The organism is Coleofasciculus sp. FACHB-1120 (genome assembly GCF_014698845.1).
GTDB lineage: Bacteria > Cyanobacteriota > Cyanobacteriia > Cyanobacteriales > FACHB-T130 > FACHB-T130.
The window spans coordinates 1-92,275 of the sequence record NZ_JACJTV010000022.1 but is presented as its reverse complement, the minus strand read 5'-3'; the positions used below and the strand labels follow the sequence as shown (position 1 = coordinate 92,275).

Sequence of the window (92,275 nt, the reverse complement as noted above, 5' to 3'; positions counted from 1 at the left end):
ATACTTTAAATAATCTTCGCTTAATTGTCCAACCTCTCTTGCTATTTTGGTTGATTCATCCCTGGCTAGATGTTTTTCCGAATTCTCATTTATTGTTGGGATTTAATCACCTAATTTCTACTATGAACCAATTTAAACCTTTTTTGGCTTCGGGATAATTTCAGTTATTTACTACTTGCTTATTCCGGAAAGTGACAGAAGAGGGCTAACCCAGCAAATTAAGCTTGCCGCGCTACTAGTTTGGAATTAATTTGGGTTGACCAGGGCTATAGTGGTCAACGCTTCGCTTATGCTGTAGCCAGCCTTTGCTTTGCCAAGGTAGAGGTGGTCAAGCGTACGGAATCTGAGTTTAAGGTTTTGCCAAGACGCTGGGTAGTAGAACGTACTTTTGGTTGGTTAGGACGTTATCGCCGTCTCAGTAAGGATTATGAACTACTGCCAGAGGTCAGTGAAGCCATGATTTATGGTGCTATGGTACGACTGATGCTCAGCTGTCTCGCCTCTTAGTCTCAACTTTATAAATCAGCTCTTACACGGCTCCTCCTTTCCTTATCCCGAACTCAGGTATCCTTACGTATTTAGGACTACCCTAATTTGTAAAGAGCGATCGCTTGCTTTCAAAGAAAGCCACTTCAGATTAAAGTCAATGCGTTAGCACTGGTGGGTTAAGCAAAGGAAATCCAAATGGCAAATCTAGAGCATCTTGCACTACTTCAGAACGGTGCAGTGAAATGGATTGAGTGGAGAAGAAGAAACCAACAAATAGAACCAGACTTAAGCGAAGCTAACCTCAGAGGGGTGAACCTCAGAGGGGCAATCCTCACAGGCGCTAACCTAAGAAGGGCGGATCTGTGCAATAGTTTACTCATCGCCGCTAACCTCAGCCATGCTACCCTCAGCGATGCAAATCTCCACTCTGCTTCCCTGATGGAAGCGAACCTGAGTGAAGCGAACCTCAGCATTGCAAACCTCAGTAAAGCCAACCTCAGCGATGCCGATCTGGGCGATGCGAACCTGATCGGGGCTGACCTTAGAGGCGCTAACCTAAGAAGAGCAAATCTAAGTCATGCGAACCTGATCGGCACCGATCTCAGAAGCGCTAACCTTCACAAAGCCGATCTCGGTGCAGCAAAGCTGGCTAGAACGAACCTCAGCGAAGCTAACTTGATGGCAGCTAACCTCATTGCTGTCGATCTCAGCAATGCGAATCTTTACAATGCTGAACTACTGGGAGCTTACCTTTACAAAGCTGACCTGCACAAAGCAAACTTAATCGAGGCTCACTTCAATGATGCTTATCTATTCAGAGCTAACCTGAGCGAAGCTAACATGACTCAGGCTGACTTCCGATGGGCGAACCTCAGCAAGGCGAACCTTACTGGCGCTAATTTGAACAAAGTGAACCTTCGGGGCGCTAATCTCTCCGGCGCGAACCTCAGTGAGGCTAATCTTACTGGCGCGAACCTCACCGGCACTAACCTGACGCGGACGATACTCCAAAGGGCAATGATGCCTGATGGCACCATTCACCCTTAGCGAACAATTAAATTTGGGGTCGTAGAAATGTGATTAATCGCGTCTAGCCGTCTGACCATTCCAAAATCCCAAATCTAAAATCCAAAATTGCTCTGACTTATGAAAAAACTGATTGTAATTACAGGGGTAAGCCGGGGTCTGGGTCTTGCCATGACCGAAAATTTTATTGAGCTGGGGCATACAGTTTGTGGGTGCGCTCGTTCCACAGAAGCAGCACAGAACCTTAATCAGAAGTTTGGAACGCCCCATCATTTTGCCAGCGTGGATGTTGCGGACGAACCTCAAGTGAAAGCCTGGGCTGAGCAATTGTTAGCTAACTACTCACCGCCGGATTTATTGATTAATAATGCTGCATTAATTAATCAACCCGCCCCACTTTGGAAAGTCGAGAATGAGGAATTTTCTCGGCTCATTGATGTAAATATTAAAGGAGTCGCTAATGTAATTCGCTATTTTGTTCCAGCGATGATTAAAAAGAAAAGTGGCATTATTGTTAACTTGAGTTCAACTTGGGGTCGCTCCACCTCGCCTGAATTTGCACCTTACTGTGCTTCCAAGTGGGCAATTGAAGGATTAACTCAGTCGTTGGCTCAAGAATTACCTTCGGGAATGGCGGCGATTCCCCTCAACCCAGGCATTATTCATACTGATATGTTAGAGGTTTGTTTTGGAGAAGAGGCGGCTGCTTACACAGCGGTGAAAGACTGGGTTAAAAAAGCGGTTCCGTTTTTACTGCAAATAGCACCAAAGGACAATGGTGTGCCGCTGACAGTTCCCTCATAACATTACTGTGCGGTTAATCTATGAACGAGAATTAAAGACAGAAATAAACTTGACTTCTGTTTGTCCTATAGGGGTTCTCCCTTGAGTGTAATATACACTCGGAACCTCACCCCCAACCCCTCTCCGTAAACAGAGAGGGGCTTTGAATATGCCCCTCAATTCCTGCATAGGGAAGAGGAGGAGTAAAACAAGTCACTTGTGTGTACACGCTCTTTGGAGGAGGAGTTGTGGAAGAGGTTCTCTGTGAGGAAATAAATTAACTCAAGCCGTTTGTAATTCAAGGCTTGGATAGTCGATATAGCCCTTCTCATCGCCACCATAAAAGGTAGAGCGATCTGGCTTATTTAGGGAAGCATTGAGTGCAAAACGTTCTGGTAAATCTGGATTGGCGATATACAGCCTGCCATAAGCAACCAAATCTGCATTGCCAGAAGCCAAAACAGCATTCCCTAAGTCACGGTCATATCCTCCTGCTGCGATTAAAGTACCTTTAAAGATAGGACGGAAGTATTCGGTAAATAAGCCTCCTGTAGAGTTATCGAGGCTAGTATTGCCATCGGTTCTTGGCTCAACGATGTGGAGATAAGCGAGGTTAAAACGGTTGAGCGAATCAGCTACATAACTGAACAAAGCAGATGGATTTGAGTCGGACATACTATTATATGTACCGCTTGGGGAGAGGCGAATTCCTACCCGTTGTCCGCCCCAAACATTGACAACCGCTTCAGTGACTTCCATCAAAAGTCGGGCGCGGTTCTCAATTGAACCGCCATATTGGTCGGTGCGTTTGTTTGTTCCATCCTCCAGAAACTGGTCAAGTAGATAACCGTTAGCACTATGAATTTCAACCCCGTCAAATCCAGCAGCTAAGGCATTTTCTGCCCCTTTGCGGTATTGTTCGACGATTCCGGGAATTTCTTCTGTTTCTAAGGCGCGAGGTGTGACGAAAGGTTTTGGCCCTTCATTAGTTAGTGCGTCACCTTCGGGTGCGATCGCGCTGGGCGCTACTGGCAGTTCTCCTCCTGGTTGCAGTGATGGATGAGAAATCCGCCCAACGTGCCACAGTTGTAAGAAAATCCGCCCGCCATGAGCATGAACTGCATCTGTTACCAGCCGCCATCCTGCCACTTGTTCTGCTGAGTGAATGCCTGGGGTATTCGCATATCCTTGTCCTTGAGGCGATACTTGAGTGGCTTCTGCGATAATTAACCCCGCCGATGCCCGTTGTGCATAATAAGTCACATTCATGGCTCTAGGAACATTTCCCGCTCCCGCACGCATCCGGGTTAAGGGAGCCATCACGATTCGATTGGGAAGTTCTAAGGAACCTAGCTGAACAGGTGAGAAAAGATTGATACTCTCGCTCATTGACTTAATCTCCATTGGAACGACATTACACTTTTTGATTGCACAACGCAGACATCAGGAACGCTAGCTAGTATATGAGCGGTGCGGATAAGAGTTACCCGTACCAGAAACAAACTGTCCAGTTTGTTTATCCCACTGACTTTGTGGTTACATTGTTCTGTGGAAGTAAAGCCTGAAGTTTGTCAGCAAGCACTTCCACAGAAGTTACGCCAGTAGCTCGATCCACCACCACTCCATCTTTAAAGAACAGAAGCGTTGGCACGGCTTGGATGTTGTATTGCGTAGCGATGTGTCCATAGTTGTCAATATTCAGCTTGCCAACCTTGGCACTTCCTTCAAAATTGGCAGCTAATTCTGCAACCAATGGGTTGAGCATCCGACAAGGGCCACACCAAGCTGCCCAGAAATCTACCACAACTGGAACTGAACTGGCGAGGACTTCGGTTTCAAAGTTGTCTTCGGTCAAGGTGACATATTTCGCGTTGTCTGACATGGTTTCCAGCCTCCTTCAGGCTGTAGATCAAGGTGAGGAGAGTGCTAGCAGCTGTTGCAGAAAGCGCATTGCATCATTTCATGCGATTGCATCCACTCAACTGGCTGCTAAAAGTTACCAATCTGGTTTCAATTCCCTCAGGGGTTTAGTAGTTAAACAACCATTTGACTAAATACTAGAACAATCTTTCTCAAATAGTCAAGTAGTTGTTTAACTATTTCAATACTGAGCGCCAAGACGTAAAATAGAAATAAGACGGTGAGTTTTCGCCAACGGCATACATCCAGAGCGTTAGACACGCCTATACCGTCGTTCAACCTTCTATTTAGCGTTGACATTAGGAGTAATGCAGAGTCCTGTTGGGGCTTTCTCGTGGCTTCTTTTAGTAACCCCTACTTCCCATGATTGATAACAACCATAGCGTTCAACTGCCCTCTGCGTCTCAAGCTGCCGTTCAAGACATCGAACTTCGGGCTAAAATCTTTGCAGCTCTCTCCGATCCCACACGTTTGAGGATTGTGGAGATGTTAGCTTCTTGCGAGGAAATGAGCGGAAGCGAGATAGCCAATTATTTAGGGATTAGTTTAGCTCTCTTCTGTCACCACTCCAAGACACTGGCGGAAGCAGGATTAATCCAGATCCGAAAAGAAGGTCAAACCAAGTACAACTCGCTGAAACGAGAGTTATTACTTGATTGCTTCGCCAGTTTTACGCCCAAACAGCTAGAAACAATCCCCGGTGAAACCATCCCAAATGAAAATAATTCTAAAGAGGCTAACGCGATCCAACTCAAGCATTAATTCCTCTTCTATTTTCTCTAATTAATGTAGGCTGGGCAAAAGCCCGTCACAACGAATTGATGCAAAGTTTTCGAGGATTCACTTAAAATTGGTAACGACGCTCTTGTTCTTGAATCGGGTAGTCATTAGCACTCATATCGCGCCTTCTCATCAGCCCATCAGCGTCAAATTCCCAGTGTTCATTTCCATGAGTGCGGAACCATTGATTAGTCTCTGCATCACGCCATTCGTACTCAAAGCGTACAGAAATCCGATTATCCGTGTAAGCCCATAATTCTTTCATAAGGCGATAGTCTAGTTCTTTTGCCCATTTGCGCTTCAGAAACTCTTTGATGGCTTCTCGACCTGTAAAAAATTCGGTACGATTTCGCCATTGAGAATCAACTGTATAGGCATTAGCTACTCGTTCAGGATCGCAAGTATTCCAAGCGTCTTCGGCTGCTTTTACTTTGGCGAGTGCAGTTTCTTGCGTAAATGGGGGACGAATCGGGGATGACATTTTGAGATTCCTCCTGTTGATTAATTTTAAGTAAATAGGATTGGGATGACGTTTAAGCTTATACAAAACAGATAGGTTTGTATATAGCAGTCTTAAAGGATTCATGAACGAGAGATACCCGACTTCTCTTCCGAAGTCGGGTATCTGAACCGCAAAAAAGGAGGTTGGGGAATCTGTTGCAGATTATTCGTGAAACAGTATCAGCAAGATTAGTTCTGCTGGATGGAACTTGCAACAGGATATCCCGTTTATTTCAAATTATCCGGGACAGTTTCAGGCACAACCCAGGAGTAAATAGTATGCTGGCGACCGGGACTACTTTCTACCTGCACCACTTGTTCAGGTTTCCATTCACCCATGTCGTAGTTGTGTGAAACAATGCGAGTGCCTGGTTTGAGTTCCTTGAGTAGCTTGGGTCGTAGGCGCAAGTTAACATCTGGAAGCAGATACAGCGTCACTACCGTGGCATCGCTGAGGTCAGTGGTGAATAAATCTTGTTGTAAAAACCGCACGCGATCGCTTATACCAGCTTTTTGGGCATTTTCTCGACTTTCTTGGACAAGCTGCGGATTGATATCTACACCAGTACCGCGAGTGCCAAATTGTTTTGCGGCGGTAATCACGATTCGTCCATCGCCACTACCGAGGTCGTAGAGTATATCGTCCCCTTTCACTTGCCCCAGTTTTAGCATTTGGGCGACAACGACTTCGGGCGTTGGTACAAAGGGCACATCTGCTACACGTTCTTGGGTTTGAACGTCGTTTGCGGGTGCTTCGACTTGAACACTCGGTGTGGTTGGTGTGGTGGGCGCTTGGGCTTGAAGATCGGGTTGAGTTTGTGCCTCAAACTGGCGTTGTTGGGTGCAGCCTGCGAATAAGAAGCTACCTGCACTCAAACTTGCAACCAGCAACAGCTTCATTTGTTGTAATTGCATTGCATCTTCTCCTTTTGAGTTGTTTACGTTTTGCTCAAATTTGCCGACGGCGAGATAACAGCAATAGCGGTGCGCCAGCGATCGCTACAGCCACTCCGACAAATGCCCCAATTCCTGTATAGGCAACGCTGGAGTAGAGTAAATAAGCGCAGATTGCACAGAAAAGTAGGGGCGTCAGAGGATAGAGAGGGACGCGAAAGGGTCGCACTACTTGCGGTTCTCGAACCCGTAACACTAACAGCGAGACACCCGTTAGCAGGAAGAAAAACCAGAACACCGGCGCGGTGTAGTCCACCATCGTTTTAAAGCCTTCGCGGGTCAGGGTTCCCAGGAACACGAGGGCTAACGCGATCGCACTCTGCACGAGCAAGGCATTGGCTGGTGTACTGGCGCGATGGTGCCAGCGTCCGAGGAAGCTGAACCCGGAAAAATCTTGTCCGAGGGCATAGTTAGTACGTGCGCCGGTGAAAATAGTGGCGTTGATCGCCCCTAAGGTGGAAATGGCAATCAGGAAGCTGATAAACCAAGCACCGGGTTCGCCAACTGCACGACGCATCAAATCCGCTGCTACGGCTTTTGAGGCTGCCATATTCGCCAATCCTAAACCGTGGATGTAAGCGAAGTTTATCGCTAAGTAAATCGCCGTGATGATGCCGATACTCACTAGCAGCGATCGCACCATATTTCGGTTGACGTTGCGTAACTCGGCTGAGATATAAGCCGCTTCATTCCAGCCGCCATAGGACAACAGCACGAAAAGCATCGCCATCCCAAAGTTTGTTTGGGATGTCGCTGGTGCAGCAGGCACCGCCGGGAGACTGGGAACGGCAAAGGCTAAACCCCCAATCACCACCAACAGCAAGCCACCCACTTTAGCAACTGTTAGCCAATTCTGCGCCAACTTTCCTTGCTGAACGCCGATGATATTTAAACCTGTTAACAGAGCGATCGCGATCCCTGCGTAAATTGAGGATGAATAATTCCCCAGGCGCAGTAATTGCGAGGCATAGTCGCCGAATACGAACGCCAACAGGGCAATCGAACCTGTTTGAATCACCGTCATTCGCGCCCAAGCAAAAAAGAAGGCGGTGTTTTTGCCGAAGGCACGCATCAAGTAATAGTAATTGCCCCCGGCGTGGGGATATGCCGTTGCCAATTCTGCGTAGCACAATGCACCAACTAAGGACATTCCCCCACCCAGAATCCACAGGGAAAGTGCAACCGCTTCACTCCCGGCAGCAGCGGCGACTCGGGACGGTGTCTCGAAAATCCCGGCACCAATCACGATACCGACAATTAGAGCGATCGCGTCTATGAAAGCCAGTGCTGGCTTGGGTGCTGCTGTTTTGCTTACCGCGAAGACTTGATTTGGGAGACTGTCGTTTACCCGTCTGCTCATTCTGGCACCTTCACCGTTGCGATCGTATTTTCTTTGAGTTGAGATGTGAAAAGATTAAAGCAAAATCGGTTTAAAGTCCTGAGAAAGTGTAACCAACTCCGATTAACAATCCCACCTCTGTTTCATCAACAAAACCGACATTCACGGCAGCCGTTGCGGTAAATTGGGATGATAAAGGAACATCCACCCCACCCGTAATCAGTGCCCCAATCGTGCTATCGTCACCTGTTGAAATCGCTACTCCACCTCCAACATAAGGGGCTACACGGTATCTTATTTGTTCCACTCCTTGAGAGGGGAAATCGTAAGTGAGCGGAACCAGAAAAACTGTATTATCGCCAAATAAAGCTGCGGGTCGTACAGAGAAATTCCTGGTGAGTCCAATTTTGCTAATGACGGCAAACGCACCTTCACTTAATGTCGTATCGCCACCCAACCCAATGTTGCCTGCAACCCCGATATAACTTGGGCCAGAGCGAGTGGCTCTACCAGGGGTTACATTGACTTGAGCGATTTCAGGCGCTGCTGTTTCAGTCGTCGCTGTTTCTGGAAGTTGCGGCGTTGAAGGTTCAACTGTCAAAGCCGACGTAGATAAAGCTGAAGCAGAAGTTATCACCCTTTTGTCTACAATCTGGTCTGGGTTTACAGAATCAGCGATCGCTGTTTGCTCAGGGCTTTCCTGCTTTGTCTCCCTAGAAAGGTTAGATGGAGATTGATTTGCCTCGGCTGATGCAGTGGCAGTTGGTAAATTAATTGGGGACAAATCTTGCTCTTGAATTGTTGATTCTGTCAGTGTCTTGGCAACAGAATCAGGCAAACCTGAGTTCGCTACATTCACTTCTTTTTGTACGAAAAAAGTTGTCGTTTGGTCAGATTTGATTGGAGTCTTATTTGATTCAAAATTATGATTAGGTGTCTTGGCAAGCGCATCTGCCTTAAGAGTGAAGTCGTCAGTTTCAGCTTGAGCTGATAACCCACTACAAACAACAGCCAGAGCAGCAAGGCACAGAAGAGAAGAAGTACCTCTGAACAACATTGGATTTACAGTAACTCCCTAAAAAAAGTGTTGAAAACAAAAGAAGAAAAATGATTCAGGAGCGAGAATCTTTTGCTCCTGCCATCTTCAGTGTTGGCAACAAATGTGACTAGAAAGTGACAATGGCAAGACAATAATTAGAAAAGTTCCCAAATCGTAGCGATCGGGCAATGTTATTGGAGTGGCAGCTCAATTTGAAAAGTTGAGCCTTGACCGACTACACTGGTGACGGCGATCCCACCTCCATGAGCTTTGACGATTTGCTCAGCGATCGCTAATCCCAAACCAAAACCTCCTGTAGTGCGAGAGCGATCGCGATTCACCCGATAAAACCGTTCAAAAATATGGGGCAAATCAGTCGCCGCAATCCCCATCCCAGTGTCTGAAACTTGAATAATCGCCAGACGCGATCGCGTAAACAATCGCAGTTGAACTTCACCGCCCTCCGGGGTATATTTGCAAGCATTACTCAGCAGGTTCATCACCGCCTGACGTAGCAACTCTGGATCGGCTTGCACCTCCAAGCTGTCAGTCGGCAGATTACTAACAAAACTGAGATTTTTGGCGGCTGCTTGCGTTGCAGAATTCTCTGCTAACTCCTGTAGCAAACGAGTCAGATTAATCTCTCTCCAAGATTCAGGGGGTAATGACCCATCATTCCGAGCCAAAAACAGCAGATTACTCACTAGCGAATTCATTGACTTAGCAGCATTCACAATCTTTTCTAGCCGAAGCCGTTGCTGTGAATTATCGTCAGACAGCAATCCGACTTGTGCATTGCTAAGAATCGCCGTCAACGGTGTCCGCAATTCATGGGAAGCATCTGCGGTGAAGCGATGCAGTTGCTCGTAAGCATGACGAATCGGTTGCATCGCCAGCCCTCCCAAAAACCACCCAGCCAGGCTAATTACCCCCAAGGTGACTGGCACCAAAAGCGTCAAAACCAGCCGCAACTCAGACAAAGCCTCTTGAGTGGATGTCAGGGAAGTCGCAACCTGGAGATAACCAATTAATAAACTTTTCTCGTAGACAGGCAGCGTTACCTGACGCAGCCAACGGACAGGACTGTTAGCAGTTTTGATGGTTTGAAATCCACCTGTCACCGTCAGCTTCTCTGGAGGAGGCGTACCAAAAAATTGCACCAATTGCCCTTTGGCATTGTACCAACGCCCATACACCAGCCCACTATCCAACGGCTGTGGGTTATTTCCCAAAAGCGGCACATTTTCCAGCTCTACCTGCCATTGACCATTACGACGCTCATAATTTACGCTCGCTGCCATCACTTTGGTTTGTTGGTAGAGTAATCGATCCAATGCTAAGAGCGCGTCTGCAACTGCTACGTAGTAAATGACTCCTGCAAAAATCACTAAAATACTTCCCATCGATAGGGTGAACCAGCGAGCTAGATTCCGACGGCTACGACCAAACATGGAAAAAAGCAAAGTTAAAAAGCTCCCTGATACTTGGGAAAGCAAAGCTAAACCCGAATTTAGGGGAAGACAAGCACAAAGCAGAAGAAAGACTTATAACAATTCTCGTTTGGATGCAGCACATTTTAACCCCGCCCCTGCCTCTCTCTCTGTCAGGAGGCAGGTGTAGGATTCAACTGTAAACCGGGTTATTTGGTCTGTAGTGCTGTTTCTTCTGAAGTTCCCCGGAAGTGGGAAAATGAGACAAATGGCGCTTAGTGACAAAATTGCAAGGAAAGAGGGAAATGCTAAAACGGATTGCTGCACTAATACTCGTGGTATTAACCGTAAGTTTGCAAAGTTGCACTGTCGCCAGTGCCACCAGTGGCTTAAAAAGCTATGTAGATAGCACCGATGGTTATCAGTTCCTATATCCCAACGGCTGGCTTCCAGTCGAGGTGAAAGGTGAAGCCGATGTGGTGTTCCACGATATCATTGAGCCTTCTGAAAATGTGTCCGTCGTCATTAACCCAGTTGGGGCAGGGAAAAGCCTTACTGAGTTGGGGACACCGACGGAAGTAGGATACAAATTATCAAAAAGCGCGATCGCACCCCCAGGATCGGGACGCGAGGCAGAATTAGTGAACGCTGAAAAGCTGGAATCTAACTCTAAGATTTATTACATACTGGAATACACCGTCAAACTCCCCAATCAGCAACGCCACAATCTTGCGTCTATCGCCATCAGTCGCGGTAAGCTCGTCACCTTCAACGCTTCTACCACAGAAAAACGCTGGAACAAGTTGAAGCCGTTGTTGCAGCAAGTTGTCAGTTCATTTTCCGTCTATTGATAGCGATCATCTGATGGCTAATGGCTAATAAAAGTGATGAAGTGATGAGGATTGAGGCGAAAAGAGAATTTTTAATTCAAACTCAACACTCAAAACTTTTTGACGATTAGCAATTCGCCACTGATAACATAACGATGAACCTTCCTACTTTAGTCTTAGCATCCGCCTCTCCAGCCCGCCGCCGCCTGTTGCAAAGTGCCGGAATCGAGCCGGTGGTTTGCCCTAGTGATTTTGATGAGTCCCAAGTCTCAACTAGCGTTGCATCCGAATTGGTGCAAACTTTGGCGCTGCGGAAAGCTGAAACGGTTGCGAGTCAATTTCCAGAGGCTTTGATATTGGGATGCGATTCGGTATTGCTGGTTAACGGTGAGATTCATGGGAAACCAGCAGATGCAGCACAAGCGATCGCCCGTTGGCAAAAAATGCGCTCTCAAATCGGTGAACTCTATACGGGTCATGCTTTAATTGACCAGCAGCAAGACAAAACGGTGGTACGCTACGGTATCACAAAAGTTTATTTTGCCGATGCTAGCGATCGCCAGATTGAAGCCTATGTCGCCACTGGCGAACCCCTCAAATGTGCTGGCTGCTTTGCCTTGGAAGGGAAAGGGGGACTATTTGTAGACAAACTGGAAGGTTGCCATACGAATGTCATTGGTCTGAGCTTGCCACTACTTCGTCAGATGTTCGGTGAACTGGGATACGATGTCACCGATTTTTGGCAAGGATGAAAAAGGTCTGTTTTTCGGGCTACTTGTTTCCGGTGGGATAGTGTCAAGCGGGGCAGTTTCAGAGGATAGCGGAACCCCACCCCAACCCCTCCCCGTTAACGAGGAGGGGCTATAAACTTCCCTATTCTTTAGGTAGTAGGTATCGAGGAGGAGCTATTAGGGGTGAGTGGGTTGCAGAACAAGCGGGTAGTTATTTTCCGTTGCTAGTAACAACAAACGACTGACAATTGATTTGTGCCTTTTTCTTAATTTGCTCCGGAATTTGTTAAGGTTCCTAGATTTTTGATCAAGGCAAAGGATCTGCTTGTCTAATATTGGCTAAGGCAAAGCTTTTGGAGGGCTTTTCTTCATGGGAGTAAGTAACGAGTTTAAAGCACAACTCAAGGCTGGCAAAATTGTTGAGGCACTCACCTTGGCACTCAGCGAAGCCATTGAGTTAGAAATCACTACTTGGGTTTCATCGGCTAATTCAGACACCTCGCCTGGTGTGAGAACAGACCAACCTTTAGCCGGTCACTCTATGCGAACCCGCATTAACATTGTGGATGGTGATATTGAAAATGAAGTCGGCAGCGAATTTCTCAATAGTGGCCCCTACAACGAATTGCGGGAATTTCACCTCCAGCAAGTTCACGAAGGTCGGGAAATTATTCAGGAAAACCTGGCAAACTTACAACAGTTGTTTACAGTTCTAACGAACACGCTGTCTGAGATGCCTGGGTCGCGTTTACGTTCAAATCCGCAACAAGTATTACCTTCCGTCGATCCAGAAAACCCTTAAGAGTCACAATAAATGCAAGTCAAAGGTCAATGCTTCGTTTCAGGACTGAGTTCTGAGCGCTGAGTAAATCCCAAACTTAAAAAATTGGGCTTGAAATCAGTCCCTTTTGTATCTCCTGGCTACATCTAATTGAAACAAATTGTGCCTCTAATTTTAGGTTTGGAAAGGCTTGTACCCTAGTTACTTCAAACCTCAAATCTAAGCCCTCAAATCTAATTCCTCAAACCTCAGTCCTCTTTCTATTGACAACTCACAATTGGCTGGAAATCTGGTTATGACGGCAAGCGACAAATTCAAACAACAACTCAAAGCTGGCAAAATTGTTGAGGCACTTTCTACGGCACTCAGTGAGACGATTGAGTTAGAAATCACCACCTGGGTTAGCTCTGCCGACATAGATGACAACAGAAGCGAAGAACAGCCTCAACCAGGTTCGCGGATGCAGACTCGGATTAATATTGTCGAGGGCGACATCACCAACGAGATTGGCGATCGCTTTCTCAACAATGGCCCTTATAGCGAACTGCGGCAATTCCATCTAGAGCAAGTTCAGCAAAGCCGCGAGATTATCAACGACAACCTCAAAAGTTTGCAAAAGTTATTTGGGATGTTGGGAAGAGTGGGGTACCAGAATCCTAAGGCTGCCCCGATTCCTCCAGAATTGTCTGGAGTTAAGAGTCCTCGTCTACCGCCTGACGAAACCGCAGCTTCCCGCGTGACGATTGAGCCTGAAGTGTCACTGGTTGAGGGATCGCCAACAAATGCGATCGCATTTGACCCCCGCGTGGAGATTAACACGGTTACTGACACTGCACCCATTCCACCACCCGTCATACCCGATTTCCTTCCCCCAGCAACCCCAGAAACCCCTGTAGAGCCAGCCGTGAGTGCCCAAGAATGGGAAGGGGAAGAAGTCGTCATGCAGGAACCACCGTTTGAGCCAGGATGGACGCCCGAATTCGGCTCGGCGCTTCCCTCCGATTTCCTTCCCCCAACGGCACAAGAAACCCCTGTAGAGCTATCTGTGAGTTCCCAGGAGCGGGAAGAAGCCGTCATGCAGGAACCACCATTTGAGCCAGGGTGGACGCCCGAATTCGGCTCGGCAGTGAACTGGGGAACGGAGGAGGAGTGGGAAGAAGTCGAAGTCGAGGAGGAACCGACAAACCTTTTCTCGGAAGGGTTTGCGCCTGTTGAAGAAGATGAGGCCTGGGATGAGAATGACGATGGCTGGGAAGAAGATGAGGAGGCGTCAACGACGCCTGATATCAGCAGCAATCCTAGCGATCGCATTTCAGATCCCATAGCGGTTTTGTTTGGAGATAGCCCTGTGGAGCCAACCCAGCCTTCTCCACCGATGTCAGAGGATACGCGATCGCCTGTCAACATTGAAGAGGCTTTATTTTCACAAACAACACCTTCACAAACACCACCAAAGCCGTTTGATGAATTTGATGAATTTGATGAAGATGAATTTGAAAATCCATCGCCTCCGCCACCATCCAAATAATCATTAAACCCAAACTGGATTCATATAACGATGGTCAATACGCCAGATACTAACAGCAACGAAATTAATCCCAACCTGCGGAAAAATTTCAACAACTTTTTGCAGTCTCTAACCGATGTACTAATCGACATCACGGCTCTCGAAGTGAATACAATGGTCGTGGATCACATTAGCGGGACTAAGTTTATTCCCTGGGAAGCATATCGAGATATTTACCCAATTTCCACAACCTATCTAGAAAGGACAGGAATCCATCCATCTCTATGGTCTCGGTATCTGAGTCTACGTAAACAAATCGAGACAGAGTATTGCCTATATTGCCTTGAGGAGAAACTTTTAGAACAGGATGCTTCACAACTCAGAGAATATGTCCGAATCCTCAGCGATCCTACAGCAGAACTGGATATTCAAAGAACAAAATTGCCTAACCCGTTGAGTCCTGCTGCGAATCCGGCTGTTGAGATTAACAAGATTCAAAACTTACTCGACGACAGTAGATTTTTACGGAGCTTGCGGAAGGTTGATGAGCTGAAAGCAGCTTTGGATAGTCGGAATAAATCTTTGCAAAAAAGTGAAGAATCTCAAGCAACCGATCCGGTTGGAGAAGTAACAACCGATATGATTTATGCCCAGTCGATTATTCAGTTAGATGGAGATATTATCAACCGCTATCATCAAAGACTTTTTGAACACGAGCATAAAGATATCATCTTAGATATCCACAGACAGGGGGTTACTGCGGGTGAAAAACAGTGGCACGGGTTATTAGAGTTTATGGTAAATTTAGTGGAATCGCTGGTCAATCAAGGCAGTTCCTCAATGAAGAATTTATTCAAAAACCGTAATTAATTACCGATAAAACTAACCCAAAAAAACAGGTCAAAAAAATAGGAAAGATGAGCTGAGAAGGAGTGGGAAATAATCTATCAGGTTCCTCTAGGAAACCCCTTCATTTAGATTCATATATTCAAATCGAGGAAGTCAAAGACGCGAAAGGACAGTTAGTGTCTCATTTCATCAGATTCAACTTAGATGAAAACATCCTCGATCAAATTTTGCAAGCTAGAACCAATGGACAAAACTTATCTATCTCCCGGCGTTTACTAGCAGAGTTGCGTTCTTATGCGCTAGTAGATGCGGGAAGGTGCTTACAGCCTGGGCTGATTTTCTGTACTCACTATAATAAAGCGGAGAGTAGAGACTCAGTAGCGGAAAACTTTGTCATGCAGAGTGCGATCGCTCTCGATGGAGATATCATTCACCAAATCCGCCACGATTGTCTTAAAGATTCTATTTGGTGTTTAGCGATCGCAACTGCCCACCACTGGCTAATCGATCAACTGCTCAATCAGCTACAGCTCAAGATTGCCTTATGGTTAAATGGGCTATCTTGGATGCTCTCGTTGCTAACTACGGCAGCGACAGTTATCTCTAGCTTACAGCACCTGAATTTATGGATGCTGTTAGCATCGATGGCAATGGCATGGTTGTTGCAAGTAGGCTTTAAGCGTCTGCTACTGTTATTTTTGCCCTTGCTGAGGCGTTGGGTTTTTCGTCAATTGTTGTTGCGCTTGCTCTCTTCCAATCCGAGGGATAGAAAGATTGCTAAAGGCATTTTAGGGCGGTTCGTGCCATAAACAGAGGAGTTGGGGGTGATGCGATCGCTGTCGAGTTGCGTTGCATAAAGCGTAGCGATCGCTCTACTCGCATCTCTCTAACGAACTCGATAAAACTGACTCGTATGCAGCACCGCTTCACCATGATCCGGAATCCATGCTACCCATTCGTCCTCAGACTGCTGGCAAAGTAGCAATGCTTCATCATGGCTATAGGGGTTGGGAAGTTCTAGCAACTGTACCCAAGTCGAATCTTGATACTCCATCTGAGACTGGGTTCGATTGGGTTGAGGTGCCCAGCTTCTAGTCCGGGACAGCAAAGGAAGTACGCAATAATTCAATGTCATATCTATTTCCCCTCCGATAGCAATAACAGCACTCAGAGTTGGCTGACTGCTCTCCGTCGCAGTTAAGAGCCTCCACTGATAAGCTATTTTCAAAACATTTCTGTAACAAATGCTACGGAATTTTTGCCGATCAAATCAACTACCTGTCGTAAAACTTTATGTTTGATAAGACAAAACTTAAGAGGGATGCCAGCTCCAGCGAATATAGTAATTCTCTATTAGATGCTCTAAATAACCCCATCCCTGCCCTTCCCGGCAATTGCATGATCGAGAGAAGCCTTCGCATTGTAATCGGGTTGGTCATCTCCAAGTATTGCTGCGCGAATGCGAAAGCCCCTACAGGATTTCAAGAGATGTGGGGAAACCATAGCCGTAAAGGTGGAGACTTTGGGGGCAAGGTTCCGAGTGTATTGCGACATAAATGAGAACCGTTATATTTGGTTATTTTCTCTAGGGTAAATTTCTTCTCTTTTTACTTTTGGCTTCCCGAAGGATTGAGGCGATATCCCATGCCATAGACTGTTTCAATCCAATCTGCCGCACCAACTAACTGCAAACGCTGCCGCAGCCTCCGGACTAGCGTAGTTACAGCATTGCTTTCTGGTTCTGTACCCCACTCCCACAAGGCTTGTTCAATTTGATCGCGGGTTAAGACCTGATAGGGATGGCGCAGGAAGTATTCTAACAGTTGAAACTCGCGGGCAGATAATTGGACAGTTGTTTCTCCCCGTTCAACAGTCAAGCTATTCAAGTGCAGTTGTAAATCTTCTATGCGGAGGATATCTCCCTGCCATAGAGGCGATCGCCTTCCCAATGCCCGCACCCGCGCCAAGAGTTCGATAATATCAGTCGGTTTAACCAGATAATCATCGGCACCGGCATCCAAACTCGTAACTTTATCCACAGTCGTGTCTTTGGCAGTCAGCATCAGCACCGGCGAGGTTTTCCCTGCTTGTCGATACTGGCGACAAAGGCTCAAACCGCTGACTGTCGGCAACATCCAGTCCAAAATTAACAAGTCATAGTCTTTTTGAGAGATCAGCCATCGTGCAGTTTCCCCATCCTCAATGCCATCGACAATATGTCCAGCTTGCAACAAAGCTGCGTTTAGTGGCTCTAATTGTTCGGGGTCGTCTTCTACCAGTAAAATTCTCATAAGACATTTTAGTGAAACCTTTTTTATCGGAGAATCGACGATATCGCTGCTTATAGATATCGCTGCTCATAGTAGGGAAGCCTAAGGCGATCGCACGTCTTCCACCAGTCAGATTTTTTCTGGTGCCGAAGAAAATCAAGGGGCAACAGTGAATCTTCTCTTTTTTTATCTTTTAAATTTTGACTTTTGATGTAGAATTCGATTGTTTTTTCCCTTAAACTCAATTGGCTGTAAAGCTAAAACTCCTCACCTCTTCCTATGTCCTCTCCTCGTTGGTTACAAAGATTACATTTTTTAGGGCTAGAATTTTGGTTGCCTCTACCCCTGCTGGGAATTATTTTTTGGGTTGGGGGTGGACTGGTAACAGACCAAGCATTAAGTCGCTCCTACGATACGGTTGATAAGCTTCAAGCTGATACACAGTTGGAAGTGCAACTTTCAGTCACCTTGCTGATCATCAAAGCAGAAATTGACAAAGAGCAGGGATTTACCAAAGTACAGGTCAAAACGACAGATTCGACTCTCAAAAAGTTAGAATTTGAGTTTCCAGTAACAGAATTCAGCCAGGTGGAAGCTGCGATCGCACAAGAATTAGGACTGTCTGCTGAAGATGTTAGGACGCTAGTGCGTTACCAATTGAAAAACTAATCCTTCTAGACAGTTGCTCTCACTCAATCCGAACTGTCTGAACCCTCTACTTCTGGTTCTCTTTCCCCGCTCAGAACAAACCTGCACTTACAATCTGAGCGATGCTAGTAGATGGAAAAGTACAGAATTAACAATACTCAGCGCTAGGGAGCCAAGCAAAGCACTCCAAAAACCCCACCGTAACCGAAATCCTGTCACTAACCAAGCGGCTAAACCGAAAATAACTGCATTTAAGACAAACAGGAATAAACCAAATGACAAAAGAATGAATGGAAAGGTAAAGAACCCTAAGACGGGTTTTAAGAGAGCATTCAAAATTCCAAAAACTGCTGCGGAAATTGCGGCTTTTCCAAGCGTATCAATTTCCACGCCAATGGGCAGCCGGGAAATAATTAAAAAACTGATAGTGGTTACTAACCAGGTGATGAGGATTCCAACCATAACCAAAACTCCTTATCATCAATCGTTTTGCTGCAAGGTCGGGCAAGTTTCTATCTTCAGGGTCATCAATAAATGTGACCAAAAAGTGACAGTAACCCTGGAATTCAGGATTGGCTGAATAACCAGCCTTGGAAACAAGCAAATCGCGCCGGGGAAAACCGAATCAATTGGGTTCTCGATTCCGGGAGTCCCGAACCCAATCCAAACCGTCGCAAAGAAAAACTCATCCTTATCTTCCCCTGCTTGCGCTTGAAGTGAGAGAGTTTTAAGTAAATTTTTGTAATTGAGACGATTTTAATTTTCTGCCGGAGAAGATTCGTCTGGCAGTGGGAATTCAGGGGATCGGTGGGTGAGCAGTGAGGATGCGATCGCATCCTCAACTCTGGCAAACCTGGAAATCTCGCTTGTAGAGCCGCTTTTTTCTACAGAACATCCGGAGTTTGTCCGCCGTTTACATTGCTATTTCGCTCTCAATTTAAAGATTTCTGCGAGCGATCCGAGGCTCTACTGGAAACGGTTCGATAATGGGTAGGGACACCTCTCAAAAACGAGTAAAGTAGCTCCTGTCATGAAATCGTTACCCATGAGAAATAAAACCGTATCAGCAATCTCTTCTGGTTTCACTATTCGCTTTACAGGAAGCTTTGCAGTAATTGCGTTAACAACCTCTCCCGGCTGTTGACCCTCATGAGAGTAAAATTTCCTAGTAAATTAAGGAGATGAGTTGATTGCAGATTCGCAAAGATGACCTGACAGGTAAAAAGATTGCTGATTTTCTCCGAGAACATCTCGAAGATATGCATGAAATTACGCCGCCTGAAAGCGTTCATGCTCTTGATTTAGAGGCATTGCGATCGCCCGAAATTACTTTCTGGACGGCTTGGGAGGGTGATGAATTACTCGGATGTGGGGCACTCAAAGAAATAGATTCAAGAAGTGGTGAAGTCAAATCAATGCGTACCGCCAAGGCTCACCGTCGTAGGGGTGTCGCCTCAAGGATTCTTGAACACATCATTAAAGAAGCCGAACGGCGTACTTATAATTGTCTAAATTTAGAAACAGGAGCAATGTCTGAGTTCGCTCCAGCACGAGCATTGTACGCGCAGTATGGGTTTGAGTACCGAGGCCCCTTCGCTAACTACATTGATGACCCGAACAGCGTATTTATGACGAAAAAGGTCGCTTGATTCGCTTCTCGAAATTGGCGTATTTCTTAAAAATCTCGCAATGACATCTCTCTGGATTGTAAGCCGATCGCTAATCCAGTAAAAGCAAGATCGCCCATCGGAATTTGTCACTCGTTAATTGCTAACTTCAAGCGTGCGATCGCTCTCACTCATGTACCGAGCCATCCGGCATAATGGCTCCCTGCAAATCAACATCCGTCAGCACAGTACCCGTTAAATCGGCATCTCTCAAATTTGCCTTGTGTAGAATCGCACCCGTGAGATCGGCATAACTCAAGTCAGCTCCTCGCAAGTTAGCTTCACTTAAATCGGTTGGCTTGATTCCCTGTTGCGGCGTTCCATTTAAATGAGCGCGGCAGAGCTTTGCACCATTTAGATTTGCCCGATACAAAACAGCTCCACTTAAATTGGCGTAGCATAGGTCTGCATCGCTTAAAATCGCATGACTCAGATCCGTCGCTTGGTCAGACATAGGACGCAAATTAGCTTCAAACAAATTGGCACGAAATAATCTGGCGCGGACTAAATTCGCACCTCCTAAGGTTGCTTTACTCAAGTTCGCTCGCTCCAGATTGGCGTAACTCAGCTCGGCACCACTCAAATCTGCCCCTCGTAGAATGGCTCGATCCAAATCAGCTTCGCTCAAATCAGCTCCGCACAAGAGCGCTTCGCTGAGGTCTGCCTCCCGGAAGCTGGCTCGACTAAAGTCCGTTTTACCCAATCGCGCTTGCCGTAAATCTGCTTGATTGAAGTTCACACCATGAAGGTGAGCATTCTGCAAATCAACCTCTCGCAGGTTGACCCTTTGAAAGCTTCTTTTCCCTTCGGCATACCGATTCAGGATCTCTTCAATAGTCATCTCTGTTGCCTTTAAATGTTGCAACTGTAGGGGCCTTCTCTTGAAAAGGGGTTCGTTCAGCCATCACCGTTCAAGATAGGTATTATTCCTTAGTCTCATTATAGAAACACAATTTGAGGAACTTGTCAGGAAACGCGATCGCTAAAAGAGATCCCACTACAGGCAGGTACGCACCCGATTCGATTTCAACACGTTTCGGTTAACTCAGCCATCACCTCAGCGACAGACATAATTGGCTCTGCGCGTCCGGCGTCTGCTCCGAAAAAGATTAAGCCGTTCTCTACATCGCCACCCGCTGCATTGGCGAGTGCCTGAACGATGCAATAGGTTTTTCGGCTAACTCGACACAGGCAGCTTTCTAAACAGTTAGCAATGCATCATCCTTCTAAATCTGGGGATGCAGCGGATGCGATGCTTCTTCTAATTGATGGATGGCAGCCAATGCTGATGGTGTAAGAAATGTCATCTGATAGTCATCAAAACGTCACATTCCCTGAGTAGGCTGATAGTAAGAACTGCAAAGTTCTACTCCTCACACCATAAAATACAGCCCTCTTGTTCAACAGCAAGAGGGCTTTTTTTTTAATTACAGTAGCTCTAGATCATCGTCAAGCAAAGTGTTGTCACAATCACTTGAATAAATCTTTGGGTGAAAATTGCGATCGCAAGAATAACTGCGTAATGTAACAAGTGTTTCCTTGCCGCCAAACTCCGATACCCGTCTCCGCGTATTCGGCTTGCAAAATATTTGCACGATGTCCGGGACTATTCATCCATCCCTCAACAGCTAACGGTACGGGTTGGGGAGCATTAACACTTTTAAACAAATTCTCCCCGACCATCCAGTAAGAGATTCCCCCCGCACGAACCCGTTTAGTCAAAGTGCTGCCATCTGGACTATCGTGGCTGAAGAAGTTCTCACGAGCCATCTTTTGACTGTATTTGCGAGCAACCCGTGCTAATTTTTCGTTGTTTTGAAGTGGATTTAAGCCATTCTTTTGGCGGACTTCATTAATCCGCTGACGGACAGAAGCTTCCATCTGGGCACTGGTGGAGGATTGAGCCTCGCTGTTAGGCAATTGCGGTACTTCGGGTACATCCTGTCCTGGCAATTGCCGCAATAACTCTGCGGCAGATTCGCACCCCACCAATCCTAGAGCCATCGGTATCCAGAATATCCAAGCTATCCTTGGTCGTCGCTGACGCCTGATGGCTGCCTTTAAATTTTGAGCAGGTATGCTTCCGCTGGTTGCTGTTTTAGTTTGTTGAATCTGAATCAATCGAAAAATCCTTTTGTGATTCATCGCTGCTGGCATCAGCCATCATGCTTGAGCTAGGTATTCTCAGCTTAGCGAGAACCGAGATAGCTGTGCTGGATGACAATCGGCACATTCGACTTTGTTTGCGATCGCTGTCATTTTCTAGTCACATTTGTTACTGACACTGAAGAAAACAGAATCTATGCAAGAAACTAATCCCCTTTGGTTTTTTGTCTGCAACAGATAGACTTCTTGCCTCTAGAGGAGCCAACAAAATGACAGCAACAGCGAAAGAAAAATCAGTGGAAAATCAGTGGCATCATCTACCTGTGGGAGAAGTTGCTCAGAATTTAGACAGCAACCTAAAAACAGGTTTGATATCCGCTGAAGTAGCAAAGCGACAGGAACGGTTTGGAGCGAACGAACTCAAGGGTAAAGCCGGAAAAAGCCCCTTAGTGAGATTTCTTCAGCAATTTAATCAACCGCTCCTGTATATCTTGCTAATTGCTGGTGCAGTTAAGGCATTTCTAGGGGAATGGGTGAATGCTTGGGTAATTTGGGGCGTGACGCTGATTAACGCCATTATCGGATTTGTCCAAGAATCAAAAGCTGAAAGCGCGATCGCTACCCTAGCTTCTTCAGTCCGAACAGATGCAAATGTACTGCGCGAAGGTCAAAAATTACAAGTTCCTTCGACTGAGTTAGTACCGGGCGATCTCGTACTCCTGGCTTCTGGAGACAAAGTACCCGCCGATTTGCGACTGATGAAGGTGCGTAACTTGCAAGTGAATGAATCTGCACTCACCGGCGAGTCGGTTGCAGTGCAAAAAGAGGGGGGAACAGAAGCCCCGCTTTTGCAACTAAACGCACCCTTGGCGGAGCGAACCAACATGGCTTATGCTGGCAGCTTCGTGACATTTGGTACTGGCACCGGCGTTGTGGTGGCAATTGGGGAAGCGACTGAAACCGGACGAATCTCCCAGTTAATGGATCGGGGAAGCAGCCTGACAACCCCTTTAACTCGCAAATTTGATAAATTCAGTCGAAAATTGCTGTACGTGATTCTGGGAGTCGCGGCGCTGACGTTTGCCGTGGGGTGGGGGTACGGCAATTCCTGGGTAAAAATGTTTGAAGCTGCCGTAGCCTTGGCAGTGAGTGCGATTCCCGAAGGATTACCCGCCGTTGTGACGGTGACGTTGGCGATTGGCGTTTCCCGCATGGCTCGTCGTCACGCCATTGTCCGCAAGTTGCCAGCCGTTGAAACTCTGGGTGGTGCCACCGTTATTTGTTCTGACAAAACCGGCACCTTGACTGAAAACCAGATGACGGTACAAGCTATTTATGCCGGAGGTCAGCACTATACAGCCAGCGGTAGCGGCTACAATCCGGCAGGGGAAATCCTGTTACAAGAAAAGCCGATTAACCTGAACAATTTCCCCGTTCTTCTAGAGTGTTTAAAAGCTGGATTGTTATGCAATGACTCTCACCTGGAAGTCAAGGACGAGCAATGGGTTGTTATTGGCGATCCGACAGAGGGAGCGTTAATTGCAGTTGCCAATAAAGTGGGATTAAATCAGTCAAACTTAGAGCGAGAAATGCCTAGGTTGGATGTTATTCCGTTTGAGTCTGAATTTCAGTACATGGCAACGGTGCATGAAGGTAAAAGCGATGGGGACGGGCGGCGAACCCCCGGATCTACAAGGTCTACAACAATTTACGTCAAGGGTTCGGTAGAGGCAATTCTCCAACGCTGTCAGCAGATGCTAGATGCTGATGGGGGTTTGATCCCTGTGGATGGAGAAAGGGTGCATCAGGAAGTTGATGCAATGGCAGAACAGGGGCTACGAGTGCTGGCATTGGCGAAGAAGCCGATGTCTGGCAACCAAAAATCAGTAGATCATGCTGATATTGAAAAGAATCTAATTTTCATTGGATTGCAGGGGATGATCGATCCGCCCCGAAAAGAAGCGATCGCTGCCGTGCAAGCCTGTCAAGAAGCGGGGATTCAAGTCAAGATGATTACGGGCGATCATGCTGTCACCGCAGCAGCGATCGCTTCTCGCATGGAATTGAAAAGGCATGGGGAAGTTCTGGCGTTTACCGGGCAAGAACTTGCTCAAATGAATGAACAAGAACTGGCGACGGCGGTAGAAGATGGAGTCGTATTTGCCCGCGTCGCACCGGAACAAAAACTCCGTCTTGTTGAAGCTTTACAACTTAAAGGCGAAGTTGTCGCGATGACGGGGGATGGGGTTAACGATGCGCCTGCACTCAAGCAAGCAGATATTGGGATTGCAATGGGAGGTGCGGGGACTGAGGTGGCGAAAGAAGCCGCCGATATGATTTTGACCGATGATAACTTTGCCTCGATAGAAGCAGCTGTGGAGGAAGGTCGTACCGTTTACCGAAATCTCCTGAAAGCGATCGCCTTCATTCTCCCCGTTAATGGTGGCGAATCGATGACGATTTTGATTAGCGTGTTACTCGCTAGAGAATTGCCCATCTTATCTTTACAAGTTCTCTGGCTAAATATGGTTAATTCTATTGCCATGACTGTTCCCTTAGCCTTTGAGCCTAAATCTCAGCAGGTGATGCAACAGCCTCCACGCAACCCGAATGAACCCTTGCTGTCTGGCAGTCTGTTAAAGCGGATCTTAGTAATTTCTGCTTTTAACTGGATTGTAATTTTTGGCGTATTTGAATGGATGAAACAAACAACCGGGAATATTGATTTAGCCCGTACAATGGCAATCCAGGCTTTAGTGGTCGGGAGAATCTTTTATCTTTTAAGCATTAGCCACTTTGGAAATGCTGTAATTGCCAAAATTCGTGGCATCGGACGCCTTCGCCATTCCCCAGCCCTGGCGATCGGGATTACCTGCACTGTGATTTTGCAAGTAATTTTCAGTCAGTGGAACCTAATGAATCGCTTATTCTCTACAACACCGCTGAACTTAAATCAATGGCTCATTTGCCTGCTGGTGGGCTTGCCAATGATTGCCGTAGCCGCCTTTATCAATCGCGTCGATCCACAACACTAATCCCATTTTAGGTTTTGAGTTGTAGAAGACTTGCGGTTATCGCATCTGTTGTCAGTAGCTATCTGATTCTGGCTGCAAAGCTGAAGACATGGCTTTTTGTTTAAGCACGTAGACCCGTTCAAATTCTGTGCTTCTGGTTGCTGATTCCAAACAACCCAAACTTACTTACAGTTTCTATGCAGCTTAACGTGTTGTTGAAGATACATTTTGTCAGCACTCAGCGCTATATTATTTCACTGGAAAATAGGGTCGTAGGGGTGAGGTCTCCTCGCCCATGCGGGTACTGACTCTTTTGATGCGATCGCGTACCGTTATCCTGGGTTAAGTGGAGAGAAGAGGAGAGAACTGCCGATCCAAGTATGCGATCGCCTTTTGCCCCCACATCATCCTCAATATTGCGTTTTGTAATACTTTTATGGCTCTTTTACAGATCAATTCTTAAGATGTTATCATCTCAAATGAGAGTTGATTCGGTTGCAAGGTTTTGTTTTTATTGACTGGCTTTTTCGTCTTGGTCTTAACAGACTCCTCTCCGAAATCTCAATCTCCACGTTCCTATGATTTTGGAGTCGATCTATGTCTATTTATGTAGGTAATCTGTCCTACGACGTTACCGAAGCCGATCTGACCGGCGTTTTTGCAGAATATGGTTCTGTAAAGCGGGTTCAGCTACCCACTGACCGCGAAACAGGTCGTCCGCGCGGCTTTGGTTTTGTGGAAATGTCTACCGAGGCTGAAGAAACGGCTGCCATCGAAGCCCTGGATGGTGCTGAATGGATGGGTCGTGACATGAAAGTGAATAAAGCCAAGCCCCGCGAAGACAGAGGTTCGTCTGATGGTGGCGGTCGGAGAAACAACAGTTTCTCTCGTCGCTACTAAAGCATAAAGAAGCCCCCAGAAATGGGGGCTTTTTTATTGGTCACGGGAGTGCGATCGCGATTGCGCTCCCTTCACACTACAGATAGGCGGAGAGTTTAAGGTCTTGGGGGATTACCACACTGCGGACTAGGATTATTTAAACATAGCCAAATCCCTGGCATGAGATCGGTGTTGTTGTTGTTCATCGTACTTGTGGGTGAAGGACTAGCTGCGGGACTAGCTTCAGGGCTGGCTTCGGGACTCTCTTCAGGGCTAGCTTCGGGACTGGCTTCAGGACTAGCTTCGGGACTCTCTTCAGGACTAGCTGGCGCATCTTGAGCTAATAACTCTTGGCGACTCACAGTTAAATCAGCTTGCTCGGAGCCACTACCAGCATTAGAGGGATTATTAGAGTTACTAATTAGTGCAGTAGCTGGAAAACTTAGTAAAATTCCAGCACTCACAACCAACATCATGCCAACTCGTGTTTTAATTTGAGTTTTAAGTTCTTTATTCATCGGTGTCTACTTGGTTTCTCCTAAAATTGGGATGCACTAGATTAAAACTCATTCCTCTGTAATCGTCTTCCTACTTTCGGTAGAAGTAGAAGTAATGTATACTCAGTATTTACGTAGTGGTTACTATTTAATAAGATTTAGCTAGAGCTAAAACCACTAAGATTCGCAGGTATTGTTTTTTTTGCTACTAAACTCAAGTTGAAATATTATTTGTCACGAAGCAATATTGGGACAGTACCTACCCTAAAAAGTTATTCTTTGAGATTCTAGGCAAGTCGAGAATTGGAAAGCTAAATAGAAGGCAGAAAACCTTTAAAAGTAGATTAACTGGATTTCGATAGCGCTAGTAACAAATTGCCTAACGAGCTGTCAACTATCTAATCCGCTCTTCTGAAAGCAAGTGGATATTAATCCATTGCAGCTAACACCGCCTTGGGCGCTAATTTATCTTTAAACCAAACAATTCTTGCCGGTACATCGTTCAATTTAACCCCGGCTTTCTCTAAATTTAGCCGCTCCGAAATCGCTAAAATTAGGTTATCGCATTCAGCGCGACGCACCTGAGAAAACTTCTTTTGCAAGTATTCGGGACGCCAGTAGCCAACAATTTCTAGTAAGAACGTGCGACCATCGGGATGAACGAGGCGAAAATCGGGAATCATGACACTGCCTGGAATAGGGATAAGGTCAACTTCTCTTTCTAATATCCATTCACTTTTCAGCGCGTCCCAGCGGTCAGCAAAAGACGCCTCTAACATACTGTCATAAGGCTTGCCCGGTGGGTAGTGGGAAACCAAACCACACTCAGAATTCAGCGTAAAGCGTCCGGTTTTCCAGTTACCAGTGAAGGCGTCGCGGTTTTGCAGCGTGGCGCTGAGACTCCATTTAGTTACGTGGAGTAAAGCTGGGAGGAGTTTAGCGATCGCTAACCCATAGCGGGTACTCGGTTTAAATAAACTGGTAGGGCCATCCACTGTTATTGTGAAACCGTGATCCGCATCGCCCTCAATATATGCCATCAGTTGAAATAATTTGAGATAGCGGAATAACAGCTTATATTCACCCGGAACGTTGCGGTGAGCATTCAGAGTAATTTGACTCGCTCGATAGAAGACACCCTGCACCTGGGATAAATTGTATCGGTGCAACAAATTTTCGGGCGTGGGAGTGTCAAACTGGGTGAGGATGCGATTCTCAGCTAAATCTGCGTAAAGTCCCATGCGAATTTGACTCGCCAGCACTTCTCGATCGAGTTCCTGGCTGAGTTTGTCCGCTAATAAGCTTAGTGTCTGCGCCGACGCTTGGGGGCTGGGAACAGATTGAGCCGCTAGTGCAAAGACTCGTTCCCGCAATTCTGGCGGTTCCAAGGGACTGACGACTTCAAACGTACACAAACTGCTTTTGAGAATGTGGGCAAGTCCTCGCTTCAGACGATAATCTGGACTATCTCCTTCTAATTCCAGCAACTGGCGATCGAGTTCGCCCTGTGTACAACCAAGCGCTTCCTGAAAACAGGTAATCAAATCGGATGCAATCTCCAGATGCTTATCATCAATATTTAAGCGCTTTGGGACGATTGTTTCGCCATTTTGGCGGTGGATTAAAAGGTCAGTAGGTAACATAAAACGGTAGATTTTTTAAACGCAGAGGTACGCTAAGGTAAGCGCAGAGGTACGCAAAGATATAGGGTTACTCGGCGTGATTTTTCAGAATCCTTGGCACTACGAAAGCGTTGAAAAATGCCCACTTTAAATCATCAATCTTTGTCATCTTCTTGCCATTTTTCTGAAGACTCTGCTGCTTTTTTGGTGACATTAGACTTTTTTCCGTAAATAGTAGGTGGAGACGGTAAAATCTCCAATTGCTTACCTTTTGCCTCTTTTGTTCCTCTGCGTTTTGGACTTTGCCCCGCTTCGCTAGAGTGCCTTGGCGGTTCGTTTCTGCGATCGCCCCGCCGCCGTTGGGATGTACCTTCTTCGCTGGTATTTTCCGCCACCACCTCATAGAGAATAGCGCGTTTATTTTTATCCTGACTTTTCCGCAAAACCCGCCCCATGCGCTGAATAAACTCACGCTGCGAACCTGTGCCGGATAAGATAATTGCGATGCTAGCAGCAGGGACATCCACCCCTTCATTGAGGACGTGGGAAGCAATCAGAGTTTTGTATTCTCCCTCCCGAAAGCGGGTTAGTATCTCGTGGCGTTCCTTGACCGGCGTTTGATGGGTAATCGCTGGGATTAAGAAATCTTGAGAGATCCGATAAACGGTCGCGTTATCAGCGGTAAAAATTAGAATTCGTTCTGGGTGGTGTTCGGCGATCAAATTGGCGAGAATTCGCAGTTTGCCGTCTGTACCCAAGGCGATATCTTTCGCTTCCCGATGGGCTAGCATTGCCCGACGTCCTGCTGGCGAACCGGCACTTCTCATCACAAACTGCTGCCAGCCTTGTATGCTGCCTAGAGAAATATTGGATTCTCGCAAAAAGTTGTTGCGGAGTTGAATTAACTCGTTGTAGCGATCGCGTTCTAGTTGCGATAACTTGACTTTAATCTGTACGATCTCATGCTCAGCGAGTGCCGAACCAGAAAGTTCTTCTGCTGTTTTGCGGTAAACTTCGGAACCAATGAGAAGATTTAAATCGGCGTGTTTGCCATCAGAACGCTCTGGAGTTGCACTGAGTCCGAGTCGGTAGGGAGCGATCGCATATTCGGCAATCACCCGATTAAAGTCAGTCGGTAAGTGGTGGCACTCATCAAACACGAGCATTGCATAGCGATTGCCCAAGTTTTCAGCATGAATTGCCGCACTGTCGTAAGTGGCAACCAGAATTGCTGTTCTATCCCGCGAACCCCCTCCCAGCAATCCCACCTCCGCATCCGGAAATGCCGCTGTCAAGTGGGCATACCACTGGTGCATCAAATCCAACGTTGGCACCACAATCAACGTACTGCGCGGCGTTGCCTGCATCGCCAGTTGAGCCAGATAAGTCTTTCCAGCCGCCGTCGGCAGCACCACCACCCCCTGACGCCCCGCTTGCTTCCAAGCCATCAGCGCCTCGGTTTGATGCGGGTAGGGTTCCATTTCCATACTGGCGACGAGTTCCAACGCTTGAAAATCCTTCGCTTCGTCGATAAAATTTGTTTCTTCCGCTTGTAGTGCTTCCACCAGTTGACGATAGTGAATCGCCGGAATACGGAACTTTTCCACGCGATCGTCCCAAGTCGCATATTCCACCCAAGCTTTCCCCCTAGGAGGTGGATGCAATATTAAGGTGCCGCGATCAAAAGATAAAGTAGGGCTACGAGCCATTATTTTTTTAAAATCCTTAATCCCCCGATAATTTTAGGAGAGTTATTGCACAATTCGATTAAACCCTTGCAGGAATTGGAGCTTTCCCCAATGAAAAAATGAACGCATCGGGGGTAGCCAAGAAATACTCCCAACCTCACAACCCAACCGCGCAAAATTGTTACAGTATGGCGCAATCTTGTGCCACAGACCAATTGGAGCCGATTTCTGTGTCTGGTGGTAGCATCATCAGTATTTTGAAATTTTGAAATATAGAGGGGCTAAACTTTGACATCTGGCTATGATACGGATCGAGGGGCTACTAGGGTAGATGTGCGAACCAGCGAACTGACTCTTTTAGCGCTAGGTTAACGCGATCGCGCTGGTGTGGGAGATTCGTTTTTCATTTTTCACATTAAGAATCGGTGTTGGTATTTAGATCGTGGGAAGCGCTCGAAATGCTGAACTCACCAGGAGAACAGAATATGTTAAAAAAAATAGATCCTCGATTACGGCGCTACGGTGTTGCTGTACTCGCTGTTGCTAGCGCCGGGGTACTGACACTGTGGTTATTTCCACACATTCAGCCGCACATTTCCCCACTTTTTTTTGCTGCTGTAATGTTGAGTTCTTGGTACGGCGGCTTAAAACCGGGACTGCTAGCTACCGTTTTGTCTACTTTAACGATTTCTTATTTTTTTATCTCTCCGTTCCATTCAGTTTTATTTGGTGGGGGGGACATCCTGCGACTGGCGGTGTTTGGGTTGGTGGCATTATTTATTAGTTGGATCGGTGCGGAATTAAAGGCTGCCAAGCAACGAGCCGAGAGGAACAGATTAAAAGTACGAGCTAGCGAGGAGCGATATCGTAGCATTGTCGAGACGGCTAACGAGGGCATTTGGTTATTGGATGCCCAACTGCGGATAGAGTATGTCAATCAACGGTTAGCCGAGATGTTCGGTTACGGTGTCGAAGAGATGCTCGGGCGTTCAATTTTTGACTTCATGGATGAAGAGGCTCGCATTCAGATAGAGCAATCTTTGGAGCGCGGGAACCCCGGCATTAAAGAGCAGTTTGACTTCCGTTACCGCCGCAAAGACGGTTCGACGCTTTGGGCAATTGTCTCCACAAATCTTATTTTTAATGAAGGCGGTATCAGCGACGCCAAAGGCGAAGCGATGCCAAAAGCGATCGCGATGTTAACTGATGTCACTGAGCGCAAAGCAGCTGAGGAAGAATTAAAACGATATCAACTTCTTTCTCAACACAGTCGTGACATTGTTTTATATGTGCAGCTTGATGGTCAAATTATTGAAGCCAATCAGGCTGCTATTCAAGCATATGGGTATTCTAAATCAGAGTTGCTTTCCCTAAAAATAAACAATTTACGAGCGCCAGAAACTCTGGATTTAATAGATAGTCAACTTAAGCAAGCAGACAAGCAAGGTATTTTGTTTGAAACGATTCACTGCCGCAAAAATGGGACTTTCTTTCCGGTAGAAGTGAGTGCCCAGAGCTTATTAATTGGCGACAGAAAAATAGTTTTGAGTATTATTCGAGACATTACTGAGCGCAAGCAAGCTGAAGCCTTGTTGAGGAACAGCGAAGAGCGCTACCGCGCTTTTATTGAGCAGAGTTCCGAGGGGATTTGGCGGTTTGAACTTGAGCAGCCGATTCCCATAGAACTTTCAGAAGATGAACAAATTAAGCATTTCTACCAATATGGATACTTAGCTGAATGTAATCGGGTTATGGCTCAAATGTATGGTTTTAATAGCACAGAAGAAATTATTGGAGTAAGATTAGAAACTTTTCTGATTCCCTCAGAGCCACATAATCTTGAATATTTACGTGCGTTTATTCAGTCTGGCTACCGACTCAACGATGCCGAATCCTATGAGGTGGATAAAGAAGGAAATTCCAAATATTTCTTAAACAATCTCGTGGGAATTGTGGAAAATGGTTTTTTAGTACGAGCTTGGGGAAGTCAACGGGACATTAGCGAAAGCCTGCGGCAGGCTACGCTACGCAAACAAGCGGAAGAAAACTCTCGGCAACTTGCAAACGAGCTTCAAGAACAAGCCAGTACGCTGGATGCGATTCTTTCGGCATCTGTCGATCACATCTACATCTTCGATCGGGAAGGTCGCTACAAATATGTAAGCACAGGCGGTGCCCAAGTCGTGGGCTTCGAGCCAAGCGAGCTAGTAGGCAAAACTTGGAGAGATATCGGCTTGCCAGAAGAAATTATGAGCCGATTCGATGCTCATAGAGAAGAAGTAATCGCTACCGGAGAACCGATTAGGAAGGAAAATGAATTCTTAACGGCTAGCGGCTTGCAACACTACGAATATATCGTAGCCCCACTGCACAATCAGGATAAAAGCATCAAAGGGCTCGTGGTCATTTCCCGCGACATTACCCAGCGCAAACAAGCCGAAGCGGCTCTCAGAGAGAGCGAAACACGGGCGAGACGCTTGATTGAGTCAAATATCATCGGGGTCATCATTGCGGACTTTTCTGGCAATATCCTGGAGGCAAACGATGTCTTTTGTAACATTGTCGGTTATACGCAGGAGGAAGTGCTGTCTGGAAAAGCGAACTGGGCGGAAATGACGCCGCCAGAATATCGGCATCTAGATATGCAGGCGATGGAGGAGATGCAGCAGAAAGGATCGCACACTCCTTTCGAGAAGGAATATATCCGCAAAGACGGCACCAGGGTTCCCGTCTTAGTAGGGACAGGCTATCTGGGCGGCTCTAACCAATCGGGTGTGGGTTTTGCAATTGACTTAAGCGAAAGCCTGCGGCACGCTACGCTACGCAAACGCGCTGAGCAGGAGTTGCGAATATCAGAAACTCGCTTCCGGGCTTTGGTGGATCAGTCCCCCTTGAGTACGCAAATTATGGCTCCCGATGGTCGGATTATTCAAGTAAACCGAGCTTGGGAAAAACTTTGGGGAATCACGCTTGACCAAATTCCAGAATACAACCTGTTGCAGGATCACCAATTAGTCGCTAAAGGCATCATGCCATACATTCAAAGGGCATTTGCTGGCGAGGCGGTAGAGATGCCACCCATCGTATATGATGTTGCGGAGCTAGGAGATTACCAAGACCAAGAACGCTGGACGCAGGCTTTCATCTATCCTGTAAAAGATGAAGCTGGAAATATTTGCGAAGTGGTTCTGGTACACGAAGATATTACAGAACACATCCGGGTAGAGGAAGCGCTTCGGGAAAGCGAGGAACGATTCCGCACATTTTTTGAAGAAGCACCCATTGGCATCTCCGTTGTTGACTTAAACGGTCGGTTTGTCAAGATAAATAAAACCTACTGTGAGATGTTGGGATATCCCGAACAAGAACTCAGTCAATTGACTTTTGCAGATATTACCCACCCCGAAGATGTTGAAAAAGATTGGCGTTATATAGAGCAAATATTTAAAGGTGAGGTAGCCAGCTACCAAATAGAAAAACGTTACATCAAGAAAAATGGAGAAATTTTATGGATAAATCTCACAGCTACGGCAATTTTTGATCGAGAAGGAAAAGCCTGCTATGGATTGGGCATGGTTGAAGATATCAGCGAAAGCCGGCGGCACGCTACGCTACGCAAGCGAACTGAGGAAGCGCTGCAAGCAACGAACCAAACTCTGGACAGCCTGATTCAAGCTTGTCCCCTAGGGATTACAGTTCTTAGTCTTGAGGATGGAACCGTAAAACTGTGGAATCCAGCAGATGAGCGGATCTTCGGTTGGAGCGAACAAGAGGTAGTCGGCCGTTTTCTTCCTAGCATCCTAGAAGATAAGCGAGACGAGTTCCTAGCACAACTTGATGCTATCGAGCATGGCAGAACATTAACGGCTATCGAAACACGTCGGCGAAAGAAGGACGGTTCACTGGTTGATATCAGCGTCTGGGCTTGTCCGGTGCGTGACGCTCAAGGAAATCTTAGCTGTATGTCCATTGTTGCCGATATTAGCGATCGCAAGCAGTTAGAGCAAGAACGCAACCAACTTTTGCTCAACGAACAACAACGGGCAACCCAACTTCGAGGCTTGGCGGATGCGGCTTTAGCCATCAACTCCACACTCTCGATCGAGCAGCGGTTGCAAGCGATCGCCGAGCAAGCGCGTACAATCATCGGTGCCCACCAGTCACACGCCAACCTGAAGGTAAATCAAGACTGGGCGCAGTCTATCAATGCCATCTCCCTCTCGGACAAATATGCCCCCAGGCGCGAATTCCTTGAAAAACTCGATGGCACCGGCATCTACTCGCTTGTCTGTCAGAGGAACCGCCCGATGCGGCTGACGCAAGCTGAACTGGAGGCACATCCCGCTTGGAAAGAATTTGGCACTGCGGATAATTCACCGATGCGAGGCTGGCTAGCCGCACCGCTGATAGGACACAACGGGAACAATATCGGTTTGATTCACCTGTCGGATAAATACGAGGGTGACTTCAGCGAACAAGATGAAGCCATCTTCGTCCAGCTAGCACAGATGGCTTCCGTCGCGGTTGAGAATGCACGTCTTTACCGGGAAGCCCAAGAAGCAAACCGCACCAAAGATGAGTTTTTAGCGACCCTTTCCCACGAACTGCGAACGCCTCTCAACGCCATGCTGGGATGGACTCAACTCCTCCGTACCCGGAAGTTTGACGCAGCCACGGTTGCCCGCGCCCTAGAAACCATCGACCGGAATACAAGGGCACTGTCTCAACTGATTGAGGATGTTTTAGATGTCTCGCGGATTATTACTGGCAAGCTGCGCCTAAATGTGCGCCCCATCGAACTTGTACCCGTGATTGAGGCGGCTATTGATACGGTGCTACCCGCAGCAGAAGCAAAAAATATTCAAATTGACGCTAGATGCGATCGCTCAGCCGGAATCATTTTGGGCGATTCCGCTCGTTTGCAGCAAGTTTTCTGGAATCTGCTTTCTAACGCGGTCAAGTTTACCCCCAAGGGGGGGCGAATCGAGGTAAAACTTTCTGTGGAAATCGGGAATGGGAATGAACACCCGATTTCCAACTATGCCCAAATCAGAGTAACTGATACGGGACAGGGAATTAGTGCCGACTTTCTCCCTTATGTATTTGAACGCTTTCGTCAAGCCGATGGTACAACGACGCGATCGCATGGCGGACTCGGACTCGGACTCGCGATCGTGCGCCACCTCGTAGAATTGCAAGGGGGAACTGTCTGCGCTCAAAGCCCTGGACTGGGGTTAGGCACAACCTTTATTGTGAATCTACCGTTGCGGACGGATGAAGTCAGAAAGCGGAAGGATGAACTCGATTCTCACCTTCCTCTCTCCTCCGGCAACTTTGCTTCTCCCGTCAGTCTGGATGGCTTGCGAGTGCTAATCGTGGATGATGAAGCCGACGCCCGCGAAGTGCTAATTGCTATCTTGGAGCAATATCAGGCTCAAGTCACCGCTGTAACGGGTGCAGGCGAAGCACTGGAAGCGCTTCACCGCTTGCAGACAGATATCTTGGTAAGCGATATTGGGATGCCCGGAGAAGATGGCTACGCCTTAATTCGTAAAGTCAGGGCGCTGGATACACAAAGCGGAAAAATTCCGGCTGTGTGCTTAAGTGCCTACGCCAGCGCTGAAGACCGTACAAAGGCTCTCCAAGCAGGCTTCCAGGTACACATTCCTAAGCCTGTGAACCCAGCGGAGTTAGCGACGGCGATCGCTAACCTCACCGGACGCATCCAAGCTTGAATGGTGGTAAGGAAAAGCGATTGGTTCAAGAAAAAAAACAATCATCGCCAGTGGTAAGTGATATCTTTAGGGGCAAAAGCGATCGCTCTGTTGCGCCACAATAATGCCTATTTCTCTAAGGTCTAAGCGTTTTTCCCTAGCACTGGTGACAGTTCTTGTCTCTGTTTCCGTGTCTTGGTGCGACAAAGCACCCGCAGCATTTATACAGCCCCTCAGAAGTAAGCGGGGGATGGTTGTCTCCGCTCACCAACTGGCGAGTGACGCGGGGTTGAGTATGTTACGCAAGGGAGGCAATGCAGTCGATGCAGCCGTGGCAACTGCTTTTGCCATTTCCGTTGTCGAGCCTTTTTCGGCGGGGATCGGCGGCGGGGGTTTTGCCCTGGTACGCTTGGAGAAAACTGGCGAAATCAAAGCGCTGGACTTCCGCGAACGCGCTCCCCTGAAGGCAACACGGGATATGTACCTGGATGCAGCGGGGAAGGTGCGTCCCAATGCTAGTGTCACTGGTTATTTGTCAGTAGCGGTGCCCGGAACGGTGGCGGGACTGTATGAACTTCATCGCCAGTATGGCAAACTTCCCTGGAAAGAAACAATCGCACCCGCCATTCGTTTTGCTAACGAAGGCTCTACGATTAACCCTACCTCCCGTTTCGCCCAAGTTGCTGGAAACCGCAAGGATGCCATTCTCAATAATCCCGCAGCCCGACAAATTTTCGCGCCGAACGGCACTTTGTTTGCACCGGGAGAGAAGCTGGTACAAAAAGATTTAGCCAAAACCTTACAAGCGATCGCCCTCAATCCTCAGGACTTCTACACTGGCGACATTGCCCGCGCGATCGCTAGCGATATGGCAAAAAATGGGGGTTTGATTTCCCTTGAAGACCTCAAATCTTACAAAACTACCTGGCGCGCCCCCGTCTGTGGCAATTTCCGCGCTGCTCGGATTTGCTCGATGCCGCCCCCTTCTTCGGGAGGCGTTCACCTGCTGCAAATGTTAAATATTATCGGGGAAACCGATTTAAAATCCAAAGGATGGCACCACCCTGACACCCTACATCTCATGGTGGAAGCCATGCGGATCGCTTATGCAGATCGGGCGGTGCATTTGGGCGATCCGGCTTTTGTGAAAGTTCCGGTTAACGCTCTGATCGATCCGGCATACGCTGCCAAAAGACGCCAGGAAATTAGTCTGCAACGGGCACGAGCTTCCACTGAGGTAAAGGCAGGGAATCAGGAGACGTTACAGGGCTTTGGTAAGCCCAAGGAATCGCAAGATACGTCTCATTTAACGGTAGTCGATGAGGATCGCAATACCGTCAGCCTCACGTTTACGATTAACTACGGCTTTGGATCGGGTGTGGTGGTGCCGGGAACGGGGATTCTGCTAAATGACGAGATGGACGATTTTGCCGCTGCGCCGGGAGTTCCCAACGTTTTTGGATTAGTGGGTGGTGAAGCGAATGCGATCGCTCCGGGTAAAATTCCCCTCTCCAGTATGACCCCAACTATCGTCACCGAAAATGGCAAGCTGCGGATGGCTGTCGGTGCGCCTGGGGGTAGCACGATCATTACGACCGTGATGCAAGTTGTCCTCAACGTCCTAGAATACGGCAGGGATGCCGGTGCCGCCGTTTCTGCCCCCCGCATTCATCATCAATGGCTTCCTGATAAGCTGAACGTGGAACCTTACGGTTTAGACGCCGCTACGCTTGCAGAACTTCGCCGTCGAGGGCACAAAATCGAAGAGCGATCGCCTTGGGGAAATGCGAACGCGATCGTCGTCACCCCTGAAGGCTTATTAGAAGGGGCTGCCGATCCTCGCGGGGAAGGTGCCCCAAGCGGTTATTAAGGAATGGTTGACACTTCCCTTAAACAGAGGCAACTGTCAATTGTTCTTCCCCAAAAATTCCACTAAAGGTTGAAAAGTGGGGACGAGTTCGGGACGACTCACCACTAAAGTAGGGAAAGAAATACTGCCATAATTTACTCCTTTTTGCAAAGGAAACACAGGTTTTGAAGTTAGCGGTATCCAAACTCCACCCGCTGCCTGCAAAATTGCCCAGACTGCTGCAATATCCCAAATTTTGGGGGTAGATTCAACACCGCCCAAGCTGGTACCGGAAGCAACTGCCAGGAAATTGTAGGTGGTGACGCCCAGCATCCGGATTTTGCAGGGGAAAGGTTTCTGCAAGATCGAGGTACTTCTAGCACACACGCAGAAGAAGTGACTATTACTCGGAGCATCTGGGCTAGTGTGAATCGGGCGATGATTTAAAAAAGCACCATTGTTACCGCCCTCTCCGTGCCAAAAGCCGTGAAAAGATTGCCTGGTGGGGGGAAAATACACGTACCCAAATACCGGAGTGCCTTGATACAGCAACCCCATTGAAATTCCCCAGATGGGAATTCCCCGCGTAAAATTGGTGGTGCCATCAACCGGATCGATGATCCAGCACCATTCAGAACCGAAAAAGGTATGTTCTGCTTCTTCACTCAAAACATCGTGGCTGGGGAATGTGCGCGCGATCGCTTCTCGAATTTCTCGATCCGCCCACTTATCTGCCTGCGTTACCAAACTCCCATCTGCTTTATGTTCTGCCTGGATCTGCCCAAAATCTTGCAGCAGTTGCTTGCCGAGTCTAACCGTCGTCTCTTGTGCAAAGCTTAAAACCTTCTCCCAAAAATCTGTCATCTGTGTTCGTGGTTCGGGGTTGATGGCGAATGGCAATACAATTAGCCACTCTTGGATTATCTATTCGCAATTCGTTAGTCTAATTCACCTTCCAGGACAGTTGCGATCGCTTTCTTGGCATCTGTGCGAAATTCTGACACATTTACCCGACTGAGGAACCAAACCGCTAGCACCATCCCCACGGCTTGCAGCGCAAATACCAATCCATAAGAGAGTACCGGGTTTGCAAATAGCTGTTTCCCCAAATCCAAAACAGCACCCCCTGTCACGGTTGCCAGCGCCCGTGCCATTGCCTGCGACAATCCCCAAGCACCGATAAACGTACCTGCCGTTTCCGCTGCTGTCAGATCCAGCATTAAGCTAATCGCGCCGGTGGTTGTGACGCCAGAGGCAAGACCAAACAAGAATAACGCACCTTGCAATAACTTTTGATTTTGGCTGAATCCTGACAGGATAATTAACACAAAACAAGCCGCTACTAACAGACAGCCTAGCTTAGCGGTTTTTTGCTTACCTAGGCGCGGCACAATCAAAAAACCAGTGCTGCTAATTCCAATCAGGGTTCCCAGTCCCCAGTAAGCATTCAGCTTGGTTGTTTCCGAAACTGGCATTCGGAAAACCTCGCCCCCATAAGGTTCTAAGACTGCTTCCTGCATAAACAAACTAATCGTCATCACCAGCAAAAACGTAAAAAAGATTCCCGTTTGCCGGTTAGCGGTTAACACTCGCAATGCCTTACCCAAGGTAATGCTATCTTCTCGTTCTACTAAAGTGGAACGAGAGGTATAGCGGGAATATTTTTTCTCGACGCCCACTGTCGCCAGCAATGCCAGACCCACCACGGTCGCCGGTACAATCATAAACAAGCGGTCGATCGAGGCTTGCAATGCTGATAGGGGTGCGTCTGTGCCGACTTGCTTGAGCAAACTGCTGCCGAGAATTGCCCCGATAACAATTCCCACCATCAACATAGACCAGACAATCCCGACGAGTTTAGAACGATTATCTTCATCGGAAACATCCACCAACATCGCGGCAAAGGGAGTCGAACTCATACTCAGCGCCACGCCATAAAACACGAAGACAAGTGCCAGCAAACCAGTCCAGCCGTAGGTTTGGGTTGTCCACGACCAACCCCCGGCAGCTTGCACCACATTGCCCAGCCGCCACATTACTTGTACGGCGAGGAAGGATGCGATCGCAAATAATGTCGCACCTATCCACACATAACCCGTGCGGTGATACCCCAATATCGGCTTCGCATCCGACATTTGCCCAAACCACACCCGCACTGGGGCAACAAACTGGTGCATTGCCAAGGCACCCGCAGCAATGGTGGCAGGAATTGCTAACTCCCCAATCATGACTCTGTTGAGGATGCCCAATGCCAAAACGGACATCATCCCCAATCCCATCTGGAATAAGCCGAGTCGGAACATGGTGAATAAATTCACCTTGGGAGGAAATGACTCGCGGGGTTTTGATGCCTCTGGTTGCAAATTTGATATATCACCTGTTGCCATTTTTTTTAAAAGTCAATGAAAACATTTTTTGCTGTTCTCATTTCACCATACTCATCTGCGACTGTCTGCGACGTTAAACTGAAAAATATGAAGTTTTGTAAAGAGTAAAAATTTTGAGCTTACAAACGATTACTTTAGGGCGCGATGGCCCGATTGTCACCCAACTCGGTATCGGCACTTGGGCTTGGGGAGACAAGCTGTTTTGGAATTATGGCAGCGATTACGGCGAAGCCCAATTACGAGAAGCCTTTGAAGCGACTCTGAATGCCGGCGTTAACTTCTTTGACACCGCTGAGATTTACGGGTTCGGAGAGTCAGAGTCACTTTTGGGAAAGTTCATGCAAGAAACTGGCTGTCCTGCCCAAATTGCTACTAAATACGGTCCTGCCCCTTGGCGATTCACGGCTCAATCTGTCTCCGATGCTTTAACAGAAAGTTTAAAACGTCTGCGGGTCGAACAAGTCGCCCTTTATCAGGTGCATTGGCCTTTTGCCTTCTTGATGAGTCAAGAGACATTGATGAATGCCCTAGCCGATGAGGTGAAGCGCGGCAGAATTGCGACAGTCGGCGTCAGCAACTACTCCGCCGAACAAATGAAACAAGCGCACCAACAACTAGCAGATCGAGGAGTGCCTTTAGCGGTGAACCAAGTGCGCTATTCTCTGCTAACTCGACAAGTCGAAACAAATGGCATTCTCGACACAGCGCGTCAACTGGGGATTACGATCCTCGCTTACAGCCCTTTAGCACAAGGGTTACTCACTGGCAAGTACACCGTTGAGAAGTACCAGGAACCGACAGGTGCCCGCAGATTTGACTCTCGCTTCAGCCGCAGCGGCTTGGAGAAAATCTCCCTGGTGACATCCTTGCTGAGCCAGTTAGGGGAAAAGTATCAAAAAACACCCGCTCAGGTTGCCCTGAATTGGTTAATTGCTCAGAACGATGTGATTCCGATTCCAGGCGCGAAGACAGCCGAACAGGCGCGACAGAATGCTGGGGCGCTCGGTTGGGAATTGAGCGACGAGGAAGTTGCCCAATTGGAACAGGTGAGTCGTCCTTGGCGAAATTAAACCGATTTTAGATTTTGGTTCGCAATCGAGGCACAGCCTCGATTGTGTCCCGAGTGATTGAAGACCGCGAGCCGTATTCGACCCGTAGGCGCAGCCTGCGCTCGCCAGAGCGACAAAGGTGGCATTACCGCCCAACTTCTACGGCACACAGCATTTTTTTAGCCAATTGGAAAAGCGACACATAAAATTTAACTTAGTTACCACTTCAGGCTAAAATTACTGGATGGTGTGAGTACACAGAAATATTTATTTAGCTGATGTCCACTCGTTCATCTACACTGACCCGTCCGCAAGACTCTGTTGGCAATTCCGAGCCGCTGAGCAATCTTTCGACAGCCCTAACTGGTAACAAGCATCTGAAGCCTGTGACCAAAGCTGTCTATCAAGCCGACCAGCAAGTTAAATTCCTGCATTTGCAGGCGGAAGTTGAAATTCTCTTGCAACAGCTGCAAACAATCAAACAGCAGCGGTTAGCATCGGATCGCGAAATGGCGGTGACATCCAGCACCGCCAACGCGCAAGGTTCGTAAGAAGAGGCTTTTATCCTTAGAAATGCTGTTTGTAACCTCATCGGCAACTCTTCGGTGCTAGCTTCGTTTGCCCGAAGTGATAAATTATTAGCCGAGCAAAAATACTGCCTGCCACAAATCTGTATCGGGCAGTATTTTTGTGTGCGTATAAATGCACTGCACTCAACGAAAACCCCGAGAACTTTAATCTCTTCATGACCTTATCGACCATCCCAGCAACGATCCCGAACTCGGAATTTGCAACGACTGACAGCCTGTATTTAAGAGATATTGTGAGAAGTCTACCGCGCGAGGTTTTTACCAAGAATCGCCCCAAAGCTTGGCTCACAGCACTGCTCAACGTTTTAATGGTTGGCTTGGGCTACTGGGGTTTAGCGATCGCTCCCTGGTTTCTTTTACCTCCCCTCTGGATTTTTACCGGCACAGCGTTGACTGGTTTTTTTGTCATTGCCCATGACTGTGGACACCGCTCCTTTGCCAATCGGCGCTGGGTGAACGATTTGGTGGGGCAGTTATTCATGCTGCCGCTAATTTATCCTTTCCACAGTTGGCGGATTCTGCACAATTACCATCATGCCCACACCAATAAACTCAATGAAGACAACGCTTGGGAACCCTTTCAACCAGCGTTTTATGACAGTTTAGGAAGCTTGGGACAGTGGGGCTATCGGTTACTGCGGGGTCGATTTTGGTGGGTGGCTTCGATTCTCCACTGGGGCGCTATGCATTTTAATTGGTGGCAATTTAAAGGCAAAGACCGCCAGAAGGTGAAATTATCGGCGCTAGTCGTGTTGGTATTTGCTAGCGTAGCCTTCCCTTTATTAATTACCACACTCGGCATCTGGGGATTTGTCAAATTTTGGCTTCTACCCTGGCTGGTGTACCACTTCTGGATGAGTACCTTTACCCTGGTTCACCACACAGCGCCAGACATTCCCTTCACCCCCGCCGACGAGTGGAATCAAGCTCAAGCGCAACTCTTTGGAACCGTCCATTGCGATTATCCACGCTGGGTGGAATTTCTCTGCCACGACATCAACGTTCACATTCCCCACCATATTTCTACCGCAATTCCTTCCTATAACTTGCGACTCGCTCATCGCAGTATCCAACAGAAGTGGGGAGACTCAATTCGTGAATGTCGCTTCTCTTGGTCTTTAATGAAGCAGATTACAGACGAATGTCACCTGTACAATCCCGAAGACTCCTACTACCAGTCTTTTAAGGACTATCACGCTCAATGAGGAGCCAGGGCGGGTTTGAGATCCGCCCTTACAGAGATGAGACTTTATTCATTCATACAATACAGACTTGATTTATCGAGAACTACCAAAAGTAAAGATTAAAATTATTTGATGTTTAATTTTGGAGGATTCAGACTAGCACCCGTGTGACCAGTTACTATCCAAAAGAGCGCCCGTCCGAAGTCACGGAGGACGTGGAGCCAGGATTCGAGTGGTTGATTGGAGGGAATCGGCACAGGGGTGAAAGCAATGCCTCGGCTGCCCAGAACAAGGATAGCGATCGCGGTTGCCCGACGCATATGAAAGTCAGAGGTGATTAGATAGAGATGTTGAATATTTAAACTTTTAAAGTCAGCGACCAGAGAGGTAAAGTTAGTTACGGTATCAACCGCACGTCGGTCGAGATGTACTCGATCATCTGGAATCCCCGCAGCTTGAAAAATCTCACGAGCTTTGTCAGGGCGCGTGCCGGAAGAAACCCAGATTTCTAGGGAACGATGAGTTTGGGCAAATTGGGCGGTGAACTTTTCTCTGTCTGGACCACCGCCTAAGGCAAGGATGACTTGGGGCACGGGTGCTTGGAGATGAGCGATCGCTATTCGCACCGGAATAATCCCAATCGACAGCGCGATCAGGACTGAGATTGCTAAACACAAAAAACGGTACTTTTTACGCTTGTGATGAAATAGCGGCATACTTTCAGCTAGGAGCCGATCGCTTCTTTTTTTGTTTTTCATAAATTTTGGCATCGACTAAGAAGCGATACCAAAAGCCTTGTAAAAAATGGAAGATTAAACCTTCTATGCCATCCAGAAAACCTAAGCCGATAATGTAGCGCATGAAGAAGTAGAGAAAGGCACGGAGGAAAAGAGGCGATCGCGTGTAGAGATTTTTCTTAACCCAGCGCCGCCGAATTGCTTGAGAAGATTGACCGCTTTTCAAAAGAGCATCATCTTTTTCTGAGATGATGCTGAGCATATCTTTCACTTCTCGCTCTGCATAACGGTTGTGCTTGTCTATCCAAAAACTCAAGCCTTTTTTGTTTTCATCAATGATATCGTGCTGAAGCTTAGCGATTTTTCCCTGTTTAAGAACAATATGCTCATCCATCCAGCGCTGTTCGCAAACGCCAAAATCTGTGCGCCAAATTCGTAGCAGCCAAGTGGGATAATAACCGCCATGACGTATCCACCGCCCCATGAAAAACACGCGGCGTTTGACTTGATAGCCGGTAATCTCATCATCTGTCTGAGGTAATATCAGCTTCAACTCTTCCAATAATTTCGGGGTCAGGCGTTCATCCGCATCAAGGCGCATAATCCAAGGCGTCATAATGGGCAGATTCTCTATAGCCCAGTTGAATTGCTTTGCATAATTCTCGAAAGGATGCTCAAAAACTTGACAGCCCAATTCTTTAGCGATTTCAATTGTGCGATCGCTACTTCCAGAATCAACCACAAAAACTTCCGCATCCAGCTTTTGCAGACTAGCTAAACAATCTGGCAAATTTGCTTGTTCATCTTTCGTGAGAATAATTACAGAAAGCCGCATCAAGTTTCTTACCGCATCGGAGAACAAGAACACAGCATTGATTTCCAAACGTAGGGAAATCTACCAGCAAACTTGAAATGAATATCTGTATATCCTTCTGAGTTCAATAATTCAGTTAGGGTTTTCACGGAAAAAAATTTAATATGACCCCCATCCCAGAGAACATGAAAGTGCTTATCCAATTTTCCTGAAATAGCAAGCACAATATTTTTTAGATAGCCGTGATAAGGTGTAGTCAGAATTAAAGTTCCATTAGGTTTAAGACATTTTTTAGCTGCTTTTACTAACTCTTTAGGGTAAAAAAGATGCTCAATTACTTCTACTGATATAACAATATCAAAGTAGTTTTGTAATTCAGTATAAGGTAAATCATAAATACTAGCTTGAATAAAATGGCAATCCGAAAAGTTACTAGAAGCTATAGCAACACCCTGTTCAGATTCCTCAACTCCAACCACTTCATATCCTTGCTGTGCGATCGCATGGCTAAGACTTCCATTTCCACAACCTATATCTAGAACCCGAAGCTTTTTGTCACTATTTTTATTAACCTGCTGAAGCATTGAGAGCAGCGGTGACATTAAAAAGCCATGAGCATTTGTTAAATTACTATCTCGATAAGGATATTGATATTCTTTGTTAGAAGTTAGGATCATACCTTAAAAATTGGCTGTTGGTTAAGAATCGAGGTGTAAATTTCAATCATCTTGGTGGCTATAGGACTCCAAGTATACTGCTCTAAGATAAGTTTACGGGCGCATTCACCCATTTGTGCAGCTTCTTGTGGATGGATTAGGCAGTGTTCAATAGCAGACGATATCGCTTCCACATCCAGTTCTGCTACATAACCAAGTTGATACTGTTTTACTACAGAAGCGAGAGCAACGCCAGAGGTGGCGAGAACTGGCTTTCCCGCCGCCATTGCTTCTAAAACCGCAATGCCAAAGTTTTCTGAGTGGGAAGTCAGCGCAAATAAATCTGCACCTTGCAACAATAAGTCTTTCCTTTCACCAGACACGAAGCCAGCGCGATAAGTGCGATCGCGAATTCCCGCCGAAACTAAAAGGGCATCAATTGTATCCTCGTACTCAGGAGAGCCACTCCCCGCCACTACGAATGTAAAGCGACGATTTGCCACCTTCCCCAGCGCCGGAATCAGATAATCCAACCCTTTTTTCGGATGTAAGCGAGATAAAAATAAGATGACTGGTTCATCTTGCGGAACCTTCAGCAGTTGCCGCAGTTTATAACGAGCTTCCGGTATCGGAGGAGGTATAAATAAGCCATTTCGTAAAACAAAACTAGCTGAATTAAAATTTAGTTTAGAAGTTTCTTGTTGCTCCTGTTCAGATGTAAAGTGAACATATCGACTACAGTTTAAATTAGCACGTTGAATTAATCCTATATAAATTTGTTTTTTGAAAGTCCTTTGTCGCAAAGCCCATTCACCGAGTTGTCCCTGCGGTCGTATAATATAGGGAATATGTTTGATGCGAGCGATCGCCATCGCCAATGTTGAGACATAAGAATATATTCCATAGACGTGTAAAATATCGTACTCAGCTATATGTCTCCACAACCAAGTTGTTAGCTGACTGGAAAAACAAAAGGTTCGCACTGAAGCAATGGGTAGCGAAAAGCGAGGAAAAAACCAAACAGGAACTTGCTCGTATTCTATACGCTTCTGCAATGGGACATCTAGCAAATCGGAGCCATTGTCGTTAGTCGTAACAATCTCAGCCTTTACACCTTGCTCTTGTAAGGCTTTTGCCATTTCTAAGATTGCCCGACTTGCTCCACCATGCACGGGAGCAATTGAAGGTATGACGTGGAGAACTTTCACTGTCTTTTTTTCTGGTTTATGGAAAGTAAAAAGTAAAATATACTGCCTATAATTGTATACCGAATACCATTTGCTAAACTTGTAAATAATGGGAGGTCGAGAAATAGAAACTGCGTAGAAGTTGGTAAATAGATAACCAATCCAAAAAAGAACCAATTATTTTCTTTGCCTTCAACAGGAGAGCCATATATTGCCCCAAGGAGAAAACCGATAGATAGAGCAAAAACTGCACAGGCAATTAATCCCCCATAATATCCAAAGTTATAATACCATTCAGCAGCTTGACTAATAGCAATTCCTATGTTTGCCTCTTCACCCGTCCTATCAAAAAATACAGTAGTAAAATGAACTACATCCCTAGTAATTTTGTTTTTCTCAGGCCAAAGAAAGGAAGGAACTAAATTGTAAAAACCAGCCATTACTGTTGCTCCTCCCGCTGGTTCTAGGTGATTCATTGCAATATCTATTGAGCGGGCAGCTGTGCGAAAACCATCTATTCTTTTAGACAAAGATGTAATCGACAAAGCTAAATAATCTCCTATAGAAAAATAGTTATTTATAATAGTATCAACCATAGTTTTTCCAACAAATGATAAAGCATCAAAAAGATTTAACGAGCGTAGGTAACGCACATCCATATAGCGAATAATCAGTGTTAGAGGTGCAAATACCAAAGCAGTTCCCGTCGTCAGCAAAATGATTTGGAAGAAAGATATTGCTCTACTTATCCATAAAACTAATAATAGGTTGAGAGTGACTAAAAGCAGTGATTGCTTGGATGATGATACAAAGGCAACTAGGTACTGTTCGATAAACATTAATACTGCTATGCTAAGACGAGGCAAGGTACGGTAACGAGGTGAGTGAGCTAGGATTAAGCAGTACATTTCTGCGACAAAAGTGATAAGAATCGCTGGGTAATTAAGTAATGCCCACCAAGCTGGGATTTTATTAAATGCTCCTGCCTCAAAAATATAAGCTCCACTAAATACTTGGAAGGAACGGATAGGAATTACCAGTAATATGTATAAAAAAAGTAACCACTTCAAGTAAGAAGAAGAAACCTGTAAGGGCAACCCCATCTTCCTAAAGCTTTTCTGACTTATTTTTATTCCTAGATCAAACATCACTAAAGTTACTAGAGTAAATAAAAATAGGTAAGTTCCAGTATATTTAGCTATTTCTGCATTCCTAACAAATATTAGAGAGAATTTTTTTTCTGGGCCATAACTTCCCATAGATGCAAATAAAATCGTAGGCAAGCCATAATAAACAAAAATGATTGCTCTGTATAATAATTGGGGTTGGAAAATATCTATTGATTGGAGAGGAGAACGCAGAAAAGCCCAACTACAGAGAATACATATTCCCAACCCATCGGCAAAAACCAACCAGCGATCGCCGCTAGGAATGGAGCCGGGAAAAAAAACTATACACAGCAGAGTTATTGCTATCAATACAAACGGCAATATGAATAGATGAGATTTTTTGACCTTCCGAGAAAGTAGAGGTGAGCGAGAGGGTTGAAGTGACATATAAAGTCGCTTGAATTTAAACTGAATTTTAACTAGCTTTATAGCGAACCGAATACCAATAGGATTTGGCTATTTTGTTTAATGCAAAATGATAGGCTCCTGGTTAGCTTGAGCATCGCTTATTTACAAAGTCTACCCCACATCTGCTCCTTTTCATTTGAGCTAAAAATTGACCAGGTACCTAAACTGGCAATTGTTAAAGGGAGTACCAATGCAACTAACCAACTAGCCAATATTGGTAAGTTTAACTGTTCTAGCCCATAAACTAATCCAATACTACCTAGACTCCACAAGCAAAGGATACAAATTTGCTGCTTTAATAGTGCTTCGAGTTGTGACCACAGGGTCGTAAGCATCACAATTAGTTGCAGGACACTACCTAAAAGCAAACCAAAAATAAAAGCCATGCCTTTCCACTGCGGTAGCAACCAAAATGTGAGACTGATGAAGACAATTTTTTGGAGTAATGCTCCTACAGCGATCGCTTTCGTGTAACCGGCACTCAGGCTGTAAAGATTAAAACTTTCTACAACGACAGTCAAGGCTGCCCACCAACTTAAACCGATTACAAGCGGTAAAGCAGCTTGATAGGCACTACCAAACAGCAGGTTAACTACACTTGAACTCGTGACACTCAAGAACGTAACTAGCGACAAAGCAAGTATCCAGTTACTCCGCAAATGGATTGAACGCAACCGTTGAAAATCTTCTCCTTCACTGCTATGGGCTTCCGAAAGAATGGAGATGGTAACAGGGGCGATCGCTCCCGGCAAAAAGCCCACGATTTGACTCAGAGACTGTCCGATCCTGATCTGTCCTAGCGTTTCTAATCCCGCTACTCGCCCGACTTCCCCCATCATCGGTAGAAATACTAACCCAATTAAAGCGTTTCCAGCATAAAAGGGAATGCCAAATCGCATAATCTGATAACTTTCTTGCCAGAAGCCCTCTAACCTCAGCAAAATATGATGTTGCTGGGTACTACGGCGAAAGTAGACAAATCCGACTCCAGCTTGCAACAAAGAGGCTACGATTAGCCCCAAAAATGCACCCGATAAACCATAGCACCATGCCAACAACGGTGACAACAGCAATCGCCCCAAACTGCCAGTAGACGTTGCCAGCGAATGGGCTTTAAAGTTGTGGAGACTCAACAGCCCAGTCATCGCTACACAACTGATTCCTTCTATAAATAGATTTACGGCAGCATAACTAAACCATGCTGCTGCCTCTGGATTACCTAACCAATATGTTGCCAAAGGTTCGCGTCCTATCCAGATCGCTGCTGTTAAAGCTGCAAAACTTAGCCCAATCAAGGTGCTACCTACTCCAAGTAGACGTCCAGTTGCAACTGGATCGGTACTGTAGAGGTGCGCTCCATTGCGGTGCATAGCGGCATCAATTCCTAAGCGTCCTAATATATTGCCGCTTTGGACTAGGGAAAACACCAAGCTGTAGATTCCCAGATGCTTAGGTCCCAGCAACCGCGCTATCGGAACTAGCACCAATACACCCGATAGGCGCATTACTATGCTGGCAACACCGAGGAGTAAACCTCCTTTGATAAATTTAGTAACGCTTGACAAGAACCTTACCTATTTTGCAGCCAAGGCAGTAGAGTAAGCAGCAACTATTTTCTCACCGTAGTCATTCCAAGACAGAGAATTGCTAGCTTCTTTTAAGGCATTATGACCCATTTGCGATCTCCTCTGGGGATTCTCATAGAAAAACAAGATTTTCTCTTTGAGCGCTTCTACATCCCGAATCGGTATGCAAAAACCATCTACACCATCTCTAACAATATCCTCACCGCCTGTATTAGTCGTATGAATTACAGGTAAACCGCAAGCCATCGCTTGAGCAATCACCATTCCAAAGCCGTCTTCAATTGAGGCTAAACAAAACACAGAGCATTGAGAATAAAACCAGTGTAGTTGACTTTGAGGATGTTTGCCTTTGAGGATAATGTGATCACTCTCATACTTAGCTAAAATTGGCTTCATTTCTGGAGCCAGCGAACCAACCAGCCACAACTCTGCATCTGGCAACTTCAACTCATAAAAAGCTTTTACTAAATATTGCACTCCTTTCCGCAGTATGATTCCACCGCAGTGTATAACTCGAAATACCTTATCTAGCTTTGGTACTGGATAAAACTCTGTCAAAGAAGTACCGTAAGGAATATAAATTAGTTTTTTTTCGGAAATACCTTTTTCTAAAAACGTCTTTTTAGAAAATAAACTAGGAACGGCAATGCGATCGGCCTCTGCATACTCTTGTAATTCCCGCTCATACATTTCTGGAGAGGGGGAAGTAAACTTGATTCCCCAGCGTTCATATTCCTCTTGCAGAATTTGCGTTTGGTATTGCCTGTGACTACTACCGTGATCGACTACGGTTAAAGCTCCTAACTTTTTCGCTCTGCGTAAAGAGTAAAGACATAAACTTGACCATCCTACAAATACATCAGAACCAGATAATATATAATTTTTTGCGGCTCGATCAAAGCGATCGCGGAATAAAAATGGCAGATTATTAGAACCTCTTAGCCAGACAGGTACTTGCCGCCAAGCACGAACTAATACCTCCAAATGCCAGATGGAACGAATTAAGTCATGCTCGATCCCATACTTGGTAATTATAAAAGTTGGATAGGTAGAAATTAGAGCCTTTAGATATTGCTTTTGCTGCAATTGTTGCGCTAAGTTAAAGGCATGAAAACGCCCGAATACAGAGATAGTGACTTTCATTTCTTAAAGCCACAAAGTAATATTTGAGGAGAAAAAAGCAATGGCGATACTGCTGAACCATGACTTGCTCGTGTAGGTATAGCAAACACATTTGAACAGGCTGTTTCTACCTGTTTTAAATTATCAAAAACGCTATAAGAGTAGTAAACCCCATCTCCTTCTGAATAATTCCATCTTTTTCCTCCATTTGCTACCCACCGAAACAGCCACCAAAGTCCTATTTTATAGAGTATTAACTTGAGTAAGCGAGACAACAAACTACCTTGTCCAAAACGATTGCTATCACTGATAAAAATTCCCTTACGCGCTACCCGTAACATTTCCGCCACAACACAATCTGGCTCGGCGACGTGGTGTAATATAGCAAACTCTGTCACAATATCAAATGAGTTATCAGGAAATGGTAGTTTATAGCTGCTACAACAAACTAAATCTTCTGGCGGTATGCCATGTTTATTAGTAGCGACTTGCAATAAATCGGCAGAAACATCATTCCCCATCACTTCCGCTTGTGGGAAATAAGATTTCAGATAGGCAACATTTCTCCCTGTACCACAGCCGGTATCTAAAACGCTAGTTACTTCTAGTTCAGCGCAAAACAAGCTAATAAATTTGCAGGCAATAAGATGTTCGTCTTCCTCTTGAAAATGTATGTTCTCATAATCAGAAGCAATGTTTTGATAGTATTGCCTTTGTAATTCCTGAGCATCCATGAGAATAATCTTTGTATATTACGTCAAAAAGAAATGAGTTTTATTCTTTTTATCCACCTACTTTCTGACACAAAATTTGCAAATCACTGCACAATACCCCTGGCAATAGGCGCTTCAGTTTCCCTAATTTACCACTTCCTTGCACCTGTAAGACTTGATAGTTTCCAAATTTATTTAGTAACCAAGTTAGTCTCTCTAGGGTAAAGTAGTGAATATGTCCGCCATCCCATTCTCGCATTTCCCAACATTTGACTGTTGATGTAATTGGCAATTTACCTACTAACAGTCCTAGGCGATGTTTAATATAAGCAATATTGGGAACATTAATTACTAAATACCCTTTTACTTTCGTCACTCTAGAAATTTCCTCAATTACAGTAAAAGGATCGAATACGTGTTCTAGAACCATTAAGATGGTAACAGCATCAAACATTTCATTCGGAAAGGGAAGAGATTCCGAATTGAGATTGTGCTGATAGGTACTCAACTTATCTTCCAAAAGTTTCCAGGTTGGATAAGCTACTATATCTATTCCAAAACCTTTGTTAAATAGATTTTGCAAAGTTACTAAATTGCTCAAATTCCCACAACCAACATCAAAGAAACTATCAAAAGGTGCATAAGGTGCCAGCATTTCATAAGCTAATTGAATCCTGGTTTTGCTCCCCCATGTTCCTGAAAAAGCTATCGGCTCAGGTATCGAGGCATTTTTCGCATACTCAACTGCATATTTTTCGTAAAATTTGATTGGCTCCATACAGTTTTGTGTTATTTTTAAGGTTTTTCTAAAATAATCAGATGTCCTCTGATTAAAAAATCCTCTACTGTTAAATGGGGGAACTTGGAAATTAGTTGTTTAAATAAAGGAGTGGAACGCAAGGAATTAGCTTTGATATTAAAGTCAACTATAACTGATTTTGTACGAAAACCCAATTGATTATAAAGTTCAAAATACTCTCGGCTCGAAAGTTTACTAAATAAATCTAATTCTATATAGCGGCCTCCATTTTGCAATTCAAAATCAGCATCTCGCAAATGGGTATGGTAATAATTTTGGTAGGCAACGGGATCGAGTAGCAAATGGTTGTATCCCTCCTCAATGCGATCGCGTCCTGAAAAGTGGTCTCCATTCCAACAGTACCACAGTGGTCCATAACTGGCATACATAACGCCTTGGCGACGCAGAAGGTTATACAGAGTTTTTAGTACACTTTCTAAGTCTCGGCAATGTTCAAACACCGCATCGCTGGAAATAATGTCAAACTCCCCTATATTTTTGGGATTGAGTTCAGCAATATCTGCTTGATGAAAACTTACTTTAGTTGGCAACCCAGCTTTAGCAACATACTCTTGAACTTTTTGCCAGCAAGCCCCAAAATTATATAAATCGATACCGACAATTTCTTTGGGTTTGAAGCGGAGATAAGATCCAAAATCCCAAGCAGTTCCACAACCAATTACAAGTATTCGGGAATTTTGAATCCGAAGATATCGATCCACCCAATGTCGCTTTGCTAATGTGGACATCCCTTTTGCGGGAAGTACCAAATCAATAGGATAGGGTTGCTGAGCAATTTTTTTTTATACAGTATTTTATAAAAAGGGCGGCGAATTAGATGGTCAGCAGCATCTCGAATGCGATCGCGAACAGAAGTCCCCAGATTAGGATCGAATGCAAAATCCACTGGCGAGAGATCGGTGGTATCGAGCATAATTATTGAAATTTTTGACTTATTTTCAGCAGTTGAGAAGGCCGCTTGAGAAAAATATCAAGTAAGTTATAACCCTTGTCTCTGTATATGCTGAGAAAGTTTGCCATATCTAGCCATTCTTGATGTGATCGCAACCACTTGTCATACAGTTCATACTTAGCATAATTGCCTAAATCTTTCCATCCCTGATTAAAATGGAGCCATAACCGGATTATCTGATAACAAAATGGTAGAACTGTGGCTACAACGACTAGCCGCCGAATCTGCTTAAGAATGCAACGAGGTACTAATTCTCCCAACGATTTGTCATAAACAAAGTGTAAAGTACGCAGAGAGCCTCGTCCTCGCAATTGACTTTCGATAGTTTCTGCATCTTCCGGCATTACTGTAGTAACTTTATACTCAAAGTCAAAGCAAATATTGGCTCCTATTCGTTGTAGGTCAAAAACGAACTCTGTATCTTCGCCTGCTAAGATAGCTAGAGGATACCCAGTCGGAAAACCTTGAGTTTTGAAGAAAGTTGAACGACGGACAGAAAAGCCTTCCGTCCAAACTTTTCGGCGATAGACATGGGTTAAATAGATAGCATAGCGATAACGGGGATATGGATGCTGAGTGTTAGTAATTGTTAGACCAACTCCGAAGGCATCACAATCTTCGTCTTTATATTTTTTTCGTAAATATTCGCAAAAATTAGGTGGCAAGCTGACATCAGCATTCAGAATTACCACCACTTCAGATGAGGAAAGTTTTATGCCTAAATTACGAGCCGAAGATCGTCCTAAGAGACTGCTGCGGTGAATTAACTTTACCTTCTCGCCAAAAGTATCTGCAACTAATTGGTCGGTGCCATCAGAGGAATCATCTACAACGATAACTTCTGTAAATGGTGAACTCTGATTAAATATGCTTTTAAGCGTATCGATCAAATCTTGACCCTCATTATACGAGGGAATTACGATGCCAATGCTTATATCTTTGGACATACGGAATTACGCACAACAGTCAAAAAAAAACCGTGTCTAAGATGTGCTTAAAACTAATATCTATGACACGAGGCAGTATAAGCGATCGCTCGTCACCAGGTAGCCGGGAGTCAGGGAACAGAAAAACACTCCGCCACTGGTTTTAAGAATCCGAGCAACAAGGCGATCGCCTCATAAAGCCTTCCCTACTGACATCAAAACTTGCAGGTAGCGTTAACCTGCTCCAAAAGCCGCATTCAATAGTGCAGCCAGGACGGATTGAATTGCCAGCAGCTCATCGGGAGGCTCGCTCAAAAATACGCCACTACTGGAGTTGATGAGAGCATTGTAGGCTTCAACAGCCGCCGCCAGCCTAACCGCATCGACCCTACCATTTGTTGTTAGCCCTTGCAAATTGGCAACCACGTTACGAGCTAGGGTCGGATTAATGCCTTCAGTAGCATTCACCAGACCGCTTTCTAGCTGGCTAGCGCTAGCAGCAACATTTCCAGTCCCCGTCAAAACGTTCCCCAAGCTGTTGTTTGCGGTCTGGGAGTTGACTGAGGCTGCTGCCTGATTGACAGCAGAGGCGATCGCCTCCGTTCTGAAAGCGAGTCTTCCCCGTCCGCCTCTGTCGGGTATGAAGGCTCCGTTGACAACGTCGCTAGTCGTCATAATCGGGCCGGTGACATCTGAACTGAAGCCGGGAGTTTGAGCAAATGCTGTTTCCGAAAACAGTAGAGAAGAACCTAAAGCTAAACCTAAACTGAGATTTAAAGAAAGACGTTTGATGTTCATGGCTTTTGTTTTGCGAGCAAAGAACTTAGAAAGTAATGCCGTAACCGACGCCTAGGATGAAACGCGCCCCATCACCAGCATTTCCAGTTACATCAGCAAGCGCTGGAGTGATGATCAGCGGTATATTCTCGAACGGGGCGATCGAAGCACCCACATTCAAATCTTGACCGCTCCATTCGGCAATGACAGATATCGGCTGAGCGACGCGCACACCAATACTGCCAAACGGATTGACCGAGTCTCTACCAGCCACAATATCAGGTACTGACCGAAAGCGACCCCCGCCCAAACCCACAGAGGCAGTAACCGAGGGGGTGAAACCTGCCGTTGTCTGCGATCCTAGCGGAAAAACTTTACTGACGACACCATAAACGGTGCTGTATCCCGGATCGGGATTTCCAAAGGTATCGATATTTTCCACCCCAACCGCTACAGCTAGGTCATTGGCAAACTGACGGTGAATCTTGAAGCTAATCCCACCATCTTCAAAGCTATCATCGCCGAAGAGGTCATAAATTGAGATAACTCCTTCTACACCCACTGCTTTGCGAGCATCGCCCAGACCGATACCTGCGGCGATTACCCCGTCTGCCTTATTGCTGTTGCGAGTTCTTTCTTGGAAGCCCCCTCCGATAAAAGCCTGACCCCGGTCAGCCCCGAAAGCCGTGGGTGTTGTAATACTGGAATTTCCTCCAATTAAGCGCCGTAGCTGTTCTACTATCGGTGGTGCAGGAAGTCGATACTGTTGGCGCAAGGCTGCAACTTGTTCTGCTGTAGGGGGAGGCGGTGTTGTCGCAACTGGTTCGTAGCCAACAACGTAACGAGCGGCAACATCCGTTGCTGGAATCTGAGGCGCTTGCCCCGCATTCACTAAAGCTTGGTAAATAAACGCCGCCACGTCAGCACGAGTGGCTAACTGATTGGGATTTAACAGCGCCACATCTGGATAGTTGACAACCAGTTGATTTTGTGAGGCAGCCGCAATACTGGTACGAGCATAACTAGGAATGCTGCCAGCATCCTGAAATAAACCATTTAAAATCGAGGCGGTGTCTGCTGTTGGAGACAGGTTAAGTCCACTGACCAAAGATACCAAGACTTGGACACGGGGGATATTTTGATTCGGTTGGAAAACCTGGTTGGGGTATCCTTCTAAAAATCCTGTCTGATAAGCTTCCTGAATGGCTGTGTAACCCCAGTAATTGGCAGGCACATCCACAAAATCGATCGCTTGGCGAGTGGCAGGTCTTTGAAAAGCCTTCCGGATCATGGCGGCAAACTGAGCGCGTGTCACCGGCTCGTCAGGGCGGAAGGAGCCATCTGGAAAGCCTACGATCACATCTCGCTGTGCGAGTGCTTCAATAAAAGTCTGCGCCCAGCTACCCTGTACATCGGGGAAGGTGCTAGCTTGAGCCAATTGCGATGGCGTCCTGACAGCTCCAGGTTGTTGTACACTGCTTCCTGGGATAGCTGGATTGCGAATCGCTGGCAGCGAAGAGCTAGAACGTGTGGTGGTTGGAGGAGGATTGTTAGAACGCAGCGCCTCAGCCCCTAGCATCGTTTTTAAGAGTGCGTCACCCATTGAACCGCTACCCTTGGCTGGTGCTGAAGCGTTCCCGTTGGTAGAACTTGCCTTCGTGGTAGCCAGACTGGCAGCCGCATAGAGGAGCGTACTGCCCAAAAAGATGGAACTTAGTAGGATGTTTACCCGGTACCACAATTTCTTTTTGCTGGCACTGACACGATTCCTACCTGTTGCTGGCGTCATAACCTTATCCTCCTCATACCCAAAAATTCCTTGCCACCTCAAAGGTACACGAGTTTGGGAAAATTACGTTGGTGATTAAAATTTATAGTGCAACTTTTTACGGATTGTATCCGTCAATGGCGTGACTTTGTGTAACGAGGTTTAACAGAATTTGGAATGGAGAGTGCTAAGTTGAGCGCCAAAAGGCATCGTGAAACAAGCTGTAATTTTTGGACGAAGAGCGTTGGTTTTCCGACACTGGCTACCCGAACCGTTGCGGGGTTCACGCTCCTTAGCGTTACGACCCTGATGATTTTACCTCCATCTGCGATCGCGCAACTCCCCGGATTGCGACCTTCTGCTGCCCCAGCAGGAACATCTGTAAGGCGTGGAGCGGATGCCCCGTATACTCTAGGAGCAGGCGATCGCGTCCGGCTGGATATTTTTGAGGTTCCCGAATATAGCGGTGAGTACCAAGTGCTAATCGATGGCACGCTCAACCTGCCAATCATTGGCAGCGTATCCGTTCAGGATCTAAGCCTCGAAAGAGCAACCAGTGAAATCTCCAGTAGATATGCTCGTTACATCCGACGACCCCTACTAACCCTGACGCTGTTGGCACCCCGTCCGGTCAAAATCGCAGTCGCTGGGGAAGTCAATCGTCCGGGTTCCTACACCGTTAACCTCACCGAAGGCACGCAATTTCCCACCGTTACGCAAGCAGTGCAATTGGCTGGAGGCATTACCCAAGCCGCCAACATCCGCCAAGTAGAACTGCGCCGCCTTTCACCCGGTTCCTCGGATGTCATCGCCGTCAATCTCTGGGAATTACTCAACAACGGCGATTTGAGTCAAGACCTCACTTTGCGAGATGGAGACTCGCTGTTTATCCCCACCAGCCCCCAAATCAACGCCGATGAATCCCGTACCCTAGCGGATGCCAGCTTTGCACCCCAAAACACTGGGCCGATCAAAATTGTCGTGGTCGGAGAAGTCTCCCGTCCAGGGCCTTATATCGTGTCACCAACCACCGTTGCCACTGCAAATACTCCCCCTGAGGCGAATAGGGCTGCGTCTTCCAGCAGCACTCCTGCCACGGTGACACAAGCCATTCAAGTCGCTGGAGGAATTACCCCCTTAGCGGATATTCGCCAGGTTCAAATCCGTCGTTCCGCCCGTTCGGGTCCCGAAAAAGTCCTTGATATCAACCTCTGGCAACTTTTACAGTCTGGGGATGTCACTCAAGATGTCATCTTGCAGGAAGGAGATACCGTGGTGGTGCCCACTGCCAGCAATATCGACCCCTCTGAGGTACCGCAAATCGCGACAGCTAGTTTCTCTCCCAATATCATTCGGGTCAATGTAGTCGGGGAAGTTGCCAATGCAGGGACGATTGAAGTGCCACCCAATACGACCTTGAATCAAGCGGTTTTGGCAGCCGGAGGATTTAACAATCGTGCCCGGAGGAGTTCGGTAGAGTTGATTCGTCTCAACGCCAACGGCACTATTTCTAAGCGGAACGTCCAGGTCAATTTTGCTCAGGGCATCAACGATCAAAACAATCCGATTTTACGAAATAATGACGTGGTGGTGGTGAACCGCTCTAACCTCGCTAATTTCTCAGACACACTGGGGACGGTGTTGAGTCCGCTGGGAGGAGTTTTCAGCTTATTCAACTTCTTTAGAATCTTTGAGTAGAAACGTGGCTAGCTAGGTCTGGAGAGCCGCAATCAAGAGCTGAGGAAAAAATTTGGTCGTTGGGATCTAGCATCCTGCACGTTGATGGTACAAAATGAGGCAAGAACCAGGAATATCTCTGGCGATCGCGTCAACCAAGCCAACAAGGTGCAGGGGTCTAGATGGAAGCGGGGCAATTTTCTCAACCGTCATCGCCGAAAGGGAATGGCAAGCAATTCCAGCCATTGCCGCTAACCGACGAAACTCAGTTTCTGGAAAACAGCCAGGACGACTTGAATGCTCGTCAGCTCTTGAATGTGGTGCGTCGCCGTGCTTTGGTGATTGCGGGAGTGGCGATCGTTGTCACGACTGGAATCGGCTTATGGACATTCAGCCAGACACCCAAGTATGAAGGAAAGTTTCAACTCCTAGTGGAACCCGTCACGGCTGAAAATAAGCTGACTAAACTCACTCAATTGCAGGCAATCGAGCCAGCTCTAAACGACTCTAGTCTGGATTACGAAACTCAAATTAAAGTTTTACTCAGTTCCGAACGGATGGCGGCATTCATCGCTCAGATCCAAAATCGCTATCCCGATATCAACTATGAGTCACTAATTCTTGAAAACAACCTGACAATTACCCAGTTAGATAAAACAAAAATTTTAGAAGTACGTTACAGAGATACCAATCCCGATAAAATTAAGTACGTATTATTTGAGTTGGCTAAAGTTTACCTGAGATACAGTCTTCAGGAGCGGCAAACTAACCTCAACCAGGGAATTAAGTTTGTAGACGGTCAACTTCCTGGACTTCAGCAACGGGTGGACAAACTCCAGGGACAACTGCAAGCATTTCGGCAACGGTACAACATCCTCGATCCGGAAGAACAAGCCAAACAACTTGCCACCCTGGTGTCTAATGTTGAGGAACAAAAACTCGATAACCAACTAAAACATAATGAAGTCCGGTCGCTGTATGTAACGCTACAAAAACAGTTAGGGCTACCCCCCAATCAAGCGATCGCTGCCGCAGCTCTCTCGGAAGCACCGCGCTACCAACAGTTACTCAATAAACTTAAGGAAGTCGAAACAAAGCTTGCCACCGAGTCAGCCCGGTTTCTGGAAGAAAGCCCCACGATTCAGTCACTCAAAGAGCAGCAGCAAAATTTGCTGCCCCTGTTGCAACAAGAAGCGGCGGCAGTATTAGGAAATAATCTATCTGGTCTCAGCGAACGGCAATATTTGTCTTCCCCCAGCACGGTACGCCTGGAGCTGATTCAGCAATTTGTGGATGCGGCAAACCAAGTGCAGGTTCTGGAAGTTCGCGGCAATGCGATCGCGCAAGCCGAAAAGCGCTTAAATCAACAAGTTAGACTACTGCCCCTGATTGCCCGTCAGTACACAGATTTACAGCGGGAACTCAACGTCGCAACCGAGAGTTTAAACCGCTTTCTAGCCGTTCGGGAAACCTTGCAAATTGAAGCAGCACAGAAAGCTCTCCCCTGGCAGCTGATCGCCAAACCCCAAAAGCCAGAAGATCCCATCTTTCCCAAGCCAAAGCGAAATCTGATATTAGGCGCGATCGCTGGGGTACTGTTAGGGGTGGCATCTGCCTTATTAGCAGAGCGACTCGACAATGTCTTCCACTCCCCCGAAGAACTCAAAGACAGCACCCGACTGCCCATTCTCGGCTTGATTCCCCATCACAAAGAACTCAAGCTATTCAAACCCATCGCAGAACTCACCAACTTCGCCCAGCCAAATGGAAACGGAGCCTCAGCCAAAAACCAAAACGGAGATACCCCATCCAAAGAGCGTGCCACCACTCGCAAAGCTAGCTGGTACAATGCTTCTCCCTTCTTAGAATCCTTCCGTTCTCTCCATACCAATATTCGTTTTCTCGGTTCTGATACCCCCATCCACTCGCTAGTGGTTAGCTCAGCCTCCCCAGGCGATGGTAAATCCACTGTTTCCGTACACCTAGCGCAGGCGGCTGCGGCAATGGGGCAGCGAGTTTTGCTGGTAGATGCTGATTTACGGCGTCCTCAGGTTCATAACGTCCTCGGTTTAGAGAATCACCAGGGACTGAGCAACGTCATTGCCACAGGTCTAACTCCCAGAGAAGCTATCCAACGCTTGCCCTCCTGGGACAATCTCTACGTGCTAACTGCTGGACAAATCCCACCAGATCCCACTAGACTGCTTTCCTCTAAGCGAATGCAGTATTTGATGGAGCAGTTGAACGCTGTTTTTGACTTAGTAATTTATGACACCCCACCGATACTGGGTCTGGCAGATGGCAGACTCCTGGCTGTCCATACCAATGGCGTGATCATGGTAGCGAGACTGGGCAAAACTGATCGCTCTATCCTGCTACAAGCGATAGATGCATTAAAAATCTCTAGTGCCCCCGTCTTGGGTATGGTTGCCAACGGTGTGAGAAGAAACGCCGGTGGATCGTACTATTACTACGATCGCTACTACACTTCTAACCAAGAATCAGAAGTAGAAAATGCCAAAAAACTTTTGCAAAAGAAACTTGGATTGCGCTAGGCGTTAGTGATTAATTGTTAAGGATGAGCCATTAGTTTCTAGTCATTAAAAACTAATGACTAGAAACTAATGGCTCACAACTAAAGGCTACGTCCCATAAAAAGAGCGATACCACTCAACAAAACGGGGAATTCCAACCTCAATGGATGTACTAGGCTTGAAGCCAACATCTCTTTGTAAATCACTAATATCGGCATAAGTTTCAGGAACATCCCCCGGTTGCATTGGCAGCATATTTTTCACTGCCTTCATACCCAGACAATCTTCCAAAACCTCAATAAAGCGCCCTAATTCAACCGGCGTATTATTGCCAATATTGTAAATTTTATAAGGTGCGGCACTCACTCCTGGATCGGAGTCAGTTCCTGTTAAATCAGGATTTGGCTGTGGAATTTTATCAGCTACTCGTAAAACTCCTTCTGCAATGTCATCAATGTAGGTAAAATCGCGCCGCATCTTACCATGATTAAAAACATCAATCGGACGCCCTTCTAAAATGGCTTTGGTAAACAAAAACATCGCCATATCTGGACGACCCCACGGCCCATACACTGTAAAAAAGCGCAAGCCAGTCGTTGGTAAACCATACAAATGACTGTAGGTATGTGCCATCAGTTCATTTGCCTTTTTACTAGCTGCATACAAGCTGACCGGATGGTCTACATTGTCATGTACCGAAAAGGGCATTTTCTTATTTGCCCCATAAACCGAACTAGAAGAGGCAAATACCAAATGTTTAACTTGCGAATGCCGACAACCCTCCAAGATATTCATAAATCCCACCAAATTGCTATCGACATAAGCATGGGGATTTTGCAGAGAGTAACGTACACCGGCCTGGGCAGCCATGTGTAGCACTCGTTCAATCTGGGAATTCGCGAATAACTCAGCGATTCCTTGACGGTCAGCCAATTCAAGTTTGGAAAACTGAAAATTATTTTTTTTCTTCAGTTGCTCCAGACGAGCTTGTTTTAAATTGACATCATAATAATCATTGAGATTATCGATGCCAATGACCTCTTGTCCTCTATCCAGCAGCAATTTACATAAGTAAAAACCAACAAAACCAGCGGCACCAGTCACTAAAATTTTCCCCATATTTTTGTTTCTACTCGCTGTTAGCAGGTTAGTAATTGATGTACCGTCATTGACAAATAATCGCGATGAGCGCGACAAATCCAAAGGCGTTCAAGTCCAAAGTCTAGCCCAACTACTCAGGGAAATGCCATAGTTCCGTACAAGCTGCACTGGTAACGCCAAGGGTTCATGTGCCCTTACAACCCCACCAAACTCATGAAAGCTGCCTTGAGGTTATACAGGATACCTCAAGGCAGCTAGCCGGGAGAATTTTGTTGATGAGAGCGAAAAGCGCTCCTCGCGTAGCGTGCGGCGCGTGTACCCGCACTCCTCGCATAGCGTATGCTGCTAAATGCGGCTAATCCTTCACCTGCTATCTGCTGCCTAGGAGACGCTCCTGCTTTCCTGAAACAGGGAACTATCCCAGCCGTGCCTAGTCTGATGAAAAGCTTTAAGTTTAATTCTGCTTAATGTCGGATTACAGGGTTTGTCTATTCTGTTTCATTTTGCCCTTCTAACTGAGTCTGTCACCTTACGTATGGTAATCACTCACCTGCACAAATTTTTAACAACCCCAACTGCCAAAACTTCTAAATCTCAGATGATATTTTGGTTTACTTTAAGCTTAACTTTCGCCCTCATTTATAGTTTTTTAGGACTCAAGCAGGCTTTTAGTAGCTCTTATGTTGTGCAAGATGATGCACGGGTATATGTGTTTTGGATGCAGCGATTTGTAGACTCAGGCTTGTTTCCGAATGATTTCATTGCCGACTATTTTCAAGCCATAACCCCCTCTGGATATGCTACTTTTTATCGACTAATAGCATTTGTGGGGATTGAGCCACTTGGCTTGAGTAAATTACTACCAGTCTTTTTGACACTACTGACAACCGCCTACGGTTTTGCAGTCTGCATGGAAATATTTCCGGTACCCACAGTGGGATTTATTAGCACGCTGCTGCTCAATCAAAATCTCTCTATGAGGGATGATTTAGTTTCTAGCACTCCCCGGTCTTTTATTTATTTGTTTTTTCTAGCCTTTTTGTACTATTTGCTGCGGCGCTCTTTATTTTTATGTCTAGGCGCGATCGCTTTGGCTGGATTGTTTTATCCCCCGTTGTTGTTCATTTTAGCCGGAATCTTAATCTTGCGACTGTGGCGCTGGGACGGACAGCGACCCCTTCTATCTAAGAATCGGCTTGATTATCTGTTCGGCGCTACTGGGCTGGGACTTTGCCTGCTAGCGATCTTGCCCTATGCCTTGAAATCTGCTGAAGTTGGCCCAGCGATCGCAGGGATGGAGCTAAGATCGTTACCAGCATTTTCTCAAACAGGAAGAATTCCGTTTTTTGATAACAATAATCCCCTAGGGTTTTGGCTGTTTGGACAACATAGTGGTCTTCTGCCTAATGTGTTTGAACATCCCCTATCTCTGATGGGATTGTTATTGCCAATTCTGATGCGATATCCCGATAAGTTCCCTTTAATTAGGCAAGTTACCAGCAACGTGATAATTTTGCCTCAGATTGCGCTAGGCTCTTTCGGGATATTTGTGGCTGCTCATGCCATGCTCTACAAGCTTTTTGCTCCTGCCCGTTACACGCGATATAGCTTCAAATTGGTGATGATATTGAGCGCAGGAATCGTGTTATTAGCGCTCCTAGATTCAGCTTTTCAGTGGGCAAGTCAGCAGGATGAATTTTTTATCCGGCGGCAGTTTACCGCCTTAGGGTTAACAACTCTACTAGGAACAATCTTGGTTTTTTATCCATACCTGTTGGAGAAATTCCCAAACAGTAATTACGTGGTTGGAAAGGCACCAGCACTATATGAATTCTTTCAAAAACAACCTAAAGACACTCTCATTGCTTCCTTATCAGAAGAGGTAGATAACCTACCTACTTTTTCAAACAGAGCTATTTTAGTCGGCTGGGAATATGCAAATCCTTATCACGTGGAATACGAACGTGAAATTCGCAAACGAGCTACCGATTTAATCCACACTCAGTACACTCAAGATTTTGCAGAAATAAAAAATTTTATTCAAGCCTATGGTGTAGATTTTTTCTTGCTGGATCGAGCTGCATTTACCCCTAAATATATCGCCAGCAATCCTTGGTTTATACAGTGGCAACCGCTAGCGAAAGAGGTTTTAGGAATGCTGGAGCGGGGAAGTATTCCAGCTATGTCTGGTTTGATGCAACGCTGTTCGGTTTTGGAGACAGGGGAGCTGGTTGTACTGGAAGCCAAATGTATGATTAAAGCTACCCCCGATTAAATACTACTGAAATCATTTCAACTTAAGGTAGTTACAAGTAAAGGGTAGTCAGTGGCGATTGGCTGCGATCGCGAACTGACAAGTCAGCACTTCGCGATCGCAGCCAATCTTCTCTAACCCAAAATTGGGAATCAAAAATCTAAAATGGTATGAGTTTTAGGCAATTGACAGATTGGTGAAACATATCAGCGCCGCTCAAGTCTGTTTGATTATGCCTTGAGCGTAGGATTCTGGTGTCACCGACGCGATCGCAAGCAGACCCTTTCAAAGCAAGTCTCATTCTGAGTACGCGAGTGTGGGAAAATTCCCACAGATGATACAGGTGTGGTGTAAGGAACAGATGTAAGGACCAGAGTTGACACTTACAGAGGACAAGCCGATAGTATTCATCGGTAGAAGCCTGCAATCATGTCTCAAGAAACCCTCGTTACCGCCGTTGCTAGTTTTCTATGAAGAACTCCCCAAATTCGGGTAATGAAACAGCAGCTACCCGTTCCAATCGGCGTCTATGGGTACTCTTAAGCCGCACCGGCCTTGGGCTGGGAATTATCCTGCTGCTTAGTACAATTGGCGGGGTCTGGTGGGCGTGGGTTTTTGTCCACCAGCGGTTAGCACCGCTGGTTGAAGAAAATCTCAGTCAAACGCTGGAACGACCCGTGCAGCTAGGGAAAGTCGAAGGCTTTTCCATCAACAATCTAAGCTTCGGTGCCTCCTCGATCCCAGCCACGCCCACTGACCCCGACCGCGCCTCGGTAGAGGCTGTAAACGTGGTTTTCGATCCGATGGCGCTGCTCTTTAGACGGACTTTGCAGCTAGATATTACCCTGGTCAACCCTGATATTTACGTTGAACAGGACAAAGAAGGACGCTGGGTTTCTACTGAACTGAAGTCAGAAGAACCAACTGGGCCGATTACGACGGATATTCAAAGCATTCGGGTTCAAAACGCGGACGTTGTGCTGGTACCAACGCCCAAAATCGTAGAGAGGAAAAAAGGCAGCCAGGAAGCAAGAGGAAATGTAGATGCAACGCTGCCCTCTCAAAATACCCCGCGTAGTAATACTCAAGACACGCTCCCTAAAGGGGACGCCCTCCTTCCGAGAGCAGAGAGGAGGGGGGTGCCAGTCGCTTTTCATCAGGTAGGGGGTACGGTTCGCTTTTTCGATAAAAACCAGCGAATTCACTTTGATGTCAGCGCTCAATCTCAAGTTAAACCTGTCGGGGCACCGACACAAAGTGTCCCTCAAAAACAGCAGACCAATTCAACGGCTGCACCCATCCAAAGCCGCCTCAAAATTTCCGGTGAACACCGCGTGCCAACCGGACAAACAAACCTGCAAGTTCAAGCACAGAACCTGAGTGCAGTCGATGTCGATCGTTTAGCTAAGCTGCCAATAAACTTTCAGGCGGGACTGTTGGATGGCAACCTAGAAGTCCGATTTCAAAATGAAGAGCGAGCCACATTTCTGGGAACAGCTATCCTCAAAAATGTCCAAGCGCAGGTTGCAGAGGTGCCGCGACCGTTTAGTAATGCCAACGGACTCGTGCGATTCAACGGATATGCGATCGCGCTGGAAAATGTCAGCGCTCTTTACGGTCAGGTTCCCGCAGTTGCTAATGGGGTTATCGATACCCAGGAAGAAAAGGGTGGGTACAACATTGCCGCCCAAGTCAAATCGGTTGCGATCGCAACTGCCCTCGATACTCTCAAAGTAGAGTCGCCCTTCCCCGTAACTGGAAAAGTCCGCGTTGACTTGCAGCTCAAGGGAGCGCTGGAAAAGCCCATCATCTCAGGAACCGTCGCCACTCTCCAGCCCACCGAAAAAGTGCCCCTAATCGTAGATAAGGTAAACTTTCGCGGGATTAGCGGTCAATTTCAGATGATCGATTCCCTCCTCACCATTACCAACATCCGTGCCTTGCCTAGCGTGGGTGGCAGACTGGCGGGTAATGGTCGCATTCAGATGGGCGACCAAGGGGGGTTGGTATTCGATGTCGTCGGTCAAGATATTCCAGGGGATGCCGTTGCCCAGATTTACGGCGTCAAGCCGACCAATATCCAGATCGGCACCGTAGCTGCCAAAGCACAGCTCTTTGGCACCACCGGCAACCTCCAGACCGTCGTGCAAGTTCAAGCACCCCAAGCCACCTACCCAGGCAGTGGAGAAGTCATCGTTACTCAGGATAAAACCTACTTCCGCAACACAACTCTGAGGGTCGGGGCAGGCACCGTCAATGTCAAAGGTCAGGTGGCAGAGGGTCGCTGGGAGGCGGCAGGCGTTGCCGATGATGTTCAACTGGCGCGTTTGACAGAACTCCCGCCACAGTTGCAGTCAGCCCAGGCAGATGGGAGTTTTTATCTAGCGGGAAGTGTCGATTCCTTCAAACCGGAAACGGTTCGCGGCACCGCTCAGGCGAACGTCCGGGTTGCTGGCGGCACCGTCAAGGCCTCAAAAATTGCCCTAAATGCAGGGCGCTGGGAAGCGTCCGGTCAAGCTTCTAGTGTCCAGTTGGCGCAGCTAGCACCACAACTGCCGCCGCAATTCCGAAATCAAACTGCAAATGGTTCTTTTAACTTATCCGGAAGTCTAGCTGCTTTCACCCCCGAAACCATTAGCGGCACCGCATCGGTTCAACTGAATATTGGTGGGGGCAGCGTCAATGCCTCAAATGTCCGGCTTAACAACGGTCGTTGGCAAGCGTCTGGGCAAGCGTCTGGCGTTCAATTGGCAACGGTTTTGCCCGAATCACCCGTCCAAGGTCGGCTGAACAATGGTTCCTTCAACCTGTCAGGAAGTCTGGCGGCTTTCACCCCGGAAACGATTAGCGGGACTGCCCAAGGAAATCTTCAGGTTGGCGGTGGTCGTGTCAGTGCCACCAACGTACAGCTTGGCAACGGTCGCTGGCAAGCATCTGGGCAAGCGTCTGGCGTCCAGTTGGCAAAACTATTTCCCGAACTGCCACCGCAATTCCAAGGTCAGCTGAATAACGGTTCCTTTAAAGTCGCCGGAAGTCTGGAAAATGTCAGTCCTGAAACCATTACCGGAGAAGCTTCTGGGCGTCTCAATCTTGGCGGGGGCACCGTTACCGCCTCGAATATCCAATTTAACAACGGTCGCTGGCAAGCTCGCGGACAAGCATCTGGAGTGCAACTGGCACGGGTATTTCCCCAATCGTCCCAATTTCAAGGTCGCCTGAATAACAGTTCCTTTAATGTGTCGGGAAGTCTGGCGGCTTTTACCCCGGAAACGCTTAGCGGTACGATTTCTGGAAGTTTGAATGTGGGCGGGGGTAGCGTCAGCGACGCTAATGTAGACTTTGGCAACGGTCGCTGGCAAGCTCGCGGGCAAGCGTCAGAGATTCAGTTGGCAACTTTATTTCCCGAACTGCCACCGCAATTCCAAGGTCAGCTGAATAATGGTTCGTTTAATGTGTCGGGAAGTTTGGTGGCGTTTGGCCCGGAAACGCTTAGCGGCACGGCTTCTGGAAATCTGAACTTGGGCGGAGGCAGCGTCAGTGCCACTAATGTGCAGTTTGGCAATGGTCGCTGGCAAGCGTCTGGTGAGGCGTCCAATATCCAACTTGCTAGCGTGTTTCCCCAATCGCCCCAATTCCAAGGTCAGTTGAATAATGGTTCTTTTAACCTATCGGGAAGTTTGGCGGCGTTTGGCCCGGAAAGTATTGTCGGCACAGCGTCTGGAAATCTGAATTTGGGTGAGGGAAGCGTCAGTGATGCCAATGTACAGTTCGGCAACGGTCGCTGGCAAGCATCTGGCAAGGCGGATGGGGTAGAGCTGGCAAAAGTATTTCCCCAGTTGCCACCGCAATTCCAAGGTCAGCTCAATAATAGTTCCTTCAACCTGTCCGGCAGTTTAGCTGCCTTCACCCCGACAACCCTGAACGGCACGATTTCCGGAACTTTGAATGTGGGAGATGGCTCCATCACTGCCTCAAATGTCCAACTCCAAGACGGACGCTTTGCGGGTTCGATTTCTGCCAACAATGTTGACCTGGAGCAGCTTGTCGCAGCATTACCGGATTCCGTGCCGGTTCCAGCGCTGCGAGGACGGGTGAGTGGCAACGTTGATGCTTCTGGGTCGCTGACTGCTGTGAATCCGGCAGCTATCCGAGCAACCGGACAGTTGCGTGTCGAGGATTTTGCCGCCAATGACTTGGTGTTCGACCCCGTTCTCACCGGGCAAATCAATTTAGTCCCCGGACAGGCTAGTAGCGTTGAGCTAGCAGGCAATCAACAAGACAGGATTTCGCTGGTGTTGTCGCCTAACTATCAACCCGTCTCTTTTTTAGTGAAGCGTGATGAGGTGTTGGCGCAAGGCAACCGAGATGGGGATTTATTAGTGGTGGATGTACAAAACGTTCCGCTCAAACTGTTGAAAGATTTAGCTCCCCGAAATGCTTTAGCAAGTCTACCGCCAGCGATCGCATCCCAACCCATCGAAGGTAAACTTTCTGGAGACTTTATCCTGAATCTCGCCAATTTTAATGTTGCTGGGAATAATGTAGCGATCGCGCAACCCGTCCTTGGCAATATTAAAGGCGATTTGCTGACAATCGGCAGTTTCCGTTATGCCGATGGTACCGCTACCTTGGCTGGGGGAGAGTTCCGCCAAGGCGAAAGTCTATACGCCCTCGCCGGTAGCGCCACTCAAACCTCTAGCGGCCCCGAACTAAAAGGTTCGCTGAAAGTGGCTCAAGGAAAAATACAAAACGTCCTCCCCCTCCTGCAAATCTTTGATTTACAAGACCTGGCAAGAGGCGGACAACCCCCCACCTATGCCAGCGCCGCCGAGGTTCGACCCCAACCCGTCGGTCAACCCAATGCTACCCTACAAGCTCAACTGCGCCGTTTGTCGGAAATAGAAGCCATCCTTGCCGCCCAGCAAGAGGAACGCGAAGCTTCACCCATCCCCGAACTCAAAGACCTCACCGGCAATTTCTCCGGCGAAGTCAACGTGGCGGCTTCCCCTAGACAAGGCATTAACCTCGACTTTGATTTCGGCGGAAATAACTGGAAGTGGGGCACAGACGACCAGCCAAATCGTCTCTACACTGCCGATAATGTGATTCTCAAAGGCAGCTTCCAAAACGGCGTCCTCACCCTTCTGCCCTTACGAATTGAGTCTGAGGAAACGCTGCTTGCCTTCACCGGCACCCTTGGCGGCGCAGAACAAAGCGGTCAGTTGCGCCTGAGAAATGTCCCAGTCGCCCCACTCCAAGAGTTTGCCAATTTGCCAGTCGATATCACCGGGAATCTCAATGGAACCGCAACCCTTGCAGGCAGCATCAACAATCCTCAAGCCATCGGCGAACTAACTCTCACTGATGGCACGCTGAACCAAACCGCTGTCCAAGCAGCGCGGGGTAGTTTTCGATACACGAATGCCCGTCTGACCTTCAGCAGCACCATCGCCACTGCCGAAGCTGGGGAGCCGGGAAGCCCGGAAGCTGGGGAGAATCCGCCCAATACTCAGGCTCCAACAACGCCTAGTACCCCATCTCCAATCGCCATCCCCCCAACGACTCAAATCACCGGCAGCATTCCCTTTTACCAGTTGCCCTTTGCCTCCGTCGCACCCGATAACAACCAACTCAGCCTGGATTTGAACGTTCAAAATGAGGGACTCTCTCTACTCAACCTGCTCTCGCGTTCTGCCGTCACCTGGGTGGATGGTACCGGACAGGTGCAACTCAACGTTCGGGGTACGGTTAACCCCAGCACAGGCGGATTAAATCAGCTTGTCGCTAACGGGATTGCGACTGTTGATGATGCCACTATCGAAGCCCAAGCTTTGCCCGAACCGCTCACCGATGTCAACGGGAGGGTCTTATTTAACTTTGACCGCATCCAAGTAGAAAACTTCCGGGGTAACTTTAGCGGCGGTGAAGTGGTCGTCTCCGGTGCCATCCCCATTTCAGGCACAGGTCAAGGAACAGGGGAAAAACTCACAGTTAGCCTCGACGAGTTAGCTTTAAATCTGAAAGGGTTATACTCAGGCGGCGTCAACGGCAACGTGGAGATTAGTGGCTCGGCTTTCAATCCGCAAATTGGGGGTGAAGTGCGACTTGCTGATGGTCGGGTGCTGATAGGAGAGACGGCAGGGGAAGGCACAAGTGGAACAGGTTCACCCAGTGGCGGTACCGGAACCCCCTCCTCCCCAACGTCTAACGAGCAACCCTTCACTCCTGCATTTAATAACCTGCAACTGACTCTAGGCAAAAGCGTCGAAATCAGCCGCCCACCGCTACTGAGTTTCCAAGCGACTGGTGGCTTTACTCTCAATGGCACCCTGGATGAGCCTCAGCCAAAGGGCACGATTCGTCTAACGAGGGGTCAGGTGAATCTATTTACCACTCAGTTCCGCTTGGCACGCGGCTACGAACACACGGCTGAGTTTACCCCCAGTGATGGACTTGACCCGGTTCTGGATATTCGGCTGGTGGCATCTGTTTCCGAAGTGACTCGCAGCCGGATTGCGGACACAAGCGCCACAGGGATTGTGAGTAGCGAAATTAGCGATGTTCCCGCTACCAATTTGGGGGCGTTACAAACGGTTCGCATTCAAGCCAGAGCCACAGGTTCGGCAAGTCAATTGGCAGATAATTTGGAGCTAACCAGCAATCCGCCTCGCAGCGAGAGCGAAATTGTCGCCCTTTTGGGTGGCGGCTTTGTGGAAACGCTGGGTCGAGGAGATACCACATTAGGACTCGCAAACTTGGCAGGTTCGGCGCTGTTAACACCTTTCCAAAATGTGGTGGGAGATGCGTTGGGATTGAGCGAATTTCGTTTGTTCCCCACGGTGGTTAGAGATGAAAAATCTCGTACTTCAACGCTGGGTCTGGCGGCAGAGCTTGGGGTTGCTGTCACTCCCAAGCTTTCTGCCTCTGTATCGAAGATTCTGACGGCTGATGAGCCTCCTGAGTTTGGTGTCACTTATCGAGTGAATAATGAAATTCTGCTGAGAGGTGGCACCGATTTGTCTGGGGAAACCAGGGGTGTTATCGAGTATGAAAAGCGCTTCTAAGAAGTGAGGGCTGAAGGCTAAGGAGTGAGTGATGACTATCGAGAGAATTGCCAACGACCTAGCTGTACTGCGTTGAGTCTTGCAATATATTTCTCCAAGTTAAAAGAAGACTCCATTTCTCTGTGGGGGAGAGTTTCTTCAATGACAAGCGGCAAACCCAACATTGCCGCAGACGTATTCACTAGACAGTTGCCCAAATTCGTGGCATCGTAGCCACCTTCTAACAACAGCAGGTAATGCCCACCCAAGGAGGCGATCGCTTCTGCGACTAAACGGGTTAGGTTGTAGTAAAGTTGGGCACTCAGGCACAAGCCTGCGCCAGGATCGTATAGGTAAAGATGATTGATATCATCGAAGTGTCCATCAAACCCCGCTGATACAATCACGATATCGGGTTTAGCCTGGGCAATCAGAGCCGGGATGATACTTTGGAACAACGCCCAATACTCCTCATCTGCTAGCTTCGCGGGTAGCGGCAGGTTAATAATGTTACCTTGTGCGCCAATATCCTCCAGATTGCCGGTTTGCGGGTAAAGCTCTGCGCCGAATTGGTGGAGGGAGCAAAAAATGATACGCGGGTCGTCCTGTACGATATCTTGGGTGCCATCTCCGTGATGCAAGTCCCAATCCAAGATTAAAACACGCTCTACACCCCCTTTTTTTAAGCAATACTTGGCTGCGATCGCTGCATTATTAAATAAGCAGAAACCACCCGCTTTTTCGCGTCCGGCGTGGTGTCCAGGCGGACGGTTTAAGCACAAAGCGCTTTGAATCTGCCCGGACAAAATGCCCTTGAGGGCGCTAATTCCTGCCCCAGCGGAAATCAAGGCGGTTTTGTAAGAGCCGGGGCTTACATAGGTAGACTCAGCCAAATACCCGCCAGCCGCACTGATTGCCCGGACTTGAGCAATGTATTCCGATGTGTGTACCGCCTGTAAATCCTCTTCCGTTGCCGATTCTGGCTCAAGAAGAGTCATCTGCTGGCTTAACCCAAAACCCCTCAGCGCTGCCATTACGGCTGTCAGGCGACTACTGGATTCCGGGTGGGGAACCGGACTAACGACTGGGTAAGGAAACTGAATTTGGTCTAACGTGTAAACTGGGTCAAGCAAATCTTGCCCCGCTACCCGGTGATATAAATTATTTCCTTCGACCCTAATTTGACCAGGATCGTGTATAGCAAATTCAGGCGTATAAATTAGGGCAGTTGGCAACATTTCGGTTATTGGTTATTCGTTATTAGTCATGAGTCCTCCACTAACAACTAATGACTTTTCATCGATTACCCATTTTCTCGAAAATGCACCTTAAATCCTTGTTTATCAGACTTTTTATGAAGCGATTAATCTAGTCTATACAGTTTTTGCCTACGAAAGCTTCTCTAAACAAGTCAGTTTTGGATTTCCCTTAATTTTGAGGAAAAACAGTATTTTTTCTAAAATTACTTTCTGACTGGTTGGAATGACCGAAGTTTGCTATCGGCTTGCCGTTGATGATGCTTCCCAAAAAGTAGATGAACTGGATTATACAGCAGCAAAGATGATAAAAATGAGGCATTCTAGCGCATATCGACGTGTAGAAATACTATCGTTCGCATATCAAGGGATTGGGAGGAAATTAGTTGATTTTGCCATTCAAAAGGCAGATTCAGAAGGCAAGAAATTTTTACAGTGATATCCCTCAAATCATCCTAACCACGTCCTTGCACAGCTTCTCTACGATAAATGAGGATTTTGGATGATTGGTGAAGAACTGTTAAGGGAGCCGGTTCAAAAAAAATATACCGCGAGGTAGAAATATAAGATTTCCCGACACTTTTAGTGGGTAAAACTCTAATTAGTATCTTAAGCTACGAATACAGGGAGCCATGTATGGGGGCTTAATAATAAGTATTATTAAGTTTATAAGAATTAATGAAGCCGCTCCCGGTTGAAGGTTGGCGACGGTAGGGAAGGATTTTAAATTCACCCCTACATTTATATACCTGCAATTTATAACTACCGAGGTATATTTTCTTTCGCCATACATGCATCGCGCTCCAAACCTATGCATAGGCGGCAACTACACCTGTTTCATACGGTTGTGCCCACTGCGATCGCTATCAGGGTAGAGATACATTGTTAATTAAGCAAGTACATAAAAGTTTATGCATGGGGAAATGCCACTTCACCCATCGCCTAAACAGCTCGGTAGAGGAAAGTTGCTATGTTTCAACATTTCACAGACAAAGCCGTTAGGGTAATCATGCTATCCCAGGAAGAGGCACGTCGCCTGGGACACAACCTCGTGGGCACCGAGCAACTCCTTTTAGGATTAATTGCAGAAGGCACGGGTGTGGCGGCAAAAGTCCTGATCGATCAAGGCATCACCCTCCAAGCATGCCGGATTGAGGTAGAAAAAATTATTGGTCGAGGATCTCGCTTTGTACCTTCTGAAATTCCCTTTACCCCTAAGGTGAAGCGTGTTTTCGAGCAAGCTTTTGTCGAAGCAAAGGCTTTCGGACATAACTATATAGGCCCGGAACACCTGCTACTAGGGCTGATTCAAGAAGGGGAAGGAGTTGCCGCAAAAGTGCTGCAAAACCTGAACGCTAACCCCGATAACCTCCGTACCGCCGTGATTCGGATGTTGGGAGAAGTCACAGCCGTCTCTGCGGGTAGTGGAGAAGATCGTTCGACATCCGGACGTGGCGATCGCAAAACCGCAACGTTAGATGAGTTCGGCACGAATCTGACGACACTCGCTGCACAAGGCAAGCTCGATCCGGTCGTTGGTCGCGCCAAAGAAATCGAACGCGCTATCCAGATATTAGCTCGCCGCACCAAGAGCAACCCGGTGTTGATTGGAGAGCCAGGAGTTGGTAAAACTGCGATCGCGGAAGGTTTAGCTCAGCGGATTGTGAATAAAGACGTTCCTGGCTTTTTGGAAGATAAGCAGGTGATCGGTCTGGATATGGGTTCGCTAATTGCGGGTACCAAATTCCGGGGCGAATTTGAAGAACGTCTCAAGAAAATTGTGGATGAAGTTCGGACATCGGGGAACGTCATTCTGGTCATTGACGAAGTGCATACCCTGATTGGTACGGGTTCAACCGAAGGTGGCATGGATGCGGCGAATATCCTCAAGCCAGCATTAGCGCGAGGCGAGTTGCAGTGCATGGGAATGACCACCCTGGACGAATACCGCAAGCATATTGAGCGAGATGCGGCTTTAGAACGTCGCTTCCAGCCGATTATGGTAGGCGCACCCAGCGTCAGTGAAACCATCGAGATTTTATTTGGTCTGCGCGATCGCTACGAGCAGCACCATAAAGTTAAAATCTCTGATGTTGCTCTGGTTGCAGCCGCCAGCTTGAGCGATCGCTACATCTCAGACCGTTACCTGCCGGATAAGGCAATTGACCTGATTGATGAAGCGGGTTCTCGCGTCCATCTGAGAAACAGCAAGTCTTCTGGTACTGGACAACTGAAGCGCGAACTGCGTGAAGTGACCAAAGAGAAAGAAGCGGTTGTGAAGGCTCAAGACTTTGATAAAGCGGGACAACTGCGCGATCGCGAGTTGGAGCTTGAGGCACAGTTGAAGGCGATTTCTGACAACAAAAAGACAGAAGTCATTAACCCCGAAGATTCCCCAGTTGTTAACGAAGAGGACATCGCTCAAATCGTTGCTTCCTGGACTGGAGTTCCTGTCAGCAAACTCACCGAATCCGAATCGGAATTGCTGCTGCACTTAGAAGATACCTTGCACCAGCGTCTCATCGGTCAAGAGGAAGCTGTCACCGCCGCCTCTAAGGCGATTCGCCGCGCCCGCGTTGGTCTAAAAGACCCCAACCGTCCCATCGCCAGCTTTATCTTCTCTGGCCCCACCGGAGTCGGTAAGACGGAACTTGCGAAATCCTTAGCTGCTTACTTCTTCGGTTCCGAAGAAGCCATGATCCGCCTGGATATGTCGGAATTCATGGAAAGCCACACGGTTTCCAAGCTGATTGGTTCGCCTCCTGGATACGTGGGATACGACGAAGGCGGTCAGTTAACTGAAGCAGTGCGTCGCAAGCCTTACACCGTGGTACTATTCGACGAAATCGAAAAAGCTCACCCCGATGTGTTCAATATGCTGCTGCAACTCTTGGATGACGGTCGCCTGACCGATGCTCAAGGTCGCACAGTAGACTTCAAGAACACCTTGATTATCATGACCTCCAACGTTGGTTCTAAAGTCATTGAGAAAGGCGGCGGCGGTTTAGGCTTCGAGGTAACTGACAATCAAGCTGAGGCGCAATACAACCACGTTCGCGCTTTGGTGAATGAAGAACTCAAGCAATACTTCCGTCCTGAGTTTCTCAATCGTCTCGACGAGATCATTGTCTTCCGTCAGTTGACGAAGGACGAAGTGAAGCAAATTTCTGTAATCATGCTGCGCGAAATCGCCGAACGCTTGACCGAACAGGGAATTACTTTGGAAGTAAGCGATCGCTTCAAAGACCGTGTCGTTACCGAAGGCTACAGTCCTGCTTACGGTGCAAGACCGCTGCGTCGGGCGATTATGCGACTCCTGGAAGACAACTTGGCTGAAGCCATGCTATCTGGCACCATTCAAGATGGAGACACAGCCATCATTGATGTTGACGATGACGGTCAGATTCAGGTAGTCAAATCCGAACAGCGAGAGTTACTTCCTGTCGCCTAAGGGCATGAGTTACCCAATTCATTAGCTAAGATTTAGCACTTTCATCCCCTGGCATTTCTGCCAGGGGATTTTTTTTGCAACCGTCCATTTCTGCTCAAAAAAGGCTGCTGGCGAGATGTAGCAATTAGAGCTAAAAATTTAAAATCCACAGAGGTTGGCGAGTCACAAGCGGGAGTTTCCGCGTCCTTGCGTCGTGGCGTTTAAGGAAACCAATCCAACTCTTATAAATATTTGTTGGGTTGACCGATGGTATGGGTTGCTGACAAGCGATACTTTCAGTGGGCTTCGCCAACGCATTCCCATGATGCACAGATGTGAATCCATGCCAAAATTCTATCTAGAATTGCAGGCGATCGCGTTCTGGAAAATCTAAGCAAAAAGGAATTTTTATGATTTCTGATTCAATTTTCTATACCTACATGGATAGCCCTCTGGGACGTATCTTAATCGCGCAAAACTCAGTTGGGCTAGTGGCAATAGACTTTCAAGAAGGACTGGCTGCAAAGTCTCCAGAAGCCACTTGGCATTTCCAAAAGAAGCTAGACGGTGACGCCGTTGATCAACTTCAGGCATATTTCAATGGCGAATTGTATCAATTCACGCTACCACTTGCCCCCATAGGTACGGTGTTTCAACAGCAGGTTTGGACAGCCCTACAGTCGATTCCTTACGGTCAAACGATATCTTATGGAGAACTGGCGAGAAAAATAGGATTGCCAACAGCAGCGCGTGCTGTGGGAGCAGCCAACGGTAAAAATCCTCTGTGTATTATTGTGCCTTGCCATCGTGTTATTGGCAGCAACGGCACACTTACAGGTTTTAGAGGTGGAGTCCGTCTTAAAGAAGGTTTACTAGAACTTGAGCGCAGACATAGCGCAAAATCTAATCGGCAATTGACAATGGCTTTAAGCAACAGTTAAAGACGTGATCGCATTTTTTTGTTTCTGGAAGACGTTTTTTGATGCTGTCTTTGATGATGCGATTCTACTTTGTAGAGGCTTTGCGATCGCCAATGCGAACCAGCTTAACTACTTGTGACTTATGTTGCTGTCAGTACAGTCGCTCATAACACCTTTTTCAAGCAAGATGTAATTCAACTCATTCTCAATAAACACCAGCTTCCACTCATTGTCGTAAATATAGAGGCAGAGGAAATTACGCAATGGATAAATTAATTGAGTATCCCAAGTTGATGAAACAGATATTGTCTGAGTATTTAGAATTGTGCAACCGCCGTCCGAATCGAGACATTAAGACATTCTTGATTGTGGATGAACCAAAGGGACATTATATCTGGATGAATCTTGGTTGGCAGAAAGGCGATCGCATTGCTGGCATGACCGTCTATGTTCGTATTCGTGATAGTAAGTTTTGGATCGAAGAAGATTGGACTGAAGATGGCATTGCCGCTGACTTAGTTCGTGCAGGTGTCCCTAAAGAAGATATTGTGTTAGCATTCCACGAACCTAAGATGCGACAGTACACAGATTTTGCAGTTGCATCATAGCGGCGCAGGCTAATAAATTGATGGAGCGGACGAGAGATATCGGTAGGGTTGCAAAAGGAATGCGCCTAGGCGCGATCGCATTTTGTTCTTGAGGATGCCGTTAGTGATGACAGTAAATGTATTCCAGTATGTAGTAGATATAATTCTTTTTTGTCTTGCGGCTCATGTCCTTGAGCCGAATTGCGCGACGTACCCCCCAGAGAAAGGGAGACTCTGATAGCAAGTAATAGGGAGTGTGGCTTGATATACAAAAGCCTTTTGCAGCAATATACACCCATAAAGAAAGTTATACCGCAGTTGCGGCATAATCAATAGTTAACTTAATCCCTCTGTTGGGACGTAGTTGGAAGCTTATCTGTTGGGTGCTGATGCTCAAGTAAGTGGAAGTCCTTGGTTAGGCTTTGGTTGGGAGGTTATTTGTGAGGTACGATTGCCCTTGCAATTGTAAAACCATCTGTGAAAAACCGTCAGCGGTTAACCATCCAGTCTTTGAAGTAAGGTCACTCTGGGGCTATTTGTAGAGCAATAATTTGCAGGTAATGATGAGACAGGCTAGAGTAGAAATGACAAAACCTTAGTGAAAACTTTGTATTCTCGGTTAGTAACTTGCAAGAGTTATAACGCATCCATAAACATCTACTTCATATGACTCATCCAGGATGGTTAGGTGGTTTTCCAGGAGATTGGACATATCATGGTGATGCCAAACTTCTAATTGGCGACACTATCCAATCAATAACAATTAGCTTGCGCCTTATCTTCGTAGAAGAAGCCGAGATAGATGTAAAGCTAATCTGGAAAGGTATTGCTGATGATGAGCGGTTAAAAATTGCTGAAAAGATGCACGATGAGAGGCAGCAAATTCTGATTATTCAACCGAGTATATTTCTAATTGGCTATTCTAGACCACCTTTTGATATTAATAACGGAACAACAAACTTTTACACAGCAAGATTCGTAACTTATTCAGGGCTATCGAAAGATGTTTCTTCCGAAGAAAAACCCGATTATTTCATTCAATTGCGAGCTTACTTAAATGACGAGTTTTCAGCAATAGATGAGATTTTTGGAACAGAATTTGAGAATACTCCTCAGCGGCAAAGCAGGAACGCTACTAGGATAATAGATAAACCAAGTTTATATTGTGCCTTGAGTTCAGGATACGAAGTTAAGTGTGGTAAAAAATATATCGTTCACAAAGATCACAATATCTCTTATAGAAGAAACATAGATACTCTCTATAGACTTAGTTTTATAGATGTTAGAGTTCCATTAATAAACCAGCATATAAATAAGTTGATTATCCATGAAGCCAAAGAAATTGAAGTTTCTTTAGCTAGACATTTGGAGCATGTTATTAATGATGCTTGTGCTTTTCTCAGTATTATCTGCGATTATGAGATTTTACCAATCTACTATGATTATTCGATTTACTCTCAAAATAAATATGTCTATGGTCGGGTAATTCCTATTTGGCAGAGAAGAAGAATACCTAGGATTAGCAAATCTTGGCCTACCCAGGGAATTCATTTTCTAGGTAATGTTACCTCATTTCTTGAATGTTGTCCTTTAAGCAAACAACTCAGCCGAGGAATACAACACTTAAAAATAACGGTTTATGAATCCAGCGTTGAGTTAAAATTAATGGCTGCATGTTCTGCAATTGAATATTTTTATTCCTACTGGTTTTGGAAAATGAATGGTCTCTCAAAGCTAATAAGTGCAAGTTCGCAAAATAATCAGCTTGTAGATTTGACGAAAGATTCGGTTAACAATCTCAAGAAAGCCAACATTTCAAGTAGTGGTAAGACACCATACCTCTCAACTGTTATCCGATTTTTCGTAGATGATTTAAATATTGACTGGAAAAAATACATGAATAGCAAAGGTACTCCTCAGTTTATTAAAGTTAGGAATGAGCTTCTACACGGAAGTTTTACATCAGATGATATAACGATTTTTCAAGCTGAAGAAGTAGCTCAAAAGTTGGGGACAGAAATTTTATTTTCGATTATGAAGAATATTTCTAAGTTAAATGATTCAAAAGCATATGAAAGTTTGCCCGTTCGTCCGCCGGAAAAAGATTTTTATACACTTTCAGATGGCTGGCTTGAAATTAGAGATGTATTAGATGAGTTGCATAGCGAGAAAAATACTAAACAGTTTTGGGGTTGAGACTAATGTAGCAGTGTATTTCGCGGTCTAACGTCAAGGCTTTGCCTCCATCTGCGAGACTTCGTATTGGAACTTGCATCAGAAAACGACTGTACTGAAGAACTCCGCATAAAGATGCAGGAATACATCAACAATGGCAGCCGTTTAAACTGATTAATCGCTCCTAGAACTCGACAAATTGAAATCTATTGCCCCAGTCAGAGTTTAGATTCAACTACTTAATCAAACAAGCCATCTACCTTTTGACGAAAGGCAATCAAGGCATGATTGCTCGAAAACTCCTTCAGGTCTTCTAGTAATTGGTCTGATATCTCTTTTGACACAATGGTTTTGACTTCAATGTTGGTGTTATAGCCAGCGATATCTCCCATACGTTTACCGTGACTACCAGCGCCCTTGGCTGGAATAATAGTGTAGCCAGAAGCACCCAATCCGCTGAGCAGCTTAACTAGGCGATCTTGCAATACCGTTTCGCAAATGATCGTGACGAGATAGCCCTGGCTGTGAGAAATGGTCATAAAAATTTTAGGAACAGTTGTGTCCCCATTATTTCACAGAGCAGTTGCAGGCTAGGGGAAGGCATCTGAAAATCTGCTTAAAGACTGAGATCCCAGCGCTACGATTGAAATAGTTAGACGATGTTTGAGAAGCTATTTTTCTAGGGAAAAAACTCTCAGCGATCGCACATCCATACAATCGTGCGAGAGAAGTTTTGATGAGTTACGCTGATTTCAAGTCCCTCTAGATAGTATTTAGCTCAAGATAAATTCCGAGGGAGAAAACGCATTCCAGGCTGACGGATGAGTGGCGCTGCATTCAAGAGGAAGCTGTATGGACGCAGATATTAAACCAGAAGACGCAACGAAAGCAACCAGCAACGCTCCAGAAATGGGTGGCGGTTTGCCCGTCGTACAATATTGGGCAGAGCATACCCTATCACCCGAAGGGCCAAAACTCTGGCAAACGTTGTTGCATAAAAGTGCTTGCTTGTCCTGTGCTTGGGGAACGGGGGGACAAAAGGGTGGCTTCGCAAACGAGTTGGGGGAAACGATGCAACGCTGCGCCAAAAGCGTAGAGGCAATTTCCGCAGAGTTGCAACCACCCGTTCCGACCCATTTTTTCGACAGCCACAGTATCGCCGAACTCCAGCAGTTAACTTCCTTGGAAGCGGATCGGCTGGGTCGTCTCAGTTTTCCGGTCATTCTGCGCGAAGGGAAATCTCATTACGAGCGAATTTCTTGGGAGGAGATTTACGAGATTAGCGAAGCTGGTTTTCGCAAGTCCCCGGAGCGAGTCGCTTCCTATAGTTCCGGGAGATCGTCGAATGAAGCGGCTTATCTGCTGCAACTGATGATGCGATCGCTGGGATCAAATCATTTGGCAGATTGCTCGGATTTGTGCCACGTCCCCTCGACGGTGGGACTGAAGCAGATGTTTGGTTCTGGCACCTCAATGGTGAGTCTGGATAGCCTGAAAAAGGCAGACTGCGTGGTGCTAATCGGGTCGAATGCGCCTGCTAACCATCCGCGCTTGATGAACGAACTGATCGAGTTGCGCGATCGCGGTGGCAAAATTATTGTGGTTAATCCAGTAGTGGAAGTCGGGTTGGTCAAGTTTGCATCCCCAGCATTTCCCCTCAAGTCGCTATTTACCGGATCGGAAATTTCCTCACTTTATCTGCAACCAATTCCCGGTAGCGATGTGGCGCTATTTATCGGCATCCAAAAAGCGCTAATCGAACGCAACTTAATTCAAACAGATTATCTTCGCGCCCATGCTGAGGGTTGGGAAGCGGTTGTCGATTATGCTGGCTCTATTTCGTGGGATGCGATCGCGCAAACTTGCGGTGTTTCCCAGCAGGAGATTGAAGTCGCCGCCGAAATAATCGCCTCTTCAAAAGGCGTGGTGTTTGCTTGGGCGATGGGTGCAACGCAGCAAGAAAACGGCGTGGATAACATCTATGCGATCGCTAACACGGCTCTGCTGACAGGGAATGCGGGCAAAGAAGGCGGCGGTACTATGCCGATCCGGGGACACTCCAACGTCCAGGGTTTTGGCTCGATGGGAGTCACAGTCCAGCTCAAAAAAGAGATTCAAGAAGCGCTAGAGAAATTGCTAGGGCGATCGCTCAATCGCAACCCTGGATATCGCGCCCGCGACTTAATTGATGCGGCTGATGCAGGCAAAGTAGATACGTTGATTTGCCTGGGTGGAAATCTGTATGCAGCCAACCCGGATTTAAATCAAGCAAAGCGTGCTTTAGGCAATATTGAAACCATCATCTACCTCGCCACTAAACCGAATTTAGGACACTTTCACGGTTTAGCGCAGAAAAATACCATCATCATTCCCGTTTTTAACCGCTTTGAAAATCCGCACCAAACTACTACGGAATCGGGCAACAATTTTGTGCGGCTGAATGATGTTGGGAAAACCCATCTCAAGAATGCGGATTTGATTTCCGAGGTGGAATTTCTCACTCAATTAGCACATCAGATTCTTGGCAGCGATCCGGTTGATTGGCGCAAACTGCAAGATACTAAATATGTCCGCCAACTGATTGCCAAAACGATTCCCGGCTTTGAGCAGATGGCGACAATTGATGAAACAAAGGAAGAATTTACTATCGCCGGACGCATTTTCAATGAACCTAAATTTGCTACACCGTCCGGTAAAGCGAATATGTTTGTCACGCCATTACCCCAATTGCATTTACCGGAAGCAAAAGAGTTTGGAGTGCCGGAATCAACGCAGGCGATTGTATTAGCATTAATGACGGGACGCAGCTACTCGCAACACAATACAGTAGTTTACAAACCAGATGACAAATATCGCGGAATGCCGCACCGCAACTGCATTTTAATAAACCCATCTGATGCAAAACAAGCAGGATGGCAGGAGCATCAGCGAGTGACGGTGCAGGGTGATGCAGGCAAGTTAGAGAATGTTGAAATTATCTTTGGTGCGGTGCGTCAAGGAGCAGCAATGATGTTCTATCCCGAAGTCAATGTCATCTTTAAAGCGCGTATAGATAAGCAGTCTGGGATACCTGCATTTAAGCGAGTTCCGGTTGTAGTTTACGCCTGATAGCAAGAGAGAGATCTCTAATGCAAATCAACATATCATCGGCAGATGGCTTCATCGGGTAACGGGAAGATCTAGACAGCTTCTAGCGCGAGCGCGATGTCTTCTTTTCTCAGTGCAGGCGTATCCACCTGGAAAAATTTTCGGCAGGTGAGATTGCCTAATGTTCACTGATTGGCTCAGTAATGGATTTAGCGTGAAATACCTTTTTCGCTGAAAGATTCTTCAATCTGTCCATCTAGATTGGGGTGATACGGCAATAAGTTACGGTATATTCACCCAAATCAGCGGACTATACTGAAAGAAAAAGCTAGTCTAATAAGAGTTACGCATAAAAACTATAGGATTAGGGATAAAAGATTTGTATATGTTGAATGTTGATGTAGTCTGTCCAGTCTGTGGTGACAATCATACTATTCCAGTCACAGTCACTGAAAAACAGAGTCGAGGTGAGGAACCTATAAACTTCTTGTGCCCCGCCCTAGACCGTAGATATCGTCTCTTTAGTTTCTATGTTGATACACGACGCAGAATTTATGCTTCTCCAGGGATGGAGGAATCCTCTACAAGCATTGAAGAACAACTAAAAGCCGAACTTGGACATATTAATTTTAAAGAAAAGTTGGAGCGGTGGAATAAAATTGATTACCCGCCCATAGGTCTTATTGATGAGTATCCGCAGAAGATTCAGCAGATTATCAACACTTATTGCATGGGATACTTCTACCCGGCTGTAACGTCTGCTTGTTGTTTGGCAGAAAGACTTTTAAACCGACTTGTGTTGAAGACTCGAAGGTATTTCACATCACATCGCGATTATAAGAAAATTTATGATAAAGCCAGTTTTGATGACTGGGAAAAAATGCTATCTTTAATTTTTGATTGGAAACTAATTCCTGAAAATGCAATAAACCTATTCCGTGACTTAAAGCCAATTCGACATCAGAGTATTCATTACAATGAAAATTATGATTTCGAGCTTGTAGCACCAATTGCAATCAATAAGCTCATTGCAGCGATTACAGAGATTTTTGGGGTAGAAAATCGTAAGGATATCTACATGGTATTTGATATACCAGGTGAGGTGTGGGTACGGTCAGCAGTAGAGAAACAACCATTTGTCATTGAGTTTGTATTGCCATACTGTTGCTATGCCCATGCCGTCCATGAGATTGATGTTACGAGCCGAAGAATCAACGAGAGACTTGGGGAAACCGGGCTTCTGACGGACGAAGAGTTCGTGGAACTGCGGAAATCTACCGAATCATCCCGACAATAGCGAATGCCTAACAAGTTAGTGTAACGGACTGAAAGAAGCCCATAGTGTTGAGTTTGAGGTTATCATCTGCCACCGCCGCTCTTAGTCGTTATATAGCTAACAGAAAATAGCTTCTTTTACCCCTTTTAATCAACTCAGTTTATCCTAGAGCTACAACAGAAACAATCCGATCGCTCAACAGCTATATCTCAAAGTTGTCTCGGTATCGACGGCAGAACTAGCGATACTTTGGCTATTTTTACCTGTCGGCGAGTCGGCGAATTTCGTAGCCTAAGAGAAGTTCGATTACCAGTTCCAGTAGGCTATGGAACCTTTAATTGACAACGTTGTTAGAAAATTACATCATCTGCCTCAACCTAAGTTACATGAGGTGCTAAATTTTGTCGAATTCTTGACCTGGCAGGAAGAACGCTCAAATCAGTTAGATATCGGTGAGTCTACAGCAGAAATTGATGAGTCCATCTTTGAAGATATTGCAGACCAGCTATCTGAGGAACTAGCGAAAATTATTGGAACGAATGTACCCTTATTATCCGATTGTGCGGTCAGTCATGCAGATATTTACGAGGAGCATCCATAACTTCGATCTATCTCGTAGATACAAATGTCCTCTTGCAGCTTAGCGATCGCAACTTTGACTCTCTGGCGGCTTGAGTGCGATCGCGCGATGTCTGTAGGATGATTATTCAGTCAATTCAAGCCAGTAAAGTACATCTTTTACGGTATGGTGATACTCGCTATCATGTGAATAACAGCGTATGCCTACCGCAGAACAGGCTCTTGCCTGTGTCAGAGTATGCCAGATGCTCTCAAATGGATATCAGCCTATTCATGTATTTCGGTATAACCAGAACACCAAGATAGTGTTTATCCTTGCTGGTGTAACTGAGAGTTTGGAAATTCTAATTTTTTCCGATGGTCAATGGAGCTTTAATGATGAAGCCTGACTTTAGCAAAATGACCCGTCAAGAACTGAGAGCCTATGTTTTGGCTCACCGAGAGGATGATGAAGCAATTGAGGCTCTGATTAAACGCAGGAATCCTAATAGCCAAAAATATCGATTTCCTAAGACGGAAGAAGATTTGAGGGAAATGGAAGAGATCCTAAAGGGAAAACTGGGTAGCAGTTGAGAAGCTTTTTAACACTTGCTTTAAAATTGAATATTTTGATTTTATTGAGTCCTTGACCAGGCGAAAAGAACGCACAAACCAGTTAGAGGACAGTTAGTTTGAAGCAGAAATGAGCGATCGCATCTTCAGATTTTTTGAATTTGCAACTTAGGTAAACTCGATCCACACTGAGATAAGGATTTATTTCGGAGCAAAATCGAATGCCAAATTTGCTTGAGAGAATTACAGTTAATCCAAAGCAGTGTGGAGGTCGTCCCTGCATTCGGGGTATGAGAATTCGGGTATCAGATGTGCTGGACTTGTTTGCGGCTGGTTTAAGTGCCGAAGAAATATTGGAGGAAATGCCCGATCTGGAAATGGAGGATCTGAAAGCAGCACTCACCTACGCGGCGCGTAAAGTCGATCATCCAGTTCTGGTGGCATGACGATTTGGGTAGATGCACAACTGTCGCCTGGAATTGCACCCTGGATCGCGAATACATTTGGGGTGACAGCAGTAGCCTTGCGCGATATTGGTCTGAGAGATGCTGAAGATTATGAGATTTTTGAAGCAGCAAAAGCGCAAGGAGCGATCGTTATGACCAAGGACAGAGATTTTGTTGATTTGGTCGATCGCTACGGGGTACCGCCACAAATTATCTGGTTGACGTGTGGCAATACATCTAATACGCGATTGCAAGAGATTTTGAGTGCAACATTACCTGAAGCTTTAGAGCTTTTGCGAACAGGCGAGATGTTAGTGGAGATTAGCGGGGATTAGTCTATCAACGGAATAACTGGCGATCGCCGTCATGCGAATAATAGCGTATCTCTACCCTAGAACAGGCTCTTTCCTGCGTCAGAGTCTGACAGAGGCTCTTAGATGGATAATTATAGCTAAACTGGGTTGACCCTGCCGTCCCTTGATGACTCGTACTTGCTGCGCCAGGGCTGTATTGAGAAAGCTCCCAGATGTCCAATTTTACATAAGCGATAGTAGCCATAGACTATTTGCCACGCTGGAAAATCGCGGGGTAAATTGCGCCATTTAATCGCATTATCCGCTCGGTAGACAATAACATTCAAAATCTCTTGTAAGTTAACCTTTCAGTGTTTACAAAAAGGCTTGGCACGGAGCAACAAAGGTTCAATCCGTTACCATTCCTCGTTGTTAACGTCACTGTTGTAAAAGAGTTGACTCATTTGTTACATCTTGTATCGGTTATTATATCTCCTGCTATATCTTCCCTTCATATCTATTTACGAACAGTCTTTTCTATCTCAAGTTGTCAGCCTATCAATTAACTACATAAATATTTCACTGATTCGCTTTTTTGCTTAGTAATTGTTAAATTTTTTATTTCGTTTAGTGTAAGACAGATAAATTTTGCTGGGGTTTGTTTGCTTGAGTTTAAACAACCTAATCTCAGCTCGATAGGGCACAATTCTATTTATTTAAAAAAATATTGCTTAATAAAAATTCTTAATGATTTATATGGATAAACTAGGGGACACCGTAGTTTTGCGGTTGTTGTCAATAACTTACTGATTGTTAATATATCAGTAATCAATAAATTGAGATAGCTAGATATGGAAAATAAAATTAAGCTCGGTCAAGTTACCCAAGTCGGCTTTGGAACAGTTATGGCGCTGATGGTTGGTATAGGTATTACTTCTAAAATCAGTACAAATACTCTGGTAGAAGCAGTAGACTGGGTAACACACACTTATGAAGTTAAAGATAAACTGGGGGGGTTGGAAAAAAATCTAGTTGATGCAGAAACAGGTCAAAGAGGTTTCATTATTACGGGGAGGGATACTTTCTTAGAACCTTATAACAAAGCTCTTGAAATAATAAATAAAGACTTCAAAGAAATACAAAAACTTGTACAAGACAACCCCAAGCAATTGGAAAACTTGGCTAATATTGAAGATTTATCTCAAGAAAAAATTTCAGAATTAGCGGAAACTATTTTCTTAAAGAAAGCAGGTAAAGAAACAGAATTAAGAGCCTTAGTGCTTTCTGGTAAAGGGAAGCAAGTTATGGATAATCTTCGCGACGAGATTGGCGAAATGATTGCCATAGAAAATGAACTACTGGATAAAAGGAAAGAAGAAGCTAAACGAGCCGAAGAAATATCAAATTTTATTTCTTTAGGCGGCACTGCTGCTGCAATAGGTTTAGCTTGTTTTACTTTATGGTTTATTTCTAAAAAGGTTGTCCGACCGATTAATGACGTGACTAGTGCGCTGGCTAGTTCTTCTACAGAAATTTCTACTGCTGTAGAAGAACAAGAACGTATAGCAAGCAACCAAGCTGTTGCCGTTAATCAAGCCTGTGCCACGATGAATGAATTAAATGCATCAGCTCGGCAAGCATCAGAACAAGCAGAAGCATCGTTAGAAAGTGCGAGACAACTATTAGTCTTAGCAGAATCATCAACCAAAGGTGCAAATCAAGTCTTAGCTTTAGCAGAATCATCAACCAAAGGTGCAAATCAAGTCTTAGCTTTAGCAGAATCATCAGCAACAGGTTCAAGGCAGGTACTATCCTTAGCTGCATCAGGCAATCAATCTGTCATAAAAACTGTAAATGGAATGTCAGAATTGAAAGAAAAAGTTGTTGCGATCGCAGACCATATTTTGAGTCTGAGCGAGCAAACTAATCAGATTGGCAATATTAGCGCCTTAGTTACAGGAATATCTAATCAGACAAATATGCTAGCTTTAAATGCCGCAGTAGAGGCTGTACGAGCAGGAGAAAACAGTAAAGGTTTTACTGTTATTGCTAGCGAAATTCGTAAATTAGCCGACCAAAGCAAAAAATCAGCAGAAAAGATAAACACGCTGATCTCTGATATTCAAAAATCAATAAATTTAACAGTTATAGTGACGGAACGGGGTAAGAAGGATGCCGATGAAACGATTGAAATGTCCAGAGAGACAGCAGAGGCTTTCGCTAAAGTATCTCAAGCAATTAATGATGTTGTTCTAGAGTCTTCCACAAATGTTACTCAAGCAATCAATGATGTTGTCTTGGAAGCATATAACAGCGTGATTCAAGCGATTGAGGAAGTTGTTTTAAACAATCAACAAGACTCAATAACAGCAATTAATGATGTCGTATTACGCAGTCAACAAATTTCTCTCACGGCTAAGCAGCAAGCTCTGGCGATTGAGCAAGTCGTAGAAGTGATGAATAATTTGAAACAGGGATCGGTAGAAACAGCAAGTGGTTTAGAACAAACTAAAATTGGGATGCAAATTGTGAATCAATCAGCACTTAATCTCAATGCGGTGGTTTAGTTGGACAGATTCTAAGCTGCTATACGTTTAAGTCATCCTCAGCAAGAGGGTCGCAACTGCCATGAAAAAATAAAGCCGAGAGAGTGCTGTGGCTGATTAACAATATCAATATAGAACTGTTGTTAATATCTCCGGTATAGAACTTTACTGCAAAGCCGCGCACATCGCGCTCGGCATCAGCGGCACCTCTTTCGCCAGCGACAATAGAGAACTGCAAAAACACCTCTGTCTGCTTGCCGACTTCTGAGAGAAACTTCGCTTTGGTGTATTGCAGCTTGGTCAAATTTTACAAGCTTTCAAGTGTGCCATCCATTCCCCAAATCCCACACGGCGAAAGCGAGTAGGCTCGGTCTTAGTAGGTTCCAGAACTTGCCAAGAGTGCCAGGGAAAATGACCGATTGGGAGAACACTGCCCTTGGAAGCGGACTCTTTAGCGGTTAAATCATTAAATTTGAGCCAAGTCCCGTTTTGCTTCCATCCCACAGCTTCTCCGAACTTGGTGTAATCTCGATTCACTGGAGAACTTTCCCAAATTCGCCGCTGAATGCCGAACCCAAAGCGATCGCCACTGGCTTGTCGCCAAAGTTGATCTAGCGTTTTGAGATGTTTGCAAGGCATTTCCCGGATTTGTTCGGGTGTAATCTCGTCTACAGTCTGCTCAAGTGCCTTGGCATCCCCAGGAATCACCGCCTCTTTAAATAGATAACTGGTTGCCGAATCCATCCAGCGCCAATCCTGAGCTTGTGCTGCTTGCTTCAAATCGTAGGAAGGCCAAAAGCAACCCTGTTTAGAAATTGCACCATTTGTCATGGTGGCGTTGCAAAGCCGTGTATCGCGAAATCCTGTAATCCCCGTATCGGTCAAATCCGCTCGATCGAGATAAGCCGGATCATGCTTCACTTCGCTGAAGTCAGCCCCTACCAGTTTTGCCCCAATCAGAATCGCGCCCTGCAAATCTGCACCTCTAAAACGCGCACCATTCAGGCTAGCGTTGCTTAAGTCTGTCTGACGCAGGATTGCTCCAGAGAAATTGGCTCTGGTAGCTTGAGTACCGGAGAGTAAAGCATTGGTTAAGTTGGCTTGGCGCAGGTCGGTGTCAATCAGGCGAGTCGCCGCACCAGAGAAGTCTGTCCATTGGAGGTTGGCCCGTCGCAGATTTGCCTCCGATAAATCTGCCTCTCGGAAAATTTGGCGGGAAAAATCGGTACCGGCTAAGTTTTTACCATTCCATTGCACAGCCCTCAAGTCAGGAATCTTCTCATAGGTACGCAGACGATGCCATCTGAAGAAATTGAGCAGAGCAAAGGTAGCGATCGCACTTCCTCCCAATCCTCCCAAGATCCACCACAAACTTTTTTTGTGCCACATCCTTATTTACCCAAAGTAGGAATTTTGCAAGCCTATCCTAAGACACAAGTAAGAAAGTCGGCTTAATTCAAGCAATGTTTGGATTGAGGGGGTGTTTACAAACGTATTTTTAAAACTTCTGGGTCGCTTTCACCCGCGAAACCAACGACGATCGCTAAAGTAAGAATTACAGCTCTCGCTATCTCTGGCGAAATTCTGGATGATAGGGTGCTAGGCAAAATTGGCAGGAAGTCACGATGAAAACACGCGCGGCAATCGCTTGGGAAACTGGAAAGCCCCTAGAAATTGAAGAAATTGACCTGGAAGGGCCAAAAGCCGGAGAGGTTCTGGTTCGGATTGTTGCCACAGGTGTTTGCCATACGGATGCATTTACACTGTCTGGTAAAGATCCGGAGGGCATTTTCCCAACGATTTTGGGGCATGAAGGCGGCGGTATTGTGGAAGAAGTGGGTGCTGGCGTTACCAGCGTGCAACCAGGCGACCATGTGATTCCGCTGTATACGCCAGAGTGCGGGCAATGCAAGTTTTGTCTGTCCGGAAAAACCAATCTGTGTCAGGCAATCCGCGCCACCCAAGGCAAAGGATTGATGCCAGATGGAACCAGCCGTTTCAGCAAGAACGGTGAAACTATCTATCACTACATGGGCACCAGTACGTTCAGCGAATACACCGTATTGCCCGAAATTGCGATCGCCAAAATCAACAAAGCCGCGCCGTTAGAAAAAGTTTGTCTCTTAGGATGTGGCGTTACTACAGGCATTGGTGCTGTATTGAACACGGCGAAAGTAGAACCAGGCTCAACGGTTGCGGTGTTTGGTTTAGGGGGAATTGGTTTAAGCGTCGTTCAGGGAGCCGTAATGGCTCAAGCAGGGCGGATTATTGGCATAGATATCAACCCCAGTAAGTTTGAACTGGCAATGCAGTTAGGGGCGACGGAATGCATCAATCCCAAAGATTACGAGCAGCCCATTCAGCAAGTGATTGTTGAACTCACGGATGGCGGTGCTGATTATACGTTTGAGTGCATCGGAAATGTCAATTTGATGCGAGCTGCCCTGGAAGCTTGTCATAAAGGTTGGGGAGAATCAACGATTATTGGGGTTGCGGGTGCGGGAGAAGAAATTAGCACTCGTCCGTTTCAACTGGTTACAGGGCGCGTGTGGCGTGGTTCTGCTTTTGGCGGAGTCAAAGGGCGATCGCAACTTCCCGGCTATGTAGAACGGTATCTTGCAGGCGAAATTAAGCTGGATGAATTCATCACTCAGACGATGCCATTAGAGGAAATTAACACGGCGTTTGATCTGATGCACGCGGGTAAGAGCATTCGTTCTGTGATTCTATATTCGTAATATCATGTCCGGCTTGCCCATAATTAAGAGAACCCCACCCCGCCATAGCCTGCGGCTATGTCTCCCCTCCCCGCAGGCGGGGAGGGGCTGGGGGTGGGGTTCTTCTCGATCGCGCAGAACTTAGTATGATTCAGCATTATCAGTCATGAACCAACCCGTCCCGACAAACCTCACCTTAGTCAGCCGCAACCGGAGTTTTGGGGGTTGGCAATCTGTCTACCGCCATTACTCCACTGTCCTCGACTGCGAGATGAATTTTGGCGTGTATCTTCCTCCCCAAGCTGAATCACAATCTTGTCCAGTACTCTATTGGCTCAGTGGATTAACCTGCACGGAACAAAATTTCATCAGTAAGGCAGGCGCACAGCAATTTGCAGCGCAATACGGTGTCATTGTGATTGCTCCTGATACCAGTCCGCGCGGCTGTAATCTCCCTGGAGAAGAAGATAGTTGGGACTTGGGAACGGGTGCGGGATTCTATGTCAATGCAACGCAAATGCCTTGGGCAAAGCATTATCGGATGTATGACTATGTAGTTTCAGAATTACCGGAAGCGATCGCTGCAAATTTCCCCGTCATGGCAGAAAATCGGGGCATTTTCGGACATTCAATGGGCGGATATGGTGCCTTAGCGATCGCCCTGAAAAATCCCGGAATGTTTAAAAGTGTCTCCGCCTTTTCTCCAATTGTTACCCCCAGCCTAATTCCCTGGGGACAAAAAGCATTTCAGAATTATTTAGGCACCAATAAATCTGACTGGCTAGCTTACGATCCGATGCATTTAATTAAATCTGCTCCAGAAAGATTGCCCATTTTGATCGATCAGGGAGATGCAGATCCGTTTCTAGGCGAACAATTACAACCCGACGTTTTTGCACAAGCTTGTGCAGAGGTAAATCATCCCCTGACTCTCCGCACACAACCTGGTTACGATCACAGTTACTATTTCATTGCCTCATTTATCGGCGATCATTTCGCTCACCACGCGGCTGCTTTGGCTCAACCGGGCTTTTGATTACTCTAACCTAATAAGAACCAATAATATTTTATTTTGATTTCCCTACAAAGTGGATCAAAACTATTTATTTAGGCGAATGTGAATTGAATTTTGCGAAAAGCCAATGGAGACATAAAATGAGAATACAAAGTGTTAAAATATGTATCTTTGCTTTTTCTTGTCGCTTTCACGCTAGTAGACCACCACAGAAATTTTGACAGGTAAACGCCTGCCTGAGAAACTGGGGAAAAACCAGGAGCATCAATGGCCGAAAAGTACATTGTTAATCTCACGAAGGAAGAACACCAACAGTTGTTGAGCTTGATTGAGAAAGGTCAGACATCAAGTAGGACATTTAAGCGTGCACATATCCTGCTGCTAGCCGATGAAGGTCATCCTGATGAACTAATTGCCCAAATGCTACATGTAGGAGAATCGACAGTTCACCGCACACGCCAGAAGTTTGTGGAAGGAGGAGTAGAGTTTGCGCTGCGTGAAAGCCCTCGTCCAGGGGTGAGACGTAAGCTGGATGGTAAAGGGGAAGCTTTGTTGGTGGCAACCGCTTGTAGTGCAGCGCCAGAAGGTCAGCAGCGTTGGACAATGCAACTGTTAGCACAAAGGTTAGTAGAAATCCAACTGGTCGAGAGGATCTCGGACGAGACAGTGCGACGCACTCTTAAAAAAACGAAATCAAGCCTTGGCTAAAAGAGCAATGGTGCATCCCGGAAGTGGGAGCCGACTTTGTGTGGCGCATGGAAGATGTATTGGAGTTATATGGCAAACCCTACGACCCTGATTACCCTCAAGTGTGCATCGATGAGAGACCTTGTCAGTTGATTAGTCAAGTGCGTACCCCACTCCCATCCGAGCCAGGTAAGCCTGAGCGCTATGACTATGAGTACAAACGGGAAGGAACCTGTAACCTGTTGGCCTGCTTTCAACCGTTAGCTGGATGGCGACATATCCACGTCACTCAACAACGCACCAGTCAGGATTTTGCTCATTTCTTGAAATATTTAGTAGATG

The 92,275-nt window shown here is 46.4% G+C and carries 74 protein-coding genes and 4 pseudogenes; 42 read left to right on the top strand and 36 right to left on the bottom strand.

What is annotated here, in order from left to right:
- From H6H02_RS18645 to H6H02_RS18630, 4 genes and pseudogenes are all read left to right on the top strand, one after another.
- Positions 1-158, top strand: a pseudogene (locus tag H6H02_RS18645) (IS701 family transposase); the annotation flags it as partial.
- 82 nt (positions 159-240) lie between these two features.
- Positions 241-507: pseudogene (locus tag H6H02_RS18640) on the top strand (transposase); the annotation flags it as partial.
- 177 nt (positions 508-684) lie between these two features.
- A complete protein-coding gene (locus H6H02_RS18635; RefSeq protein ID WP_190820466.1) occupies positions 685-1,536 on the top strand; it encodes a pentapeptide repeat-containing protein in 852 nt (283 codons plus the stop codon).
- Between the two features lie 99 nt (positions 1,537-1,635).
- Positions 1,636-2,319: an SDR family oxidoreductase gene (locus H6H02_RS18630; RefSeq protein WP_190820464.1), complete on the top strand. Its 684-nt coding sequence runs from the start codon at positions 1,636-1,638 to the stop codon at positions 2,317-2,319.
- A 261-nt stretch (positions 2,320-2,580) separates the two neighbouring features.
- Here H6H02_RS18630 and H6H02_RS18625 read toward each other — a convergent pair whose 3' ends face one another.
- Positions 2,581-3,687, bottom strand: a complete 1,107-nt coding sequence (locus tag H6H02_RS18625) for an alkene reductase (RefSeq protein ID WP_190820462.1) — start codon at positions 3,685-3,687, stop codon at positions 2,581-2,583.
- A 127-nt stretch (positions 3,688-3,814) separates the two neighbouring features.
- Positions 3,815-4,180, bottom strand: coding sequence for a thioredoxin (gene trxA / locus H6H02_RS18620; RefSeq protein WP_190820460.1), 366 nt, complete (start codon positions 4,178-4,180; stop codon positions 3,815-3,817).
- 401 nt (positions 4,181-4,581) lie between these two features.
- Between trxA and H6H02_RS18615 the strand changes: the two genes are divergently transcribed.
- Positions 4,582-4,980 carry a metalloregulator ArsR/SmtB family transcription factor gene (locus H6H02_RS18615; protein ID WP_190820458.1) on the top strand — a complete coding sequence of 133 codons (399 nt, stop codon included), beginning with the start codon at positions 4,582-4,584 and terminating at the stop codon, positions 4,978-4,980.
- An 82-nt stretch (positions 4,981-5,062) separates the two neighbouring features.
- On the opposite strand, the gene H6H02_RS18610 is transcribed toward H6H02_RS18615, so the two are convergent.
- From H6H02_RS18610 to H6H02_RS18590, 5 genes are all read right to left on the bottom strand, one after another.
- Positions 5,063-5,479 (bottom strand): nuclear transport factor 2 family protein, encoded by a 417-nt coding sequence (locus tag H6H02_RS18610; protein WP_190820456.1) that lies wholly within the window; start codon positions 5,477-5,479, stop codon positions 5,063-5,065.
- 248 nt (positions 5,480-5,727) lie between these two features.
- Entirely contained in the window at positions 5,728-6,414 is a 687-nt protein-coding gene (locus tag H6H02_RS18605) for a class I SAM-dependent methyltransferase (RefSeq protein ID WP_190820454.1), read from the bottom strand.
- Between the two features lie 34 nt (positions 6,415-6,448).
- Complete coding sequence (locus tag H6H02_RS18600) at positions 6,449-7,813, bottom strand: amino acid permease (RefSeq protein WP_190820452.1); 1,365 nt, start codon at positions 7,811-7,813, stop codon at positions 6,449-6,451.
- A gap of 70 nt (positions 7,814-7,883) precedes the next feature.
- Positions 7,884-8,429: a hypothetical protein gene (locus H6H02_RS27940; protein ID WP_347342630.1), complete on the bottom strand. Its 546-nt coding sequence runs from the start codon at positions 8,427-8,429 to the stop codon at positions 7,884-7,886.
- A gap of 593 nt (positions 8,430-9,022) precedes the next feature.
- Entirely contained in the window at positions 9,023-10,282 is a 1,260-nt protein-coding gene (locus H6H02_RS18590; protein WP_190820474.1) for an ATP-binding protein, read from the bottom strand.
- Positions 10,283-10,566: 284 nt separating this feature from the next.
- On the opposite strand from H6H02_RS18590, the gene psbP reads away from it, so the two are divergent.
- From psbP to H6H02_RS18560, 6 genes are all read left to right on the top strand, one after another.
- Positions 10,567-11,112 carry a photosystem II reaction center PsbP gene (gene psbP / locus H6H02_RS18585; protein ID WP_190820450.1) on the top strand — a complete coding sequence of 182 codons (546 nt, stop codon included), beginning with the start codon at positions 10,567-10,569 and terminating at the stop codon, positions 11,110-11,112.
- A gap of 134 nt (positions 11,113-11,246) precedes the next feature.
- Entirely contained in the window at positions 11,247-11,843 is a 597-nt protein-coding gene (locus H6H02_RS18580; protein ID WP_190820448.1) for a nucleoside triphosphate pyrophosphatase, read from the top strand.
- Between the two features lie 349 nt (positions 11,844-12,192).
- Positions 12,193-12,624: a hypothetical protein gene (locus H6H02_RS18575; protein WP_190820446.1), complete on the top strand. Its 432-nt coding sequence runs from the start codon at positions 12,193-12,195 to the stop codon at positions 12,622-12,624.
- A 274-nt stretch (positions 12,625-12,898) separates the two neighbouring features.
- A complete protein-coding gene (locus H6H02_RS18570; RefSeq protein WP_190820444.1) occupies positions 12,899-14,131 on the top strand; it encodes a hypothetical protein in 1,233 nt (410 codons plus the stop codon).
- 30 nt (positions 14,132-14,161) lie between these two features.
- Positions 14,162-14,980, top strand: coding sequence for a hypothetical protein (locus H6H02_RS18565; RefSeq protein ID WP_190820442.1), 819 nt, complete (start codon positions 14,162-14,164; stop codon positions 14,978-14,980).
- A 155-nt stretch (positions 14,981-15,135) separates the two neighbouring features.
- Positions 15,136-15,768, top strand: coding sequence for a hypothetical protein (locus tag H6H02_RS18560; protein WP_190820440.1), 633 nt, complete (start codon positions 15,136-15,138; stop codon positions 15,766-15,768).
- 77 nt (positions 15,769-15,845) lie between these two features.
- Here the strand turns inward: H6H02_RS18560 and H6H02_RS18555 are convergent, their stop codons facing one another.
- Positions 15,846-16,094 (bottom strand): hypothetical protein, encoded by a 249-nt coding sequence (locus tag H6H02_RS18555; protein WP_190820438.1) that lies wholly within the window; start codon positions 16,092-16,094, stop codon positions 15,846-15,848.
- Positions 16,095-16,566: 472 nt separating this feature from the next.
- Positions 16,567-17,250: a two-component system response regulator RppA gene (gene rppA, locus H6H02_RS18550; protein ID WP_190820436.1), complete on the bottom strand. Its 684-nt coding sequence runs from the start codon at positions 17,248-17,250 to the stop codon at positions 16,567-16,569.
- A gap of 258 nt (positions 17,251-17,508) precedes the next feature.
- Between rppA and H6H02_RS18545 the strand changes: the two genes are divergently transcribed.
- On the top strand, positions 17,509-17,898 hold the full coding sequence (locus H6H02_RS18545) for a hypothetical protein (RefSeq protein ID WP_190820434.1): 390 nt from the start codon (positions 17,509-17,511) through the stop codon (positions 17,896-17,898).
- Between the two features lie 87 nt (positions 17,899-17,985).
- Here H6H02_RS18545 and H6H02_RS18540 read toward each other — a convergent pair whose 3' ends face one another.
- The gene (locus tag H6H02_RS18540; protein ID WP_190820432.1) at positions 17,986-18,339 is read right to left on the bottom strand and encodes a phage holin family protein; all 354 of its coding nucleotides are present in this window, start codon (positions 18,337-18,339) and stop codon (positions 17,986-17,988) included.
- Between the two features lie 349 nt (positions 18,340-18,688).
- Here H6H02_RS18540 and H6H02_RS18535 point away from each other — a divergent pair, with 349 nt between their 5' ends.
- Together H6H02_RS18535 and H6H02_RS18530 are read left to right on the top strand one after the other, a co-directional pair.
- On the top strand, positions 18,689-18,871 hold the full coding sequence (locus H6H02_RS18535) for a hypothetical protein (protein ID WP_190820430.1): 183 nt from the start codon (positions 18,689-18,691) through the stop codon (positions 18,869-18,871).
- Between the two features lie 196 nt (positions 18,872-19,067).
- Positions 19,068-19,526, top strand: a complete 459-nt coding sequence (locus H6H02_RS18530) for a GNAT family N-acetyltransferase (protein WP_190820428.1) — start codon at positions 19,068-19,070, stop codon at positions 19,524-19,526.
- A 145-nt stretch (positions 19,527-19,671) separates the two neighbouring features.
- Here the strand turns inward: H6H02_RS18530 and H6H02_RS18525 are convergent, their stop codons facing one another.
- Positions 19,672-20,385 (bottom strand): pentapeptide repeat-containing protein, encoded by a 714-nt coding sequence (locus tag H6H02_RS18525; RefSeq protein ID WP_190820426.1) that lies wholly within the window; start codon positions 20,383-20,385, stop codon positions 19,672-19,674.
- Positions 20,386-21,014: 629 nt separating this feature from the next.
- Positions 21,015-21,548, bottom strand: a complete 534-nt coding sequence (locus H6H02_RS18520; RefSeq protein WP_190820472.1) for a CAP domain-containing protein — start codon at positions 21,546-21,548, stop codon at positions 21,015-21,017.
- Positions 21,549-21,919: 371 nt separating this feature from the next.
- Between H6H02_RS18520 and H6H02_RS18515 the strand changes: the two genes are divergently transcribed.
- Together H6H02_RS18515 and H6H02_RS18510 are read left to right on the top strand one after the other, a co-directional pair.
- Positions 21,920-24,685 carry a cation-transporting P-type ATPase gene (locus H6H02_RS18515; RefSeq protein ID WP_190820424.1) on the top strand — a complete coding sequence of 922 codons (2,766 nt, stop codon included), beginning with the start codon at positions 21,920-21,922 and terminating at the stop codon, positions 24,683-24,685.
- A gap of 576 nt (positions 24,686-25,261) precedes the next feature.
- Complete coding sequence (locus H6H02_RS18510; protein ID WP_190820422.1) at positions 25,262-25,564, top strand: RNA-binding protein; 303 nt, start codon at positions 25,262-25,264, stop codon at positions 25,562-25,564.
- 95 nt (positions 25,565-25,659) lie between these two features.
- Here H6H02_RS18510 and H6H02_RS18505 read toward each other — a convergent pair whose 3' ends face one another.
- The 3 genes from H6H02_RS18505 to H6H02_RS18495 all read right to left on the bottom strand — a co-directional run bounded on the left by H6H02_RS18505 (position 25,660) and on the right by H6H02_RS18495 (position 29,371).
- The gene (locus H6H02_RS18505) at positions 25,660-26,061 is read right to left on the bottom strand and encodes a hypothetical protein (protein WP_190820420.1); all 402 of its coding nucleotides are present in this window, start codon (positions 26,059-26,061) and stop codon (positions 25,660-25,662) included.
- 407 nt (positions 26,062-26,468) lie between these two features.
- A complete protein-coding gene (locus H6H02_RS18500; RefSeq protein ID WP_190820418.1) occupies positions 26,469-27,683 on the bottom strand; it encodes a DUF790 family protein in 1,215 nt (404 codons plus the stop codon).
- Positions 27,684-27,817: 134 nt separating this feature from the next.
- Positions 27,818-29,371, bottom strand: coding sequence for a DEAD/DEAH box helicase family protein (locus tag H6H02_RS18495; protein ID WP_190820416.1), 1,554 nt, complete (start codon positions 29,369-29,371; stop codon positions 27,818-27,820).
- A 464-nt stretch (positions 29,372-29,835) separates the two neighbouring features.
- On the opposite strand from H6H02_RS18495, the gene H6H02_RS18490 reads away from it, so the two are divergent.
- Entirely contained in the window at positions 29,836-35,085 is a 5,250-nt protein-coding gene (locus tag H6H02_RS18490; protein WP_206757299.1) for a PAS domain S-box protein, read from the top strand.
- Positions 35,086-35,188: 103 nt separating this feature from the next.
- Positions 35,189-36,934, top strand: a complete 1,746-nt coding sequence (gene ggt, locus H6H02_RS18485) for a gamma-glutamyltransferase (RefSeq protein ID WP_190820412.1) — start codon at positions 35,189-35,191, stop codon at positions 36,932-36,934.
- Positions 36,935-36,970: 36 nt separating this feature from the next.
- Here ggt and H6H02_RS18480 read toward each other — a convergent pair whose 3' ends face one another.
- A complete protein-coding gene (locus tag H6H02_RS18480) occupies positions 36,971-37,777 on the bottom strand; it encodes an inositol monophosphatase family protein (protein ID WP_190820410.1) in 807 nt (268 codons plus the stop codon).
- A gap of 74 nt (positions 37,778-37,851) precedes the next feature.
- Complete coding sequence (locus tag H6H02_RS18475) at positions 37,852-39,300, bottom strand: BCD family MFS transporter (RefSeq protein ID WP_190820407.1); 1,449 nt, start codon at positions 39,298-39,300, stop codon at positions 37,852-37,854.
- A 113-nt stretch (positions 39,301-39,413) separates the two neighbouring features.
- Between H6H02_RS18475 and H6H02_RS18470 the strand changes: the two genes are divergently transcribed.
- From H6H02_RS18470 to H6H02_RS18460, 3 genes are all read left to right on the top strand, one after another.
- Positions 39,414-40,370, top strand: coding sequence for an aldo/keto reductase (locus H6H02_RS18470; RefSeq protein WP_190820405.1), 957 nt, complete (start codon positions 39,414-39,416; stop codon positions 40,368-40,370).
- Between the two features lie 257 nt (positions 40,371-40,627).
- On the top strand, positions 40,628-40,900 hold the full coding sequence (locus H6H02_RS18465) for a hypothetical protein (RefSeq protein WP_190820403.1): 273 nt from the start codon (positions 40,628-40,630) through the stop codon (positions 40,898-40,900).
- A gap of 194 nt (positions 40,901-41,094) precedes the next feature.
- Positions 41,095-42,144, top strand: coding sequence for a fatty acid desaturase (locus H6H02_RS18460; protein ID WP_190820401.1), 1,050 nt, complete (start codon positions 41,095-41,097; stop codon positions 42,142-42,144).
- 104 nt (positions 42,145-42,248) lie between these two features.
- Here the strand turns inward: H6H02_RS18460 and H6H02_RS18455 are convergent, their stop codons facing one another.
- The 13 genes from H6H02_RS18455 to H6H02_RS18395 form a co-directional block, all read right to left on the bottom strand.
- Entirely contained in the window at positions 42,249-42,839 is a 591-nt protein-coding gene (locus H6H02_RS18455) for a YdcF family protein (RefSeq protein ID WP_190820470.1), read from the bottom strand.
- Between the two features lie 4 nt (positions 42,840-42,843).
- Positions 42,844-43,728: a glycosyltransferase family 2 protein gene (locus H6H02_RS18450; protein WP_206757298.1), complete on the bottom strand. Its 885-nt coding sequence runs from the start codon at positions 43,726-43,728 to the stop codon at positions 42,844-42,846.
- Positions 43,704-44,351, bottom strand: coding sequence for a methyltransferase domain-containing protein (locus tag H6H02_RS18445; RefSeq protein WP_190820397.1), 648 nt, complete (start codon positions 44,349-44,351; stop codon positions 43,704-43,706). The genes H6H02_RS18450 and H6H02_RS18445 overlap by 25 nt, the downstream gene beginning before the upstream one ends.
- Positions 44,348-45,538, bottom strand: coding sequence for a glycosyltransferase (locus H6H02_RS27935; protein WP_190820396.1), 1,191 nt, complete (start codon positions 45,536-45,538; stop codon positions 44,348-44,350). The genes H6H02_RS18445 and H6H02_RS27935 overlap by 4 nt, the downstream gene beginning before the upstream one ends.
- Positions 45,535-47,073, bottom strand: coding sequence for a hypothetical protein (locus tag H6H02_RS18435; RefSeq protein WP_190820394.1), 1,539 nt, complete (start codon positions 47,071-47,073; stop codon positions 45,535-45,537). The genes H6H02_RS27935 and H6H02_RS18435 overlap by 4 nt, the downstream gene beginning before the upstream one ends.
- A 119-nt stretch (positions 47,074-47,192) precedes the next feature.
- Positions 47,193-48,659, bottom strand: a complete 1,467-nt coding sequence (locus H6H02_RS18430; protein ID WP_190820392.1) for an oligosaccharide flippase family protein — start codon at positions 48,657-48,659, stop codon at positions 47,193-47,195.
- A 9-nt stretch (positions 48,660-48,668) separates the two neighbouring features.
- Positions 48,669-49,823: a glycosyltransferase family 4 protein gene (locus tag H6H02_RS18425; protein WP_190820390.1), complete on the bottom strand. Its 1,155-nt coding sequence runs from the start codon at positions 49,821-49,823 to the stop codon at positions 48,669-48,671.
- Positions 49,820-50,536, bottom strand: a complete 717-nt coding sequence (locus tag H6H02_RS18420) for a class I SAM-dependent methyltransferase (RefSeq protein ID WP_190820388.1) — start codon at positions 50,534-50,536, stop codon at positions 49,820-49,822. The genes H6H02_RS18425 and H6H02_RS18420 overlap by 4 nt, the downstream gene beginning before the upstream one ends.
- 49 nt (positions 50,537-50,585) lie before the next feature.
- The gene (locus tag H6H02_RS18415; protein WP_190820386.1) at positions 50,586-51,293 is read right to left on the bottom strand and encodes a class I SAM-dependent methyltransferase; all 708 of its coding nucleotides are present in this window, start codon (positions 51,291-51,293) and stop codon (positions 50,586-50,588) included.
- Between the two features lie 17 nt (positions 51,294-51,310).
- On the bottom strand, positions 51,311-52,063 hold the full coding sequence (locus H6H02_RS18410; protein ID WP_190820384.1) for a class I SAM-dependent methyltransferase: 753 nt from the start codon (positions 52,061-52,063) through the stop codon (positions 51,311-51,313).
- Between the two features lie 187 nt (positions 52,064-52,250).
- Complete coding sequence (locus tag H6H02_RS18405) at positions 52,251-53,234, bottom strand: glycosyltransferase family 2 protein (RefSeq protein WP_190820382.1); 984 nt, start codon at positions 53,232-53,234, stop codon at positions 52,251-52,253.
- 213 nt (positions 53,235-53,447) lie between these two features.
- Positions 53,448-54,011 (bottom strand): hypothetical protein, encoded by a 564-nt coding sequence (locus H6H02_RS18400; protein ID WP_190820380.1) that lies wholly within the window; start codon positions 54,009-54,011, stop codon positions 53,448-53,450.
- 25 nt (positions 54,012-54,036) lie between these two features.
- Positions 54,037-55,779: an S-layer homology domain-containing protein gene (locus H6H02_RS18395; RefSeq protein WP_190820378.1), complete on the bottom strand. Its 1,743-nt coding sequence runs from the start codon at positions 55,777-55,779 to the stop codon at positions 54,037-54,039.
- Positions 55,780-55,935: 156 nt separating this feature from the next.
- Here H6H02_RS18395 and H6H02_RS18390 point away from each other — a divergent pair, with 156 nt between their 5' ends.
- Both H6H02_RS18390 and H6H02_RS18385 read left to right on the top strand, forming a co-directional pair.
- Positions 55,936-57,456 carry an SLBB domain-containing protein gene (locus H6H02_RS18390; protein ID WP_190820375.1) on the top strand — a complete coding sequence of 507 codons (1,521 nt, stop codon included), beginning with the start codon at positions 55,936-55,938 and terminating at the stop codon, positions 57,454-57,456.
- Between the two features lie 161 nt (positions 57,457-57,617).
- Complete coding sequence (locus H6H02_RS18385) at positions 57,618-59,990, top strand: polysaccharide biosynthesis tyrosine autokinase (RefSeq protein ID WP_190820373.1); 2,373 nt, start codon at positions 57,618-57,620, stop codon at positions 59,988-59,990.
- Between the two features lie 87 nt (positions 59,991-60,077).
- Here H6H02_RS18385 and H6H02_RS18380 read toward each other — a convergent pair whose 3' ends face one another.
- Entirely contained in the window at positions 60,078-61,088 is a 1,011-nt protein-coding gene (locus H6H02_RS18380) for an NAD-dependent epimerase (protein ID WP_190820371.1), read from the bottom strand.
- Positions 61,089-61,605: 517 nt separating this feature from the next.
- On the opposite strand from H6H02_RS18380, the gene H6H02_RS18375 reads away from it, so the two are divergent.
- Together H6H02_RS18375 and H6H02_RS18370 are read left to right on the top strand one after the other, a co-directional pair.
- Positions 61,606-63,345 (top strand): hypothetical protein, encoded by a 1,740-nt coding sequence (locus tag H6H02_RS18375; protein WP_190820369.1) that lies wholly within the window; start codon positions 61,606-61,608, stop codon positions 63,343-63,345.
- Positions 63,346-63,794: 449 nt separating this feature from the next.
- Positions 63,795-70,388, top strand: a complete 6,594-nt coding sequence (locus tag H6H02_RS18370; RefSeq protein WP_190820365.1) for a translocation/assembly module TamB — start codon at positions 63,795-63,797, stop codon at positions 70,386-70,388.
- Positions 70,389-70,423: 35 nt separating this feature from the next.
- Here H6H02_RS18370 and H6H02_RS18365 read toward each other — a convergent pair whose 3' ends face one another.
- On the bottom strand, positions 70,424-71,605 hold the full coding sequence (locus H6H02_RS18365) for a histone deacetylase (RefSeq protein ID WP_190820363.1): 1,182 nt from the start codon (positions 71,603-71,605) through the stop codon (positions 70,424-70,426).
- Positions 71,606-71,849: 244 nt separating this feature from the next.
- Between H6H02_RS18365 and H6H02_RS18360 the strand changes: the two genes are divergently transcribed.
- From H6H02_RS18360 to H6H02_RS18330, 7 genes are all read left to right on the top strand, one after another.
- A complete protein-coding gene (locus H6H02_RS18360) occupies positions 71,850-72,062 on the top strand; it encodes a hypothetical protein (RefSeq protein WP_190820360.1) in 213 nt (70 codons plus the stop codon).
- Between the two features lie 531 nt (positions 72,063-72,593).
- The gene (locus H6H02_RS18355; RefSeq protein WP_190820358.1) at positions 72,594-75,074 is read left to right on the top strand and encodes an ATP-dependent Clp protease ATP-binding subunit; all 2,481 of its coding nucleotides are present in this window, start codon (positions 72,594-72,596) and stop codon (positions 75,072-75,074) included.
- Positions 75,075-75,228: 154 nt separating this feature from the next.
- Entirely contained in the window at positions 75,229-75,447 is a 219-nt protein-coding gene (locus tag H6H02_RS18350; RefSeq protein ID WP_190434901.1) for a hypothetical protein, read from the top strand.
- A 16-nt stretch (positions 75,448-75,463) separates the two neighbouring features.
- On the top strand, positions 75,464-75,994 hold the full coding sequence (locus H6H02_RS18345; RefSeq protein WP_277879697.1) for a methylated-DNA--[protein]-cysteine S-methyltransferase: 531 nt from the start codon (positions 75,464-75,466) through the stop codon (positions 75,992-75,994).
- 114 nt (positions 75,995-76,108) lie between these two features.
- A complete protein-coding gene (locus H6H02_RS18340) occupies positions 76,109-76,249 on the top strand; it encodes an element excision factor XisH family protein (protein WP_190820356.1) in 141 nt (46 codons plus the stop codon).
- Positions 76,237-76,581 (top strand): XisI protein, encoded by a 345-nt coding sequence (locus H6H02_RS18335; protein WP_190820354.1) that lies wholly within the window; start codon positions 76,237-76,239, stop codon positions 76,579-76,581. The genes H6H02_RS18340 and H6H02_RS18335 overlap by 13 nt, the downstream gene beginning before the upstream one ends.
- A 645-nt stretch (positions 76,582-77,226) precedes the next feature.
- Positions 77,227-78,756, top strand: coding sequence for a hypothetical protein (locus tag H6H02_RS18330; protein ID WP_190820352.1), 1,530 nt, complete (start codon positions 77,227-77,229; stop codon positions 78,754-78,756).
- Between the two features lie 218 nt (positions 78,757-78,974).
- On the opposite strand, the gene H6H02_RS18325 is transcribed toward H6H02_RS18330, so the two are convergent.
- Positions 78,975-79,274: a hypothetical protein gene (locus tag H6H02_RS18325; protein ID WP_190416119.1), complete on the bottom strand. Its 300-nt coding sequence runs from the start codon at positions 79,272-79,274 to the stop codon at positions 78,975-78,977.
- A gap of 313 nt (positions 79,275-79,587) precedes the next feature.
- Here H6H02_RS18325 and H6H02_RS18320 point away from each other — a divergent pair, with 313 nt between their 5' ends.
- From H6H02_RS18320 to H6H02_RS18290, 6 genes are all read left to right on the top strand, one after another.
- Positions 79,588-81,843 carry an FdhF/YdeP family oxidoreductase gene (locus H6H02_RS18320; protein WP_190820350.1) on the top strand — a complete coding sequence of 752 codons (2,256 nt, stop codon included), beginning with the start codon at positions 79,588-79,590 and terminating at the stop codon, positions 81,841-81,843.
- A 364-nt stretch (positions 81,844-82,207) separates the two neighbouring features.
- Positions 82,208-83,119, top strand: coding sequence for a hypothetical protein (locus H6H02_RS18315; RefSeq protein ID WP_190820348.1), 912 nt, complete (start codon positions 82,208-82,210; stop codon positions 83,117-83,119).
- A gap of 304 nt (positions 83,120-83,423) precedes the next feature.
- Positions 83,424-83,699: a hypothetical protein gene (locus H6H02_RS18310; RefSeq protein WP_190820346.1), complete on the top strand. Its 276-nt coding sequence runs from the start codon at positions 83,424-83,426 to the stop codon at positions 83,697-83,699.
- A 353-nt stretch (positions 83,700-84,052) separates the two neighbouring features.
- Complete coding sequence (locus H6H02_RS18300; RefSeq protein ID WP_190820343.1) at positions 84,053-84,250, top strand: hypothetical protein; 198 nt, start codon at positions 84,053-84,055, stop codon at positions 84,248-84,250.
- Positions 84,251-84,450: 200 nt separating this feature from the next.
- Positions 84,451-84,675 carry a DUF433 domain-containing protein gene (locus tag H6H02_RS18295; RefSeq protein WP_190416124.1) on the top strand — a complete coding sequence of 75 codons (225 nt, stop codon included), beginning with the start codon at positions 84,451-84,453 and terminating at the stop codon, positions 84,673-84,675.
- Positions 84,672-85,010, top strand: a complete 339-nt coding sequence (locus H6H02_RS18290) for a DUF5615 family PIN-like protein (protein WP_190820341.1) — start codon at positions 84,672-84,674, stop codon at positions 85,008-85,010. The genes H6H02_RS18295 and H6H02_RS18290 overlap by 4 nt, the downstream gene beginning before the upstream one ends.
- Positions 85,011-85,014: 4 nt before the next feature.
- Here the strand turns inward: H6H02_RS18290 and H6H02_RS27235 are convergent, their stop codons facing one another.
- Positions 85,015-85,233 (bottom strand): hypothetical protein, encoded by a 219-nt coding sequence (locus tag H6H02_RS27235; protein ID WP_242040772.1) that lies wholly within the window; start codon positions 85,231-85,233, stop codon positions 85,015-85,017.
- Between the two features lie 586 nt (positions 85,234-85,819).
- Between H6H02_RS27235 and H6H02_RS18280 the strand changes: the two genes are divergently transcribed.
- Positions 85,820-87,535, top strand: a complete 1,716-nt coding sequence (locus H6H02_RS18280) for a CHASE3 domain-containing protein (protein WP_190820337.1) — start codon at positions 85,820-85,822, stop codon at positions 87,533-87,535.
- Positions 87,536-87,668: 133 nt separating this feature from the next.
- Here H6H02_RS18280 and H6H02_RS27930 read toward each other — a convergent pair.
- Positions 87,669-87,821: pseudogene (locus H6H02_RS27930) on the bottom strand (catalase); the annotation flags it as partial.
- The gene (locus H6H02_RS18270; protein ID WP_190820335.1) at positions 87,815-88,903 is read right to left on the bottom strand and encodes a pentapeptide repeat-containing protein; all 1,089 of its coding nucleotides are present in this window, start codon (positions 88,901-88,903) and stop codon (positions 87,815-87,817) included. The gene H6H02_RS18270 and the pseudogene H6H02_RS27930, both read right to left, overlap by 7 nt.
- 236 nt (positions 88,904-89,139) lie before the next feature.
- Between H6H02_RS18270 and H6H02_RS18265 the strand changes: the two genes are divergently transcribed.
- The 3 genes and pseudogenes from H6H02_RS18265 to H6H02_RS27230 all read left to right on the top strand — a co-directional run.
- On the top strand, positions 89,140-90,252 hold the full coding sequence (locus tag H6H02_RS18265; protein WP_190536676.1) for an S-(hydroxymethyl)glutathione dehydrogenase/class III alcohol dehydrogenase: 1,113 nt from the start codon (positions 89,140-89,142) through the stop codon (positions 90,250-90,252).
- A gap of 145 nt (positions 90,253-90,397) precedes the next feature.
- The gene (gene fghA, locus H6H02_RS18260; protein WP_190820333.1) at positions 90,398-91,267 is read left to right on the top strand and encodes an S-formylglutathione hydrolase; all 870 of its coding nucleotides are present in this window, start codon (positions 90,398-90,400) and stop codon (positions 91,265-91,267) included.
- A gap of 246 nt (positions 91,268-91,513) precedes the next feature.
- Positions 91,514-92,275, top strand: a pseudogene (locus H6H02_RS27230) (IS630 family transposase); the annotation flags it as partial.

Excerpts from the sequence above, each read along its gene's own strand:
- H6H02_RS18635 (WP_190820466.1), top strand. The coding sequence starts at position 685 with ATGGCAAATCTAGAGCATCTTGCACTACTTCAGAACGGTGCAGTGAAA.
- H6H02_RS18630 (WP_190820464.1), top strand. The coding sequence starts at position 1,636 with ATGAAAAAACTGATTGTAATTACAGGGGTAAGCCGGGGTCTGGGTCTT.
- H6H02_RS18625 (WP_190820462.1), bottom strand. The coding sequence starts at position 3,687 with ATGAGCGAGAGTATCAATCTTTTCTCACCTGTTCAGCTAGGTTCCTTA.
- trxA (WP_190820460.1), bottom strand. The coding sequence starts at position 4,180 with ATGTCAGACAACGCGAAATATGTCACCTTGACCGAAGACAACTTTGAA.
- H6H02_RS18615 (WP_190820458.1), top strand. The coding sequence starts at position 4,582 with ATGATTGATAACAACCATAGCGTTCAACTGCCCTCTGCGTCTCAAGCT.
- H6H02_RS18610 (WP_190820456.1), bottom strand. The coding sequence starts at position 5,479 with ATGTCATCCCCGATTCGTCCCCCATTTACGCAAGAAACTGCACTCGCC.
- H6H02_RS18605 (WP_190820454.1), bottom strand. The coding sequence starts at position 6,414 with ATGCAATTACAACAAATGAAGCTGTTGCTGGTTGCAAGTTTGAGTGCA.
- H6H02_RS18600 (WP_190820452.1), bottom strand. The coding sequence starts at position 7,813 with ATGAGCAGACGGGTAAACGACAGTCTCCCAAATCAAGTCTTCGCGGTA.
- H6H02_RS18590 (WP_190820474.1), bottom strand. The coding sequence starts at position 10,282 with ATGTTTGGTCGTAGCCGTCGGAATCTAGCTCGCTGGTTCACCCTATCG.
- psbP (WP_190820450.1), top strand. The coding sequence starts at position 10,567 with ATGCTAAAACGGATTGCTGCACTAATACTCGTGGTATTAACCGTAAGT.
- H6H02_RS18580 (WP_190820448.1), top strand. The coding sequence starts at position 11,247 with ATGAACCTTCCTACTTTAGTCTTAGCATCCGCCTCTCCAGCCCGCCGC.
- H6H02_RS18575 (WP_190820446.1), top strand. The coding sequence starts at position 12,193 with ATGGGAGTAAGTAACGAGTTTAAAGCACAACTCAAGGCTGGCAAAATT.
- H6H02_RS18570 (WP_190820444.1), top strand. The coding sequence starts at position 12,899 with ATGACGGCAAGCGACAAATTCAAACAACAACTCAAAGCTGGCAAAATT.
- H6H02_RS18565 (WP_190820442.1), top strand. The coding sequence starts at position 14,162 with ATGGTCAATACGCCAGATACTAACAGCAACGAAATTAATCCCAACCTG.
- H6H02_RS18555 (WP_190820438.1), bottom strand. The coding sequence starts at position 16,094 with ATGACATTGAATTATTGCGTACTTCCTTTGCTGTCCCGGACTAGAAGC.
- rppA (WP_190820436.1), bottom strand. The coding sequence starts at position 17,250 with ATGAGAATTTTACTGGTAGAAGACGACCCCGAACAATTAGAGCCACTA.
- H6H02_RS18545 (WP_190820434.1), top strand. The coding sequence starts at position 17,509 with ATGTCCTCTCCTCGTTGGTTACAAAGATTACATTTTTTAGGGCTAGAA.
- H6H02_RS18540 (WP_190820432.1), bottom strand. The coding sequence starts at position 18,339 with ATGGTTGGAATCCTCATCACCTGGTTAGTAACCACTATCAGTTTTTTA.
- H6H02_RS18525 (WP_190820426.1), bottom strand. The coding sequence starts at position 20,385 with ATGACTATTGAAGAGATCCTGAATCGGTATGCCGAAGGGAAAAGAAGC.
- H6H02_RS18520 (WP_190820472.1), bottom strand. The coding sequence starts at position 21,548 with ATGGCTCTAGGATTGGTGGGGTGCGAATCTGCCGCAGAGTTATTGCGG.
- H6H02_RS18515 (WP_190820424.1), top strand. The coding sequence starts at position 21,920 with ATGACAGCAACAGCGAAAGAAAAATCAGTGGAAAATCAGTGGCATCAT.
- H6H02_RS18510 (WP_190820422.1), top strand. The coding sequence starts at position 25,262 with ATGTCTATTTATGTAGGTAATCTGTCCTACGACGTTACCGAAGCCGAT.
- H6H02_RS18505 (WP_190820420.1), bottom strand. The coding sequence starts at position 26,061 with ATGAATAAAGAACTTAAAACTCAAATTAAAACACGAGTTGGCATGATG.
- H6H02_RS18500 (WP_190820418.1), bottom strand. The coding sequence starts at position 27,683 with ATGTTACCTACTGACCTTTTAATCCACCGCCAAAATGGCGAAACAATC.
- H6H02_RS18495 (WP_190820416.1), bottom strand. The coding sequence starts at position 29,371 with ATGGCTCGTAGCCCTACTTTATCTTTTGATCGCGGCACCTTAATATTG.
- H6H02_RS18490 (WP_206757299.1), top strand. The coding sequence starts at position 29,836 with ATGTTAAAAAAAATAGATCCTCGATTACGGCGCTACGGTGTTGCTGTA.
- ggt (WP_190820412.1), top strand. The coding sequence starts at position 35,189 with ATGCCTATTTCTCTAAGGTCTAAGCGTTTTTCCCTAGCACTGGTGACA.
- H6H02_RS18480 (WP_190820410.1), bottom strand. The coding sequence starts at position 37,777 with ATGACAGATTTTTGGGAGAAGGTTTTAAGCTTTGCACAAGAGACGACG.
- H6H02_RS18475 (WP_190820407.1), bottom strand. The coding sequence starts at position 39,300 with ATGGCAACAGGTGATATATCAAATTTGCAACCAGAGGCATCAAAACCC.
- H6H02_RS18465 (WP_190820403.1), top strand. The coding sequence starts at position 40,628 with ATGTCCACTCGTTCATCTACACTGACCCGTCCGCAAGACTCTGTTGGC.
- H6H02_RS18460 (WP_190820401.1), top strand. The coding sequence starts at position 41,095 with ATGACCTTATCGACCATCCCAGCAACGATCCCGAACTCGGAATTTGCA.
- H6H02_RS18455 (WP_190820470.1), bottom strand. The coding sequence starts at position 42,839 with ATGCCGCTATTTCATCACAAGCGTAAAAAGTACCGTTTTTTGTGTTTA.
- H6H02_RS18445 (WP_190820397.1), bottom strand. The coding sequence starts at position 44,351 with ATGATCCTAACTTCTAACAAAGAATATCAATATCCTTATCGAGATAGT.
- H6H02_RS18435 (WP_190820394.1), bottom strand. The coding sequence starts at position 47,073 with ATGTCACTTCAACCCTCTCGCTCACCTCTACTTTCTCGGAAGGTCAAA.
- H6H02_RS18425 (WP_190820390.1), bottom strand. The coding sequence starts at position 49,823 with ATGAAAGTCACTATCTCTGTATTCGGGCGTTTTCATGCCTTTAACTTA.
- H6H02_RS18420 (WP_190820388.1), bottom strand. The coding sequence starts at position 50,536 with ATGGATGCTCAGGAATTACAAAGGCAATACTATCAAAACATTGCTTCT.
- H6H02_RS18415 (WP_190820386.1), bottom strand. The coding sequence starts at position 51,293 with ATGGAGCCAATCAAATTTTACGAAAAATATGCAGTTGAGTATGCGAAA.
- H6H02_RS18410 (WP_190820384.1), bottom strand. The coding sequence starts at position 52,063 with ATGTCCACATTAGCAAAGCGACATTGGGTGGATCGATATCTTCGGATT.
- H6H02_RS18405 (WP_190820382.1), bottom strand. The coding sequence starts at position 53,234 with ATGTCCAAAGATATAAGCATTGGCATCGTAATTCCCTCGTATAATGAG.
- H6H02_RS18400 (WP_190820380.1), bottom strand. The coding sequence starts at position 54,011 with ATGAACATCAAACGTCTTTCTTTAAATCTCAGTTTAGGTTTAGCTTTA.
- H6H02_RS18395 (WP_190820378.1), bottom strand. The coding sequence starts at position 55,779 with ATGACGCCAGCAACAGGTAGGAATCGTGTCAGTGCCAGCAAAAAGAAA.
- H6H02_RS18390 (WP_190820375.1), top strand. The coding sequence starts at position 55,936 with ATGGAGAGTGCTAAGTTGAGCGCCAAAAGGCATCGTGAAACAAGCTGT.
- H6H02_RS18385 (WP_190820373.1), top strand. The coding sequence starts at position 57,618 with ATGGAAGCGGGGCAATTTTCTCAACCGTCATCGCCGAAAGGGAATGGC.
- H6H02_RS18380 (WP_190820371.1), bottom strand. The coding sequence starts at position 61,088 with ATGGGGAAAATTTTAGTGACTGGTGCCGCTGGTTTTGTTGGTTTTTAC.
- H6H02_RS18375 (WP_190820369.1), top strand. The coding sequence starts at position 61,606 with ATGGTAATCACTCACCTGCACAAATTTTTAACAACCCCAACTGCCAAA.
- H6H02_RS18370 (WP_190820365.1), top strand. The coding sequence starts at position 63,795 with ATGAAGAACTCCCCAAATTCGGGTAATGAAACAGCAGCTACCCGTTCC.
- H6H02_RS18365 (WP_190820363.1), bottom strand. The coding sequence starts at position 71,605 with ATGTTGCCAACTGCCCTAATTTATACGCCTGAATTTGCTATACACGAT.
- H6H02_RS18360 (WP_190820360.1), top strand. The coding sequence starts at position 71,850 with ATGACCGAAGTTTGCTATCGGCTTGCCGTTGATGATGCTTCCCAAAAA.
- H6H02_RS18355 (WP_190820358.1), top strand. The coding sequence starts at position 72,594 with ATGTTTCAACATTTCACAGACAAAGCCGTTAGGGTAATCATGCTATCC.
- H6H02_RS18345 (WP_277879697.1), top strand. The coding sequence starts at position 75,464 with ATGATTTCTGATTCAATTTTCTATACCTACATGGATAGCCCTCTGGGA.
- H6H02_RS18335 (WP_190820354.1), top strand. The coding sequence starts at position 76,237 with ATGGATAAATTAATTGAGTATCCCAAGTTGATGAAACAGATATTGTCT.
- H6H02_RS18330 (WP_190820352.1), top strand. The coding sequence starts at position 77,227 with ATGACTCATCCAGGATGGTTAGGTGGTTTTCCAGGAGATTGGACATAT.
- H6H02_RS18325 (WP_190416119.1), bottom strand. The coding sequence starts at position 79,274 with ATGACCATTTCTCACAGCCAGGGCTATCTCGTCACGATCATTTGCGAA.
- H6H02_RS18320 (WP_190820350.1), top strand. The coding sequence starts at position 79,588 with ATGGACGCAGATATTAAACCAGAAGACGCAACGAAAGCAACCAGCAAC.
- H6H02_RS18315 (WP_190820348.1), top strand. The coding sequence starts at position 82,208 with ATGTTGAATGTTGATGTAGTCTGTCCAGTCTGTGGTGACAATCATACT.
- H6H02_RS18310 (WP_190820346.1), top strand. The coding sequence starts at position 83,424 with ATGGAACCTTTAATTGACAACGTTGTTAGAAAATTACATCATCTGCCT.
- H6H02_RS18300 (WP_190820343.1), top strand. The coding sequence starts at position 84,053 with ATGATGAAGCCTGACTTTAGCAAAATGACCCGTCAAGAACTGAGAGCC.
- H6H02_RS18295 (WP_190416124.1), top strand. The coding sequence starts at position 84,451 with ATGCCAAATTTGCTTGAGAGAATTACAGTTAATCCAAAGCAGTGTGGA.
- H6H02_RS18290 (WP_190820341.1), top strand. The coding sequence starts at position 84,672 with ATGACGATTTGGGTAGATGCACAACTGTCGCCTGGAATTGCACCCTGG.
- H6H02_RS27235 (WP_242040772.1), bottom strand. The coding sequence starts at position 85,233 with ATGGCTACTATCGCTTATGTAAAATTGGACATCTGGGAGCTTTCTCAA.
- H6H02_RS18280 (WP_190820337.1), top strand. The coding sequence starts at position 85,820 with ATGGAAAATAAAATTAAGCTCGGTCAAGTTACCCAAGTCGGCTTTGGA.
- H6H02_RS18270 (WP_190820335.1), bottom strand. The coding sequence starts at position 88,903 with ATGTGGCACAAAAAAAGTTTGTGGTGGATCTTGGGAGGATTGGGAGGA.
- H6H02_RS18265 (WP_190536676.1), top strand. The coding sequence starts at position 89,140 with ATGAAAACACGCGCGGCAATCGCTTGGGAAACTGGAAAGCCCCTAGAA.
- fghA (WP_190820333.1), top strand. The coding sequence starts at position 90,398 with ATGAACCAACCCGTCCCGACAAACCTCACCTTAGTCAGCCGCAACCGG.